General features: G+C 61.0%; 112 protein-coding genes and 1 pseudogene (1 of these 113 only partly in view). 66 read left to right on the forward strand and 47 right to left on the reverse strand.

What is annotated here, in order from left to right; genetic code table 11:
• Positions 1–225, forward strand: a pseudogene (locus CRO59_RS28840) (hypothetical protein); the annotation flags it as partial.
• Positions 226–437: 212 nt separating this feature from the next.
• Here CRO59_RS28840 and CRO59_RS25325 read toward each other — a convergent pair.
• Positions 438–1,658: a CaiB/BaiF CoA-transferase family protein gene (locus CRO59_RS25325; protein ID WP_027610190.1), complete on the reverse strand. Its 1,221-nt coding sequence runs from the start codon at positions 1,656–1,658 to the stop codon at positions 438–440.
• A gap of 13 nt (positions 1,659–1,671) precedes the next feature.
• Entirely contained in the window at positions 1,672–2,853 is a 1,182-nt protein-coding gene (locus CRO59_RS25330) for an acyl-CoA dehydrogenase (RefSeq protein ID WP_003220420.1), read from the reverse strand.
• 157 nt (positions 2,854–3,010) lie between these two features.
• On the opposite strand from CRO59_RS25330, the gene CRO59_RS25335 reads away from it, so the two are divergent.
• The 11 genes from CRO59_RS25335 to CRO59_RS25385 all read left to right on the forward strand — a co-directional run bounded on the left by CRO59_RS25335 (position 3,011) and on the right by CRO59_RS25385 (position 13,130).
• Complete coding sequence (locus tag CRO59_RS25335) at positions 3,011–3,910, forward strand: LysR family transcriptional regulator (RefSeq protein WP_097090188.1); 900 nt, start codon at positions 3,011–3,013, stop codon at positions 3,908–3,910.
• 434 nt (positions 3,911–4,344) lie between these two features.
• Positions 4,345–5,466: a Re/Si-specific NAD(P)(+) transhydrogenase subunit alpha gene (locus CRO59_RS25340; protein ID WP_007962844.1), complete on the forward strand. Its 1,122-nt coding sequence runs from the start codon at positions 4,345–4,347 to the stop codon at positions 5,464–5,466.
• Between the two features lie 15 nt (positions 5,467–5,481).
• On the forward strand, positions 5,482–5,802 hold the full coding sequence (locus CRO59_RS25345; protein WP_003220416.1) for an NAD(P) transhydrogenase subunit alpha: 321 nt from the start codon (positions 5,482–5,484) through the stop codon (positions 5,800–5,802).
• A complete protein-coding gene (locus CRO59_RS25350; protein WP_007962843.1) occupies positions 5,802–7,235 on the forward strand; it encodes an NAD(P)(+) transhydrogenase (Re/Si-specific) subunit beta in 1,434 nt (477 codons plus the stop codon). Before CRO59_RS25345 ends, CRO59_RS25350 begins: the two co-directional genes overlap by 1 nt.
• A 213-nt stretch (positions 7,236–7,448) precedes the next feature.
• On the forward strand, positions 7,449–8,942 hold the full coding sequence (locus tag CRO59_RS25355; protein ID WP_027610193.1) for an acetyl-CoA hydrolase/transferase family protein: 1,494 nt from the start codon (positions 7,449–7,451) through the stop codon (positions 8,940–8,942).
• A gap of 320 nt (positions 8,943–9,262) precedes the next feature.
• Positions 9,263–9,478: a DUF1127 domain-containing protein gene (locus tag CRO59_RS25360; protein ID WP_007962833.1), complete on the forward strand. Its 216-nt coding sequence runs from the start codon at positions 9,263–9,265 to the stop codon at positions 9,476–9,478.
• Between the two features lie 255 nt (positions 9,479–9,733).
• Positions 9,734–9,943 carry a DUF1127 domain-containing protein gene (locus CRO59_RS25365; RefSeq protein WP_027610194.1) on the forward strand — a complete coding sequence of 70 codons (210 nt, stop codon included), beginning with the start codon at positions 9,734–9,736 and terminating at the stop codon, positions 9,941–9,943.
• 134 nt (positions 9,944–10,077) lie between these two features.
• Positions 10,078–10,395 carry a DUF2388 domain-containing protein gene (locus CRO59_RS25370; RefSeq protein WP_007962831.1) on the forward strand — a complete coding sequence of 106 codons (318 nt, stop codon included), beginning with the start codon at positions 10,078–10,080 and terminating at the stop codon, positions 10,393–10,395.
• Between the two features lie 108 nt (positions 10,396–10,503).
• The gene (locus tag CRO59_RS25375; protein WP_027610195.1) at positions 10,504–10,809 is read left to right on the forward strand and encodes a DUF2388 domain-containing protein; all 306 of its coding nucleotides are present in this window, start codon (positions 10,504–10,506) and stop codon (positions 10,807–10,809) included.
• Positions 10,810–10,851: 42 nt separating this feature from the next.
• Positions 10,852–11,172 carry a DUF2388 domain-containing protein gene (locus CRO59_RS25380; protein WP_007911662.1) on the forward strand — a complete coding sequence of 107 codons (321 nt, stop codon included), beginning with the start codon at positions 10,852–10,854 and terminating at the stop codon, positions 11,170–11,172.
• The gene (locus CRO59_RS25385; RefSeq protein ID WP_027610196.1) at positions 11,169–13,130 is read left to right on the forward strand and encodes a DUF4105 domain-containing protein; all 1,962 of its coding nucleotides are present in this window, start codon (positions 11,169–11,171) and stop codon (positions 13,128–13,130) included. Before CRO59_RS25380 ends, CRO59_RS25385 begins: the two co-directional genes overlap by 4 nt.
• A gap of 85 nt (positions 13,131–13,215) precedes the next feature.
• Here CRO59_RS25385 and CRO59_RS25390 read toward each other — a convergent pair whose 3' ends face one another.
• The 3 genes from CRO59_RS25390 to trpB form a co-directional block, all read right to left on the reverse strand.
• Entirely contained in the window at positions 13,216–13,656 is a 441-nt protein-coding gene (locus CRO59_RS25390) for an anti-virulence regulator CigR family protein (RefSeq protein ID WP_027610197.1), read from the reverse strand.
• A 121-nt stretch (positions 13,657–13,777) separates the two neighbouring features.
• On the reverse strand, positions 13,778–14,590 hold the full coding sequence (trpA, locus tag CRO59_RS25395; protein WP_096797304.1) for a tryptophan synthase subunit alpha: 813 nt from the start codon (positions 14,588–14,590) through the stop codon (positions 13,778–13,780).
• Positions 14,590–15,822, reverse strand: coding sequence for a tryptophan synthase subunit beta (trpB, locus tag CRO59_RS25400; RefSeq protein WP_041074734.1), 1,233 nt, complete (start codon positions 15,820–15,822; stop codon positions 14,590–14,592). Before trpB ends, trpA begins: the two co-directional genes overlap by 1 nt.
• A 114-nt stretch (positions 15,823–15,936) precedes the next feature.
• Here trpB and CRO59_RS25405 point away from each other — a divergent pair, with 114 nt between their 5' ends.
• Positions 15,937–16,854: a LysR family transcriptional regulator gene (locus CRO59_RS25405; protein ID WP_096797305.1), complete on the forward strand. Its 918-nt coding sequence runs from the start codon at positions 15,937–15,939 to the stop codon at positions 16,852–16,854.
• On the opposite strand, the gene CRO59_RS25410 is transcribed toward CRO59_RS25405, so the two are convergent.
• Positions 16,827–17,153: a YqjD family protein gene (locus tag CRO59_RS25410; protein WP_003220391.1), complete on the reverse strand. Its 327-nt coding sequence runs from the start codon at positions 17,151–17,153 to the stop codon at positions 16,827–16,829. The two genes, CRO59_RS25405 and CRO59_RS25410, sit on opposite strands and share 28 nt — an antisense overlap.
• 157 nt (positions 17,154–17,310) lie before the next feature.
• Here CRO59_RS25410 and CRO59_RS25415 point away from each other — a divergent pair, with 157 nt between their 5' ends.
• Together CRO59_RS25415 and CRO59_RS25420 are read left to right on the forward strand one after the other, a co-directional pair.
• A complete protein-coding gene (locus CRO59_RS25415) occupies positions 17,311–17,526 on the forward strand; it encodes a dodecin (protein WP_027610201.1) in 216 nt (71 codons plus the stop codon).
• A gap of 124 nt (positions 17,527–17,650) precedes the next feature.
• Positions 17,651–17,872 carry a DUF1161 domain-containing protein gene (locus CRO59_RS25420; protein WP_027610202.1) on the forward strand — a complete coding sequence of 74 codons (222 nt, stop codon included), beginning with the start codon at positions 17,651–17,653 and terminating at the stop codon, positions 17,870–17,872.
• Between the two features lie 171 nt (positions 17,873–18,043).
• Here CRO59_RS25420 and CRO59_RS25425 read toward each other — a convergent pair whose 3' ends face one another.
• Positions 18,044–19,045, reverse strand: a complete 1,002-nt coding sequence (locus CRO59_RS25425; protein WP_027610203.1) for an LLM class flavin-dependent oxidoreductase — start codon at positions 19,043–19,045, stop codon at positions 18,044–18,046.
• Positions 19,046–19,286: 241 nt separating this feature from the next.
• Between CRO59_RS25425 and CRO59_RS25430 the strand changes: the two genes are divergently transcribed.
• Both CRO59_RS25430 and CRO59_RS25435 read left to right on the forward strand, forming a co-directional pair.
• The gene (locus CRO59_RS25430; protein ID WP_007962818.1) at positions 19,287–19,718 is read left to right on the forward strand and encodes an OsmC family protein; all 432 of its coding nucleotides are present in this window, start codon (positions 19,287–19,289) and stop codon (positions 19,716–19,718) included.
• A gap of 214 nt (positions 19,719–19,932) precedes the next feature.
• Complete coding sequence (locus CRO59_RS25435) at positions 19,933–20,172, forward strand: DUF1161 domain-containing protein (RefSeq protein WP_027610205.1); 240 nt, start codon at positions 19,933–19,935, stop codon at positions 20,170–20,172.
• 8 nt (positions 20,173–20,180) lie between these two features.
• On the opposite strand, the gene CRO59_RS25440 is transcribed toward CRO59_RS25435, so the two are convergent.
• Complete coding sequence (locus CRO59_RS25440; RefSeq protein ID WP_027610206.1) at positions 20,181–20,600, reverse strand: hypothetical protein; 420 nt, start codon at positions 20,598–20,600, stop codon at positions 20,181–20,183.
• Positions 20,601–20,640: 40 nt separating this feature from the next.
• Complete coding sequence (locus CRO59_RS25445; protein ID WP_027610207.1) at positions 20,641–21,063, reverse strand: hypothetical protein; 423 nt, start codon at positions 21,061–21,063, stop codon at positions 20,641–20,643.
• Between the two features lie 58 nt (positions 21,064–21,121).
• Between CRO59_RS25445 and CRO59_RS25450 the strand changes: the two genes are divergently transcribed.
• Positions 21,122–22,198: an aminopeptidase gene (locus CRO59_RS25450; protein ID WP_097090189.1), complete on the forward strand. Its 1,077-nt coding sequence runs from the start codon at positions 21,122–21,124 to the stop codon at positions 22,196–22,198.
• Positions 22,199–22,307: 109 nt separating this feature from the next.
• Here the strand turns inward: CRO59_RS25450 and CRO59_RS25455 are convergent, their stop codons facing one another.
• A complete protein-coding gene (locus CRO59_RS25455; protein WP_041074751.1) occupies positions 22,308–22,958 on the reverse strand; it encodes an HAD family hydrolase in 651 nt (216 codons plus the stop codon).
• A 28-nt stretch (positions 22,959–22,986) separates the two neighbouring features.
• Positions 22,987–23,532 (reverse strand): gamma carbonic anhydrase family protein, encoded by a 546-nt coding sequence (locus tag CRO59_RS25460; RefSeq protein WP_097090190.1) that lies wholly within the window; start codon positions 23,530–23,532, stop codon positions 22,987–22,989.
• A 62-nt stretch (positions 23,533–23,594) separates the two neighbouring features.
• Between CRO59_RS25460 and prlC the strand changes: the two genes are divergently transcribed.
• Positions 23,595–25,673, forward strand: coding sequence for an oligopeptidase A (gene prlC / locus CRO59_RS25465; RefSeq protein ID WP_177409061.1), 2,079 nt, complete (start codon positions 23,595–23,597; stop codon positions 25,671–25,673).
• The gene (locus CRO59_RS25470) at positions 25,670–25,954 is read left to right on the forward strand and encodes a YheV family putative zinc ribbon protein (RefSeq protein WP_007962808.1); all 285 of its coding nucleotides are present in this window, start codon (positions 25,670–25,672) and stop codon (positions 25,952–25,954) included. Before prlC ends, CRO59_RS25470 begins: the two co-directional genes overlap by 4 nt.
• Before the next feature lie 45 nt (positions 25,955–25,999).
• Here CRO59_RS25470 and CRO59_RS25475 read toward each other — a convergent pair whose 3' ends face one another.
• Positions 26,000–26,644 (reverse strand): dual specificity protein phosphatase family protein, encoded by a 645-nt coding sequence (locus CRO59_RS25475; protein WP_096797308.1) that lies wholly within the window; start codon positions 26,642–26,644, stop codon positions 26,000–26,002.
• 311 nt (positions 26,645–26,955) lie between these two features.
• Between CRO59_RS25475 and CRO59_RS25480 the strand changes: the two genes are divergently transcribed.
• From CRO59_RS25480 to CRO59_RS25505, 6 genes are all read left to right on the forward strand, one after another.
• Entirely contained in the window at positions 26,956–27,702 is a 747-nt protein-coding gene (locus CRO59_RS25480; RefSeq protein WP_027610213.1) for a gluconate 2-dehydrogenase subunit 3 family protein, read from the forward strand.
• A gap of 2 nt (positions 27,703–27,704) precedes the next feature.
• The gene (locus CRO59_RS25485) at positions 27,705–29,489 is read left to right on the forward strand and encodes a GMC family oxidoreductase (RefSeq protein WP_096797309.1); all 1,785 of its coding nucleotides are present in this window, start codon (positions 27,705–27,707) and stop codon (positions 29,487–29,489) included.
• Between the two features lie 12 nt (positions 29,490–29,501).
• Positions 29,502–30,803 carry a cytochrome c gene (locus CRO59_RS25490; protein ID WP_097090191.1) on the forward strand — a complete coding sequence of 434 codons (1,302 nt, stop codon included), beginning with the start codon at positions 29,502–29,504 and terminating at the stop codon, positions 30,801–30,803.
• 74 nt (positions 30,804–30,877) lie between these two features.
• Positions 30,878–31,936, forward strand: a complete 1,059-nt coding sequence (locus CRO59_RS25495; protein ID WP_027610216.1) for a PA0069 family radical SAM protein — start codon at positions 30,878–30,880, stop codon at positions 31,934–31,936.
• 237 nt (positions 31,937–32,173) lie between these two features.
• On the forward strand, positions 32,174–32,905 hold the full coding sequence (locus tag CRO59_RS25500) for a carbonic anhydrase (RefSeq protein WP_027610217.1): 732 nt from the start codon (positions 32,174–32,176) through the stop codon (positions 32,903–32,905).
• A gap of 90 nt (positions 32,906–32,995) precedes the next feature.
• A complete protein-coding gene (locus tag CRO59_RS25505) occupies positions 32,996–34,522 on the forward strand; it encodes a SulP family inorganic anion transporter (protein WP_097090192.1) in 1,527 nt (508 codons plus the stop codon).
• 137 nt (positions 34,523–34,659) lie between these two features.
• Here the strand turns inward: CRO59_RS25505 and CRO59_RS25510 are convergent, their stop codons facing one another.
• Positions 34,660–35,292 carry a hypothetical protein gene (locus tag CRO59_RS25510; RefSeq protein WP_097090193.1) on the reverse strand — a complete coding sequence of 211 codons (633 nt, stop codon included), beginning with the start codon at positions 35,290–35,292 and terminating at the stop codon, positions 34,660–34,662.
• Between the two features lie 370 nt (positions 35,293–35,662).
• Between CRO59_RS25510 and coxB the strand changes: the two genes are divergently transcribed.
• From coxB to CRO59_RS25530, 4 genes are all read left to right on the forward strand, one after another.
• On the forward strand, positions 35,663–36,790 hold the full coding sequence (gene coxB, locus CRO59_RS25515) for a cytochrome c oxidase subunit II (protein WP_027610220.1): 1,128 nt from the start codon (positions 35,663–35,665) through the stop codon (positions 36,788–36,790).
• An 82-nt stretch (positions 36,791–36,872) separates the two neighbouring features.
• Positions 36,873–38,459 (forward strand): cytochrome c oxidase subunit I, encoded by a 1,587-nt coding sequence (gene ctaD / locus CRO59_RS25520; protein ID WP_041074772.1) that lies wholly within the window; start codon positions 36,873–36,875, stop codon positions 38,457–38,459.
• 129 nt (positions 38,460–38,588) lie between these two features.
• Positions 38,589–39,140 carry a cytochrome c oxidase assembly protein gene (locus CRO59_RS25525; protein WP_041073722.1) on the forward strand — a complete coding sequence of 184 codons (552 nt, stop codon included), beginning with the start codon at positions 38,589–38,591 and terminating at the stop codon, positions 39,138–39,140.
• 25 nt (positions 39,141–39,165) lie between these two features.
• Entirely contained in the window at positions 39,166–40,053 is an 888-nt protein-coding gene (locus tag CRO59_RS25530) for a cytochrome c oxidase subunit 3 (RefSeq protein WP_097090194.1), read from the forward strand.
• Between the two features lie 7 nt (positions 40,054–40,060).
• On the opposite strand, the gene CRO59_RS25535 is transcribed toward CRO59_RS25530, so the two are convergent.
• On the reverse strand, positions 40,061–40,264 hold the full coding sequence (locus CRO59_RS25535; protein WP_097090195.1) for a twin transmembrane helix small protein: 204 nt from the start codon (positions 40,262–40,264) through the stop codon (positions 40,061–40,063).
• Between the two features lie 70 nt (positions 40,265–40,334).
• Here CRO59_RS25535 and CRO59_RS25540 point away from each other — a divergent pair, with 70 nt between their 5' ends.
• From CRO59_RS25540 to CRO59_RS25560, 5 genes are read left to right on the forward strand one after another with little or no spacing between them, the layout of a single operon-like run.
• Positions 40,335–41,075 (forward strand): SURF1 family protein, encoded by a 741-nt coding sequence (locus tag CRO59_RS25540; RefSeq protein WP_096797314.1) that lies wholly within the window; start codon positions 40,335–40,337, stop codon positions 41,073–41,075.
• Positions 41,041–41,634, forward strand: a complete 594-nt coding sequence (locus CRO59_RS25545; protein ID WP_096797322.1) for a hypothetical protein — start codon at positions 41,041–41,043, stop codon at positions 41,632–41,634. Before CRO59_RS25540 ends, CRO59_RS25545 begins: the two co-directional genes overlap by 35 nt.
• Before the next feature lie 10 nt (positions 41,635–41,644).
• Positions 41,645–42,724, forward strand: a complete 1,080-nt coding sequence (locus CRO59_RS25550) for a heme A synthase (protein WP_097090196.1) — start codon at positions 41,645–41,647, stop codon at positions 42,722–42,724.
• Positions 42,712–43,611 carry a heme o synthase gene (gene cyoE / locus CRO59_RS25555; RefSeq protein ID WP_003220336.1) on the forward strand — a complete coding sequence of 300 codons (900 nt, stop codon included), beginning with the start codon at positions 42,712–42,714 and terminating at the stop codon, positions 43,609–43,611. Before CRO59_RS25550 ends, cyoE begins: the two co-directional genes overlap by 13 nt.
• Positions 43,608–44,243, forward strand: coding sequence for an SCO family protein (locus CRO59_RS25560; protein ID WP_007962772.1), 636 nt, complete (start codon positions 43,608–43,610; stop codon positions 44,241–44,243). The genes cyoE and CRO59_RS25560 overlap by 4 nt, the downstream gene beginning before the upstream one ends.
• Positions 44,244–44,416: 173 nt before the next feature.
• On the opposite strand, the gene CRO59_RS25565 is transcribed toward CRO59_RS25560, so the two are convergent.
• From CRO59_RS25565 to CRO59_RS25575, 3 genes are all read right to left on the reverse strand, one after another.
• Complete coding sequence (locus CRO59_RS25565; RefSeq protein WP_097090197.1) at positions 44,417–45,187, reverse strand: MetQ/NlpA family ABC transporter substrate-binding protein; 771 nt, start codon at positions 45,185–45,187, stop codon at positions 44,417–44,419.
• Positions 45,188–45,264: 77 nt separating this feature from the next.
• Complete coding sequence (locus CRO59_RS25570) at positions 45,265–45,939, reverse strand: methionine ABC transporter permease (protein WP_096797317.1); 675 nt, start codon at positions 45,937–45,939, stop codon at positions 45,265–45,267.
• A complete protein-coding gene (locus CRO59_RS25575; RefSeq protein ID WP_027610230.1) occupies positions 45,939–46,946 on the reverse strand; it encodes a methionine ABC transporter ATP-binding protein in 1,008 nt (335 codons plus the stop codon). Before CRO59_RS25575 ends, CRO59_RS25570 begins: the two co-directional genes overlap by 1 nt.
• Before the next feature lie 260 nt (positions 46,947–47,206).
• Here CRO59_RS25575 and katE point away from each other — a divergent pair, with 260 nt between their 5' ends.
• Positions 47,207–49,348, forward strand: coding sequence for a catalase HPII (katE, locus tag CRO59_RS25580; protein ID WP_097090198.1), 2,142 nt, complete (start codon positions 47,207–47,209; stop codon positions 49,346–49,348).
• 93 nt (positions 49,349–49,441) lie between these two features.
• Here the strand turns inward: katE and CRO59_RS25585 are convergent, their stop codons facing one another.
• The 4 genes from CRO59_RS25585 to CRO59_RS25600 are packed head-to-tail and all read right to left on the reverse strand — an operon-like array spanning position 49,442 to position 52,241.
• Positions 49,442–50,155, reverse strand: coding sequence for a PA5502 family lipoprotein (locus CRO59_RS25585; RefSeq protein ID WP_027610232.1), 714 nt, complete (start codon positions 50,153–50,155; stop codon positions 49,442–49,444).
• 37 nt (positions 50,156–50,192) lie between these two features.
• Positions 50,193–50,981 carry a zinc ABC transporter permease subunit ZnuB gene (znuB, locus tag CRO59_RS25590; protein ID WP_008081222.1) on the reverse strand — a complete coding sequence of 263 codons (789 nt, stop codon included), beginning with the start codon at positions 50,979–50,981 and terminating at the stop codon, positions 50,193–50,195.
• Complete coding sequence (gene znuC / locus CRO59_RS25595) at positions 50,974–51,759, reverse strand: zinc ABC transporter ATP-binding protein ZnuC (RefSeq protein WP_027610233.1); 786 nt, start codon at positions 51,757–51,759, stop codon at positions 50,974–50,976. The genes znuB and znuC overlap by 8 nt, the downstream gene beginning before the upstream one ends.
• Entirely contained in the window at positions 51,759–52,241 is a 483-nt protein-coding gene (locus CRO59_RS25600) for a Fur family transcriptional regulator (protein WP_097090199.1), read from the reverse strand. The genes znuC and CRO59_RS25600 overlap by 1 nt, the downstream gene beginning before the upstream one ends.
• A gap of 66 nt (positions 52,242–52,307) precedes the next feature.
• On the opposite strand from CRO59_RS25600, the gene CRO59_RS25605 reads away from it, so the two are divergent.
• Entirely contained in the window at positions 52,308–53,228 is a 921-nt protein-coding gene (locus CRO59_RS25605; RefSeq protein ID WP_027610235.1) for a zinc ABC transporter substrate-binding protein ZnuA, read from the forward strand.
• A 91-nt stretch (positions 53,229–53,319) separates the two neighbouring features.
• Here CRO59_RS25605 and CRO59_RS25610 read toward each other — a convergent pair whose 3' ends face one another.
• Together CRO59_RS25610 and CRO59_RS25615 are read right to left on the reverse strand one after the other, a co-directional pair.
• A complete protein-coding gene (locus CRO59_RS25610) occupies positions 53,320–54,273 on the reverse strand; it encodes a homoserine kinase (protein WP_097090200.1) in 954 nt (317 codons plus the stop codon).
• Positions 54,274–54,334: 61 nt separating this feature from the next.
• Positions 54,335–54,631: a DUF2782 domain-containing protein gene (locus tag CRO59_RS25615; RefSeq protein WP_047597035.1), complete on the reverse strand. Its 297-nt coding sequence runs from the start codon at positions 54,629–54,631 to the stop codon at positions 54,335–54,337.
• A gap of 74 nt (positions 54,632–54,705) precedes the next feature.
• Between CRO59_RS25615 and polA the strand changes: the two genes are divergently transcribed.
• A complete protein-coding gene (gene polA / locus CRO59_RS25620) occupies positions 54,706–57,510 on the forward strand; it encodes a DNA polymerase I (protein ID WP_097090201.1) in 2,805 nt (934 codons plus the stop codon).
• Positions 57,511–57,793: 283 nt separating this feature from the next.
• On the opposite strand, the gene yihA is transcribed toward polA, so the two are convergent.
• Positions 57,794–58,438 carry a ribosome biogenesis GTP-binding protein YihA/YsxC gene (yihA, locus tag CRO59_RS25625; protein WP_027610238.1) on the reverse strand — a complete coding sequence of 215 codons (645 nt, stop codon included), beginning with the start codon at positions 58,436–58,438 and terminating at the stop codon, positions 57,794–57,796.
• 191 nt (positions 58,439–58,629) lie between these two features.
• Here yihA and CRO59_RS25630 point away from each other — a divergent pair, with 191 nt between their 5' ends.
• From CRO59_RS25630 to CRO59_RS25660, 7 genes are all read left to right on the forward strand, one after another.
• Entirely contained in the window at positions 58,630–58,935 is a 306-nt protein-coding gene (locus CRO59_RS25630) for a cytochrome c5 family protein (protein ID WP_096797607.1), read from the forward strand.
• A 32-nt stretch (positions 58,936–58,967) separates the two neighbouring features.
• Positions 58,968–59,579: a cytochrome c gene (locus tag CRO59_RS25635; RefSeq protein ID WP_016986443.1), complete on the forward strand. Its 612-nt coding sequence runs from the start codon at positions 58,968–58,970 to the stop codon at positions 59,577–59,579.
• A 200-nt stretch (positions 59,580–59,779) separates the two neighbouring features.
• Entirely contained in the window at positions 59,780–60,421 is a 642-nt protein-coding gene (locus CRO59_RS25640) for a thiol:disulfide interchange protein DsbA/DsbL (RefSeq protein ID WP_027610241.1), read from the forward strand.
• Between the two features lie 14 nt (positions 60,422–60,435).
• Positions 60,436–61,314 (forward strand): endonuclease/exonuclease/phosphatase family protein, encoded by an 879-nt coding sequence (locus CRO59_RS25645; protein ID WP_027610242.1) that lies wholly within the window; start codon positions 60,436–60,438, stop codon positions 61,312–61,314.
• Positions 61,311–63,389 (forward strand): GGDEF domain-containing protein, encoded by a 2,079-nt coding sequence (locus CRO59_RS25650; RefSeq protein WP_097090202.1) that lies wholly within the window; start codon positions 61,311–61,313, stop codon positions 63,387–63,389. The genes CRO59_RS25645 and CRO59_RS25650 overlap by 4 nt, the downstream gene beginning before the upstream one ends.
• Positions 63,390–63,489: 100 nt before the next feature.
• Entirely contained in the window at positions 63,490–64,269 is a 780-nt protein-coding gene (locus CRO59_RS25655) for an N-acetylmuramoyl-L-alanine amidase (RefSeq protein ID WP_097090203.1), read from the forward strand.
• Positions 64,270–64,345: 76 nt separating this feature from the next.
• Positions 64,346–65,959: an EAL domain-containing protein gene (locus tag CRO59_RS25660; protein ID WP_371917843.1), complete on the forward strand. Its 1,614-nt coding sequence runs from the start codon at positions 64,346–64,348 to the stop codon at positions 65,957–65,959.
• Here CRO59_RS25660 and CRO59_RS25665 read toward each other — a convergent pair.
• Together CRO59_RS25665 and algB are read right to left on the reverse strand one after the other, a co-directional pair.
• Entirely contained in the window at positions 65,956–67,746 is a 1,791-nt protein-coding gene (locus tag CRO59_RS25665) for a KinB sensor domain-containing domain (protein WP_027610246.1), read from the reverse strand. The two genes, CRO59_RS25660 and CRO59_RS25665, sit on opposite strands and share 4 nt — an antisense overlap.
• Before the next feature lie 10 nt (positions 67,747–67,756).
• Positions 67,757–69,103 carry a sigma-54-dependent response regulator transcription factor AlgB gene (algB, locus tag CRO59_RS25670; RefSeq protein WP_027610247.1) on the reverse strand — a complete coding sequence of 449 codons (1,347 nt, stop codon included), beginning with the start codon at positions 69,101–69,103 and terminating at the stop codon, positions 67,757–67,759.
• 426 nt (positions 69,104–69,529) lie between these two features.
• Here algB and CRO59_RS25675 point away from each other — a divergent pair, with 426 nt between their 5' ends.
• The 5 genes from CRO59_RS25675 to CRO59_RS25700 all read left to right on the forward strand — a co-directional run bounded on the left by CRO59_RS25675 (position 69,530) and on the right by CRO59_RS25700 (position 74,012).
• The gene (locus CRO59_RS25675; protein ID WP_096797611.1) at positions 69,530–69,814 is read left to right on the forward strand and encodes a hypothetical protein; all 285 of its coding nucleotides are present in this window, start codon (positions 69,530–69,532) and stop codon (positions 69,812–69,814) included.
• Positions 69,815–69,886: 72 nt separating this feature from the next.
• Positions 69,887–70,051: a DUF1328 domain-containing protein gene (locus tag CRO59_RS25680; protein WP_003177151.1), complete on the forward strand. Its 165-nt coding sequence runs from the start codon at positions 69,887–69,889 to the stop codon at positions 70,049–70,051.
• A 2-nt stretch (positions 70,052–70,053) separates the two neighbouring features.
• Positions 70,054–70,518: an inhibitor of vertebrate lysozyme family protein gene (locus tag CRO59_RS25685; protein WP_096797612.1), complete on the forward strand. Its 465-nt coding sequence runs from the start codon at positions 70,054–70,056 to the stop codon at positions 70,516–70,518.
• A 702-nt stretch (positions 70,519–71,220) separates the two neighbouring features.
• Positions 71,221–72,552: a glutamate/aspartate:proton symporter GltP gene (gltP, locus tag CRO59_RS25695; protein ID WP_096797613.1), complete on the forward strand. Its 1,332-nt coding sequence runs from the start codon at positions 71,221–71,223 to the stop codon at positions 72,550–72,552.
• Between the two features lie 230 nt (positions 72,553–72,782).
• The gene (locus tag CRO59_RS25700; protein ID WP_025112290.1) at positions 72,783–74,012 is read left to right on the forward strand and encodes a nucleoside recognition domain-containing protein; all 1,230 of its coding nucleotides are present in this window, start codon (positions 72,783–72,785) and stop codon (positions 74,010–74,012) included.
• A gap of 121 nt (positions 74,013–74,133) precedes the next feature.
• Here the strand turns inward: CRO59_RS25700 and CRO59_RS25705 are convergent, their stop codons facing one another.
• The 9 genes from CRO59_RS25705 to CRO59_RS25755 form a co-directional block, all read right to left on the reverse strand.
• Complete coding sequence (locus tag CRO59_RS25705) at positions 74,134–74,760, reverse strand: ABC-type transport auxiliary lipoprotein family protein (RefSeq protein ID WP_097090205.1); 627 nt, start codon at positions 74,758–74,760, stop codon at positions 74,134–74,136.
• Entirely contained in the window at positions 74,757–75,695 is a 939-nt protein-coding gene (locus CRO59_RS25710) for an MlaD family protein (RefSeq protein ID WP_097090206.1), read from the reverse strand. Before CRO59_RS25710 ends, CRO59_RS25705 begins: the two co-directional genes overlap by 4 nt.
• Position 75,696: 1 nt before the next feature.
• Positions 75,697–76,500, reverse strand: a complete 804-nt coding sequence (locus CRO59_RS25715; RefSeq protein WP_095139754.1) for an ABC transporter ATP-binding protein — start codon at positions 76,498–76,500, stop codon at positions 75,697–75,699.
• A complete protein-coding gene (locus CRO59_RS25720; protein ID WP_097090207.1) occupies positions 76,497–77,645 on the reverse strand; it encodes an ABC transporter permease in 1,149 nt (382 codons plus the stop codon). The genes CRO59_RS25715 and CRO59_RS25720 overlap by 4 nt, the downstream gene beginning before the upstream one ends.
• Before the next feature lie 54 nt (positions 77,646–77,699).
• Entirely contained in the window at positions 77,700–78,728 is a 1,029-nt protein-coding gene (locus CRO59_RS25725; RefSeq protein ID WP_096797617.1) for a DUF5924 family protein, read from the reverse strand.
• 191 nt (positions 78,729–78,919) lie between these two features.
• Entirely contained in the window at positions 78,920–80,308 is a 1,389-nt protein-coding gene (locus CRO59_RS25735) for a pitrilysin family protein (RefSeq protein WP_097090208.1), read from the reverse strand.
• 136 nt (positions 80,309–80,444) lie between these two features.
• A complete protein-coding gene (locus CRO59_RS25740; RefSeq protein ID WP_097090209.1) occupies positions 80,445–82,130 on the reverse strand; it encodes a Na/Pi cotransporter family protein in 1,686 nt (561 codons plus the stop codon).
• A 495-nt stretch (positions 82,131–82,625) separates the two neighbouring features.
• Positions 82,626–83,393 (reverse strand): TerC family protein, encoded by a 768-nt coding sequence (locus CRO59_RS25750; protein WP_027610258.1) that lies wholly within the window; start codon positions 83,391–83,393, stop codon positions 82,626–82,628.
• 70 nt (positions 83,394–83,463) lie between these two features.
• Positions 83,464–84,771 carry a CitMHS family transporter gene (locus CRO59_RS25755; RefSeq protein WP_097090210.1) on the reverse strand — a complete coding sequence of 436 codons (1,308 nt, stop codon included), beginning with the start codon at positions 84,769–84,771 and terminating at the stop codon, positions 83,464–83,466.
• A gap of 323 nt (positions 84,772–85,094) precedes the next feature.
• Between CRO59_RS25755 and CRO59_RS25760 the strand changes: the two genes are divergently transcribed.
• Positions 85,095–85,496 (forward strand): GFA family protein, encoded by a 402-nt coding sequence (locus CRO59_RS25760; RefSeq protein WP_097090211.1) that lies wholly within the window; start codon positions 85,095–85,097, stop codon positions 85,494–85,496.
• Here the strand turns inward: CRO59_RS25760 and CRO59_RS25765 are convergent, their stop codons facing one another.
• The gene (locus tag CRO59_RS25765; protein WP_096797621.1) at positions 85,497–85,823 is read right to left on the reverse strand and encodes a DOPA 4,5-dioxygenase family protein; all 327 of its coding nucleotides are present in this window, start codon (positions 85,821–85,823) and stop codon (positions 85,497–85,499) included.
• A gap of 83 nt (positions 85,824–85,906) precedes the next feature.
• Here CRO59_RS25765 and CRO59_RS25770 point away from each other — a divergent pair, with 83 nt between their 5' ends.
• Positions 85,907–86,569 (forward strand): NAD(P)-dependent oxidoreductase, encoded by a 663-nt coding sequence (locus tag CRO59_RS25770; RefSeq protein ID WP_097090212.1) that lies wholly within the window; start codon positions 85,907–85,909, stop codon positions 86,567–86,569.
• 4 nt (positions 86,570–86,573) lie between these two features.
• Here CRO59_RS25770 and CRO59_RS25775 read toward each other — a convergent pair whose 3' ends face one another.
• On the reverse strand, positions 86,574–87,524 hold the full coding sequence (locus CRO59_RS25775) for a LysR family transcriptional regulator (RefSeq protein ID WP_097090213.1): 951 nt from the start codon (positions 87,522–87,524) through the stop codon (positions 86,574–86,576).
• Positions 87,525–87,638: 114 nt separating this feature from the next.
• Between CRO59_RS25775 and betC the strand changes: the two genes are divergently transcribed.
• From betC to CRO59_RS25790, 3 genes are all read left to right on the forward strand, one after another.
• Positions 87,639–89,153 carry a choline-sulfatase gene (betC, locus tag CRO59_RS25780; protein ID WP_097090214.1) on the forward strand — a complete coding sequence of 505 codons (1,515 nt, stop codon included), beginning with the start codon at positions 87,639–87,641 and terminating at the stop codon, positions 89,151–89,153.
• Positions 89,154–89,168: 15 nt separating this feature from the next.
• Positions 89,169–90,089, forward strand: a complete 921-nt coding sequence (gene choX, locus CRO59_RS25785) for a choline ABC transporter substrate-binding protein (RefSeq protein WP_097090215.1) — start codon at positions 89,169–89,171, stop codon at positions 90,087–90,089.
• 211 nt (positions 90,090–90,300) lie between these two features.
• Complete coding sequence (locus tag CRO59_RS25790; RefSeq protein ID WP_097090216.1) at positions 90,301–91,869, forward strand: SulP family inorganic anion transporter; 1,569 nt, start codon at positions 90,301–90,303, stop codon at positions 91,867–91,869.
• A 90-nt stretch (positions 91,870–91,959) separates the two neighbouring features.
• Here the strand turns inward: CRO59_RS25790 and aroE are convergent, their stop codons facing one another.
• Both aroE and hemF read right to left on the reverse strand, forming a co-directional pair.
• Positions 91,960–92,781, reverse strand: coding sequence for a shikimate dehydrogenase (aroE, locus tag CRO59_RS25795; RefSeq protein ID WP_097090217.1), 822 nt, complete (start codon positions 92,779–92,781; stop codon positions 91,960–91,962).
• A 9-nt stretch (positions 92,782–92,790) separates the two neighbouring features.
• Positions 92,791–93,705 (reverse strand): oxygen-dependent coproporphyrinogen oxidase, encoded by a 915-nt coding sequence (hemF, locus tag CRO59_RS25800; RefSeq protein ID WP_097090218.1) that lies wholly within the window; start codon positions 93,703–93,705, stop codon positions 92,791–92,793.
• 163 nt (positions 93,706–93,868) lie between these two features.
• Between hemF and CRO59_RS25805 the strand changes: the two genes are divergently transcribed.
• Positions 93,869–94,846, forward strand: a complete 978-nt coding sequence (locus tag CRO59_RS25805; protein WP_097090219.1) for a quinone oxidoreductase — start codon at positions 93,869–93,871, stop codon at positions 94,844–94,846.
• A gap of 65 nt (positions 94,847–94,911) precedes the next feature.
• On the opposite strand, the gene CRO59_RS25810 is transcribed toward CRO59_RS25805, so the two are convergent.
• From CRO59_RS25810 to CRO59_RS25825, 4 genes are all read right to left on the reverse strand, one after another.
• Positions 94,912–95,583: a hypothetical protein gene (locus CRO59_RS25810; RefSeq protein WP_027610269.1), complete on the reverse strand. Its 672-nt coding sequence runs from the start codon at positions 95,581–95,583 to the stop codon at positions 94,912–94,914.
• A 240-nt stretch (positions 95,584–95,823) separates the two neighbouring features.
• Positions 95,824–96,381: an L-threonylcarbamoyladenylate synthase gene (locus CRO59_RS25815; RefSeq protein ID WP_003220243.1), complete on the reverse strand. Its 558-nt coding sequence runs from the start codon at positions 96,379–96,381 to the stop codon at positions 95,824–95,826.
• Between the two features lie 54 nt (positions 96,382–96,435).
• Entirely contained in the window at positions 96,436–97,533 is a 1,098-nt protein-coding gene (gene dprA, locus CRO59_RS25820; protein WP_097090220.1) for a DNA-processing protein DprA, read from the reverse strand.
• An 82-nt stretch (positions 97,534–97,615) separates the two neighbouring features.
• Positions 97,616–98,641, reverse strand: a complete 1,026-nt coding sequence (locus CRO59_RS25825) for a LysM peptidoglycan-binding domain-containing protein (RefSeq protein WP_097090221.1) — start codon at positions 98,639–98,641, stop codon at positions 97,616–97,618.
• A gap of 159 nt (positions 98,642–98,800) precedes the next feature.
• Between CRO59_RS25825 and def the strand changes: the two genes are divergently transcribed.
• The 5 genes from def (at position 98,801) to CRO59_RS25850 (ending at position 103,492) form a co-directional block, all read left to right on the forward strand.
• Positions 98,801–99,307: a peptide deformylase gene (def, locus tag CRO59_RS25830; protein WP_027610272.1), complete on the forward strand. Its 507-nt coding sequence runs from the start codon at positions 98,801–98,803 to the stop codon at positions 99,305–99,307.
• Between the two features lie 57 nt (positions 99,308–99,364).
• Positions 99,365–100,324 carry a methionyl-tRNA formyltransferase gene (fmt, locus tag CRO59_RS25835; RefSeq protein WP_097090222.1) on the forward strand — a complete coding sequence of 320 codons (960 nt, stop codon included), beginning with the start codon at positions 99,365–99,367 and terminating at the stop codon, positions 100,322–100,324.
• Positions 100,321–101,631, forward strand: a complete 1,311-nt coding sequence (gene rsmB / locus CRO59_RS25840; RefSeq protein WP_097090223.1) for a 16S rRNA (cytosine(967)-C(5))-methyltransferase RsmB — start codon at positions 100,321–100,323, stop codon at positions 101,629–101,631. The genes fmt and rsmB overlap by 4 nt, the downstream gene beginning before the upstream one ends.
• 22 nt (positions 101,632–101,653) lie before the next feature.
• On the forward strand, positions 101,654–103,030 hold the full coding sequence (trkA, locus tag CRO59_RS25845) for a Trk system potassium transporter TrkA (protein ID WP_095139781.1): 1,377 nt from the start codon (positions 101,654–101,656) through the stop codon (positions 103,028–103,030).
• Between the two features lie 147 nt (positions 103,031–103,177).
• A complete protein-coding gene (locus CRO59_RS25850) occupies positions 103,178–103,492 on the forward strand; it encodes a tetratricopeptide repeat protein (protein ID WP_097090224.1) in 315 nt (104 codons plus the stop codon).
• Position 103,493: 1 nt separating this feature from the next.
• Here CRO59_RS25850 and CRO59_RS25855 read toward each other — a convergent pair whose 3' ends face one another.
• The 3 genes from CRO59_RS25855 to CRO59_RS25865 all read right to left on the reverse strand — a co-directional run bounded on the left by CRO59_RS25855 (position 103,494) and on the right by CRO59_RS25865 (position 105,326).
• Complete coding sequence (locus tag CRO59_RS25855; protein WP_095139782.1) at positions 103,494–103,733, reverse strand: PilZ domain-containing protein; 240 nt, start codon at positions 103,731–103,733, stop codon at positions 103,494–103,496.
• Between the two features lie 107 nt (positions 103,734–103,840).
• Entirely contained in the window at positions 103,841–104,728 is an 888-nt protein-coding gene (locus CRO59_RS25860; RefSeq protein WP_047596996.1) for a lysophospholipid acyltransferase, read from the reverse strand.
• A 40-nt stretch (positions 104,729–104,768) separates the two neighbouring features.
• Positions 104,769–105,326 (reverse strand): DNA-3-methyladenine glycosylase I, encoded by a 558-nt coding sequence (locus CRO59_RS25865; RefSeq protein WP_027610277.1) that lies wholly within the window; start codon positions 105,324–105,326, stop codon positions 104,769–104,771.
• Positions 105,327–105,407: 81 nt separating this feature from the next.
• On the opposite strand from CRO59_RS25865, the gene glyQ reads away from it, so the two are divergent.
• The 4 genes from glyQ to CRO59_RS25885 all read left to right on the forward strand — a co-directional run bounded on the left by glyQ (position 105,408) and on the right by CRO59_RS25885 (position 109,818).
• A complete protein-coding gene (gene glyQ, locus CRO59_RS25870) occupies positions 105,408–106,361 on the forward strand; it encodes a glycine--tRNA ligase subunit alpha (protein ID WP_003187265.1) in 954 nt (317 codons plus the stop codon).
• Positions 106,358–108,412, forward strand: coding sequence for a glycine--tRNA ligase subunit beta (glyS, locus tag CRO59_RS25875; RefSeq protein ID WP_096795468.1), 2,055 nt, complete (start codon positions 106,358–106,360; stop codon positions 108,410–108,412). The genes glyQ and glyS overlap by 4 nt, the downstream gene beginning before the upstream one ends.
• Before the next feature lie 4 nt (positions 108,413–108,416).
• Positions 108,417–108,956, forward strand: a complete 540-nt coding sequence (gene gmhB, locus CRO59_RS25880; RefSeq protein WP_177325594.1) for a D-glycero-beta-D-manno-heptose 1,7-bisphosphate 7-phosphatase — start codon at positions 108,417–108,419, stop codon at positions 108,954–108,956.
• Between the two features lie 82 nt (positions 108,957–109,038).
• Positions 109,039–109,818 carry a 1-acyl-sn-glycerol-3-phosphate acyltransferase gene (locus CRO59_RS25885; RefSeq protein WP_097090225.1) on the forward strand — a complete coding sequence of 260 codons (780 nt, stop codon included), beginning with the start codon at positions 109,039–109,041 and terminating at the stop codon, positions 109,816–109,818.
• A 167-nt stretch (positions 109,819–109,985) separates the two neighbouring features.
• Here the strand turns inward: CRO59_RS25885 and CRO59_RS25890 are convergent, their stop codons facing one another.
• The gene (locus tag CRO59_RS25890) at positions 109,986–111,518 is read right to left on the reverse strand and encodes a HAMP domain-containing sensor histidine kinase (RefSeq protein ID WP_027610280.1); all 1,533 of its coding nucleotides are present in this window, start codon (positions 111,516–111,518) and stop codon (positions 109,986–109,988) included.
• A 168-nt stretch (positions 111,519–111,686) separates the two neighbouring features.
• Between CRO59_RS25890 and CRO59_RS25895 the strand changes: the two genes are divergently transcribed.
• Positions 111,687–112,188, forward strand: partial view of a response regulator transcription factor gene (locus CRO59_RS25895; RefSeq protein WP_097090226.1) — the 5' portion only. It continues 236 nt past the right edge of the window; 502 of the gene's 738 nt are visible here — the first part of the coding sequence; it begins with the start codon at positions 111,687–111,689; its stop codon lies beyond the right edge, outside the window.

Here is a 112,188-nt window from a genome sequence, read left to right on the forward strand (position 1 = left end):
CAGCCTCATTTGCTGTCAAGTGATTATTTTCAGAAGTTTTCGAAGATTTCTTCAACAACTTCAACCACTTGCGCTTCCGATCTCTCGTTAGCGGGAGGCGAATTCTACAGCGTTACACGCTGCTGTCAACACCTCTTTTTCTCCGCTTTCGACCGAGAAGATCGAACCGTCAAAAGAGCCAAGCATCACCGCTCTTTCAACTCCTTCCAGGCTTCGATGAACTGAAGCAAGCCGCTGCCGAAAACTGCGTAACTCATTGAATCTCAAGGAGTTTTCCGTTTCGACTGCGCCGGAAGTGGGGCGAATTATAGACTTCCTGAATCTGCCGTCAACCGTTAATTTCAGTTTTCTTTCAACAACTTACAGATCGGTTAAAAAACGCACAAATCCATCTATATATAGGCAGGAAACAGCCTTCTTCTATATAGAAGCGATACTCAAAGCACTCCATCAGCCTTGAGTGCCTCTACCGCGCCAGCGCCCAGACCCAGCACTCGCTGCAAAACCTCCAACGTATGCTCGCCCAATAAAGGAGGCGCGCGAAGGTACTCGACCGGCGTCTGCGACAGCCGGATCGGACTCGCCACCTGCGGGACCATCCCCGCCAGTGCATGCGGCAGCTCTATCGCCAACCCCCGCGCCTTCACCTGCGGATCCTCAAACACCTGGGACAGATCATTGATCGGCCCACACGGCACGCCCGCCTGCTCCAACTGCGCCACCCATTCGGCGGTGGTCTTGAATACCGTCGCCTGGCGGATCAGGGGAATCAACACCGCGCGGTTAGCCACCCGCAGCTTGTTAGTCGCGAATCGCGGATCGTCCGCCCACTGCGGCTGGCCCGCCACCTCGGCAAACTTGCGGAACTGGCCGTCATTGCCAACGGTAAGAATGAAATCACCGTCGGCCGTCGGGAAGTCCTGATAAGGCACGATGTTCGGGTGTGCATTACCCAGTCGTTTCGGCGCATTGCCAGTAGTCAGGTAGTTCATTGCCTGGTTCGCCAGGCATGCGACCTGTACATCCAGCAAAGCCATATCGATGTGCTGCCCGCCACCGTCGTGATCACGATGAGCCAGCGCCGCCAAAATCGCCACGGTCGAATATAGCCCCGTAAGAATGTCCGTCAGCGCCACTCCCACCTTCACCGGCCCGGCGCCTTCATCACCTTCAGGACGACCGGTCAGGCTCATCAGCCCGCCCAGCCCCTGGATCATAAAGTCATAACCGGCACGCTTGGCATACGGCCCGGTTTGACCGAAGCCAGTGATCGAGCAATAGATCAGGTCCGGATTGATCGCCTTCAGCGACTCGTAGTCCAGCCCATAGGCAGCCAGCCCACCGACCTTGAAGTTCTCGATCAGAATGTCCGACTTGGCCGCGAGGTCCCGCACAAGCTGCTGCCCCTCGGGGCGAGTGAAGTCGATCGTCACCGATTGCTTGTTGCGGTTGGCCGACAGGTAATAAGCCGCCTCGCTGGTGTTCTCACCATAAGCGTCCTTAAGGAAGGGCGGCCCCCAGGCGCGCGTGTCGTCGCCATTGCCCGGGCGCTCGACCTTGATCACCTCGGCGCCAAGGTCGGCGAGAATCTGTCCGGCCCACGGCCCGGCCAGCACGCGTGATAAATCCAGTACTCGCAGATGCGACAGCGCGCCCATGGTCGTTCTCCTATTAATAGAACGCCTGCAGACCGGTTTGCGCGCGACCGAGGATCAGCGCGTGAACGTCATGGGTGCCTTCATAGGTATTCACCACTTCCAGGTTGACCAGATGACGGGCCACACCGAACTCGTCAGAGATACCGTTGCCACCCAGCATGTCACGGGCCATGCGAGCGATATCCAGCGACTTGCCACAGGAGTTGCGCTTCATGATCGAAGTGATTTCGACCGCCGCAGTGCCCTCATCCTTCATGCGCCCCAGACGCAGACAGCCTTGCAGCGCCAGAGTGATCTCGGTCTGCATGTCGGCCAGCTTCTTCTGGATCAGTTGGGTAGCGGCCAATGGACGCCCGAACTGCTGACGATCGAGGGTGTACTGGCGAGCGGTGTGCCAGCAGAACTCGGCAGCTCCCAAGGCTCCCCAAGAGATGCCGTAGCGTGCGGAGTTCAGGCAGGTGAACGGGCCTTTCAGACCGCGCACATCCGGGAAGATGTTCTCTTCCGGGACAAACACGTTGTCCATGACGATTTCGCCGGTGATCGAGGCGCGCAGGCCGACCTTGCCGTGAATCGCCGGTGCGCTCAGGCCCTTCCAGCCTTTTTCCAGTACGAAGCCACGGATGTCGCCGGCATCGTCTTTGGCCCAGACTACAAATACGTCGGCGATGGGGCTGTTGGTGATCCACATCTTGGCGCCGGTCAGGCTGTAGCCGCCGTCGACTTTGCGCGCACGGGTGATCATCGCACCCGGGTCGGAACCGTGGTTTGGCTCGGTCAGACCGAAGCAGCCGATCCATTCACCGGAGGCCAGTTTCGGCAGGTATTTCTGTTTCTGGGCTTCTGTGCCGAATTCGTTGATTGGCACCATTACCAGCGACGATTGCACACTCATCATCGAGCGGTAGCCGGAGTCGACACGCTCCACTTCGCGAGCAATCAGGCCGTAGCTGACATAGTTCAGGCCGCTGCCGCCGTACTGCTCAGGGATGGTCGCGCCGAGCAGGCCGACTTCGCCCATTTCGCGAAAGATCGCCGGGTCGGTTTTCTCATGGCGGAAAGCTTCAAGCACGCGGGGCGCCAGGCTCTGCTGAGCGAATTGGGCGGCGGTGTCACGGATCATGCGCTCTTCTTCGGTGAGCTGTTGATCCAGCAGCAGGGGATCGATCCAATTGAAGCTAGCTTTACCGCCCATGAGTGTGTCCTCGCAAATCGGTGAATTAACGTGGCATTGATCCTAGGCCCGGTTCGCCAGCGCAGCAAACGAGGATTTCGCATCCTGTTGTGCTAATTTCTCACTCCGAAACGTCGCTGAATGCCTTTTATGCGGCGCATTAGTGAGGTTGACGTACATGCGCAGAAAGATCCCCAGCACCACCGCCCTGATCAGCTTCGAAGCCGCCGCTCGCCACGAAAGCTTTACCAAGGCTGCCGAAGAACTTTCCCTCACCCAAGGCGCCATTTGCCGACAGATCGCCAGCCTTGAGGAGTTCCTCAGTGTGGAGCTTTTCCGGCGCTCGCGACGTGGAGTGAAGCTGACGGAAGCGGGACTTTCCTACAGCCGTCGGGTGGCCACGCAACTGGACGCCGTCGAGCGCGACACGCTCTCGGTGATGGGCCAGCAAGGCACCAACGTGATCGAACTGGCGGTGGTGCCGACCTTCGGCACGCAATGGCTGCTGCCACGGCTCAAGGACTTCCAGCTCAAGCACCCCGAGGTCACCGTCAACCTGACCAACCGCACTCGTCCGTTCCTGTTTGCCGACACCGATTTCGACGCAGCGATCTACTTTGGCGACGCCGATTGGTCGGGTACCGAATCCCACAGGCTGATGGGCGAAAATCCGATGCCGGTATGCAGCCCCGCTCTCCTCGGCAGCAAGAAACATCTGACACCCAACGAGATTGCCGAGCTGCCTCTGTTGCAGCAAACCACTCGCCCCTACGCCTGGCGCCAATGGTTCAATTCGCAGCACCTGAACATCCCACGCGACATGACAGGTCCGCGCTACGAGCTATTCTCCATGCTGGCCCAAGCGGCCATGCACGACATGGGCATCGCGCTGATTCCACCGTTTCTGATTCAGCGCGAACTGGCCGAGAAACGCCTGGTGGTCGCCAACCCGAATGCGCTTTCCAGCATCAAGGCGTATTACCTGATGATTCCGGAGCGAAAGGTCGAATCGGCATCACTCAAGGCTTTTCGCGATTGGCTGGTCAATCAGGCAAACAGCTACAGCCTAGAAGGATAAAGGCTTACAGCGATTACTAACCCGGTAGTCAGGAAAATCAAAGCCCTACAGATATAAGTATTTGTCGCAAAATCACAGACTGTATCCGAAAGTCGTACAGACGTCCCACAAGCGCCTGAAGACGTGGCTTTGAGCCTCCATCCACGACTCATTACGGCCTATTCACGCCGCCGATGAGAAATTTTTTCAAATTCAGCCAGAATCCTTGCAAGGCACGGCCTGCAAGGGATTCAACTGGCCATCTGCGACATTCGGTCACGGGATGACTTGTAGTTAATTTTCCGTCACCCGTCATAATCCCTTGAAGGGCATAAAGTTCGCCTGCAAAATGCCGCGCCCCGCCCTGATTTGGCGGGATCGTGCTGATCGGCCGCCCCAGTCGCACCATCCGCAGTGCCTGGGTTTACTCAATAAGATCACGCAGGAGATTTGACGTGCACATTGGTGTTCCTCTCGAAACCCAGACCGGTGAAACACGGGTTGCTGCAACCCCGGAAACCATTAAAAAGCTGATCAGCCAAGGTCATAAGGTCACTGTGCAAACCGGCGCCGGCGTTAAAGCCAGCGTTGTCGACAGTGCCTATGAAGCGGCGGGCGCAACCATTGGCAGTGCCAACGATGCGTTCGGCGCCGAGCTGATTCTCAAAGTGGTCGCCCCCAGCGACGCCGAACTGGCGCTGATCAAGCGCGGCACGGTGCTGGTGGGCATGCTCAACCCCTTCAATAACGACACCATCGCCAAAATGGCCGAGTGCGGGATCACCGCGTTCGCCCTCGAAGCAGCGCCACGTACCTCTCGGGCGCAGAGTCTCGATGTGTTGTCGTCGCAAGCAAACATCGCCGGCTACAAGGCGGTGTTGCTGGCCGCGCACTACTATCCGCGCTTCATGCCGATGCTGATGACCGCTGCGGGCACCGTGAAAGCGGCGCGCGTGCTGATTCTGGGTGCCGGCGTGGCCGGGTTGCAGGCGATTGCCACGGCGAAACGTCTGGGTGCGGTGATCGAAGCGTCTGACGTGCGTCCGGCGGTTAAGGAACAGATCGAATCCCTCGGCGCCAAGTTCGTCGATGTGCCTTACGAGACTGACGAAGAGCGTGAATGCGCGGTCGGTGTCGGCGGTTACGCTCGCCCGATGCCGGCGAGCTGGATGCAACGTCAGGCCCAGGCTGTGCACGAACGCGCCAAGCAGGCCGACATCGTCATCACCACCGCACTGATCCCGGGCCGCAAGGCGCCGACACTGTTGAGCGCAGACACCGTGGCGCAGATGAAGCCGGGCTCGGTGGTCATCGACCTCGCGGCAGCTCAGGGCGGCAACTGCCCGCTGACCGTCGCCGATCAGGTCGTGGTCGAGAACGGCGTGACCATCGTCGGCCCGACCAACCTGGCCGGTGAAGTCGCTGCAGACGCCTCGGCGCTGTACGCCCGCAACCTGCTGGACTTCCTCAAGCTGGTGTTCACCAAAGAAGGCCAGTTCGACGTCAACCTCGAAGACGACATCGTCGCCGCGTGCCTGATGTGCCGCGACGGCCAAGTCATCCGCAAAAACGCCTAAGCAGGGATTCAGACGATGGAAGAGCTTATCTCCCCCGGTATCTACAACCTGATCATCTTCGTGCTGGCGATTTATGTCGGTTACCACGTGGTCTGGAACGTTACACCTGCGCTGCACACGCCGTTGATGGCGGTGACCAATGCCATTTCGGCAATTGTAATCGTCGGCGCCATGCTCGCTGCTGCGCTGACCGTCACGCCGCTAGGCAAGACCATGGGCACCCTCGCCGTGGCACTGGCTGCGGTCAACGTGTTTGGTGGCTTCCTGGTCACCCGCCGCATGCTTGAGATGTTCAAGAAGAAAGCCCCGAAAGCAAAAGAAGAGGCGCCGAAGTAATGAGCATGAATCTCGTCACGACGCTCTACCTGATCGCGTCGATCTGCTTTATCCAGGCCCTTAAAGGCCTGTCGCACCCGACCACCTCGCGGCGCGGCAACCTGTTCGGCATGCTCGGCATGGCGCTGGCCATCCTCACCACCATCGGCCTCATCTATAAGCTCGGTGCGGAACTGGCGACTGCGGGTATCGGTTACGTGATCGTCGGCCTGCTGATCGGCGGCACCGCCGGTTCGATCATGGCCAAGCGCGTTGAAATGACCAAGATGCCGGAGCTGGTCGCGTTCATGCACAGCATGATCGGTCTGGCGGCGGTGTTCATCGCCATTGCCGCGGTGGTCGAGCCGCAGTCACTGGGTATCGTCAAACAACTGGGCGACTCGATCCCGGCGGGCAACCGTCTGGAGCTGTTCCTCGGCGCGGCGATTGGTGCAATCACCTTCTCCGGCTCGGTGATCGCCTTCGGCAAGCTGTCGGGCAAGTACAAGTTCCGCCTGTTCCAGGGCGCACCGGTACAGTTTGCCGGTCAGCACAAGCTCAACGCAGTACTGGGTCTGGCGACACTGGTGCTGGGCGTGACCTTCATGCTCACCGGCAACCTCGCAGCGTTCGCGCTGATGCTGGCCCTGGCGTTCGTGATGGGCGTGCTGATCATCATCCCGATCGGCGGCGCCGACATGCCGGTGGTGGTGTCGATGCTCAACAGTTACTCGGGTTGGGCTGCAGCGGGTATCGGCTTCTCGCTGAACAACTCGATGCTGATTATTGCCGGCTCGCTGGTGGGTTCGAGCGGTGCGATTCTCTCGTACATCATGTGCAAGGCGATGAACCGTTCCTTCTTTAATGTATTGCTCGGCGGTTTCGGCAATACGGCTGACGCAGGACCTGCCGGAGCGAAAGAAGCCCGTCCGGTTAAATCCGGTTCGGCCGACGACGCAACCTTCCTGCTGACCAACGCCGACACCGTGATCATCGTCCCGGGTTACGGCCTGGCGGTGGCCCGCGCGCAGCACGCCTTGAAAGAACTGACCGAGAAACTGACCCACCGTGGCGTGACCGTGAAGTACGCGATCCACCCGGTGGCCGGTCGCATGCCGGGGCACATGAACGTCCTGCTCGCCGAGGCCGAAGTGCCTTACGACCAGGTGTTCGAGATGGAAGACATCAACTCCGAGTTCGGCCAGGCCGACGTGGTGCTGGTACTCGGCGCCAACGACGTGGTCAACCCGGCCGCCAAGAACGATCCGAAATCGCCGATTGCCGGCATGCCGATTCTCGAAGCGTTCAAGGCCAAGACCATCATCGTCAACAAGCGCTCGATGGCCAGCGGTTATGCCGGTCTGGACAACGAACTGTTCTACCTGGACAAGACCATGATGGTGTTCGGCGACGCGAAGAAAGTCATCGAAGACATGGTCAAAGCGGTGGAGTAATCCTCCGCAGCTGCACCGGACGCCCCGACTTGTCGGGGCGTTTTTGTTTGCGCACAGCGTCGGACAATTTGCCGCGTTGTTGCAGATCCGGTAACGGTGTTTTACTTCAAACCCGCTAAATAGACGCCTCGTTTGCGACCTTGGTAGCGGGACAGGCGCCCGCGAAATTCACTAGACTGCGCATCCTGCTACTCGCTTCCCGAGAAATAATCCATGTACCGTGACCGTATTCGCCTGCCTTCGTTGTTGGATAAAGTGATGAGCGCCGCCGACGCCGCCGCGCTGATTGAAGACGGCATGACCGTCGGCATGAGCGGCTTCACCCGCGCGGGCGAAGCCAAAGCTGTCCCTCACGCACTGGCCGAGCGAGCCAAGGTCACGCCGCTGAAGATCAGCCTGATGACCGGCGCGAGCCTGGGCAACGACCTCGACAAGCAACTGACCGAGGCCGGCGTGTTGTCGCGGCGCATGCCGTTCCAGGTCGATAGCACCTTGCGCAAGGCAATCAACGCCGGCGAAGTGATGTTCATCGACCAGCACCTGTCGGAAACCGTCGAGCAACTGCGCAACCAGCAACTGAAGCTGCCGGACATCGCGGTGATCGAAGCCGTGGCCATCACCGAGCAAGGCCACATCGTGCCGACCACCTCGGTGGGCAACTCGGCGAGCTTCGCGATTTTCGCCAAGCAGGTGATTGTCGAGATCAACCTGGCGCACAACGCCAACCTCGAAGGCCTGCATGACATCTATATCCCGACCTATCGCCCGACGCGCACGCCGATCCCGCTGGTGAAAGTCGACGATCGCATCGGCAGCACCGCGATCCCGATCCCGCCGGAGAAGATTGTCGCCATCGTCATCACTCAGCAGGCGGATTCGCCGTCCACGGTGTCGACCCCGGATGTCGACACCAATGCCATCGCCGAGCACCTGATCACCTTCTTCAAGCAGGAAGTCAATGCCGGGCGCATGACCAACAAGCTCGGCCCGTTGCAGGCCGGGATCGGCAACATCGCCAACGCGGTGATGTGCGGCCTGATCGATTCGCCGTTCGAAGACCTGACCATGTACTCCGAAGTGCTGCAGGACTCGACCTTCGACCTGATCGACGCCGGCAAGCTGAGCTTTGCGTCGGGCAGCTCGATCACTTTGTCGGAGCGGCGCAACAGCGACGTGTTCGGCAACCTGGAGAAGTACAAGGACAAACTGGTGCTGCGCCCGCAGGAAATCTCCAACCACCCGGAAGTGGTGCGTCGTCTGGGTATCATCGGTATCAACACTGCGCTGGAGTTCGACATCTACGGCAACGTCAACTCCACCCATGTCTGCGGTACGCGGATGATGAACGGCATTGGTGGCTCGGGCGACTTCGCGCGCAACGCACACCTCGCGGTGTTCGTGACCAAGTCGATCGCCAAGGGCGGCGCCATTTCCAGCGTGGTGCCGATGGTCAGCCACGTTGACCACACCGAGCATGACGTCGACATCCTGGTGACCGAAATCGGCCTGGCCGACCTGCGCGGCCTGGCCCCGCGCGAGCGCGCCCGGGTGATCATCGACAACTGTGTACACCCGGACTATCGCCAGGCGCTGAACGACTACTTCACCGCAGCGTGCGCCATCGGCGGCCATACCCCACACATCCTGCGAGAAGCCCTGAGCTGGCACATCAACCTGGAAGAAACCGGACGCATGCTCGCGGTGTAATCACACAGTCAAACCGCTGATGCAAACACAGTTTGTGTCAGCGGATTTTTTAACCCGCCACATCTGGAAAAAACTGTACTGCTGTACCGGTTGTTTCCTACAGATTTTGCCTACCTCCTTCCTCGAATTGAGCAAAAACGCACCACATTAGTGCTGACAGGTACAGTTTGCTCAATTTCGACCCGTACACCCCCTATAAACAGTTAACTGGTCACTCACAATACAGTTGAACTGTATCTAGAGAGACTAGGCAAACGAGAGGATCATGGGCACCAGTTAAACCACTACCTGATCCCGCCACAAGCGGAAGGATGTCAACCATGGAACGTACACTCAGTTCCGAACTGTTCTTCGAAGACAAAGCTGCAAAAAACCAGGCTTCCCTGCCTCTGCGCGTTATCGCCAACCTGATGTTGTGGCAGCGCCGCATCTCCAGCCGCCACCAACTGGCTCGTCTGGATTCGCGCCTGCTGGCTGACGCCGGTATCAGCGAAGCACAACGCTACGAAGAGCTGAGCAAGCCGTTCTGGCGCTAAGTAGCGTCGCTGGCTCTGGTCGTCAGACCCACCGCCAGCAACCCGAATTGAACACACAAGACCCGTCGCGGGAAACCGCGACGGGTTTTGTCGTTTCAGGGTTCGAAAATGCCCGTACAGCAGAATAATCAAAGTACAGATACAGTTCTCAATAAACAAAATCTGAACCAGTACAATTTTTCATGAGTGTATCTGCTCGCCAAACTGCATCGGGCGCAGCATGTCCTTAACCCTCCTCGGTTTAAGGAAAACGCCATGAAAGGCTTACAGGATGTTTCGACAGCTTCGACTCTACCCCGCGCTCACTCGCACCCGTTGCGGCGCTTGTTTCGCCCCCTGTGGCAAGGACTGGAGCGCGCCAGGACGCGGCGCCTGCTGGCTCAACTGGACCAGCGCGACCTAGCGGATCTGGGCCTCAGCCATGCCGATCGGCTCAGAGAACTGGAGAAACCCTTCTGGCGCTAGCATTCTGCCCACTGTCAGAACCTCGCGCGCAGGCCTAATATCCACGCCAGAACGTGGCGAATCTTCTGTAACCCGCGTCTGACTCATCAGACACAAGCCACCTCTCAATACGGTTTACTATCAGGAGATCCACCATGTCCCGTCTTCGCCTGCTCAGCGCTGCCGCCTTGCTGGCCGTGGCTGCCAACGCCAGTGCCTCCAGCTTCATTGTGACCACCGACGCCGTGGTTGGCGCGCTGAAATCCTCCTCGGACGCCACCTCCGATGTCAGCTCTTCGCTGCGTGACAACAAAGTCGTGATCGCCGCCCGTGACGACGCTGCTAGCTTCGTCGCCAGTGAAGGCCAGATTCGCGGCGTGAAACTGGAAAGTGCTCTGGACCTGATCCGTCATCAGGCACCACAACTGAACGCGACCGACTTCCAACTGGCGCAAGCCATCCTCGCGATCTGATCCGCCGTTGCAGCACGGGGCACGCCAGTCGTGTCCCGATGTTTCGCCGCTGGCTCTGGCCCGGGCATTTGCGCTAGCCTTGAAGCTCGTTAACCGTTACCGAGTCTCATGCGTTTATTCAGACTGCTTTTCCCTTGCGTATTGGTCAGTGCCTTCTGGGCGACCTCGGTCGATGCCTTTGATGTCTCCACACAAAACACCGTGGTCAGCGTTTGGGCGACCGGAATGGTGTCTTCCGCACCGTTCGACCGTAAACTGATCATCGCCGCTCACGATGACGCGGCGGCGTTTGTTGCCAGTGACGGTCAATTGCGCGGCGCGCAGCTCGAATCCGCCCTGCATTACTTGCGCAAATCCCGACCAAAACTTCATGTCAGCGACCTTGAACTGGCACAGGCAATTCTCGTCCAATAGTTATCATGATCCCTCGTTAACATTGCCCTCCGGAGTCGTTCCATGCGTAGCCCGCTGATTGCTGCCGCCCTTGGCCTGTTTTTGTTGGCCGATGTGGCCCAGGCACACACCCTGGTAGCCACCAGTAACATCATCGTTCGTGCCTCCCAGCGCACCATCGATTTCACCTCCGATACCACGACGTCGATTCGCGATTCGAAAATCATCCGCGAAGCCCACGACGATGCGGCCAGCTTCGTTGCCACCAACGGCGATATCCGCGGTGCGCACCTGGAAGCCGCCCTCAACACCTTGCGCACGCGCGTGCCGGAAGCCCGCGACGCCAGTGATCAGGTGCTCGCCGAAGCCATCCTCGCCCTGTGAAGTCACTTGGCGCCTGGCTACTGGCCGGGGCGTTGTTGCTGCTTGGCAACAGCGCCCACGCCAGCCTGCAATTGCGGCTCAAGACCGACGGCCTGAGCCCCGCCCAGCAGCAGGCCAGCCAGGCGCTGCTCGATGAAGCCATGCACAAGTTGCCGCCCAGCTTCGTCGAACAACTGGACCGGCGCATCGATGTCGGCTGGACCGACGACATGCCCGGTAACGCCTACGGCCAGGCGACCCTGGTTGCCGAGCTCGACCTGAACCGCAAACTGCTCGCCGGTCTCACCGACGGCAGCGCGGCCACAGAGAAAACCAATCGCCCCCATGGCACTGTGCGTCAGGAACTGCTGGCAACGGTGCTGCACGAACTCACCCACATTTACGATCGCGCGCGTCTGTGGCCCGCCGCCGAACGCACGCTGATCCAGCGCTGCACTCGCCGCAGCAACAGCGCCGGCCTGGTCGGCATTCCCGACGAGTGCCGAGGCCAGACCGAGCGCCGCTTTACCCTCAGCGATGATCCACGTCTGCTAGATCTCGCCGGCTGGCAACAGTACGTCGGGCGCCGCGGCGAGCGTGAACAGCACAACCGTCAGGTGGCCCGCAGTCCGGACCTGTATGAGATCTCCAGTCCGAAAGAGTTTGTCGCGGTCAACATGGAGTATTTCCTCCTCGACCCGAGCTACGCGTGTCGCCGTCCGGCGCTCTATCGCTACTACAAGGCGCGCTTCGGCTGGGCACCACCGGCCAAGGACACCTGCAGCAATACCTTCGCCTTTCTCAACGCCGGCAACGACTTCGCCAAACAGCCCTTGGGCCAGGTCGACCCGGAGCGGGTGTACGCCGTCGATTATCTGCTGGCAGAAGCCAACCAGAACTGGGTCAGCCGCTGGGGCCACAGCATGTTGCGTCTGGTGATCTGTGCGCCGGGCCGACCACGTGGCCCGGATTGCCGGCTCGATCTGGACCAGCATCTGGTGCTGTCCTACCGCGCCTTTGTCGGTGATGTGCAGCTGTCGAGTTGGGACGGCCTGGTCGGCAAGTACCCGTCGCGGTTGTTCGTGCTGCCACTGGCCCAAGTGATCGACGAATACACCAAGACCGAACTGCGCAGCCTCGCTTCAGTGCCGCTGAATCTGTCGCGCACGGAGATTGAAGAGGTGGTCGAACACGCCGCCGAGATGCACTGGAGTTACGACGGCAACTACTTCTTCCTGTCCAACAACTGCGCCGTGGAAAGCCTCAAGCTGTTGCGCAGCGGCAGCAATAACAAGCAACTGATTGGCCTGGACAGCATCATGCCCAACGGTTTGCTGGAAGTGCTCAAAGGCCGTGGCCTGGCCGACACCAGCGTGCTCGACAATCCCAAGGAAGCGCTGCGCCTGGGTTATCGCTTCGACTCGTTCCGCGATCGCTATCAGGCGATGTTCGATGTGTTGAAAAAGCAGCTGCCGATCAAGCAAACCAGCGTCGAAGATTGGCTATCGCTGTCTGCCGAGGAACGTCGCCAGTGGTTCGAACGTGCAGACCTGCGCACCAGCGCTGCATTGCTCCTGCTGGAACAGGCGAGCTATCGCCGTCAGTTGCTGCTGGCCCAGGACGAGGTCAAGCAGCGTTACCTCGGCGCTCGGGAGCTGGAAAACGGCGGCATGGACAAGGCCAACGCCACCCTGCAGGAAATTCTCGCCAACAGCGGCTTCCTCAGTCGTCCGGCGGAACTGCTCGACAGCCGCGGCTACGGGCTGCCGCAACCGAGCGAGTTCAAGCGCCTGCAAGACGAAAGCGCCCAACGCCAGAAACAACTGCTGGCGCTGAGCGGCGATCTGGACAAGGAAGTGCGCAAGTTGCTGGAACCCAAGCGAGCGGCCGAAATTGCCGCCAGCGAAGCCAACGTGAAGCAGATCGGCGAGCATCTACGCAAACTGCACAAGGCGTCCGGCGGACTGGAATTGCCCTGAAAGCAAAAGATCGCAGCCTGCGGCAGCTCCTACAGAGATAAATGTAGGAGCTGCCGCAGGCTGCGATGTTTTTATTGCCTGTAAATCAGTACAAAACACCATCCAGAATTTCGTAAACGATCCCGGTACCCACTGCGATCAGCACGATATCGCCCCCGGCGCGGCGCCACTCATAACCCGGATAAACCGGCAGACGACTCAACGCCCGACCGTCCAGCCGCTCGCCGTAATACCCGTGCGGTAACGGCCGGCCGCGTTCCAGATGGATTCCCGGAGGTGGCGGTGCGCCGCGCACGAAGTAGCCGTGATTGTCGCGAATGGTCTGGCGTACCGGGCCGAAGTCGTGTGGCGGGCCGCCACGGTGGTCGTTCTGCGGGCCACGGTGATCGTCACCACGGTTATCGTAGTGGCCCTGCTGCGGGCCGCCGTGGTCATGATCATCGCGTGGATCGGCGCTGGCCAGCAGCGGCGTCGCGCTGAGCATCAGCACGCCCAGTCCGGCAATCAGACGTTTCGGCATTTTCATCAAGTCTTCCTCACTGCACCAACAGCAAAAAGGGATTCAGAACGTGGTTCTGAATCCCTCGGTCTTGCTCAATTAGGCCGTGATGTGAGGCGCTAATTCCTCTGTATCAGGAACTTTACCTTCAGCTGACGCGGGCCTGACGCACGCCCTCGGACAGCGCCTTGCACAGACCCAGCACGCCATCGACAGCCTGGGCCGGCGTGGTCGCATTGGCGATGTGATCGATCAGTGCCGAACCCACCACCACCCCGTCCGCCAAACGAGCGATGGACGCCGCCTGCTCTGGAGTACGAATACCGAAACCGATGCTGATCGGCAGGTCAGTGTGGCGACGCAAACGGGTGACCGCCTCTTCGACGTGTTCCAGAGTCGCCGCACCGGCACCGGTCACACCGGCCACCGACACGTAGTAAACGAAGCCCGAGCTGCCATTGAGCACTTTCGGCAGACGCGCATCATCAGTGGTCGGGGTGGTCAGGCGGATGAAGTCCAGACCTGCAGCCTGTGCCGGGTCGCACAGTTCATTATTGTGCTCTGGCGGCATGTCGACCACGATCAGACCGTCGACGCCCGCTTCCTTGGCATCAGCGATAAAACGCCCAACGCCATACATGTGAATCGGGTTGAAGTAGCCCATCAGCACCAGCGGCGTGTCGCTGTTGCCTTCGCGGAACTCGCGAACCATTTGCAGGGTTTTCGCCAGATTCTGCTTGGCGCCCAAGGCACGGATGTTCGCCAGTTGAATCGCCGGACCATCGGCCATCGGGTCGGTGAACGGCATGCCCAACTCGATCACGTCGGCGCCAGCGCCGGGCAAACCTTTGAGGATCGCCAGCGAGGTGTCGTAGTCCGGATCACCGGCGGTGACGAAGGTCACCAGCGCGGCGCGATTCTGTTGCTTGAGGTCGGCAAAACGGGTTTGCAGGCGGCTCATCAGTGTTTCTCCTGCTTCGACTGTTCCATGTGATGCATGACGGTCTGCATGTCTTTGTCGCCACGGCCGGAGAGGTTGACCACCATCAGGTGATCCTTCGGCAGTTTCGGTGCGCGTTTGAACACTTCAGCCAACGCATGGGCGCTTTCCAGCGCCGGGATGATGCCTTCGAGGCGGCAGCACTGGTGGAACGCAGCGAGGGCTTCGTCGTCGGTGACCGAGGTGTACTGGACGCGGCCGATGTCATGCAACCAGGCGTGCTCAGGGCCGATGCCGGGATAGTCGAGGCCGGCGGAAATCGAGTGGGCGTCGATGATCTGGCCATCGTCGTCCTGCAGCAGGAAGGTACGGTTGCCGTGCAGCACACCCGGTACGCCGCCATTGAGGCTCGCCGCGTGCTTGCCGGTTTCGATGCCGTAACCGGCCGCTTCGACGCCGATGATCTCGACGCTCTGGTCGTCAAGGAACGGGTGGAACAAGCCCATGGCGTTGGAACCGCCACCGATGCACGCCACCAGGCTGTCCGGCAGACGACCTTCCTGAGCTTGCAGCTGCTCGCGGGTCTCCTTGCCGATCACCGCCTGGAAGTCGCGCACCATGGCTGGGTACGGGTGCGGGCCGGCCACGGTGCCGATCAGGTAGAAGGTGCTGTCGACGTTTGTCACCCAGTCACGCAGCGCTTCGTTCATCGCGTCTTTCAGGGTGCCGGTGCCGGCCACCACCGGAATCACTTCGGCGCCCAGCAGCTTCATGCGGAACACGTTGGCCTGCTGACGTTCGATGTCCGTGGTGCCCATGTAGATCACGCAGTCCAGACCGAAACGTGCGGCCACGGTGGCAGTCGCAACGCCGTGCATGCCGGCACCGGTCTCGGCGATGATGCGTTTCTTGCCCATGCGCCGCGCCAGCAGGATCTGGCCGATGCAATTGTTGATCTTGTGCGCGCCGGTGTGGTTCAGCTCTTCGCGTTTGAGGTAGATCTTCGCGCCGCCGCAGAACTCGGTCAGACGCTCGGCGAAGTACAGCGGGCTCGGACGACCGACATAGTCACGCTGGAAGTAGGCCAGCTCTTCCTTGAACGCCGGATCTTCCTTGGCCGCTTCGTATTCGCGGGCCAGATCGAGGATCAACGGCATCAGGGTTTCCGCCACGTAGCGGCCGCCGAACGCGCCGAACAGGCCGTTATCGTCAGGGCCGCTGCGCAGGTTGGAGGTGTTCGAAGTCTGGGTCATGATGTGCTCCAGGTGAATTCGGGTGAGAAGACAATGGCGTCCACTCTACCCCTGACCTTCCAGGCTGAAAACCGATAAGATCGCCACAACCTGTCAGGAAAACTCACAGATACCATGAGCCACGACCTTCCCCCGTTGAACGCCTTGCGCGCGTTCGAAGCCACAGCCCGGCTGAACAGCGTCAGCCAGGCGGCCGAACAGCTGCACGTCACTCATGGTGCAGTCAGCCGTCAGCTCAAAGTGCTCGAAGAGCATCTGGGCGTGAGCCTGTTCGTCAAGGATGGTCGCGGCTTGAAACTCACAGATGCCGGTGTTCGTTTGCGAGATGCCAGCGGTGAGGCCTTTGATCGGTTGCGCAGTGTGTGTGCCGAGCTGACGCAAAACACCGCTGATGCGCCGTTCGTGCTCGGCTGCTCCGGCAGTCTGTTGGCGCGCTGGTTCATCCCACGCCTGGGGCGGCTCAACGCCGATCTGCCGGACTTGCGTCTGCACTTGTCAGCCGGTGAAGGTGATCTCGACCCGCGGCGCCCTGGACTCGATGCGTTGCTGTTGTTCGCCGAGCCGCCATGGCCGGCAGACATGCAGGTCTACGAACTGGCCGCAGAACGCATCGGCCCGGTGATGAGCCCGCTGTTCAGTGGCTACCAACGCCTGCAAGCGGCGCCGGCGTCAGCCTTGCTCAGCGAGCCGCTGCTGCACACCACATCGCGCCCGCAAGCCTGGCCGAGTTGGGCACAGCAAAATCACCTCGACGCCAAGGCGTTGAAGTTGGGGCAAGGTTTTGAGCATTTGTATTATCTGCTGGAAGCCGCAGTGGCCGGACTCGGCGTGGCAATCGCGCCAGAGCCGCTGGTGGCCGAAGACTTGAAGGCCGGTCGCCTGGTTGCGCCGTGGGGCTTTTGCGAAACCCCGGCGCAACTGGCGTTGTGGCTACCCAAGCGCGCCGCAGATGGACGCGCCCGGCAACTGGCGCAGTGGCTCAAGAACGAGCTGCGCCAGACGGATCACTCGCCGCGCTTGAACAGCAAATAAGCGGCGAGCAGACCGATTGCACCGACCGCCACACCGGCGGTGGTCCAAGGGTGTTCCTGAGCGTAATCGCGGGTGGCGATGCCGGTCTCGCGGGTTTTCACTTTGACTTCTTCATAGGCATCGCTGAGCAGGCTGCGTGAATGTTTCAGCGCGCTTTCGGCGTTGCTTTTGAGCGCCTTCAGGGTCTTGCGCGACTCGTCGGATGCGTCGTCCTTCAGGCTTTCCAACGATTTGAGCAGACTCTCGATCTCGGCTTCCATGCTTTGCAACGAGGCTTTACGTAAAGAGGTGTTGGCCATGGTGGCTCTCCTGCATTGGTGATGAGTGGCGTGTGTTGGTTGGGACTTCAGCGGTTTGAGAAAGTGCAGAAAATCTGAACTTCGCTTGCATTGAGCCGCCGAAATCAACAGTGCAGATTCACTGCTAGTCTCAAATCCACACATCCAGGAGATCGCCATGAGTGACCATCACACGTACAAGAAAGTCGAGCTGGTCGGCTCGTCCACCAGCAGCATCGAAGACGCCATCAACAATGCGCTGGCTGAAGCGAACAAGAGCATCAAACATCTGGAATGGTTTGAAGTGGTCGAGACCCGTGGCCACATCAAGGACGGCAAGGCTGCGCATTTCCAGGTAACCCTCAAAGTCGGCTTCCGCATTGCCAGCAGCTGAGTTTGGGCTACGCTTCTGAACTTGCGCGCTGGCCGAGTGCCATAGGAATGGCAAAGCGCTACAAGGTGAGTGCATCGGGAGACCTGATGCCCGCCTCTTTTAATCCGACCAGGGAGTGCGACCGATGAAGAAGTTCATATTGGCAGTAGGTTTGTTGAGCCTTGCGGGTGGCGCGTTTGCTGCTGGCAAGCCTTGTGAAGAGCTGAAAGGCGAGATTGCAGCGAAGCTGGATGCCAAGGGCGTTGCAGGGTATTCGCTGGAGGTTGTCGACAAGGGAGCCAATGGCGGAAAAGTTGTGGGCACCTGTGAAGGCGGCACCAAGGAAATCGTCTACAAACGCGGGTGATCGCGATTGAAATGCAAAAGCCGACGCGAAGGCGTCGGCTTTTTTGTGGGCCACTGGTTCCCAATGTGGGAGCGGGCTTGCTCGCGAAAGCGTTATGTCAGCCGACCTCCAGGGTGTCTGACACTCCGTCTTCGCGAGCAAGCCCGCTCCCACAGAAGCCGTATTCCAGAGTCAGCCCTTCATGACTTGCGCCAGCAACTCATAGGAATGCAGGCGATCGGCGTGCTCATAGAGGTCGCAGGTGAAAATCAGCTCATCGGCCTGGGTCTGCTCGACCAGCACCTCCAGCTTCGCACGGATCTTCTGCGGGCTGCCGACCATCGCCAGACCGAGGAAATCTCCCACCGCCTCGCGCTCATGGGGCAGCCAAAGGCCGTCCATGGTTTTCACCGGCGGACGTTGCACCAGACTCTGCCCACGCATCAGCGCGAGAATTCGCTGGTACACCGAGGTCGCCAGGTAGTCGGCCTGCTCATCGGTATCGGCCGCCACCAACGGCACCCCGAGCATCACGTACGGTTTATCGAGCACTGCCGACGGCTTAAAGTGGTTGCGGTAGACGCGAATCGCCTCGTGCATGAAGCGCGGGGCGAAGTGCGAGGCGAAGGCGTAGGGCAACCCGCGCTCACCGGCCAGTTGCGCACTGAACAGGCTGGAACCGAGCAACCAGATCGGCACATTGGTGCCGGTGCCGGGCATGGCGATCACCCGCTGATCCGGGGTGCGCGGGCCGAGGAAGCGCGCCAGCTCGGCGACATCTTCCGGGAAATCATCGGCACTGCCGGAGCGTTCGCGGCGCAGGGCGCGGGCGGTCATCTGGTCGGAGCCGGGCGCACGGCCCAGACCCAGATCGATGCGTCCCGGATAGAGGCTTTCGAGAGTACCAAACTGCTCGGCGATCACCAGCGGCGCATGATTGGGCAGCATCACCCCGCCGGAGCCGACGCGAATCGTCGAGGTGCCACCGGCCAGATACCCCAGCAGCACCGACGTGGCGGAGCTGGCGATGCCGTCCATGTTGTGGTGTTCGGCGACCCAGAAACGGGTGTAGCCAAGCTTCTCGACATGCTGTGCCAGATCCAGCGAGTTGCGCAGCGATTGCGCCGGGCTGCCGTTCTCGCGCACCGGCACCAGGTCGAGGGTGGAAAACTTTACGTCGGACAGTTGCTTCATAAACCTGCGTCTCCGAATGAGGAGGCAGGTTTTTCTTGCGAACGAAAACCTGCCCAATCCATAAGCGTGTTTTATGCAATGAGGGCATATACCCGAGTTTCAATAGCCGCGATGAAATTTCCTACTAAAAAAGTCAACGATTCAGCCGGGCTGAACTTTGTCCCGACGTCTATCCTCAGAAGCCTTGCAAGTAAAAACCACGACGGCGCGGCGTTCCGCGCCAGATCTTGAGGAGGCAGACATGGCTATCGTGAAGAAAGCATCCGCACATTGGGCAGGCGATCTGAAAACCGGCATCGGCTCGATCTCCACTGAAACCGGTGTCCTCAGAGAAGCCCCCTACGGCTTCAAGGCACGCTTCGAGGGCGGCAAGGGCACCAACCCGGAAGAACTGATCGGCGCGGCGCATGCCGGCTGTTTTTCCATGGCGTTCTCGATGATTCTCGGTGATGCGGGCCTGAAGGCCGAGAGCATCGACACCCAGGCTGAAGTGACCTTGGATCAGGTCGAGGGTGGCTTTGCCATCACCGCGATCAAGTTGATCCTCAAGGCGAAAATCCCGGGCGCTACTCAGGCGCAGTTCGAGGAACTGAGCAACAAGGCCAAGGAAGGGTGCCCGGTGTCCAAGGTACTGAATGCGAAGATTACCCTTGAGGCTTCGCTGGTTAGCTGAATCAGCGCTGACTGACCCACTCGCGAGCAGGCTCGCTCCCACATTGGAATGCACTTCAAATGTGGGAGCGAGCCTGCTCGCGAATGTAATCCACAAATCAGCGCAGTTATTGAAGATGTGAGCGAAGTCAGAACCTGCCCCGCAAAAATATGGTCGAATAAGTGACAGCAGCTTCAGCGCACGCCCGTGCGCGCTGCATCAGGGAGCTTCATCTATGAAACGTATTGGCTTGGCGATTCTTTGCAGTGCACTGGCCACAACGGTTCTCGCCGCACCGAAAGACTGCGAAGAATTGAAGAAAGAGATCGAAGTAAAGATCCAGGCGAATGCAGTGCCGTCTTACACACTGGAAATTGTCAGCAAGGAAGAGGCCGACAAGCACGACGTGGCGATGGTTGTCGGCACCTGCGAAAACGGCACAAAAGCGATCGTCTACCAGAAAAACGACATCTGACAGTCCGCTCAAGGCACGCAGTTGATCTGGCGTTCTTCGGCAACTATCTGCCCTTGGCGATTGATCAACCGAGCACTCGGCGTGAACGCCAGCGACCGGGCTTCAAGTCGGTAACGTTGCCCGGCTTCGAAATGATCGTAGCGCACGGTCATGTAACACAGGCGTTCCTGCGGGTCGGTGTCCAAGCCCTGGCTGCCACCGAAGATCTCGAAATCGAAGCGCACCGTCAGCTCATGACTGCCCGGCGCGACCTGGAAAAAGCGCCCGTCCCGCAGGCGCACGTTGTCCAGCCGTTCAGCCATCAGCACCTTACCGCCGGGTGTCGGCATCGAAAAGTCGACCCAGGCCTTGCCGGGATCGGCTGCCGGCATCGGGCTCTGGCAGCCAGCAAGCAGACTTGCAGCGAGCAACAACGTCAACCTGTGCATGATCAATGTCCCGTGATTTGGACATCCAGCATAATCCCGATCAGGTTTTCTGGCAGCCTGCGGGTGTGCCCTGCCCTACGACTTTGCGCTGTTCATCATAAAGCCTGGCCCACGGCCGAAAACCGATGCTGCCGGCTTGCAACTGATAGCGCTGACCGGCGTTGAAGTCCTTGAATTTCACCTTCAACTGACAATCGCGCCACAGCGGTTCGGCGTCGGGGCCGATGTTGGTGGCTTCGACCGGAAACTGATAACGCACCTTCAACTCATGGCTGCCGGGCTGCACTTCGAAATAACGTTTGTCGACAGTTGCCTTGTCATCGACTTTCAGCGCTTGCAACGCCGTGTCCTGTTGCCGGGCATCGAGATCAATCCAGGCTTGCGAGGGGTCAGGATCGGGCATTCCGAATCCGGCACAACCGGCCAGCGTCAGCAGGCCTCCTGTCAGCAACAACATGCGCATAGCGAAGCTCCAAATGGCGGGATAGTCTTGCGGGCAGACTTTCCAAAGGATTTTTATTTTGAGCAGGCCGCTTCCAAGCCATGGGTTACTTGATCGCGTTTTTCGGATTTTGTTTCCGGGGGTGATGTTTTTGTTGCTCAACGGTTGTTCCAGCGTCAGCTATTACAGCCAGTTGGCCAGCGGTCAGTTGCAGTTGTTGCGCGCGCGTGAGCCGGTGGCCAAGGTGATTGCCGACCCAAGCCGCGATGCAACCCTGCGCACGCACCTGACCCAGTCGCAAAAGGCCCGGGACTTCGCCAGCGAACAGCTGCACCTGCCGGACAACCTGAGCTATCGGCTGTATGCCGATATTGGCCGGCCGTATGTGGTGTGGAACGTGTTCGCCACCCCGGAGTTTTCTCTGACCCCGCAGAACCATTGCTTCCCGATCGCCGGTTGCGTGGCCTATCGCGGCTACTACAGCCAGAGCGCCGCGCGCGGCGAAGCGGCGATTCAGCGCCTGCAAGGCATGGACGTGGCGATTGGCGGCGTCGAGGCCTATTCGACCCTCGGCTGGTTCAATGACCCGATCCTCAATTCGATGATGGGCTGGGGCGATGAGCGCCTGGCCACGCTGATCTTTCATGAACTGGCGCATCAGCGCTTCTATGTGAAAGACGACACCGAGTTCAATGAGTCCTTTGCCACGTTTGTCGAGCAGGAAGGCACCCGCCAGTGGCGGGCGTTTCGTGGCCTGCCGCCGGACACCGATGCCAGGCTCAAGCAGCGCGATCAGTTCATCGAACTGGTGCTCGAAACGCGCTCGCGCCTGGAAAAACTCTACGCTCAGCCGCTGCCGGCCGAGCAGATGCGCGAGCGTAAAGCAGCGCAATTCGAGCGATTTCGGCGCGATTACCGGGTGACGCGCGACAGCCAGTGGGCCGGGGACAAGCGCTATGACGCGTGGGTGAATATGCCGCTGAACAATGCGCGGTTGTTGCCGTTTGGCCTGTATGACCAGTGGGTGCCGGCGTTTGCGGCACTGTTCAGGCAGGTTGGGGGGGATTGGGTGCGGTTTTATGTTGAGGTTGAGAAGCTGGGCGGGCTACCTGTCGCGGAGCGTAAGGCGGCACTAAGAGCGCTGGCAGAATCCTGATTTCGCATTGGCTGAACTGGCCTCTTCGCGAGCAGGCTCGCTCCCACATTGAAGCGGGGTGCAACAAAAATCCCCCGTGGGAGCGAGCCTGCTCGCGAAAGCAATTTCATCAGCGCCGCAAAAATGCCTGATGCAACTCAGCCAAAGTCTCAAAGTGATAAGCCGGCGCTTCGGCACTCAACTCTTCAAAACTGCCAAACCCATAGCCCACTGCCGCCGCGTCCACGCCGTTGCTGCGCGCGCCGATCAGATCATGCTTGCGGTCGCCGATCATCAGCGTATTGGCCGGATCCAGCCCTTCTTCGGCGATCAGGTGCGCAATCAGCTCGACCTTGTTGGTCCGCGTGCCATCCAGCTCACTGCCGTAGATCACCTTGAAGTGTTTGGCGAAGTCGAAGTGCCGGGCGATTTCCCGGGCGAACTCCCAAGGTTTGGAGGTCGCGATATACAGCTGTCGCCCCTGGCCGCTCAGGGTTTCCAGCAACGGCGTGACGCCGTCGAACACACGGTTCTCGTACAGGCCGGTGACCTTGAAGCGCTCACGATAGAAATTCACCGCCTCCCAGGCCTTGGCCTCGTCGAAGCCATAAAACTGCATGAACGCCTGCAACAGCGGCGGGCCGATGAAGTGTTCGAGTTTGCTCAGGTCCGGCTCGTCGATGCCGAGTTTGCTCAAAGCGAACTGGATGGAACGGGTGATGCCCTCACGCGGGTCAGTCAGGGTGCCATCGAGGTCGAACAGTACGGTCTGGTAATGCATGAGAAATCCTGAGCAGGTGTAAGTCGTTTCAGAGCTGGTCGTAGCCTTCGGCCAGATGCAGGTCCTTGAGCTTCACGTAGTTCGCCGCGCTGTAGGTGAAGAAGGCTTGTTCCTTGTCGGTCAGCGGGCGGATCTGCTTCACCGGGCTGCCCACGTAGAGGAAGCCACTTTGCAGGCGCTTGCCCGGCGGCACCAGGCTGCCGGCGCCGATGATCACATCGTCCTCGACCACCGCGCCGTCCATGACGATGCTGCCCATGCCGATCAGCACACGACTGCCAACGCTGCAGCCATGCAGCATGACCTTGTGGGCGATGGTCACGTCATCGCCGATCAGCAGCGGAAAGCCGTCCGGGTTGAATGGCCCGGCGTGGGTGATGTGCAGCACGCAGCCGTCCTGCACGCTGGTGCGCGCGCCGATACGGATGCGGTGCATGTCGCCACGGATCACGGTCAGCGGCCACACGGAGCTGTCTTCGCCGATTTCGACGTCGCCGATCACCACCGCGGAGGCGTCGACAAACGCGCCTTGACCGAGCTGCGGGGTGTGATTCTGGTACTTGCGAACGGGCACGATAAGTTCTCTCTCTGTCGCCGATAGCTGCGGTGAGTGTCGATTGTAATTAAGATGGGCGCATGTTTCTTCCAGCCAAGGTGCCAACCGTGAGCGTGAACAACCCTCTTCTGCAGTCCTACGACCTGCCGCCGTTCTCCACGATCCGTGCCGAACACGTGCTGCCAGCCATCGAAACCATCCTGGCCGACAACCGCGCCGCCATCGCCGAAATCCTCAAGACCCAGGTTCAAAACCCGACCTGGGCCGGCCTGGTACTGGCGATGGACGAACTCAACGATCGCCTCGGCGCTGCCTGGAGCCCGGTCAGCCACCTCAATGCCGTGTGCAACAGCGCCGAACTGCGCGAAGCCTACGAGTCGTGCCTGCCGGCCCTGAGCGCCTACTCCACCGAGATGGGCCAGAACCGCGAGCTGTTCCAGGCCTATGAAGCGCTGGCCAACAGCCCGGAAGCCGCCGGTTTCGACGTTGCGCAAAAAACCATTCTGGAACACGCCCTGCGCGATTTCCGTCTGTCGGGTATCGACCTGCCGGAAGCCGAACAGAAGCGTTACGCCGAAGTGCAGAGCAAACTGTCCGAGCTGGGCAGCCGCTTCTCCAACCAACTGCTCGACGCCACACAAGCCTGGACCAAGCACGTCACTGAGGAGGCTGCCCTCGCCGGCCTGACTGATTCGGCCAAGGCGCAAATGGCTGCCGCCGCGCAGGCCAAAGGTCTCGATGGCTGGCTGATCACCCTGGAATTCCCGAGCTACTACGCGGTGATGACCTACGCCCAGGATCGCGCGCTGCGTGAAGAAGTCTATGCCGCCTACTGCACCCGTGCGTCGGACCAAGGCCCGAACGCCGGGCAGAACGACAACGGCCCGGTGATGGAAGAGATCCTCGACCTGCGTCAGGAGCTGGCAAAACTCTTGGGTTTCACCAGTTTCTCCGAGCTGAGCCTGGCCACGAAAATGGCCGAGTCCAGCGATCAGGTGCTGAGCTTCCTGCGCGACCTGGCCAAGCGCAGCAAGCCGTTCGCCGCGCAGGATCTGCAGCAGCTGCGCGCCTACGCCGCCGAACAGGGCTGCGCCGATCTGCAAAGCTGGGACAGCGGTTTCTATGGGGAAAAACTCCGCGAGCAACGCTACAGCGTCGCTCAGGAAACCCTGCGTGCGTACTTCCCGATCGATAAAGTTCTCAGCGGTCTGTTCGCTATCGTCCAGCGTCTGTACGGCATCGAAATCGCCGAGCTGAAAGGCTTCGACACCTGGCACCCGGACGTGCGCCTGTTCGAAATCAAGGAAAACGGCCAGCACGTCGGGCGCTTCTTCTTCGACCTCTACGCCCGCGCCAACAAGCGTGGCGGTGCGTGGATGGACGGCGCCCGCGACCGTCGTCGCACAATCGATGGCGTGCTGCAAAGCCCGGTCGCCAACCTGGTGTGCAACTTCACCCCGGCCGACAGCGGCAAGCCTGCGCTGCTGACCCACGATGAAGTGACCACCCTGTTCCACGAATTCGGTCACGGCCTGCATCACCTGCTGACCCGCATTGATCACGCCGGTGTTTCCGGGATCAACGGCGTGGCGTGGGATGCGGTCGAGCTGCCGAGCCAGTTCATGGAAAACTGGTGCTGGGAGCCGGAAGGCCTGGCGCTGATTTCCGGTCATTACGAAACCGGCGAGCCGCTACCGCAAGACCTGCTGGAGAAAATGCTCGCGGCGAAGAACTTCCAGTCCGGCCTGATGATGGTGCGGCAGCTGGAATTCTCGCTGTTCGACTTCGAACTGCACGCCACTCACGGTGACGGCCGCAGCGTGGCGCAAGTGCTGGAAGGCGTGCGCGACGAGGTGTCGGTGATGCGTCCACCGGCGTACAACCGCTTCCCCAACAGCTTCGCGCACATCTTCGCCGGCGGTTACGCCGCGGGTTACTACAGCTACAAGTGGGCGGAAGTGCTGTCAGCCGATGCCTTCTCCAGGTTCGAAGAAGACGGCGTGCTCAACGCCGAGACCGGGCGCGCCTTCCGCGAAGCGATTCTGGCGCGCGGTGGCTCACAGGCACCGATGGTGCTGTTCGTCGACTTCCGTGGCCGTGAGCCATCGATTGACGCACTCTTGCGTCATAGCGGCCTGAGTGAGGACGCAGCAGCATGAGTGAGGCACCTGTGATTACCAAGAAGCGCTTTATCGCCGGGGCTGTCTGCCCGGCGTGCAGCGAGCCGGACAAACTGATGATGTGGAACGAGGACAGCGTGCCGCACCGTGAGTGTGTGGCCTGCGGTTACTCGGATACATTGAACGAGCAAGGGCTGTCGGTTCCCAAGGAACTGGGCACGCGGGTCAATACCAGCGCGCTCAAGCCGGCGCCGGACAAGACTGTCCAGGCCGTGCAGTTCTTTCCGAATCCGAAGCTGAAGAAAAAGTCCGAAGACTGAGCCGGCAAATAACCCTCCACGGTGCAATGCCGTGGAGGGTGCGGCTTACTTTAGGTTGACTGACTGGAACCAGCTCTTCATCGAGCAAGTGGCAAAGGCACTGGTGCTGCAGTCGCCGTTGGCCAGCGCGGTGCGCAGCTTGTCGACATCGGCCTGCATCACGTAGCGGACGCCATCCTTGAAATGGCCGCTTTCACCAAAACCGCCCTGCGTCATTTCATTCAGCGCGTCTTCCTTGCTCCAGCCCTGCACCACGATCCGGTACATCGCCGCCATCAGGCCGGTGCGGTCGGAGCCATGTTTGCAATGCATCAGCACCGGGCCATTGGCTTCGGCAGCCTGAATCGCGCGCAGCGTCTTGAGTACATCGGCGTCATCGACATGGTTGGTGCGATAAGGCAGTTGCACTTGATTGATGCCCGGCTCCGACAGCCAGCTGCTGTCAGCTTCCGGCAGGAAGTTGATCACCGTCGCCACTTTCAGGTTCTTCAGCAACGGCACTGCGCCGCCATCCGGCAAGGCGCTGCGGTAGAGGGTTGGCGACATCTGGAACAGGTTGTACTGCACTTCAACCGGTTGCGCCCATTCAGGGGGACGCGATGTTGCAGCGGCGTCAGCCTGGGCCGGCATCAAGTGCAACAAGGCAACAAGCGACAAACACAAAGCAAGGAAAAGGCGCACTCGAGACATGCTGGGCTGACCGTATCGGAATTCATCAATGAAAGGCCTCGCAGCTTCCACGTCTGACGGTCAAAGCCCTGTGAGGCACTTGTCAAAGAATTGTGAATCCGTGCGATTTCATTGAGCACTCAGGTAAAAAAACCGCAGCTTTTTCCGCTGAATCGGTTCAACCCGATGCATAGCCTGCTACCATTTGTCACACGATGTTGCAGGCGTCCCCCTTTTCCCGGTCAACCACCGGGCCACGCCGCGACGAAAAAATGCTCACGCCGTTCGCAGAAACGGCGGACAACCATCAATGCCTGATGAGGTGCACCCCCATGTCTGACGCAGATCGAGACAACCCGCGGCGTGAGTTCTTGCGCAAATCCCTGACCCTGATTCCCGTGGTCACCCTCGCCGGTAGCGGTCTGGGCAGCAGCGTGTTGCAAGCGGCGCCTGAAGCGGCCCCGTCGACGCCCGCAGCAACACCGGCCAAAGCTGACGCCAGCGCTTATCAGCCGAGCTATTTCACCGCCGAGGAATGGGCCTTCATCAACGCCGCCGTGGCGCACCTGATCCCCAACGACGAGCAAGGCCCGGGTGCCCTGGAAGCCGGCGTGCCGGAATACATCGACCGCCAGATGAACACCCCGTACGCGGCCGGTGCCCTTTGGTACATGCAAGGCCCGTTCAACGCCGACGCTGCGCCGGAGATGGGCTGGCAGAGCAAACTGGTGCCAAAAGAGATCTATCGCTTGGGCATCGCTGCCACGGATCAGTGGGCAAAATCCCTCAACGGTAAAACATTTGCTGAGCAAGACAGCGCTACCCGAGAAGATTTGCTCAAGCAGCTCGAAGCCGGCAAACCGCAGTTCGATGCGGTTCCAGCGAAGATTTTCTTCAGCCTGCTGCTGCAAAACACCAAGGAAGGGTTCTTCTGCGACCCGATCCACGGCGGCAATAAAGGCATGGTCGGCTGGACCATGATCGGCTTCCCCGGCGCCCGCGCCGATTTCATGGATTGGGTGGAACGCAACGAGCAATACCCCTTCCCGGCAGTTTCGATTCGCGGCGAGAGGGCTTGAGCATGGCAACCGTAATGAAAAAGGTCGACGCAGTGATCGTCGGTTTTGGCTGGACTGGCGCGATCATGGCCAAGGAGCTGACCGAAGCCGGGCTCAACGTGCTGGCGCTGGAGCGCGGGCCGATGCAGGACACTTACCCCGACGGCAACTATCCACAGGTGATCGACGAACTCACCTACAGCGTGCGGAAAAAACTCTTTCAGGACATCTCGAAAGAAACCGTCACCATCCGCCACAGCGTCAACGACATCGCCCTGCCGAATCGCCAGTTGGGTGCGTTCCTGCCGGGCAATGGCGTCGGCGGCGCCGGTCTGCACTGGTCGGGCGTGCACTTTCGCGTCGATCCGATCGAGCTACGCATGCGCAGCCACTACGAAGAGCGTTACGGCAAAAGTTTTATCCCCAAGGACATGACCATCCAGGACTTCGGCGTCAGCTATGAAGAGCTGGAGCCGTTCTTCGATTTCGCCGAAAAGGTCTTCGGCACCTCCGGCCAGGCCTGGACCGTGAAGGGCCAACTGGTCGGTCAGGGCAAGGGCGGTAACCCTTACGCACCGGATCGCTCCAATCCGTTCCCGCTGCAAGCGCAGAAGAACACCGTTTCCGCACAACTGTTCGGCAAAGCGGCGACAGAAGTTGGTTACAAACCCTACAACCTGCCGTCGGCAAATACTTCAGGCCCGTACACCAATCCCTACGGCGCGCAGATGGGCCCGTGCAACTTCTGCGGGTTCTGCAGCGGTTACGTTTGCTACATGTACTCCAAGGCCTCGCCGAACGTAAACATTCTGCCGGCGCTCAAGCCCCTGCCGAATTTCGAGCTGCGGCCCAACTCGCATGTGCTGCGGGTCAACCTCGACAGCACCAAGTCCAAGGCCACCGGCGTGACGTACATCGACGGCCAGGGCCGCGAGATCGAGCAACCGGCGGATCTGGTGATCCTCGGCGCCTTCCAGCTGCACAACGTGCGCCTGATGCTGCTCTCGGGCATCGGCAAGCCGTACGACCCGATCAGCGGCGAAGGCGTGGTCGGGCGTAACTTCGCCTACCAGAACATGGCGACCATCAAGGCGTTCTTCGACAAGGACACCCACACCAACAACTTCATCGGTGCCGGCGGCAACGGTGTGGCGCTGGATGATTTCAACGCCGACAACTTCGACCACGGCCCGCATGGCTTCGTCGGCGGCTCGCCAATGTGGGTCAACCAGGCGGGCAGCCGCCCGATTGCCGGCACCTCAAACCCACCCGGCACTCCGGCCTGGGGCAGCCAGTGGAAACGCGCGACCGCCGATTACTACACCCACCAGGTGTCGATGGATGCCCACGGCGCGCATCAGTCCTACCGTGGCAACTACCTCGATCTGGATCCGGTGTACCGCGATGCCTACGGCTTGCCGCTGCTGCGTATGACCTTCGACTGGCAGGAAAACGACATCAAAATGAACCGCTTCATGGTCGAGAAAATGGGCAAGGTCGCTCAAGCCATGGGCCCGAAAGCCATCGCGGTGATCGGCAAGCAGGTCGGTGATCATTTCAACACCGCGGCCTACCAGACCACCCACCTCAACGGTGGCGCAATCATGGGCACCGATCCGAAGAAGAGTGCCCTGAACCGTTATCTGCAGAGCTGGGACGTGCACAACGTGTTCGTGCCAGGTGCGTCGGCATTCCCGCAAGGCTTGGGTTACAACCCGACCGGGCTGGTGGCGGCGTTGACCTACTGGTCGGCCAAGGCGATCCGCGAGCAGTACCTGAAAAACCCCGGCCCGCTGGTTCAGGCATAAGGAGCGATGACCATGAAAAATCTCGTTATCGCCACCCTGGCCCTGCTCGGCAGCACGGCTGTACACGCCGCCGACGTTGATCAGGCGTTGATCAAACAAGGCGAATACCTCGCCCGCGCCGGTGACTGCGTGGCTTGCCACACCGCCAAGGGCGGCAAACCGTTCGCCGGCGGCCTGCCGATGGAAACACCGATCGGCACGATCTACTCGACCAACATCACTCCAGACAAAAACGGCATCGGTGACTACAGCTTCGAGGACTTCGACAAAGCGGTGCGCCACGGCGTCGCCAAAAACGGTAGTACGTTGTACCCGGCGATGCCGTATCCGTCCTACGCCCGGGTCAGCGAAACCGACATGCAGGCGCTGTACGCCTACTTCATGCACGGCGTCGAACCGGTGGTCCAGGAGAACAAGGCCAGCGACATTCCATGGCCGCTGAGCATGCGCTGGCCGTTGATGGGCTGGCGCTGGCTGTTTGCGCCGAAGGTCGAGGACTACAAGGCCACCTCGGATGATCCGGTGATCGATCGTGGCGCCTATCTGGTCGAAGGCCTCGGCCATTGCGGCGCCTGCCATACGCCACGGGCGCTGACCATGCAGGAAAAATCCCTGAGCGCGGCGGATGGCAAGAACTTCCTCGCCGGCAGTGCGCCGCTGGAAGGCTGGATCGCCAAAAGTCTGCGCGGTGATCACAAGGATGGCCTGGGCAGCTGGAGCGAAGCGCAGCTGGTGCAGTTCCTCAAGACCGGCCGCAGCGACCGCAGTGCAGTGTTCGGCGGCATGAGCGATGTGGTCACCCACAGCATGCAATACATGACCGATGCCGACCTGACGGCGATTGCTCGTTACCTCAAGTCGCTGCCGGCAGTTGATCCAAACGATCAGCCGCATCAGTACGATGAGAAAGCGGCCAAAGCCCTGTGGAACGGCGACGACAGTCAGCGCGGCGCAGCGGTGTACATCGACAACTGCGCGGCCTGCCACCGTACCGACGGCCATGGCTACACCCGGGTGTTCCCGGCGCTGGCGGGCAATCCGGTGCTGCAATCGGAAGACCCGACCTCGCTGATCCACATCGTGCTCAAGGGCGGTACCTTGCCGGCGACGCACACGGCACCCTCGACCTTCACCATGCCGGGTTTCGCCTGGCGGTTGTCGGATCAGGAAGTGGCGGATGTGGTGAGTTTCATCCGTGGCAGCTGGGGCAACAAAGGGGCGCCGGTGAAAGCCGCTGACGTCGCCGAGTTGCGTAAGGAGGATATGAAGCACACCTCCGGCGATGACCTCGGTCAGGTCACACAACACAACTGACCAGTCGCCCGACGGCACTAGCCAGATGAGCAACGCCCCGATACTGTATATACACACAGTATCGGGGCGTTTTCATGTCTACTCCATTGCCACCACGGGGCCGCGGCACCGCGACCAACCCGCACAACCGCTTTGCGCCGAACCGTTCGGTGGCCGAGGACGACGGCTGGTATCAGGAAGTGCCCGAAACGCAGAACACCGAGGTGATGATCGAGACCGCGAAAACCATCATCACCCGCAACACCTCGCCAGACCTGCCCTTCGATCGCTCAATCAACCCCTATCGCGGCTGCGAGCACGGTTGCATCTATTGCTACGCGCGACCCAGCCACGCCTATTGGGACATGTCGCCGGGGCTGGATTTCGAAACTCGGCTGATCGCCAAGACCAACGCCGCCCAGGTGCTTGAGGAACAGTTGAGCAAACGCGGTTACCAATGCGCGCCGATCAATCTTGGCTCCAACACCGATCCGTATCAGCCCATCGAGCGCGAGCACAGGATCACCCGGCAGACCCTTGAAGTGCTGCTGCGCTACCGGCACCCGGTGACCATTGTCACCAAAGGTTCGCTGATTCTGCGCGACCTCGACCTGCTCACCGAGCTGGCGCAGCAACGGCTGGTGGCGGTGATGATCAGCCTGACCACGCTGGACGATGAACTCAAACGCATCCTCGAACCCCGTGCCGCTGCACCGAAAGCACGGCTGCGGGCGATCCGGGTGATGCGCGAAGCAGGCATTCCGGTGGGGGTGCTGTGTTCGCCGATGATCCCGATGATCAACGACAGCGAAATCGAAAGCCTGCTGACCGAGGCACATGCCGCCGGTGCACAAAGTGCCGCCTATATGATGCTGCGCCTGCCGCTGGAAGTGGCGCCGTTGTTCGAGGAGTGGTTACAGGCGCACTATCCGCAGCGTGCGGCCCATGTCCTGAGCCTGATCCGCCAGAGCCGAGGCGGTGAGCTCTACGACAGCCGGTTCGGTGCGCGGATGCGCGGCGAGGGGCCGTTCGCCGACCTGCTCGCGCAACGTTTCGCCAAAGCCATTAAACGTCTCGGTTTAAACCACCGTGAGGGCTATAACCTGGACTGCACGGCCTTCTGTCCGCCGGGTCGCCAGATGTCGTTGATTTAGCGACAATTGCCTATGGTTGCCGGGTTGGAGTCCTTCCGTCGAAATGCCTCAGTCACGTTTTTTGTGACCTGGAACACACGTTCTAGAGCGCTCGATTCAGTTTGAGTTAAGTTTCGGCGGCTACCTTGTTCATCGAGTGACTGACGGGTCTGGATGACCCGGATGTTTTAAACAGCCACTGGCTTCATACCGGAATACACGGGAACGACTCCCCGAATCCGCCAAAGAGGATGAATCATGAGTGACAAGGATAAACAGCCGTTGGCTGCGTCGGCGCAAGCCGTCCCTGGGGCGGAATCCGCCGATGCAGCGTTGCGTACGATCGTTGACGGCTTTTTGCATTTTCATCATGAGGTCTTCCCGCAGCAGGAAGAACTCTTCAAGAAACTCGCCACGGCGCAATCGCCACGGGCAATGTTCATCACCTGCGCCGACTCGCGCATCGTGCCCGAGCTGATCACCCAGAGTTCGCCAGGCGATCTGTTCGTGACCCGTAACGTCGGCAACGTTGTACCGCCTTACGGCCAGATGAACGGTGGCGTTTCCACTGCCATCGAATACGCGGTACTGGCGCTGGGCGTGCAACACATCATCATCTGCGGCCACTCCGATTGCGGTGCCATGCGCGCAGTGCTCAATCCGGACAGCCTGGAAAAAATGCCGACGGTCAAAGCCTGGTTGCGCCACGCCGAAGTGGCAAAAACCATGGTGCACGAAAACTGTAACTGCACCGAAGAAAAAGAAAGTATGCCGATCCTCACCGAGGAGAACGTCATCGCCCAACTGCAGCACTTGCGTACCCATCCTTCGGTAGCCTCACGCATGGCGAACGGTCAGCTGTTCATCCATGGCTGGGTCTACAACATCGAAACCAGCGAAATCAAGGCTTACGACGCGGATCAGGGACGCTTCCTGCCGCTCGACGGCAGCCATCCGATTCCGGTGGCGACGCCCAAAGCGCGCTTCTAAATCCTCCTAAAAATCTGTGTGGTTTGATGCCGGCCGCTGTTTCAGCGGTTCGGCGAAGCCATGCCTGAAGAAAACTTCGGGAGAGTCATCATGCGTGCTGCTCAATTGAAAGCGGTGTTGCCACGGGAGCTGCTGGCTTCGGTGGTTGTGTTTCTGGTCGCGCTGCCTTTGTGCATGGGCATTGCGATCGCTTCCGGGTTGCCGCCGGCCAAAGGTCTGATCACCGGGATCATCGGCGGTCTGGTGGTGGGTTGGCTGGCAGGCTCGCCGTTGCAGGTCAGCGGGCCGGCGGCCGGTCTGGCGGTGTTGGTGTTCGAGCTGGTGCGCCAGCACGGGATCGAGATGCTCGGGCCGATTCTGTTGCTTGCGGGTTTCCTGCAACTGGTGGCCGGGCGCCTGAAGCTCGGGTGCTGGTTTCGGGTCACGGCGCCAGCGGTGGTCTACGGCATGCTCGCGGGGATCGGCGTGCTGATCGTTCTGTCGCAGGTGCATGTGATGCTCGATGCCAAGCCACAACCGTCCGGGCTGGATAACCTCACGGCCTTCCCCGGCGCAGTGGCGCAAGCCTTGCCGTCGTTCGGCTGGCAGGCCGGCTTGCTCGGCCTGGCGACCATTGCGGTGATGTGGCTGTGGGAGAAATTTCGCCCGCATTCGCTGCGCTTCATTCCTGGTGCGCTGCTCGGTGTTGGCCTGGCGACCGGCGCCAGCCTGTTGCTGGCGTTGCAGGTCAAACGGGTTGAGGTACCGGAGAACCTCGCCGAAGCCATTGACTGGCTGAAACCGGCGGACTTGCTCAGCCTCGCTGATCCAACCCTGCTGATTGCGGCTTTTGCCGTGGCGTTCATCGCCAGCGCCGAAACGCTGCTGTCCGCCGCAGCGGTGGATCGCATGCACAACGGCGTGCGCTCGGACTTCGACCGTGAGCTGTCGGCGCAAGGTGTCGGCAACATGCTCTGCGGTCTGCTCGGTGCGCTGCCGATGACCGGGGTGATCGTGCGCAGCTCGGCCAACGTCCAGGCCGGTGCAACCACCCGTTACTCGACGATCTTCCATGGTCTGTGGCTACTGGCGTTCGTGCTGTTGCTGTCGAGCGTGCTGCAAAGCATTCCGGTGGCGAGTCTGGCAGGCGTGTTGGTGTACACCGGGTTCAAACTGGTGGACTTGAAAGCCTTTCGCGGACTGGGCCGTTACGGGCGGATGCCGATGTTCACCTATGCCGCCACGGCGCTGGCGATCATCTTCACCGACCTGCTGACCGGTGTGTTGATCGGTTTCGGTTTGACGATGTTGAAACTGGCGTTCAAGGCTTCGCGATTGAAGATCAGCCTGATCGATCTGCCGCAGGACGGTGAGATGGAATTGCGTCTGGTCGGCGCGGCGACCTTCCTCAAGGTACCGGCGCTGACTCAGGTGCTGGGGAGCATTCCGGCGGGCACGACGGTGCATGTGCCGCTCAATAACCTGAGCTACATCGACCATTCGTGTCTGGAGTTGCTGGAAGAGTGGGGCCGGGCGAATGCGGCGAAGGGGTCGAAGCTGTTGATCGAGTCGCGCGGGTTGAAGCGACGGTTGGAGGGGCGGGTTCGGACCAATACCGGGATCGGCGCGGCCGGCTAAAAAACCCGTTGTGCATACAAACCCTGTGGGAGCGAGCCTGCTCGCGAAAGCGATGTATCAGCCAACAGAAGATGTTGAATGATCGACCGCATTCGCGAGCAGGCTCGCTCCCACATTGGATCTATGGCGTATGAGGATTACGCGGCAGGCTGGTCCAGCTCCAGGCCCACACCCAAGCGACGGCCCATGCATGGCCAGCGCTTCCACGCAGCACCGGTATCCGGGCTGCTCAGTTTGTCGCGGTAGGCCTCTACCGATTCCAGGGCAAAACTCTCTTCGTCGAGCATCTCGTCGATAGTGTGATGCACCACTTCGTCCAGTTGATTGGCAAATTCCTCACCGAGCAATTGGTGAGCAATCAGATTGGCGACCGTCATGTCCAAGGGGATCAGTGGCTGGCCGAGGTGCTTGATGTACAGGTCGTTGACCTCTTCGACAAAGCGGTGCGCCAGATAGGCTTCATCCAGCAGGCTGTCCAGACCGACCGGCGGCTGGAGGAAGTACTGCTCGGCGATTTTCAGCACCGGTTTGATCTGCGACTCGATTCCCGCTTCCCTGGCAACTTCATTGGCTGCGTCCAGCATGTCTGGTACTTCATCGATATAGGCGGTGACGAAACTGGTCAACGCTTCTTCGCGGTTGGCGTCTGGCAACTGGATGGCGGAATGCAGATGAGGCAGTTTGGCTTCCAGCTGACGCTTGAGCCGTCCGGTTTCGTTTTCGGTTTGTCGGGCTTTTTGAATCTGCTCGCGCAATGCGGCGGTGTTCATGAAAACTCCAGGAAACAAGGCAATGAAATAGGGAAGACATAACTTAGCTGGCTTACGAAAAATGCTAAGACGCATTTGTCATAATTATTTCATCCTTGATACACCTGCGTTATATCAGTTTGCCGCCACTCGTCTGCATCCTTCTCCATTCGCACCCTTGAGCGCAAGCCCCGGCTGTTTCAGATCATTAACGCGTCGACATTGCAATTCCCGATGGCTGTCTATACTCGCCATTGAATGGAGTTAGCTGATGACGCCCGACTGCCCACGCAGCAAGGCCCGGCGATTCAAGTTCGTAGTCTGATGCAGCCGCTCCCTTGCCGAAGGCGTTGCGCCTACGGGATAACAAGAACGATAAGGGGAACCCGCAATGATGCGACATCCACACGTCTGGATGGGCCTCCTGTTGTGGTCGATTTTCAGCCCGGCTCAAGCGGCCTGGACTGTGAATATGGCGCCTGGAGCGACTGAAATCAGTCACGCAGTATTCGACCTGCACATGACCATTTTCTGGATCTGTGTGGTGATCGGGATCATCGTCTTCGGCGCCATGTTCTGGTCGATGATCGTGCATCGCCGCTCGACCGGGCAGGTCGCCGCAAAATTCCACGAAAGTACCACCGTCGAGATTCTCTGGACGGTCGTGCCGCTGCTGATCCTGGTAGCGATGGCCGTTCCGGCGACCGCCACCCTGATCCGCATGTACGACACCAGTGAGCCGGATATCGATATCCAGATCACCGGCTATCAGTGGAAGTGGCACTACAAATACCTGGGTCAGGATGTCGAGTTCTTCAGCAACCTGGCCACCCCCGCCGAACAGATCCACAACAAGGAAGCCAAGGGCGAGCACTACCTGCTCGAAGTCGACAAGCCGCTGGTGCTGCCGGTCGGCGCCAAGGTGCGCTTCCTCGTGACCTCCGCCGACGTTATCCACTCCTGGTGGGTGCCGGCCTTCGCGGTCAAGCGCGATGCGATCCCCGGGTTCGTCAACGAAGCCTGGACGCGCATCGACAAGCCCGGCCTCTACCGTGGCCAGTGCGCCGAGTTGTGCGGCAAGGATCACGGCTTCATGCCGATCGTGGTCGACGTCAAAGAGAAGGCCGACTACGACAAGTGGCTTGCCGACCGCAAAGCCGAAGCCGCGCAGCTCAAAGAGCTGACCAGCAAGGAATGGACGCTGGACGAGCTTAAAGAGCGCGGCGACAAGATCTATCACACCACCTGCGTGGCCTGTCACCAGGCCGAAGGCCAGGGCCTGCCGCCGATGTTCCCGGCGCTCAAGGGCTCACCGATTGCCACCGGGCCGAAAGCCGACCATCTGCACCGCGTGTACTTCGGCAAACCTGGCACCGCCATGGCAGCGTTCGGCAAGCAGTTGTCGGAAGTCGATATCGCAGCGGTGGTGACCTACGAACGTAACGCCTGGGGCAACAACAAGGGCGACATGGTCACGCCAAAAGAAGTGCTTGAGCTCAAACAGGCGGAAAGCAAATGAGCCGGTCTATCGCGTACTTCGTGAATCGGTCGGGGCAATGCGCCCCGGCCCGCCCCGTCCACTCACGTAAAGGAGACCGGCCATGAGCGCTGTAATCGATGACCACGGTCATGCCGACCACGCCCACGGCCCCGCCAAAGGCCTGATGCGTTGGGTGCTGACCACCAACCACAAGGACATCGGCACGCTGTACCTGTGGTTCGCGTTCTGCATGTTCCTGCTCGGCGGCACGTTCGCCATGGTGATCCGCGCCGAGCTGTTCCAGCCCGGGCTGCAGATCGTCGAGCCGGCGTTCTTCAACCAGATGACCACCATGCACGGCCTGGTGATGGTCTTCGGCGCGGTGATGCCGGCGTTCGTCGGCCTCGCCAACTGGATGATCCCGTTGATGATCGGCGCGCCAGACATGGCCCTGCCACGGATGAACAACTTCAGCTTCTGGCTGCTGCCGGCGGCGTTCCTGCTGCTGGTCTCGACCCTGTTTACCGCCGGTGGCGGGCCGAACTTCGGCTGGACGTTCTATGCGCCGCTGTCCACCACCTACGCGCCGGAAAGCGTCACCTACTTCATCTTCGCCATCCACCTGATGGGGATCAGTTCGATCATGGGTGCGATCAACGTGATCGCCACCATCCTCAACCTGCGCGCCCCCGGCATGACCCTGATGAAAATGCCGCTGTTCGTCTGGACCTGGCTGATCACCGCGTTCCTGCTGATCGCGGTGATGCCGGTGCTGGCCGGGTGCGTGACGATGATGCTGATGGACATCCACTTCGGCACCAGTTTCTTCAGTGCCGCCGGTGGCGGTGACCCGGTGCTGTTCCAGCACGTGTTCTGGTTCTTCGGCCACCCCGAGGTGTACATCATGATCCTGCCGGCCTTCGGCGCCGTCAGCCAGATCATCCCGACCTTCTCGCGCAAGCCGCTGTTCGGCTACACCTCGATGGTCTACGCCACGGCGAGCATCGCGTTCCTGTCGTTCATCGTCTGGGCGCACCACATGTTCGTGGTCGGCATCCCGCTGGTGGGCGAGCTGTTCTTCATGTACGCGACCATGCTCATCGCCGTGCCCACCGGGGTGAAGGTGTTCAACTGGGCCAGCACCATGTGGCAGGGGTCGCTGACCTTCGAGACGCCGATGCTGTTTGCCGTGGCGTTCGTGATCCTGTTCTCGATCGGCGGTTTTTCCGGGCTGATGCTGGCCATTGCCCCGGCGGACTTCCAGTACCAGGACACCTACTTCGTGGTCGCGCACTTCCACTACGTGCTGGTGCCGGGGGCGATCTTCGGGATCTTCGCTTCGGCCTATTACTGGCTGCCGAAGTGGACCGGGCACATGTACGACGAAACCCTCGGCAAGCTGCACTTCTGGCTATCGTTCGTCGGCATGAACCTGACCTTCTTCCCGATGCACTTTGTGGGGCTGGCGGGAATGCCGCGGCGGATTCCGGACTACAACCTGCAGTTCGCCGACTTCAACATGGTTTCCTCGATCGGCGCGTTCATGTTCGGCGCTACGCAGATCTTCTTCCTGTTCATCGTGATCAAGACCATTCGCGGTGGCGCGCCAGCCCCGGCGAAACCGTGGGATGGCGCCGAAGGCCTGGAGTGGAGCGTGCCGTCACCGGCGCCGTATCACACCTTTACTACGCCGCCGGAAGTGAAATGAAACGCCTTGCCTTTGTGGGAGGGGGCTTGCTCCCGAATGCGTCAGATCATTCAACTCATGGGTTGAATGATGAATTGCATTCGCGAGCAAGCCCGCTCCCACAGGGGATCTCGGTGGAGGCTGACAAACATGGCTGATTCGATCTCGCTGAAAAAACTGGTCACCCGTCTGCTCGGCGTGGTGGTGGCAATGTTTGTCTTCGGCTTTGCCTTGGTGCCGATCTACGACGTGATGTGCAAGGCCTTCGGCATCAACGGCAAGACCGCCGGGCAGTACGAGGGCGAGCAGGTGGTGGACAGCTCGCGCCAGGTGCGCGTGCAGTTCCTGTCGACCAACAACATCGACATGCCGTGGGAGTTCTACCCCAAGCACGACGAGTTGACCGCCAACCCCGGCGCGGTCAACGAGATGATCTTCGTCGCACGCAATCCCACCGACAAACCGATGAGTGCGCAAGCCGTGCCGAGCATCGCGCCGAGCAATGCGGCGGCGTATTTCCACAAGACCGAATGCTTTTGCTTTACCCAGCAGGTGCTGCAGCCGGGTCAGCAGATCGAGATGCCGGTGCGTTTCATCGTTGACCGCGACATGCCCAAGGACGTGAAGCACCTGACGCTGTCCTACACGCTGTTCGATATCACCGCCCGACATCCTCCGGTGGCTGCAAACACTGGCGGTTAAGCGTGCCCGATAAGGAGAACAATAAATGGCAACTCATGAGCACTATTACGTCCCGGCCCAGAGCAAATGGCCGATCATCGCCACCTTCGGCATGGCGATCACCGTGTACGGCCTGGCGACCTGGTTCAACGATCTGAAGGCAGCGCGCCCGGAATCCCACGGCCCGTACATCTTTTTCGTCGGTGGGCTGTTGCTGGCGTACATGCTGTTCGGCTGGTTCGGGGCGGTGATCAAGGAAAGTCGTGCCGGGCTGTACAGCCCGCAGCTCGATCGCTCGTTCCGCTGGGGCATGAGCTGGTTCATCTTTTCCGAGGTGATGTTCTTCGTCGCCTTCTTCGGCGCACTGTTCTATGTGCGGCACATTTCCGGCCCGGCGCTGGGCGGCGAAGGCCCGAAAGGCATCGCGCACATGCTCTGGCCGAACTTCCAGTTCACCTGGCCGCTGCTGCACACCCCGGACCCGAAACTGTTCCCGCCGCCCAAGGAAGTCATCAGCCCGTGGGGCCTGCCGCTGATCAACACGATCCTGCTGGTCAGCTCCAGCGTGACCATCACCATCGCCCACCATGCCTTGAAAAAGGGCCATCGCGGCGCACTGAAAATCTGGCTGGCGATCACCGTTCTATTGGGCTGCGGCTTCCTCGCCTTGCAGGCCGAGGAATACATGCACGCCTACCACGAACTGGGCCTGACCCTGGGTTCGGGCATCTACGGCGCGACGTTCTTCATGCTCACCGGTTTCCACGGCGCCCACGTGACCATCGGCACGATCATTCTGTTCGTGATGCTGATGCGCATCATGAAGGGCCATTTCGATGCCGAGCATCAGTTCGGCTTCGAGGCGGCGAGCTGGTACTGGCACTTCGTTGATGTGGTGTGGATCGGCCTGTTCATCTTCGTTTACGTGCTCTGAGCACTGATCACCAAGGCGCGTGCGACACCAGTTGGCCGCTGTAGAAGCCCCAGGCGATCAAGCCGACGGTGGCAGCGGCCAGTGCCACCCGAACACTCAAGGCGATCACCAGGCGATTGGAGCTGCTGTCGTCCTTGACCAGGTAAAACAGGCCGCTGAACAGGCTGATCACCGTGGCAATCAGCAGCAGGACGATGGCTGCTTTGAGCATGGGAAGACTCCGGGGGACAGGCGATGCAGTTGAGTATAGCGATCGCGACGACTGACTTTGTGGCACGGCCATGAAGCGCTTCCGGCCGGGCGTGATACCGACCGTGGTGGTGGCGCTGTTGCTGCCGCTGCTGGTGTCGCTGGGTTTCTGGCAGCTCGGTCGGGGCGCGGAGAAAACCGCCCTGCTCGCCACTTACGCCGAGCGCCGCGCGGCTGATCCGATGGCCAGCAGCGAATTGCTGCACAGCGCCGACCCGGCCTTTCGCCGTGTGCATCTGTACGGCCAGTTCGATGGCGCCCACAGCCTGCTGCTCGACAACCGCCAGCGCAACGGCAAGGTCGGTATCGAGCTGCTGCAACCGTTTCAGGATCGGGCCACCGGCCAGTGGCTGCTGGTCAATCGCGGCTGGTTGCCATGGCCGGATCGCCGGGTAACACCAAAATTTTCCACCCCCGCCGACACGGTCAACCTGGACGCCTGGGTCTACGTCGCCCCCGGCGCAACCTTCCAGTTGCACGCCGACCCGGCCAGCAGCACCTGGCCGCAAACGATCACCGCCGTCGAGCCGGCGAAGCTGTGGAAAACCCTCGAACGCGACGGCTTCGCCTACGAACTTCGTGCCGAACCCGGCCCCGCCAGCTATGAGGCCGACTGGCCGGTTGTCGCCATGGGCCCGGAAAAACACCTTGGATACGCCGTGCAGTGGTTCGCCATGGCCACCGCCCTGCTCGGCCTCTACCTCTACCTTGGATTGCACAACGCAAAGGAGAAACACCATGGGAACGGCCATGAATCCACCCAGCATGTCTGAGGCGAAAACCCCGGCCACCCGCCGCCGCGGGCGGATTCAGCTGCTGCTGATTGTGCTCGGCGTGGTCGGCCCGATGATCCTCGCTACCGGCATGTACAAATTGCAGTTCTGGGTGCCGGAAGGTCGCAGCTACCACGGCGAACTGATCGGCAACGGCCAGACCCGCGCCGACCTCGGCGTGCAAGCCGATGAACAGCGCTGGCAGATGCTGGTGACCGCGCCGAAGGATTGCGCGGTGGACTGCCAGCAACTGGTGTACCTCGCCCGGCAGATCCAGATCGGCCTCGGTCGCGACGCCGGTCGCGCCAGCCACGCCCTCGCCGCTGCCCAACCGCTGAGCGCCGACTACGAAGCCAAGCTGAGCCGCGAATACCCGCAGCTGCAACGCTACCCGCTGGACAGCGCAGCGTTGAGCAAGGCCACCGGCGACAAGGCCACGCCGCAGCTGTGGATCATCGACCCCCACGGCAACTTGGTGCTGCGTTACGAGCCGAGTGTGAAGGGCAAGGATCTGCTCAACGACCTGCGCCACCTGCTGAAACTGTCGAACATCGGATAAGGGCATCGTCATGGCCAAACCTGGATTTCGCCTCGCGCTGTTTGCCACCCTGCTGGCACTGATCGTCGTGCTGCTCGGCGCCTACACCCGCCTGACCCACGCAGGCTTGGGCTGTCCGGACTGGCCGGGCTGTTACGGTTTTATCAGCGTGCCGAAAAGCGAAGCCCAACTGGCGCATGCCGAGCTGCATTACCCCGACTCGCCGGTGGTGGCGCACAAGGGCTGGAACGAGATGATCCACCGCTACTTCGCCGGCACTCTCGGCCTGCTGATTTCGATTCTGGCCGGGCGCGCCTGGGTCAATCGTCGTCATCCTGGGCAGCCGCTGAAGCTGCCACTGTTTCTGCTGGCGGTGGTGTTCGCCCAAGCGGCGTTCGGCATGTGGACGGTGACGCTCAAGCTCTGGCCGCAAGTGGTCACCGGACATCTGCTCGGCGGTTTTGCGACCTTGAGTCTGTTGTTTTTGCTGACGTTGCGATTGTCCGGGGTGCTGCCGGCACTGACCGTGCCCAAGCGCTTGCAGTATTGGGCAACGGCGGGGCTGTTGCTGGTGATCGGCCAGATCGCACTGGGTGGTTGGGTCAGTTCCAACTACGCGGCGGTGGCCTGCATCGACTTCCCGACCTGCCACGGTCAATGGCTGCCACCGGCGGACTTTGCCAACGGCTTTCACCTGACCCAGCACATCGGCCCCAATTATCTCGGCGGCCAACTCGACAGCGATGCACGCACAGCGATTCACCTGACCCACCGCATCGGCGCGCTGCTGGTGACGATCGTCCTGCTCGGTCTGGCCTGGCAACTCAGGGCTGTCGGCATGGCGCGTTTGGCCGGGCTAGTCGTCATTGCCCTCGGCGCACAGATCACCCTCGGCATCAGCAACGTGCTGTTCCATCTGCCGCTGCCGGTGGCCGTGGCCCACAACGCCGGTGGCGCCGCGCTACTGCTGACCATGGTGCTGGTCAATTACCACGCGCGCACCAGTCTGGTTCGGGTCAAACAGCCAATGTTGGCGCGCTGGCGTTTGAGCCCACGTAAACATTCGGCTGCGCCCATCACGATAAAAGGAGAAACGCCATGGCGCTTCTGATCGGCGAACGTCCCGCGCAAGCGCTGTGGCGTGACTATCTGGAGCTGACCAAGCCGAAAGTGGTGGTGCTGATGCTGATCACCTCGCTGGTCGGCATGTTCCTCGCGACCCGCGCCGGGGTGCCGTGGACGGTGCTGGTGTTTGGCAATCTGGGGATTGCGTTGTGTGCCGGCGGCGCGGCGGCGGTCAATCATGTGGTGGATCGGCGTATCGACGCGGTGATGGCGCGCACCCACAAACGGCCATTGGCCGAGGGCCGGGTTTCGCCGGCAGCGGCGCTGACCTTTGCGCTGGTGCTGGCGCTGCTCGGGCAGGCGATGCTGCTGACGTTCACCAATGCGCTGACCGCGTGGCTGACCCTCGCTTCGTTACTCGGCTACGCGGTGATCTACACCGGTTTCCTCAAACGCGCGACGCCACAGAACATCGTCATCGGCGGTCTTGCCGGCGCCGCCCCTCCGCTGCTCGGCTGGACCGCCGCCACCGGTCACGTCAGCGCCGAACCGTTGCTGCTGGTGCTGATCATCTTCGCCTGGACCCCGCCGCATTTCTGGGCGCTGGCGATCCATCGCAAGGAGGAGTACGCCAAGGCCGACATCCCGATGCTGCCGGTAACCCACGGCGAGCACTACACCAAAGTGCACATTCTGCTGTACACCTTCGCGCTGCTCGCGGTGAGCCTGCTGCCGTACGTGATCCACATGAGCGGCGTGCTCTACCTCATCTGCGCCCTGGCGCTGGGCGCAAGGTTTCTGCAATGGGCCGTGGTGCTGTACCGTGGCACTCGGCCGCACGCGGCGATCAACACCTTCAAGTACTCTATTTATTACTTGTTCCTGTTGTTCATCGCCCTGCTCGTAGACCACTACTTACTGTTGAACCTATGACTCGAACCCAGAAAACCGTCTTCATCCTCGTCGCCGTGATCGCGCTGATCCTGGGACTTACCGTCAACAAAGTGCTGAGTGGCAAGGGCCAGGGCGACCCCACCGCGCTGATCGACGCCGGCATCATCCTGCTGCCGCAGAGCCGCACCCTGCCGGGCGTGACCATGACCAATCAGGACGGCCAACCGGTCGCCATCGACGAGTTGAAAGGCAAGTGGAGCCTGCTGTTCTTCGGCTACACCTTCTGCCCGGACATCTGCCCGACCACCCTCGCCCAACTGCGCCAGATCAAGAGCGAATTGCCCAAAGACGCGGTGGATAAGTTGCAGATCGTGCTGGTCAGCGTCGACCCGAACCGCGATAATCCGCAGCAGTTGAAGCAGTACCTGGGCTACTTCGATCCACAGTTCGTGGGCCTGACGCCGAAGTCGATCGAAGAACTGCAGAAGGTCGCGAATGCGGTGAGTATTCCGTTCATTCCGGCCGATACCAGCAAACCGAATTACACGGTGGATCACAGTGGCAACCTGGCGGTGATCGGCCCGGACGGGACGCAGCGTGGGTTCATCCGGGCGCCGCTGAACAACGCCAAACTGGTTGCGCAGCTCCCGGTAATGCTTAACCGCAAGTAGCAACAACACTGAACCATTGTGGGAGCGGGCTTGCTCGCGAATGCAATGGGTCAGATAAAGAAATGTTGGCCGACACAACGCATTCGCGAGCAAGCCCGCTCCCACAGGGACGGTGTTCCGGGCACAAAAAAGGGGGCGCTCATGGCGCCCCCTTTTCGTTGCAGCAATCTAAATCAGAACGCCGGCAATACCGCGCCTTTGTACTTCTCGGTGATGAATTGCTTCACTTCCGGGCTGTGCAGCGCAGCCGCCAGTTTCTGCATCGCGGCGCTGTCCTTGTTGTCCGCACGGGACACCAGGATGTTGACGTACGGCGAGTCGTTGCCTTCGATCACCAGCGCGTCCTTGGACGGATCTAGTTTGGCTTCCAGCGCGTAGTTGGTGTTGATCAGCGCCAGATCGACCTGGGTCAGCACGCGCGGGATGGTCGCGGCTTCCAGTTCACGGATTTTCAGGTCTTTCGGGTTCTGCGCGATGTCTTTCGGGGTCGACAGAATGTTGGTCGGATCCTTCAGGGTGATCAGGCCAGCCTTGGCCAGCAGCAACAGCGCACGGCCGCCGTTGGTGGCGTCGTTCGGGATCACCACGTTGGCGCCGCTTGGCAGATCCTTCAGATCCTTGATCTTGTTCGAGTAGGCGCCCAGCGGCTCCAGATGCACGCCGGTCACCGCCACCAGGCTGGTGCCCTTGGCCTTGTTGAACTCATCAAGGTATGGCTGGTGCTGGAAGAAGTTGGCGTCCAGGCGCTTTTCAGCCACCTGCACGTTCGGCTGAATGTAGTCGGTGAAGACCTTGACCTTCAGATCCACGCCTTCTTTGGCCAGGGCCGGCTTCACGAATTCGAGGATTTCCGCGTGCGGCACCGGGGTAGCGGCAACGGTCAGGGTTTCAGCGTGGGCCGAAAAAGCGGCTACGGCAGCGAAAGCAGCGATCAGTTTTTTCATTCAGCTAACTCCTTATGAGGCGCCCGTCTGGCGCCTGCCAGCGAATGGCCGGCTCATCTCTTGATTACAAAAACCGGTTATTTGCGCGAGAAATGCACGACCAGTCGGTCGCCGACCATTTGCAGCACTTGTACCAGAATCAGCAGCAACACCACGGTGACGATCATCACATCCGTCTGGAACCGCTGGTAGCCGAAACGGATCGCCAGGTCACCCAGACCACCGGCGCCGACCACACCGGCCATCGCCGTGTAGGACACCAGAGTAATCGCGGTCACCGTAATCGCTGCGAAGATGCCCGGACGGGCCTCCGGCAGCAAGGCGTTCATGATGATCTGCCGGGTGGTCGCACCCATCGACTGGGTGGCTTCGATGATGCCGCGATCGACTTCACGCAGCGCGGTTTCCACCAGACGCGCGAAGAACGGCGTCGCACCCACCACCAACGGCGGAATCGCACCGGCCACGCCCAGCGAAGTGCCGGTGATCAGCACGGTGAACGGAATCATCACGATCAGCAGAATGATGAATGGCAACGAACGCAGGATGTTTACCGCCAACGACATGAAGGCGTAGAGGCCACGGTTTTCCAGCAACTGACGCGGGCTGCAGAGGAATAGCAGCACACCCAGCGGCAGGCCGAGCAATACGGTGAACAGCAGCGAACCACCGAGCATCAGCAGGGTGTCGCCCGTGGCCAGCCAGATTTCCAGCCAATCGATGTTCTCGAAGAAAGCCTTGAGCATTTCCATTAACGCAGCACCTCCATATGAACGTCAGCGGCGGTGAAGCGGGCGAACGCCGCTTCCATGTCGCCACCGGTGACGGCGAGGGTCAATTGCCCGTAAGGAATGTCTTTGATGCGGTCGATGCGACCGGCGAGGATGCTGTAGTCGACCCCGGTTTCCCGGGCCACGGTACCGAGCAACGGCGCGTAGGTCGCTTCGCCCTGGAAGGTCAGACGCACGATGCGACCCGGTACGTGAGCGAAGTCATCGCGCTGTTCGCTTTCGTCGATCTGCTCGCTTTCCTGAACGAAACGCTTGGTGGTCGGGTGCTGCGGATGCAGGAACACATCGGCCACCGAACCTTGCTCGACGATCACGCCGGCATCCATCACTGCCACCTGATCGCAGACGCGACGGATCACATCCATCTCGTGGGTGATCAGGACGATGGTCAGCTTCAGTTCACGATTGATCTCGGCCAGCAGTTGCAGAACCGACGCAGTGGTCTGCGGGTCGAGGGCGCTGGTGGCCTCGTCGCACAGCAGAATTTTCGGCTTGGTCGCCAGGGCGCGGGCGATGCCGACGCGCTGTTTCTGGCCGCCGGACAATTGTGCCGGGTACTTTTTGGCGTGATCGGACAGACCGACCCGGGCCAGCAACTCGGCGACGCGTTGATTGATTTCACTGCTCGACAGTTCGCCGGCCAGGGTCAGCGGCAGCGCAACGTTGTCGGCCACGGTCTTGGAGGCGAGCAGGTTGAAGTGCTGGAAGATCATCCCGACCTGCTGGCGGAAACGACGCAGGCCGTTGGCGTCCAGCGCGGTGACTTCTTCGCCGTCGACGATGATCTTGCCGCCGCTGGAATCTTCCAGGCGATTGATCAGACGCAGCAGGGTACTTTTGCCCGCACCGGAATGGCCGATCAGGCCGAAGACCTGACCGTTTTCAATCGAAAGACTGGTCGGGTGCAGGGCGGGGATGTCCTTACCGGCGACGCGGTAAGTTTTGTGGACGTTTTGAAACTCGATCACGTAGCGAACCTTGTGGGGCGCGTTAGAAAAGGATCAGCGGTTAGCCGGGCGCGCATTTTAGCCTGTCCGTATAGAGGTTCTTAGCATTTATTTCGCAATTAACCTTCGATTTGGCAATAACAAGATCAAAGGTCATAAAAAAGGAACGCCCGTTCCTGCTCATTGGTCACTAGTTAAGCGACTTGAAACCCTGGGTAACCGTGCCCGGAAACGCTCAAGAGTCCCCGTTGAAACGGGGTCAACCGAGGAGTTTACGTCTGATGAGCAGCAAGAAACCTACGACCGACAAAAGCCAGCTGGCCGGAACCGATACCAAGGATCGCGCCAACACCAACGCCAAACTCGACAGCCTGGAGAAATTTCGCTCCGACGCTACCGGCCAGGCCCTGCGCACCAACCAAGGGGTGAAGGTCGCCGATAACCAGAACACCCTCAAGGCCGGCCCGCGCGGGCCGTCGTTGCTGGAAGACTTCATCATGCGTGAGAAAATCACGCACTTTGACCACGAACGCATTCCGGAGCGCATTGTTCACGCGCGCGGCACTGGCGCGCATGGTTTCTTTCAGGCCTACGAGAACCATTCGACACTGACCAAGGCCGGCTTCCTACAGGATCCGGGGAAAAAGACTCCGGTGTTCGTACGTTTTTCCACCGTGCAGGGACCGCGCGGTTCCGGTGACACCGTGCGCGACGTGCGCGGTTTCGCGGTGAAGTTCTTCACCGACGAAGGCAACTTCGATCTGGTCGGCAACAACATGCCAGTGTTCTTCATTCAGGACGCGATCAAGTTCCCCGACTTCGTCCATGCGGTGAAACCCGAGCCGCACAACGAAATCCCCACTGGCGGCTCGGCCCACGACACGTTCTGGGACTTCGTCTCGCTGGTGCCGGAATCGGCGCACATGGTGATCTGGGCGATGTCCGACCGGGCAATCCCGAAAAGCCTGCGCAGCATGCAGGGCTTTGGCGTGCACACCTTCCGCCTGGTCAACGCCGAGGGCAAATCGCGCTTCGTCAAATTCCACTGGCGCCCGACTGCCGGCACCTGTTCGCTGGTGTGGGACGAAGCGCAGAAGCTCGCCGGTAAAGACACCGACTACCACCGTCGCGATCTCTGGGAAGCCATCGAGATGGGCGACTACCCGGAATGGGAGCTGGGTGTGCAGATCATCGAGGAGGAAAACGAACATGACTTCGATTTCGACATCCTCGACCCGACCAAGCTGATCCCCGAAGAAATCGTGCCGATCACCCCGCTGGGCAAGATGACCCTGAACCGCAACCCGGACAACTTCTTTGCCGAGACCGAGCAGGTCGCATTCTGCCCGGGCCACATCGTGCCCGGCATCGATTTCTCCAATGACCCGCTGCTGCAAGGCCGGCTGTTTTCCTACACCGATACGCAGATCAGCCGACTCGGTGGGCCGAACTTTCATGAGCTGCCGATCAACCGCCCGGTGGCGCCATTCCATAACGGCCAGCGCGACGCGCAGCACCGCACGGTGATCGACAAGGGGCGCGCGTCCTACGAGCCGAACTCGATTGATGGCGGCTGGCCGAAAGAGACTCCGCCAGCCGCGCAGGACGGCGGCTTCGAGAGCTACCCGGAACGCATCGATGCGAACAAGATCCGCCAGCGCAGCGAGTCGTTCAGCGATCACTTCTCGCAGGCGCGGCTGTTCTTCAACAGCATGAGTGAGCACGAGAAGGAGCACATCATTGCCGCCTACAGCTTCGAGCTGGGCAAGGTCGAACGCGAGTTCATCCGTGCACGGCAGGTGAATGAGATTCTCGCCAACATTGACCTGGAATTGGCCAAACGTGTCGCGGCCAACCTCGGGTTGCCGGCGCCGAGCAAAGGCACGGTCGAGGTGCGCGAGACTTCGTTCGATCATTCACCAGCGCTGAGTCAGGCGAATCTGCTGCCAGAGGACATCAAAACTCGCAAAGTGGCGATTCTTGCCGCTAACGGCGTCGATGGTGCAGCGATTGATGCGATGAAAAAGGCCTTGGAAGCAGAAGGTGCGCACGCCAAGCTGCTCGGCCCGACTTCGGCACCGGTGAAGACTGCCGACGGCAAAGCCCTGCCGGTGGACGCATCCATGGAAGGTATGCCTTCAGTGATCTTCGATGCGGTGTTCGTGCCGGGTGGTGCGGCGTCGATCAAGGCGTTGAGTGGCGACGGCGTGGCGCTGCATTACCTGCTGGAAGCCTACAAGCACCTGAAGGCGATTGCGCTGCACGGCGAGGCCAAGGAGTTGCAGGATCTACTGAAGCTGGAAGCGGATGCAGGACTGCTGCAGGGTAAGGATGTGCCGGGGTTGACCAAGCCGTTCTTCGCGGCGATCGGGCAGCATCGGGTCTGGGCGCGGGAGCCTAAGGCCAAGGCCATTCCAGCTTAAGTTCTTGGCTGGCTGAGAGGACGCTTTCGCGAGCAGGCTCGCTCCCACAGGGTTCACGCTGTACCTGTGGGAGCGAGCCTGCTCGCGAAGCTTTTAAGGTTTACGCGGGCTCAGGACCATCTGCGCCGGCACCGTGCGCAGAATCTGCTTCTCGATCTGCAGCTCGAAATCCGGATTGAGTTTCTTCACCCGCTTGCTCAGCAACGTCGCCAGCCAAGGGTAGTCCTGGGTACGCGGCGCCTGGATGCTCACGGCACACTCGTAATTCACCACATCGGCGGCGATCGCGTCGAGTTGCCGGCGAAGTTTGCGGCTATCGTTGATGTTCAGCGCCACCGTGGTGCTTTCGGCAGTCGGATCGATGACCTTGGCTTTCGGTTTGGCTTCGGCCGCCAGCAGCGCCGCTTCGGCTTTCTCCAGCTCGGCTTTGCGCGCTTCGGTGATGGCACCATTGACGCCACCGGTCAGCGCCGGGGCTTTCGGCATCAGGGCACGGGCACGGCTCAGCGCAGTGGCTGCGGCGTTCACATCACCCTTTTGCAATACGATCTGGCTGCGGCGCAGGTAGGCCTCAGCCAACTGGCGCTGGTATTGCTCCAGGGACTGATCGTTGGGGGTTTGTGCCTGCAAGGCGGCCAGTTGGTCTTCGGCGGTGGCCAGTTCGCTGCTGGCCAGGCTTTGCTCCAGCTGTGCGATGGCCGTGGCCCGCGCGTCGGGGGCTTCGGCCACCGGCGGCGTGCTTTGGCAGGCGCCCAGCAGCACGGAAAATGCGACAAGGAGCAGATAACGGGAGGCGAACGGCTTCATTCCTGCGACTCTCTAATTGCGCAAAAAGCGAGCAAGTCTACACCCCTCGACGGGGCAGAACAAAACTCAGCAGAAACAGTGCGGCCGCCGTCACAACGATCGACGGCCCCGCCGGGGTGTCCTTGAACCAGGACAACGCCAGCCCGCCACACACGGCGAGCATGCCCAGCAGGCTCGCGCCCACGGCCATCTGCTCCGGCGAGCGGGCGTGACGTTGTGCCGCAGCCGCCGGAATGATCAGCAGCGAAGTAATCAGCAACACACCGACGATTTTCATCGCCACCGCGATCACCACCGCAATCAACAGCATCAGCGCCATGCGCAGGCCCGCCACCGGCAGGCCTTCGACCTTGGCCAATTCCTCATGCACGGTGATCGCCAGCAGCGGCCGCCACAGCGTCACCAGCAACACCAGCACCGCCGCGCTGCCGCCGAGGATCCACGCCAGATCGGTCGGGCTGATCGCCAGCAGGTCGCCGAACAGATAGGCCATCAGGTCGATCCGCACTTCATGCATGAAGCTTAGTACCACCAGCCCGAGAGAGAGCGTGCTCGGTGCGAGAATTCCCAAAAGCGTGTCGGAGGCCAGCGGCTGACGCTGTTGCAAGGTCACCAGCAGCACCGCCAGCAGCAGGCAGCCGACGGTCACCGCGACCGTCGGGCTGACATCCAGCAGAAAGCCCAGGGCCACGCCGAGCAGCGCGGCGTGGGAAAGGGTGTCGCCGAAGTAGGCCATGCGCCGCCAGACCACGAACGAACCCAACGGCCCGGCGACCAGCGCCAGCGCCAGACCTGCAAGCAGGGCATACAACAGAAAATCAGCCATGCTTGCAGTGGTCTCCGTGAACGTGGGTGTGGCCCGCACCGGGCGCCTTGACCACCGAACCGTGCAGGTCGTGGGCGTGGTCGTGATGGTGGTGATAGATCGCCAGGCTCGGCGCATTCTTGCCGAACAGCTCGACAAACGCCGGATCGCCGCTGACCTGCTCGGGATGCCCGGAGCAGCAGACGTGGCGATTCAGGCACACCACCTGATCGGTGGTGCTCATCACCAGATGCAGATCGTGGGACACCATCAGCACGCCGCAGCCGTGACGGTCACGCAGGCGGGTGATCAGGCTGTACAGCTCGGCCTGCCCGGCGACATCGACGCCCTGCACCGGCTCATCCAGCACCAGCAGCTCAGGCTCGCGCAAAAGCGCCCGAGCCAGCAGCACGCGCTGCATTTCACCACCGGAAACACTTTGCACCGGGCTGTCGATGACATGTTCGGCGCCGACTTCCTTGAGCGCCGCCAATGCACGCGGACGGTCTACGCCGGGCACCAGGCGCAGGAAGCGCAGTACCGACAGCGGCAAGGTCGGATCGACGTGCAGCTTTTGCGGCATGTAGCCGACGCGCAGTTTTGGCTTGCGCCAGACGCTGCCGCTGTCAGGCTTCAGCAGGCCAAGCACGGCGCGCACCAGGGTGGTCTTGCCGGCGCCGTTGGGGCCGATCAGGGTGACGATCTGCCCCGGTTCGACGCTCAGCTCGATGTTGTCCAACACGGTCTGCCCGGCAAAAGTGACGGCGACCTGCTCAAGACGGATCAACGGGTTGCTCATCAAGCCCCCTGGCAACCGGAGCACAGGCCGACCACTTCGACGGTCTGCGCTTCGACGATGAACCCGACATCCCTGGCGCTGTGGATGATCGCGTCGCTGATGGCTTTCTGTTCCAGCTCGATCGCGGCGTGGCACTCGCGGCAGATCAGGAACTGGCCCTGATGCGCATGCTCGGGATGCACACAACCGACGAAAGCGTTGAGCGAGGAGATGCGGTGCACCAAGCCGTTTTCCAGAAGGAAATCCAGCGCACGGTACACGGTCGGCGGCGCGGCGCGGCGGCCGTCCTGCTCGCTGAGCACCGCCAGAATGTCGTAGGCGCCCAGTGGCTTGTGGCTCTGCCACACCAGTTCCAGCACCCGCCGGCGCAACGCAGTCAGGCGCAGGCCTTTCTGGGCGCACAAGGTATCGGCCTCGGTCAGTGCGCTGTGCACGCAATGAGAGTGGTCGTGGGGACGGCTGGCAATCGGTGTAATAGGCATGGGCGGCGACGCGTTTTGATAGAGACGTTATTATGTTACCCGTTCTCGCCTCCTTGAGTGGTCATCGTGTCCCGACTTTTTTCTGTTTTTGTGGCGTTTATCGCCAGTTTTCTGCTGATCGGTTCGGCTCAGGCCGAGGTCAGGGTTCTCACCAGCATCAAACCGCTGCAGTTGATTGCCGCCGCGGTGCAGGACGGCGTGGCCATCCCGGAAGTGCTGCTGCCGCCGGGCGCGTCGCCGCACAACTACGCGTTGCGCCCGTCCGACGTGCGCAAGGTGCAATCGGTGGACCTGCTGTACTGGATCGGCCCGGACATGGAAGGTTTCCTGCCGCGCGTGCTCAACGGTCGTACGCTGCCAAGCGTTGCCGTGCAGGATCTGCCCGGCATGAAACTGCGCCGCTTTGCCGAAGACAGCCATTCCCACGCCGAAGACGCCGACGAGCATGATCACGATCACCGCCCGGGCACGCTCGATGCGCATTTGTGGCTATCGCCGGTCAACGCGCGGGTTATTGCCGCCAAAATGGCGACTGATTTGAGCGCTGCCGACCCAGCCAACGCCGAACGCTATCAGAGCAATGCAAAAGCCTTCGACGAACGCCTCGATGCGCTGGATGCACGACTGAAAAACCGTCTGGCCGGCATTGAAGGCAAACCCTACTTCGTGTTCCACGAAGCCTTCGATTACTTCGAAGACGCTTACGGCCTGAAACACACTGGCGTGTTCAGCGTTGCCGCCGAAGTGCAGCCGGGTGCGCAGCATGTGGCGGCAATGCGCAAACGCCTGCAGGAAGTCGGCAAGACCTGTGTGTTCAGCGAACCGCCGCTGCGTCCACGTCTGGCGGAAACCCTGGTGGCGGGCCTGCCGGTGAAACTGGCGGAGCTGGATGCGTTGGGCGGCTATACACCGGCGACAGCTCAGGGGTATGAGCAGGTGCTGGAGAAGCTGGGCAACGATTTGGCCGGGTGCCTGGAATCTCTGTAATCCCCGGCATAGGTGTTGCCCCCATTCGCGAGCAGGCTCGCTCCCACAGGATCGCCGAGACCCTGTGGGAGCGAGCCTGCTCGCGAAGCTTTTAAAGGGCGAAAGGCAGCGGTGTATGCACCTGCTGCCGCTGCGCCAAGCGCTGCTCGAACTCCCGCGGATCGTGAATCAGCACGTCCTGCCCGGCAAACTGCTCGGCGGCGATCAACCGCGACAGCCAGAACCGCACACACGCCACACGCAGCAGGGTCGGCCATAGCTCCGCTTCAGCGGCAGTGAACGGACGCAGCGCCGCATAGGCGCCGAGGAATGCGCGGGCACGCGGCCCGTCAATCAAGCCATCCTCATCCGAACACCAGTCGTTCAAAGCAATCGCCACGTCATAGAGCATCGGTCCCGAGCAGGCGTTGTAGAAGTCAATCAACCCGGTCAGGTGCGTGCCTTCGAACATCGCGTTATCACGGAACAGGTCGGCATGAATGTTGGCTCGTGGCAGCGCGAGAATTCTTTCTTTCTGCACAGTGATTTCATCCAGCGCCTTGCGCAGCAGCACACGCGGCTCGTCCGCCAGATGCGAAAGAAACTCCGTGCCCTCCTCCAGCATCCAGTCCAGGCCGCGATCGGTCTTGCGCTTGATCATGCGCTCGCCCTGGGTCGCCAGGTGCAGATGCGCCTGCAACTCACCGACCTGCGCGCAATGCTGGGCGTTGGCGACTTTGATGTGCTTGCCGGACAACCGCGGCTGGAGCAATGCCGGTTTACCCTTCAGTTCACGCAGGGCCACGCCGTCAGTGGTACGCAGCGCGTAGGGCACCGGCAGATCGGCCTCGTGCAGCACGTCGAGCAGGTCGATGAAGAACGGCATTTCCTGCACCGGGCCGCGTTCGACCAGGGTCAGGACGAATTCGCCCTGCTCCAGGCTGATGAAGAAATTGGTGTTTTCGCTGCCGGCGGCGATCCCCTGGAAATCAAGCAGACGGCCGAGCCCATAAGGGGCGAGAAAGGTTTCCAGCTCGGGCCGAGCCAGGGGGGTGAACACAGACATGGTTAAAAACTGCTCAGTTCGGGCGCCGCGATCAAGCGGCGCCGATTAAAAGTCGGGAATCTTACTTCCAGGTAAAGATTTCCCACGACGGAATCAGCATATCCGGCTGGTCGGAACGGATGTAGTTCGCGTCCGAACCATCGGCGCGCACCAGGAAATACGGTTTGCCGCCCTTCGGCGTGACCTTGATCGCATACACAAAGCCACTGCGGCTGTATTCCTGAATGACCTTGTCGCCTTCGGTGTGCGTGTTAATGGTAACTTCCGGCTCCTTTGACGGCGCATCATCCGCCGCCATCGCGGCCAATGGTGAGGCCGCAATCAAACCGACCAGCAGCAAGCGATTTAACGTACGCATGATAACCTTGTCCCTTTGTCGTCAACGGTCCCGCTATTCTAGCGCCGGGCCCGCCGAAAAGGTTGATTCTGCTCATGAGCCAAGCCCCCCTCGTCCTGGTGGACGGTTCGTCTTACCTGTACCGCGCTTTCCATGCACTGCCACCGCTGACCACCTCCAAAGGCCTGCCGACCGGCGCGGTCAAAGGTGTGCTGAACATGCTCAAGAGTCTGCGCAAGCAGTACCCGGACAGCCCGTTCGCCGTGGTCTTCGACGCCAAGGGCGGGACATTTCGCGATGAGATGTACGCCGAATACAAGGCCAACCGCCCAAGCATGCCCGACGACATGCGCGTGCAGATCGAGCCGCTGCACCAGAGCGTGATCGCCCTCGGCTTCCCGCTGCTGTGCGTGGAAGGCGTCGAGGCGGACGACGTGATCGGCACCCTCGCCCGCAGCAGCGCGGCGGCGGATCGCCCGGTGATCATCTCCACCGGCGACAAGGACATGGCGCAACTGGTCGACGGCCACATTACCTTGGTCAACACCATGTCCGGTAGCTCGATGGACGTGGAGGGCGTGAAGGAGAAATTCGGCGTCGCACCCGAGCAGATCATCGATTATCTGGCGCTGATGGGCGATTCTTCCGACAACATTCCGGGGGTTCCCGGCATCGGTCCAAAGACCGCTTCCGGCCTGCTGGTCGGCGTCAACGGCGGCCTGACCGAGCTGTACGCGAATCTCGACATCGTCCCGACCCTGCCAATTCGTGGGGCCAAGACCCTGCCGGCCAAGCTTGAAGAGCACAAGGAGATGGCTTTCCTCTCCTATCAACTGGCGACCATCAAGGTCGACGTGCCGCTGGACATCGGCCTCGATGACCTGCAGATGGGCGCGGAAGACCCGGCCAAGCTCTACGAGCTGTACACCCTGCTGGAATTCAAGAGCTGGCTGAATGATCTGGATCGTGACGCCAAGCGCCAGGAACTGAGCGCGGCCGCCGAACCTGCGCCGGCTGGCGATCTGTTCAGCGCCCCCGCAGAAGAAGCCCCTGCCGCTCCAACCGAAGCAGCGTATGAAACCATCCTTGATCAGGCGCGTTTCGATGTCTGGCTGGAGAAACTGAACAACGCCAAGCTGTTCGCTTTCGACACCGAAACCACCGGCATCGACGCGCAACAGGCGCAACTGGTCGGCCTTTCGTTCGCGGTGCAAGCCAACGAAGCCGCGTACATTCCGCTGACCCACTCCTACATCGGCGTGCCCGAGCAGCTGGATCGCGACACCGTGCTGCGCGCGCTGAAGCCGATTCTGGAAGACCCGAACAAACTCAAGGTCGGCCAGCACGCCAAGTTCGACATGAACATTCTGGCCAACTGCGCCATCGGCGGTGATCAGAACGAAGGCATCACCGTGCGCGGCATCGCTTTCGACACCATGCTTGAGTCCTACGTGCTCAATTCCACCGCCACCCGCCACGACATGGACAGCCTCGCGCAGAAGTACCTGGATCACACCACCGTGAGCTTCCAGGACATCGCCGGCAAAGGCGCCAAGCAGCTGACCTTCGACCAGATCGCCCTTGAGCAGGCTGGCCCGTACGCCGCCGAAGACGCAGACATTACCCTGCGCCTGCACCAGACCCTGTTTGAAAAACTCAGCGCGATCCCGAGCCTGGCCAGCGTGCTGACCGACATCGAAATCCCGCTGGTGCCGGTGCTGGCGCGCATCGAGCGTCAGGGCGCGTTCGTCGATGCCGAACTGCTCGGCATCCAGAGCATTGAGCTGGGCAACAAGATGGTCGCGCTGGAGCGAGAAGCCTTCGAAATTGCCGGTGAAGAATTCAACCTCGGCTCGCCAAAGCAGCTGGGCGTGATCCTCTACGAAAAGCTCGGACTGCCGGTGCTGAAGAAAACCGCCAAGGGCCAGCCATCCACCGCCGAAGAAGTGCTGGCGAAACTGGCCGAGGACGATCACCGCTTGCCAAAAGTGCTGATGGAACACCGTTCCATGAGCAAGCTGAAAAGCACCTACACCGATCGCCTGCCGGAGCAGATCAACCCGCGCACCGGGCGTATCCACACCTCGTACCACCAGGCCGTAGCATCGACCGGGCGCTTGTCTTCCAGCGATCCGAACCTGCAGAACATTCCGGTTCGTACCGCTGAAGGCCGCCGCATCCGTCAGGCGTTCGTCGCGCCCAAAGGCTACAAACTGCTGGCGGCGGACTATTCGCAGATCGAACTGCGGATCATGGCCCACTTGTCCAAGGACGAAGGCTTGATGAACGCCTTCCGCAACAATCTGGACGTGCACACCGCGACCGCCGCTGAAGTATTCAAGGTCGAGCTGAGCGACGTGACGTCCGACCAGCGCCGTGGCGCCAAGGCGATCAACTTCGGCCTGATCTACGGCATGGGCGCGCAGAAACTCGGCAAGGACATCGGCGTCGACACCAAGACCGCCAAGGCCTACATCGACACCTACTTCGCCCGTTATCCGGGTGTGCGCGAATACATGGAGCGCACCCGCAAGCAGGCCGCCGACCAAGGCTACGTAGAGACCTTCTTCGGTCGTCGCCTATATCTGCCGGAAATCAACTCGAACAAGCCGCAGGAACGCGCTGCCGCCGAACGCACGGCGATCAACGCGCCGATGCAAGGCACCGCCGCCGACATCATCAAGAAAGCCATGGTGGCGGTGGATAACTGGCTGGCCTCGTCCGGGCTGGACGCTAAAGTCATCCTGCAGGTGCACGACGAACTGGTACTGGAGGTTCGCGAGGATCTGGTCGATCAGGTGAGTCAGGAAATCCGCCTGCACATGAGCGAAGCGGCGAAACTGGACGTGCCGTTGCTGGTGGAAGTTGGCGTCGGCAACAACTGGGATGAGGCGCACTGAGGCGTCTAGGCCGGGCGTTTGCCGCGACACCCTGTCGCGGCAAACGCCCGAAACGCGCTTATTTCGAATCGCGCTTGCGGTTATTCCAAAGCTTTTGAAAAAAAATCTGAACTAATCTGACAACTCACTACTCAGAGATACTGAATGGCTGGTGAAGCCCTTCGATGCTCCTATGTTGTGTTAAGTGTTGGCAGATATCTGAACCCCGCCCTAGCGGTTCGGAACTTGAACCCCGGAACTTCTCCCTCCCCATATGAAGTCCGGGGCTTTTTTTGCCTGCGATTTACTCAGCAGGCAATTCGGCACCTTTATCGGCCAGTTCCATCCAGCCTGCCAACACAGTGTAGGCCTCTTCCAGGCCCATGCGTTTTGGCGCCGAGAACAGCTGGATTGTCACCAGATCGCCCCAGCCCTTGCGGATTTCCGCCTGCACCTTCAGCAGCGTGTTCTTGGCAGCGCCGTAGGTCAGTTTGTCGGCCTTGGTCAGCAGAATATGCATCGGCATGCCGGCCGCAACGGCCCAGTCGAGCATCAGCAGGTCGAAGTCGGTCATTGGATGACGGATGTCCATCATCAGAATCAAACCCTTCAAACTCTCCCGGCCACCGAGGTACGCCTCGAGGTGACGCTGCCAGTGTTGCTTGAGCGGGATCGGTACTTTTGCATAACCGTAGCCCGGCAGGTCGACCAGACGCCGTTCATCGTCTAGCTTGAAGAAGTTCAACAGCTGTGTGCGACCCGGGGTTTTCGAGGTGCGCGCCAGACTGGCGTGAGTCAGGGTGTTCAGTGCGCTGGATTTACCGGCGTTGGAACGACCGGCGAACGCCACTTCGAAGCCTTCGTCGTCAGGGCATTGATCGACTTTGGCGGCACTGAGCATGAACGTGGACTGTTGGCACAGGCCGAGGATGGGATTCTTGAGTTGCATGGGATTTCCGATGTGGGCGGCGCCGGGATTGGGCGCGGAACGCGGTGTCGCTTCCGTTTCAGTGACGCCAGTATATAATGCCGCAGATTTTGTGTGTGCTTTGTCCCAGCGAAGGATGAAGTTCATGAGAGCCAAAGACCTTGATTGCGCATCAGAACGCAGAACGCTCTCAACCCTGAAAAGGTCGTTTTATGACGAAATGGCTGCTGGCTGCCGGAGTCCTGATACCGCTTTGCGGCGCACAGGCTACACAGGAACCGGAAGCCGTGTACAACCGTGTTTGTGGTGCCTGTCATTCCGGCCAACTACCCATGGCGCCCGCAAGAGGCGATCAGGCAGCTTGGACGCCGAGGTTGGCGAAAGGTATGGGGACGCTGGTGCAACACGTGACCCAGGGTTTCAAGGCGATGCCGCCGCGTGGTTTGTGCATGGACTGCAGTGCCGAGGATTACCAGGCCATCATCCTTTGGATGAGCGAGAGTAAACCCGGTCCATAACTCTTAACCCTTAGCCGTAGTTGGATTAGCTGATGAACAAATTGATCGTGAGTCTGCTGTTGACCGTGGGAATTTCAGGCTTCGCCCATGCTGCCGGTGATGCCGCCGCCGGCCAGGCGAAAGCTGCCGTCTGCGGAGCCTGCCATGGCCCTGACGGGAACAGCATGGCGCCAAACTTCCCGAAACTGGCCGGTCAGGGTGAACGCTACCTGACCAAGCAACTGCACGACATCAAGTCGGGCAAGCGCACCGTTCTGGAAATGACCGGCCTGCTGACCAACCTGAGCGACCAGGATCTGGCTGACATCGCAGCCTACTTCGCCAGCCAGAAAGGCAGCGTCGGCGCAGCCGATCCGAAGATCGTCGCTCGCGGTGAAGCTTTGTTCCGCGGCGGTAATCTGGCCAAGGGGCTGCCAGCCTGCACCGGTTGCCACTCGCCGAATGGCGCCGGCAACGCCGCCGCTGGCTTCCCGCATCTGGGTGGTCAACACGCTCAATACATCGCCAAGCAACTGACCGATTTCCGTAAGGAAGAAGGCGGCCGCAACAACGACGGCGACACCATGACGATGCAGACCATCGCCAAGCGCTTGAGCGACGAAGACATTGCCGCAGTCTCCAGCTACATCCAGGGCCTGCACTAACCGCCCTGAATCGAGCGTTAACGCTGATGGACATCTCCTGCAACGTTAACGCTCGATTAATCCGTCGCAGCAAGTATAAAAAGGGTGGCTTTGGCCGCCCTTTTTTGTGGCCGCTGCCGTTACACTACAGAACTCATGCCCGCCAGGATCTGTCTGAAAACAGGTCGCGCGAGGCGACCAAAATTGTCCAGGAGTAAAGCATGCGTAATCTGATCATCAGCGCCGCCCTCGTCGCTGCCAGCCTGTTCGGCGTGACCGCCCAGGCCGCTGAAGCCCCTGCCGCACCCTATGTCGAACTGGCCAACCCGGTGCCAGTGGCAGAGCCTGGCAAGATCGAAGTCGTGGAGCTGTTCTGGTACGGCTGCCCGCATTGCTACGCGTTCGAGCCGGTGATCAATCCCTGGGTTGAAAAACTGCCGTCCGACGTCAACTTCGTACGCATTCCTGCCATGTTCGGCGGCCCGTGGGACGCTCACGGCCAAATGTTCCTGACCCTGGAAGCAATGGGCGTCGAGCACAAGGTTCACGCTGCGGTTTTCGAAGCAATTCAGAAACAACACAAGAAGCTGACCGACAAGAACGACATGGCTGACTTCCTCGCCACACAAGGCGTGGACAAGGACAAGTTCCTCGCCACCTTTGACTCGTTCGCGATCAAAGGTCAGATCGTCAAAGCGCGTGAGCTGGCCAAGAAGTATGAAATCACTGGCGTGCCAACCATGATCGTCAACGGCAAGTACCGCTTCGACATCGGCTCTGCCGGTGGTGCCGAGCAAGCCCTGAAACTGGCTGATCAACTGGTCGCCAAAGAGCGAGCGGCCAACAAGGCAGCCGCCAACTAAGCGCGGTAACCGCCATGCGCCGCTGGGGCACCGAACGCAGCGTTGGCCTGCATGATCCGCAGGTCAACGAGCATCACCTGGAGTCCACGGGCCTGCCCGCAGACCATCGTCTGCGCTTGCTCAGTTTCAATATCCAGGTCGGCATCAGCACCGAGCGCTATCGGCATTACCTGACCCGTAGCTGGCAGCATCTGCTGCCGCACACCGGGCGCTCAGGCAATCTGCAGAAGATCGGTGACCTGCTTGGCGACTTCGATCTGGTCGCCCTGCAGGAAGCCGATGGCGGCAGTCTGCGCTCAGGCTACGTCAATCAAGTCGAACACCTGGCCCACCTCGGCGCCTTCCCCTACTGGTATCAACAACTCAATCGCAACCTCGGCCGACTGGCCCAGCACAGCAACGGCGTGCTCAGTCGCCTGAAACCGTGGGCGATCGAAGATCATCCGCTGCCCGGCCCGAAAGGTCGCGGCGCGATCCTGCTGCGCTTCGGTGAAGGTCCGGAGGCGCTGGTGGTGGTGATGATGCATCTGGCGCTCGGCGCACGGGTGCGCAGCCTGCAACTGGCCTATATTCGTGACCTGATCAGTGGCTACAAGCACCAGATATTGATGGGCGACATGAACACCCATGCCAGTGATCTGCTACAACAGTCACCGTTACGCGATCTCGGCCTGCTGGCCCCGCAGATGCAAGCCACCTTTCCCAGCTGGCGGCCACAGCGATGCCTTGATCATATTTTGCTCAGCCCGACCCTGACCCTGGAAAAGGTCGAAGTGCTGGCCCAACCCATTTCCGATCACCTGCCGGTCGCGGTAGAGATTCGTCTGCCGGGTTCGCTCACGGCCGATGCATTGCCCGCGTTGAGTCCTGCCCCTCGCGGAACCCCTGAATGAGCGACGACGCCCAGCGCTGGAAAGAGAAGTACCTCAAAAGCATCGAACAACAGGACAAGCTCGAACGTCGCTGGGCCGCCCGGCTCGACTTGCTGCGCCGCGGTCTGGTGCGCAGCACGCTGGCCGCTGAAGGCACCGACAAGGTCGTTGATCAGTGCATGAAAGAGATGCGCGACGTGGTGCGCACCGACGACATGGACGCCGGCCTCGCCGCCCTGCTGCCGCGCCTGGAAAAAGCCGTGCTCGATTCCGAGCAACGTCGCGAAACCCGAATCGATCAGGTCAGCACCGCGCTTACCGCGCTGGTCACCCAGCTACAAGCGCTGCCGCTGCCCCGGGAAGTCGCCCAGCCGCTGAAGAAATTCGCCAAGCAACTCGACAGCCGGGTCGGTCAGGCGCGGGAAATGCCGCTGCTGCTGAGCGAACTCAGTGGTTTGCAGGGCAAGGCGTTGAGCCAGCTGGAAACGCCGCCCGAGCCCGACCGCCCGGGCTTTTTGCAGCGCCTGTTTGGCAGCCGTGACAGTGAAGGGGTGCCAGAGTCTTCGGATCAGCCTCAGGCGCCGACGCCGACGCCGACGCCGGCCAATGCTGAACCTGCATCTGAGCCGGTACCCGCGCCAACCGCAGCGGTCGAGCCGATTCCGGCAGCACCCGTCACCGTAGCGGCCATCGCGCAACCACCAGAGGCCGAGCTTAAGCAAACGCCAGCAGTGCAGCCCGAGTCCGAATCACCTGTGTTCGCGTTCGTGCCTCCGGTCATTGCTGCCGAGCCGATCAGCGAACCCGTTGCTGCACCTGCACTACCAGCGGCCGAACCTGAAGCCGAACGGCCGACTACCCCGATCACGGCGCCAGCACCTGCTGCCGCGTTCAACCCCGACGAGTTGATCCACCCGGGCGACATCCCGGCACCGTTGCTCCTCGATAGTCTGCCCCTGCCCGAACCGATTGCCCAGGCTTTGGCCGCCATCGATCCTGAGCAACCCGAGCAGGACATTCTGTACGCCCTGCCCGACTCGCCGGAGCCGTCTTACAGCTCGGTGGCCAAACACATCGAAGACACGCTGATCGGCCTGCTCGACGACCTGACCTTGCCCGAGCGCCATCGCCCGCAGGCTGAGGCGATGCGCGACCGGTTGAAAAATGGCCTGAACTGGTACGAACTGCTGCCGATTCTCGACGATCTGGCGACCTTGATGCTGGCGATCACCGACAGCGGCCAGCACGAATTCGAAGCCTATCTGCAGCAACTCAACGAGCGCCTCGAAGCGTTCCAGAGCAACCTGCAGGCCGCCAGCGAAGGCCACGCCGACAACAGCTCGGCGGCGCGGGCGATGGACACGCAGATCCGCGAGCAGGTCGATGGTTTGCAGACCAGCATGCAGGAAGCGGCCGATCTGGATGACCTCAAGCAAGTGCTGGAGAACCATCTGGAAGGCCTGCTCGGCACCATGGATCAACACCAGAAACAACGCGATGCCCGCGAGCAGGAAGTGGCGGCACGCCTCAAGGGTCTGGCCGAGCGTGTGGCGCACATGGAGCAGGAAGCCCTGGGCTTTCGCGAACACCTGGAAGAACAGCGGCAGAAAGCCCTGATCGATCCGCTGACCGGCCTGCCCAACCGCGCCGCCTGGAGCGAACGCCTGGAACACGAGATCAAACAGTGGCAGCAACACGGCAACACCTTGAGCCTGGCGATGCTCGACCTCGATCATTTCAAGCGCATCAACGACAACTACGGCCATCTGGCCGGCGACAAGGTGCTGAAGATCATCGCCACAGTGCTGCGCAAACGCCTGCGCGCTGCGGATTTCATTGCCCGCTTTGGTGGCGAGGAGTTCGTGCTGCTGTTGCCGGCCACCACGCCAGCGGTGGGCGCCAAGCTGCTGGAAAGCCTGCGCGCGGCAATCGAAGCCTGCCCGTTTCACTTCAAGGGCGAACGGGTGACGATCACCATTTCCATGGGCCTGGCGTCGTTCAAAACGGGAGAACACAGCGATCTGGTGCTCAAAAGAGCCGATCAGGCGTTGTACCGCGCAAAAAACGGCGGGCGCAACCGGGTCGAGCTGGGCTGAGCAATTGTTCCATTTTGTTTAATTCAGTCCGCCGGCCGTCGAGATCCGAGGCAGTACGTTACACTGTTGCATTACTGTCTTGCGTGTACTGCCTTCTGCCATGAAATTTTTTGCCCTCCTCGCGTCGCTGCTCGTTCTGGCCGGTTGTGCCAGCGGCCCGCGTTACGACACCAGCCATCCTTCGGCCAATCACGACAGCCGCGTGCAGTTCGTGATCGTGCATTACACCTCGGCGTCGCTCGCGCGTTCGCTGCAACTGCTGACCCACGGCGAAGTCAGCAGCCACTACCTGATCGGCGATGACAAGGGCGCCACCATTTACAAACTGATGGATGAAAACCAGCGTGCCTGGCACGCCGGGGAAAGCCAGTGGCAGGGCCGCACCTGGCTCAATTCCAGCTCGATCGGTATCGAGATCGTCAATCCGGGCTTCAAGGACACGCCGACCGGGCGCCTGTGGTTCCCTTATAGCGAAGCGCAGATTCAGTCCCTGATCGTCCTGCTCAAGGACATCAGCCAGCGCCAGGGCATCAGCCCGCGCCATATCATCGGTCACAGCGACATCGCGCCCCTGCGCAAACTCGACCCCGGCCCACTGTTCCCATGGAAACGTCTGGCCGCCGAAGGCCTGGGCGTATGGCCTAATGAACAAGCGGTGGCGCGGCAGCAGGTGCTGTTCAACGCCGAATTGCCGAGCATCAGTTGGTTCCAGGAACAACTGGCGCGCGTCGGTTACGACACCCCGCAAACCGGCGAGCTGGATGTAGCGACGCGCCATGTGCTCGCAGCGTTCCAGATGCATTTCCGCCCTTCCCGTTTCGACGGTATGCCGGACGCGCAAACAGCCGCGTTGTTGCTGGTACTCAATCAGACAAAATAATGACGCCCGCCCGACGGTCAGGGCGAAATCGCAATCAGCAGCTATAACTCATTGGTAATTCTTCGGATATTCCATGATGGTTGCTACCCGAGCGACGCTGCGTAGCTGGTTTTATCGCCCGTGGTTTTTGGCGATGATCGCGGCTGTCCTCAGTGCAAGCCTGCTGATCGCCGGCGGAATGTTCGTCGCCATGCGCCAGATCGAGCAGAACGAAAGCCAGGAGATGAACGCCCAGGGCGAGCGTTTTCTGGCCCGCCTTGAGCAGCTGTTCGGGCAATTGCGCGAAAGTCTCGACGACCTTCAGGCGCAGCCGTTGCGCAGTTGCGATGAGGAAATGATCGCCACCCTGCAACAGGTCACTTTCAACTATCGCTTCGTCTATGAAGCAGCCTACATGGACGGCTCGCGGATCTGCTCCAACCGCCCCCGGCAGGAGGGGCTGTCGGTCGTCCGCGCGCCGGACATCAAGGGCCCGACTTACAGCTACTGGCTCAACACCACCACCGAACCCGATGAAAACCGCGCGGCGCTGATGCTCGGGCGCGGCAACTTCCGTGTGGCGACATCGCGCGGGCATTTGACCGACATGGTCGACCTGCCAACGGACAGCAGCCTGCTGGTGGTACTCGATCATGGCAGGCGAGCGATTCCGGTGCTCGGCACCGCCCAGACCTGGCCACCGACCGAAGTATGGCCACCGAAGAGCCGCGAGGCCCTGCAAGTCACCCAGTCACGGCTGATCTACCGCATGCCAACCAACAATCCGGAATATCAGTTGGTGCTGATCACCCCGCGCACTGGCATGCACATCCCCACCGTCTGGTGGTGGATGGTGCCGGCCTGCCTGCTGCTGGGGGCGTTTGCCGGCTTCTTCGTGTTTCTGCTGGTGCGCCAGCGCCAGTCACTGGACGCCGAACTCCAGGGCGCGATACGACGGGGCGAGCTACAAGTGCTGTATCAACCGATATTCGACCTCGACAGCCGCAATTGCGTGGGCGCCGAAGCCCTGCTGCGCTGGCGCCGCCCGGACGGCACCCTGACCAGCCCCGACCTGTTCATTCCATTGGCAGAAAACACCGGGCAGATACGGCAGATGACCGATTTCGTCCTGCAGCGGCTGCTGGAACAATTGGGACCAGTGCTGCGCGCCAATCCGCAGCTGTACATCTCGGTCAACCTTGCGGCGTGCGACGTGATGGTGCCGCGCATCGGTCAAGTCATGGCCAGGCTGTTGACCCTGCACCGGGTTGCGGCGCGGCAGATCGCCTTCGAAGTCACTGAGCGCGGGCTGATCGATGTGGTGGTGGCGCGGGAGAACCTGCAAGCCTTGCGCGATGTCGGCCATCAAGTGTTGATCGACGATTTCGGTACCGGTTATTGCAGCCTCGCCTACCTGCAAACGTTGCCGGTGGACTGCCTGAAAATCGACAAGGCCTTCATCGACGCACTCGGTCATGACGCGGCCAGCAGTGGCGTTGCTCCGCACATCATTCACATGGCGCAGGCACTGGATCTGAAGGTGATTGCCGAGGGCATCGAGCACGAAGCGCAAGCCGTGTTTCTCAGCAGCGAGGGGGTCAAGTTCGGTCAGGGCTGGCTGTTCGCCCAGGCCTTGAGTGCGGTGCAGTTCATTGAACTGATCACCCGTGGACGGCGCCTTGCCGGACGCCGGCTGGATGACGAAGCCTAGACCGCCAGCGCCATGTAGAACTGCGTGCCCTGCCCCGGCCGCGAATAGACGCCCATGCGCCCGCCATGCAACTGCACAATTTCCTTGCACAAAGCTAAACCGAGCCCGGCGCCGCCCTTCTTGCGCCCGACCTGCACGAACGGTTCGAAAATCCGCCCTTGCTGCCCGTAGGCAATGCCTTCTCCGTTGTCTTCGACGCTGATAATCACCCGCTCGCCATGTCGGCGCGCTTGCAGGCGGATCTGCCCGTCGCGGGCAGTGTGGCGCAGAGCATTATCGATCAGGTTATCCAGTACCCGGTCCAGTTGCGCCTGATCGGCCTGCAGGCGCGGCAACGGCCCCTGCACTTCGACGTTCAAGGCAATGCCTTTGGCCGCCGCCGCATCCGCAAAGCGCGATTGCGCCTGCGCCAGCAAGTCTTCGATGGAGCACGGCGCCAGGGTGAGCTTCTGTAAACCGTTCTGATAACGCGAAAAGTTGAGCAAGTCATTGATCAACTGCATCAGGCGCTGCATCTCTTCATTGACCGTGTCGAGCAAGTCCGCCTCGCGTGACTCCGGGGGAAACTTCGCCCGCTCGCGAAACAGCCCGAACGCCATGTGCATGCCGGTGACCGGCGTGCGCAGCTCATGGGAGGCACGCAGCACAAACTCGCTGCGTACGCGCTCGAAGGCGCGCTGCTCGGTGACGTCATGCAGCACCATCACCGCGCCAAGAATATGCCCCTGGGTGTGGCTGACCGGCGTCAGGCTGTAAGTCAGCAGACGTGATTCGCCATCGACCTCGATGCTCAAATCTTCCGGAGCACGCTCAAGGGTGCCGCCGCGCAACACCAGTTGCAGTTGTGCGTCGAGTTCCGGGCGCTCCAGCGCTGTGCCCAAACCCTGACCGAGTCGATCACTGTCCCAGCCCAACTGGCGCTGGGCCACTGGATTGAGGTGCTCCAGATGCCCTTCGCGATCAATCATCAGCAAGCCGTCGTCGATGCTGTCGAGCACCGCTTGCAAGCGTTGCTGACCGGCCAGCAGCTCGTCGACGTTGGTCGCCTGATGCTCGCGCAGCGCCTCGGCCATCAGCCCGAAGCGCTTGGTCAGCTGGTTCATTTCCATCGCCGAGGAAATCGGCAGCGTCACCTCGAAATTGCCCTGGCCGATATTGTCCGCCGCTTGCGCCAGCGCCTCGATCGGTGCGCCGAAACGCCGGGCAATCGCATGCGCGGTGACAAAGCCGATGATCAGCACCGCCAGTCCCACCAACCCGAGCAGGCCGGAGACCAGCAGCGCCCTTTCCCGGGCGTCATGCTGCACCGCGTTGATGTTGTCCAGCGCGTGCTTGTGCTCGGCAATCAAACCGTTGCGCAAGATGTTGAAGCGTTCTCTGAGGTCGCTGTTGCCGCTGAGCACATTGCCCGGATTACGCGACAGCTCGAACGCCTGGAGAAAACTCAGATAGTCGGCCTTGGCCTGGGTAAACCCGTACTGGCGGCCATCGCCGTCGGCCTCCTGCGAAATGCCTTCATCAAGCAATTGCAGGTAATGCTGCTTTGACGCTTCGAACGCGGCGGGATCGGGTTTTTCGGCCAGCATCAGCACCAACTGGTCGCCGAGGGTCTGACGCAACTTGAGCCCCAGGTCGAGGGTCACGAAGTTGCTGCGGATCGTTGCTTCCTGAGTACCGGCCATCTGCATCACGCTGACCAGCCCGAGCAACAGCCCGAGCAAGGCGACCGTGATCAGCGCAGAAATGCTCAGGAACAAGCGAGTGCGCAACTTCATCGCCAGCTTCATCGTCGGGCGCTCACAGGTTGTACTGCTTGCGCTTGCGATACAGGGTCGACGCGTCGATGCCCAGGGTTTTCGCCGCCTGATCCAGCGTGCCTGCCGTCGCCAGCACCGCGCCGATGTGGGCTTTTTCCAGTTCATCGAGGCTCAGCGCGGCGCCGACTCGAGGTGCGTTGTTCGCCGGCTGCTCGGCCATGCCGAGGTGGCTGATTTCCACGCGTTCCTGCGGGCAGATGATGCTCGCCCGCTCCACTACGTTGCGCAGCTCGCGGATATTGCCCGGCCAGCGATAACCCAGCAGCGCCTCTCGCGCTTCGTCACTGAAGCCTCGGGCCGGGCGTGCGTACTCTTTTACGAAGCGCGCGAGGAAGCGGTCCGCCAGGGTCAGGATGTCCTCGGCACGTTCGCGCAATGGCGGCAGATGCAGGGTGATCACGTTGAGGCGATACAGCAGGTCTTCACGGAAGCGCCCGTCGCGCACCATGTCTTCGAGATTAAGGTTGGTCGCGGCGAGAATCCGCACATCGGCACGACGGGTCACTGGATCCCCTACCCGCTCGTATTCCTTGTCCTGAATAAAACGCAGCAACTTGGGTTGCAAAGTCAGCGGAAAATCGCCGATCTCGTCGAGAAACAGCGTGCCACCGTCCGCCTGATTGACTCGACCAAGCGTACTTTCGCTGGCGCCGGTAAACGCACCGCGACTGTGACCGAACAGCTCGCTTTCCATCAACTCTGCGGTCAACGACGGGCAGTTGATGGTCACGCAGGATTTCTTCTCGCGCTTGCTCCACCCATGAATGGCCCGGGCCAGTTCCCCTTTACCCGTGCCGGATTCGCCGAGGATGAGGATGTTGGCGTCGGTACCGGCAACCTGCCGCGCAGTTTCCAGCACGACTTTCATCGCCGGGCTGTGAGAGTCGAGGCCGTCCTTGGGTTTGCGGATCTCGCCTTCGAGGGCTTCCAGACGCGCCGAGAGCTGGCGCACTTCCAGCTGCTTGGCGGTAGCCAGACGCAACTGGTCAGGGCTGCACGGTTTGACCAGATAGTCGGCGGCGCCCGCCTGGATCGCGTCCACCGCGGTATCGACCGCCGAATGCGCGGTGACAATCACCACCCGCATCCATGGCGCCTGAACGCGCATCTGCGCCAGTACATCGAGACCGTTGTCTTCACCCAGACGCAAATCAAGGAAGCACAGGTCGAATACCTGGCGTTGCAACAGTGCATCAGCCTGAGCCGCGCTGTTGGCGGTGGCCACCGTATAACCTTCGTCTTCGAGGCAGTAACGAAAGGTTCGCAGGATGGCGGACTCGTCGTCCACCAGCAGAATGCGGCCTTGATGCTCAGTGGCAGATTCCATTTTTCCTACGCTCCATAGTGATTGATCTTGGGTTAGTCCCGGAAAAATCGGGCAAGTTGCATGGTTGATTCTGAACGATGCGAGCCATGGGAGGGTAGCTCTCTCCTGCCTTGACGGCCAATCCGTTGATTTTGTTGAGTTTTTAAACAATCACCGATTTACAGAGGGTTCCCTGCGTACTTTTCTGACATCCGCGACGTGCTCTCAATTCCATAAGAATGAAATCTCCTACGAAATAATCATGCATTTCGCACGACCGTAGATGACCCATCGTGCAGGATGCGTCCGTCGCTGAATTTCACTCACTCACAAACCATTGATTTTATTGAATATTTTTCAAATAAAAAACTGGCATGCAGCCTGCAATACCTCATTCAGCCCGGGCAGATTCCACTGCCCCAACCGAATAAGAGTGAGGAACCCAGGATGACTCGCCAACGTGCCGCCCAAGTGCGTATCTCGCCACTGCATATCCAGCAAGGCCTGTTTGGCGTACTTGCGCTGTTGATCACCCTGATCGCCTGCCAGCAATACCTGAGCTGGGAAAACAGCCAGAAGCCTGAGCCACTGATCTCGATTCAACACAGCACGCAGACGCACTTCAGCGCTGTCAGCAGCAGTCAGGCAGAAAGCGCCTCGATGCGCATGATGGATGTCGATCAGCCACAGCCGCTGGATCAACAGCCACGTGAAGAGCGCTGGGTTTTCTGACGAACCGAAGAATTCAGGCGCATCGCGCCGGAACACGCAATATCCCTAAATAGAGAAGTAAGGAGAATCACCATGTTGAGCTGGGCAATTACATTCTTGATCATTGCCATCATCGCCGCCGTACTGGGCTTCGGTGGTATCGCGGGCACCGCCACGGGTATCGCCAAGATTCTCTTTGTCGTGTTCCTGGTGATGTTCATCGCTTCCTTCTTCTTTGGCCGTCGCGGCCGAGGTTAACGATGATTGCTTTGAAGACACTGGCAGCCGCCCTGCTTATGGGCGGTAGTGCCATGGCGATGGCGGCCAATGATGGCCAGGCGCGGGTCAACGAGCTGCTCAGCTCCGACCCGCAATACCGGGAAACCTGGCAAGGCGTTGTGAAGCACGAAGAACGCCTGCCGGAATGGGTGATGAACCTGTCCGGCACGCCAGACCAGCAGATGAATGCCGTGACTGAAGACGGCGACAAGTACTTGGTCGGCCCGCTCTGTGAATCCGCAGACAAGTGCCTCAACCACCGCTTGATCGTGGCCTTCAGCTTCGACAAGAAAGATGCATATGCCATGCTCGTGGATGTGCCCGAAGGACTGCCGGCCGACAAGTCGCCAACGCGACATGCCACCTACCGCTTCCTCGGCAAACCGGATGAAGGTATGCAGAACCTGCTGATGGAAACGCTGAAGAAAGATCCGAAGTGGTATTGATTCGAACATGAGGGCAGCGCCCCGCTGCCCTTTATTGCGCCTACCCGAGGAAGGCTGGCGCATGACCAAGGGGCCGGGACGTTCTGACTGTTGCAGGGTCGGAGTGACCTACGGGTACAGGGAGTGCCTGCGCGAGGGCCGGGTCAGGGTAAAAGCTGCGACGCAGGTTCGCCGACCCTCAGTGGTTCGACGGACTTGCGCTGAGCTTTATCCGATGCAAAAACATTGATCCAGAGCGTCCTGCTCATCTTTTTATGCCTCACACTGCGCGCGAAAACATTACGCGGTGTTTCCTGGCGACCGTATATCGAGAAAGAGTCCCTTTAAACAGTGGTACATCTAGTCTGCAAACGTAGGCTTTTTCTTAAGATTTCCGTCGAAATTTCTCGTTTAAAAAATAACCAATCTACGCTGCAATGGCCGGTTCACGGCACTTATGCCGGCTGAAATGTCGCAATCGAACCGGTTGGGACGCCAGTTTCAATTAAAAAAGCTCATGCCGATTCGGCATAGGGTAGGCGTTTACGGCATTAGACGGCGCAACCTTGCATCGGAATAGTTGCGCCTTTTTTCGCCTGCCGAAGAGCCGTAAATACGCGCTTCGGGGCACCTTATACGGAGGCAGATGCACAGACTTTTCCGCTGACAGAGCGTTCCAGTTCCTGCATGTGCCTGAGTCAAACGCAAGTAAGGGTAAAGATAATGAAGAAGGCAAAACTCAGCCTCGCCTGGCAGATCCTCATCGGTCTGGTTTTAGGGATTGCAATTGGTGCGTTGCTCAACCACTTCAGTGCCGAAAAAGCCTGGTGGATCAGCAACGTCCTGCAACCGGCAGGCGATATCTTTATCCGTCTGATCAAGATGATCGTGATCCCGATCGTCATCTCCTCCCTGATCGTCGGCATCGCCGGCGTGGGCGACGCCAAGAAACTCGGGCGTATCGGTCTGAAGACCATCATCTACTTCGAGATCGTCACCACCATCGCGATCATCGTCGGCCTGCTGCTGGCCAACCTGTTCCACCCGGGCGCCGGCATCGACATGAGCACCCTGGGCACGGTGGATATTTCCAAGTACCAGGCGACCGCCGCCGAAGTGCAGCATGAGCACGCGTTCATCGAGACTATCCTCAACCTGATCCCGTCGAACATCTTCGCGGCCATGGCCCGTGGCGAAATGCTGCCGATCATCTTCTTCTCCGTGCTGTTCGGTCTCGGTCTGTCGAGCCTGCAGTCGGACCTGCGCGAGCCGCTGGTGAAGATGTTCCAGGGCGTCTCGGAAAGCATGTTCAAAGTCACCCACATGATCATGAACTACGCGCCGATCGGCGTGTTCGCCCTGATCGCGGTGACCGTGGCCAACTTCGGCTTCGCCTCGCTGCTGCCGCTGGCCAAACTGGTGATCCTGGTTTACGTCGCCATCGCTTTCTTCGCCTTCGTGGTGCTGGGCCTGATCGCCAAGCTGTTCGGCTTCTCGGTGATCAAGCTGATGCGCATCTTCAAGGATGAGCTGGTCCTGGCTTACTCCACCGCCTCCTCGGAAACCGTACTGCCACGGGTGATCGAGAAGATGGAAGCCTACGGCGCACCGAAAGCCATCTGCAGCTTCGTGGTACCGACCGGCTATTCGTTCAACCTCGACGGTTCGACCCTGTACCAGTCGATCGCAGCAATCTTCATTGCCCAGCTGTACGGGATTGACCTGTCGATCAGCCAACAACTGCTGCTGGTGCTGACCCTGATGGTCACCTCCAAAGGCATCGCCGGCGTACCGGGCGTGTCCTTCGTGGTGCTGCTGGCGACGCTGGGCAGTGTGGGTATCCCGCTGGAAGGCCTGGCGTTCATCGCCGGTGTCGACCGCATCATGGACATGGCGCGTACCGCACTGAACGTGATCGGCAACGCCTTGGCAGTGCTGGTTATCGCGCGCTGGGAAGGCATGTACGACGACGCCAAAGGCGAGCGCTACTGGAACTCCCTGCCGCACTGGCGCAGCAAGGAAAAACTGCCGGCTGGCGAGATCTCCAAGAACTGATAGCTGAAACCTGTGGAGATCGGCTTTTTTGTGGGAGCGAGCCTGCTCGCGAAGGCGGTATGTCATTAAGCATTGATGGACTGACAGGACGCTTTCGCGAGCAGGCTCGCTCCCACAGGGGATTTGAGCCAAGCCACAAATGAGGCACACACGAACCCCGGAGCAATCCGGGGTTTGTCGTTTCTGGCGACCCCGCTATCATTCGCCGCATCTTCCGGGGGATTTGACTGATGCTTAATGGCCTGTGGCTTGGCTTCTTCGTCGTGGCGGCAATATCTGCGCTGGTGCAGTGGCTGGTCGGTGGCAACGCCGGGATTTTCGCGGCGATGGTGGAAAGCATTTTCGCCATGGCCAAACTCTCGGTCGAGGTGATGGTGCTGCTGTTCGGCACGCTGACCCTGTGGCTGGGCTTTCTGCGCATCGCCGAGAAGGCCGGGATCGTCGAGTGGCTGGCAAAGGTCCTCGGCCCGCTGTTCCTGCGGCTGATGCCGGAAGTCCCGGCCGGTCACCCGGCGCTCGGTCTGATTACCCTGAACTTCGCCGCCAACGGCCTGGGCCTGGACAACGCCGCCACGCCGATCGGCCTCAAGGCCATGAAGGCGCTGCAGGAGCTCAACCCCAGCGCGACCATCGCCAGCAACGCGCAGATCCTGTTCCTGGTGCTCAACGCCTCGTCGCTGACCCTGTTGCCGGTGACAATCTTCATGTACCGCGCCCAGCAAGGCGCACCAGACCCGACTCTGGTGTTTCTGCCGATTCTGCTGGCGACCAGTTGCTCGACCATCGTCGGCTTCCTCTCGGTGGCGTTCATGCAGCGCCTGCGCATCTGGGACCCGGTGGTGCTGGCCTATCTGATTCCCGGCGCACTGATCCTCGGCGGCTTCATGGCGCTGCTGGCGACGATGTCGGCCACGGCACTGGCCGGGCTGTCGTCGATCCTTGGCAATCTCACGCTGTTCGGCCTGATCATGCTGTTCCTGGTGATCGGCGCGTTACGCAAGGTCAAGGTCTACGAAGCGTTCGTCGAGGGCGCGAAGGAGGGCTTCGACGTCGCCAAGAACCTGCTGCCGTACCTGGTGGCGATGCTCTGCGCGATTGGCGTGCTGCGTGCCTCGGGCGCGCTGGACTTTGGTCTGGATGGCATTCGGCATCTGGTGCAGTGGGCCGGGTGGGATACGCGTTTTGTCGATGCGTTGCCGACGGCGATGGTCAAACCGTTTTCCGGCAGCGCCGCACGGGCGATGCTGATCGAGACCATGAAGACCTCCGGCGTCGACAGCTTCCCGTCACTGGTGGCGGCGACGATTCAGGGCAGCACCGAGACCACGTTCTATGTGCTGGCAGTGTATTTCGGCGCGGTGGGGATTCAGCGCGCAAGGCACGCCGTTGGATGCGCGCTACTGGCTGAATTGGCCGGCGTACTCGGCGCCATCGGCGTCTGCTACTGGTTCTTCGGTTAACCACGAATCCCCATTGTGGGAGCGGGCTTGCTCGCGAAAGCGGCGGGTCAGTCGACCTGTATATTGACTGACACACCGCCTTCGCGAGCAAGCCCGCTCCCACAGAGGTTATGTGTAAGGTTCAAGGTCTGGGTTGTTGGGCGAATTGCTGGCCTTGCTGAACAGCCCAGGCGACAACCTTGGCCGTCAGCCGATCACTGGCCTGTCCAAACCCGGCCACCACCGCTGGCACCTGCACATCGTTCAACGGCTGACGCTCTTCGAAGCGGCGGCTGGCGAGAATCTTCTGATCATAGCCGCGCACCAGCAGCGCATCGACGCGCACCACGACGCTGGCCTGATTGCCCTGATACTCGGTCTGAAACGCCTGCAAACTGCCGCCCAGTTCCAGATCCGCAGCGAAGTTGCTGTCATCGGTACTGAGCAGTGTCACCCGACCATCGCGGGCAAAGCCATCGAGCAGCCGATTACGCACCAGCACCGGCGCCGGATCGCTCCAGCGCGACGCCTTGTAGCTGCTGATCACGTCGCCCTGTGGAATCACCGCGATGTTCGGCCGGTTCAGCGCTTCGCTGGCCTGCAACTTGTTCAGGCGCAGCGACCAGTGCTGGGTCGCCGCCAAACTGGCTGAGGCGGGCGCTTGCGCGGCGGGCAGGCGATAGACGTCCGAAGGTTCAGCCTTGGGCAGGATCGAGCAGGCACTGGTCAAAGCGAGGCTGGCGAGGAGAGCGAAATGAATCAGCTTCATGGGGTGAATTCCTTGTTCTTGTCACTGCCCAGCAGGTAGCCGCTGGGGTTGGCCTCAAGGCGTTGCGAAATGCCGCGCAGCGAAGTCAGGGTTTCGCGCAGTTCGCGGATCGCCGGTGCCAGGCCATTGAGGCCCTGCATTCCGTTGTCGAGCGAGTTCTGGTTCTTGCTCAGCAGGCCGTTGATGGTGGCGCTGCTCTGTTCCAGCGACTTCATCGCCTGCTCGGCACTGCCCAGCGCCTGCTTGCCCTGATCGTTGAGCAGGCCGTTGGCGTTGCGCATCAGCGCCGAAGTTTGCTCAAGCATGCTGCCGGCCTGCTTGCCGACGCTCGCCAGTTGCTGCATGGCCTGGCGCAGGTCGCCGCGCTGATCGTTGATCGAACCGGTGGTCTGCTCCAGATGCGCCAGGGTGTTGCTGACGCGCTCGACGTTCTCCTGAGAAAACATCTGGTTGGCGTTGCTCAGCAGTGCGGTGATACCGGTCATCAGGTCGTTGCTGTCGTTGAGCAGCCGGGAAATAGGCGAGGGTGCCGCGACAATGGTCGGCAGCTCGCCGTCATGCCCACGCAGCTTCGGACTCTCCGGGGTGCCGCCGCTGAGCTGGATGATCGAGGTGCCAGTGATCCCGGCCAGTGCCAGTTTGGCCTGGGTGTCTTCCTTTACCGGGGTGTCCCCACCCAGACGAATCCGCGCCAGCACTCGGCGTGGGTCTTTCGGGTCGAGACGCAGGTTGACCACGTCACCGACCTTGATCCCGCTGTACTGCACGGGGCTGCCCTTGGACAGGCCGCTGACCGCCTCGTTGAAGACCACTTCATAATCCTTGAACTCGCTGTCGACGCTGGACTTGGCCAGCCACAGGCCGAAGAGCAGGGCGCCTGCCACGACAATCACTGAGAACAGGCCGATCAACACATGATGGGCTCGGGTTTCCATGTCAGACCTCGTTGAGCAATTTGGCGGCGTCCAGCGCCGAGCGGCCACGCGGGCCGTGGAAGTATTCGTGAATCCACGCGTCGTCGGTTTCCGAAACCACATCGATAGGGCCGGCCACCAGCACTTTCTTCTGCGCCAGCACCGCCACACGGTCGGTGATGGTGTAGAGCGTGTCGAGGTCGTGGGTCACCAGAAACACGCTCAGGCCCAGCGCATCGCGCAGGGTCAGGATCAGTTGATCGAACTGCGCCGCGCCAATCGGATCGAGGCCGGCGGTGGGTTCGTCGAGAAACAGGATGTCCGGGTCCAGCGCCAGAGCCCGGGCCAGCGCAGCGCGCTTGATCATCCCGCCGGACAGCGACGCCGGGTATTTGTCCGCCGCCGACAGCGGCAGCCCGGCCAGTGCCAGCTTCACCGCCGCCAGATGCTCGGCGTCGTGGCGGCTCAGGCCGGCGTGTTCGATCAGCGGCAGGGCGACGTTTTCGGTCACCGTCAGCGAGGAGAACAGCGCGCCTTTCTGGAACAGAACACCAAAGCGCCGCTCGACCAGCGAACGCTCATGCTCGGACAGGCTCGGCAGGTTTTGCCCGAACACCTTCACGTTGCCTTCGCTGGGCCGACGCAGACCGACAATGCTGCGCAACAGCACCGATTTACCGCTGCCGGAGCCGCCGACCACGGCGAGGATTTCACCTTTGTACAAATCCAGATCGAGATTCTCGTGCACGCTCTGGCTACCAAAGCGATTGCACAGGCCACGGACTTCGATCACCGCCTCCGAGGGCGCGCGGGGTAGACGACTCACCAGCCCATCTCCATGAAGAACAGCGCAGCCACCGCATCGAGCACGATCACCACGAAAATCGACTGCACCACGGCTGACGTGGTGTGCGCACCGACCGATTCGGCGCTGCCGCTGACCTTGAAGCCTTCCAGGCAACCGATCGTGGCGATCAGGAAGGCAAAGATCGGCGCTTTCACCAGGCCGACCAGAAAGTGCTGAATACCGATGTCGCTCTGCAGCAGCGAGAGAAACATCGCCGGCGAAATCCCCAGCGACACCGCGCACACCACGCCACCGCCGATGATCCCGCAGAGCATCGCCAGAAACGTCAGCATCGGCAGCGCCACCAGCATCGCCAACACGCGCGGCACCACCAGCAGCTCCATCGGGTCGAGGCCGAGGGTGCGGATCGCGTCGATCTCCTCGTTGGCCTTCATCGAACCGATCTGCGCGGTGAACGCGCTGGCGGTGCGCCCGGCCATCAGGATCGCCGTGAGCAACACGCCGAACTCACGCAGGAAAGAGAAGCCCACCAGGTCCACGGTAAAGATCGTCGCGCCGAAACTGGCCAGCACCGTGGCGCCGAGAAATGCCACCACCGCGCCGACCAGAAAAGTCAGCAGCGCCACGATCGGCGCGGCGTCGAGGCCGGTCTGTTCGATGTGGGCGACGACGGGGGTGATGCGCCAGCGCTTGGGGCGCAACAGGTTGCGGGCGATGGTTTCGAGGATCAGGCCGATGAAACCCAGCACTTGCAGGGTGTCCTGCCAGACCGTTTCCACGGCGCGCCCGATGCGGGTCAGCAGTTGCACGCTGACACTGACTTCCGGCTCTTTGACCGGCACACAGAAATCAGTCAGCGAGCGATACACAGTCTGCAGCAGCGCGCGGTCAGCCTGGGAAATCGTGCAGTCGGGGTGTTCGGCGGATTTGCCCAGACGCTCGGAACCGAGCAGCTCCACCAGCAACGAAGCGCCCGCAGTGTCGAGCGCACCGAGGCTGTTGAGGTCGACCACGGTATTGGCGTCGTACTGGCCGGTCAGTTTTTCGGTCAGGTGCTTGAGGTCGGCGTAATGGGCAAGCGTCCAGTCCCCGGAAACCCGCAGGCGGGCAGGGCTGATTGACGTGTCCAGTTGGGCATTACCGCTCATTGCGCTGCTGATCATAAGCTCCGTGCTTGTCCGGCTATTAAGCGAACTAACGTAATAGCACGAACCGGATTACTTTTCTTTGATCGCTGTGCTGTCTGTCACTTCGAAACGCAACACGCCGATCACCTGACCATCTTCAGTCAGCACCCGCACCTGCCACTTGCCCGCCGGGTTGCCGGGGAAGTTCTGCTTGTGCGTCCACGCCCGGTAACCCTCCTTACGCCCGCCGTGGATATCGAGAGCGATGCGGTCGACCTCTTTGCCGTCGAACTGCCACACGTGGTAGATCCGCTCATCCAGCCCGCGCGGCGCGTTGATTGCGGTGTAGGCGTAGAGACCGCCGTTGCGGATCTGCTCGGCGCTGACCTGTTCGAGGCTGTCGCCCGGGGTGCGATCCTGCAACTGGGTGCTGATCGCCACGTCGGTCATCCACAGCGTCGCCGGCGGCACCCACGAGCGCAGCGTCCAGCCGACCGCGCCAATGCCGAAGGTGATGCACAGAATGGCCAACGCGTTGCGCACGGTGCGGATCGGGAAGATCGACGCCAGACTCGGGAACGACAACACCACCGCCGTGCCCAGCGCCCATTTGAAACTCTGCGCGGTGGTCAGGTGCATGATCACCGGCAGCGCGGTGAGCAGGGCGGCGAACAGGGTCAGGGTGTGCAACGCGAGAAAAGCCCAGCGCCGTGGCGCCAGCCATTTGTAATAGAGCGGATCGACAATCGAGATCAGCGCGGCGATGCACAGCAGGCCGGTGAAGATCAGTTGACCGCTGTTCCAGGTGGTGGTGATGAAGAAGAACGGCAGGACGAAAAACAGGCTTTCCTGATGGATCATCTGCGTCGCGTAACGCAGCAGCGGCTGGGGGATCTCCCGCTTGAAGATGCGCGTGAACAGGCCGGTCAGGGTGTTTTCCAGCATCAGCCAGATCCAGCTCAGCAGCATGATGATGGTGATCCAGCTCGCCAGTCCCTGTTGGCGATCGACCAGAATGAAACTGCCGACCCCGGAGATGAAACCGCCAAGCGCAATCACCCCGGGATAGCGCTTCATCAGCTCGAGAATGCGCTGGATCAGGAGGGGGATTTTCTGCATGGTGGCGGTTCACGACTGGATAGGGAAAAACCTCGACAGAGTACCGTCCGCCGGGCAACGTGGCGAGGCTCCCGGTCAGTAAAATCAGCACGGATCCCTGTGGGAGCGGGCTTGCTCGCGAAGGGGCCGTGTCAGTCGACATCATTGCTGAATGACACACCGCATTCGCGAGCAAGCCCGCTCCCACAGGTTCAGTGTTTGGCTGGCTTACGGCGGTGCAAGCGCCAACCCACCAGGATGAGCAGCACGACGCCCAATCCACCCGCCACCAGCCACAACACTTGATCATCACTAAGCAACGGTTTCTCGATCCGCAGATATCCCGGTTGCAGCAGCAACTCGCGCATGGCCTTGTTTGCCGTTTCCAGGGTCACGCCTTGCAGCTCGCGGGCCGGGTTGGCAAAGCGCCCGTCCTCGTAATCGCCCAGCGCGCTCCAGTAGTAATCCGCCATGGCACTGTTGCCCTGTACCGCCCAGGCCTGATGGGCGATGGCGGCTTGTTTGATCCGGGCGAAGGTGTCCGGGTCGAGGCCGTTTTTCAGCAGGTCGGCCTTGAGGTCTTCCAGCACCTGTTGGGCTTCGGCGAGGTCATCGCGATCCACGTCAGCGTTGAGGCTCATGAAGCCGACCCCGCCAAACACTTCGCGCTCGGCCCATGGCCCGTAGGACAGGCCGTGATTCAGGCGAATCTGCCGGTACAGCGCCCAGTCGAGGTAGTCCTTGAGGATGTCGAAGGTCTCGTCGTACTGATCGTCGAGCATCGGCTCCGGCACCAGCCAGTGCAACTTGGCGCTGTCGCCGATGAAGCCACGGGTGAGGGTGCGTTCATGGGCGGCGCTGGTGCGGATGTCCGGCAGCTCACGGTGCTCCGCCGGGTCCACCGCTTCGAGCGCGCCCCAGGTGCGTTCCAGATAGGCCGGCAGCAGTTTGTCGAGCTCACCGACGACGATCAGGGTCATGTTGTTCGGCGCGTACCAGGTCTTGCGCACCTTCTCCAGTTGCTTCTGGGTCAGGTGACCGACCTCGGCCCGTTGCGGGCATTTCAGGCCAAGCTCAACCGCCAGTTGATTGCTCGCGGTGTGGCCCAGATCCTGACGGTCGAGAAAGCGTTGCAGGCGGGTGTAGTGGCCGCCGTCCTCGCGCTCGACTACGCGCTTGGCAGCGTTGATCGCGTTGTCGTCGATGCGGGTCTGGGTCAAAAGGTCGAGCAACAGGTCGAGGACCTTGCGCTGATTCTTTGCCGGGGCTTCGATGACGAACGTGGTGTCGGCGTTGCTGGTGAACGCGTTCCACTCACCGCCCAGCGCCTGCATGCGCTCCTCGAGGCCGCCTTCGCCGGTGGCATCGACGCCGCTGAACAGCAGGTGCTCAAGCAGATGCGGCAGCTCTTTTTCATCGCAGTCGAAATCGTCGAGACCGACGCCCACCACCAGACGAATCGCCACATGCCCGCGCTCGGTGCCGGGCTTGAGCAACAGCTGCAAACCGTTGGGCAGCGCATAGCCTTCGACCTGAAAGCGATCAACGGCGAAGGCGGGCAGGGAACCGAGCAACAGACAGGCGAACAACAGGCAACGCATAACAGGCTTCCATACGGCTGATTTGGAGATCCGTGTCGCTATTCAGGCCGCTTTCGCGAGCAGGCTCGCTCCCACCTTGAAATTCATTCCCTGTGGGAGCGAGCCTGCTCGCGAATATCTTGCGGCTGAATCAATGTTACTGACTGACCCCAGCCCCAGACGTTCCAGGCGAATGCGTAATGTCGGCAATATCATCCGCTTCCAGCGCCCCGGTATCCGCCGTTTCCAGCACCACGTAAGCACTGCTGCAAAACAGCGAATTCAAGCGCTTCATATCCGCAATCAGCTCCAGATGCAGCGAACTGGTTTCCAGACTCTGCACGATCTTACGTTGCAAACGGCTGACATGGGCATGGGCCAGACGCCGTTCCTGTGCGCGAAAGCGACGTTTCTCGCGCAACAGCTGACGGGCGCTTTCCTTGTCGCCGCTGAGGAACACTGACAGGCCCAGGCGCAGGTTGGCGATCAGTTGCTGATGCAGCCCGGCCAGGTCCTCCAGGCCTTCTTCGGAAAACGACCGACGCTGCGAAGTCTTCTGCTGTTGCACTTTGCGCAGCATGCGTTCGATCAGGTCGCTGGCCAGTTTCAGGTTGATCGCCAGCTCGATGGTCTCAGCCCAGCGCCGACTGTCCTGTTCGCCGAGATCCTCGCGGGGCATTTGCGCCAGATACAACTTGATCGCGCTGTACAGCGCTTCGACGTCATCGGTCAGTCGGCGCATTTCCTGGGTGATGGCGGTCTGCTTGCCACGCAGTACATCGAGCATCGCGTCGAGCATGTTGTCGATCAGGTCGCCCATGCGCAGGGTCTCGCGGGCGGCGTTGGCCAGCGCCAGGCTCGGGGTGACCAGCGCCGTCGCATCGAGATGCCGCGGCTTGGCGGTGCCGTTGACCTCCGGGCGCTCCGGCAGCAGCCAGGCGCACAGGCGTGCCATAGGCGCGACGCTGGGCAGCAGGATCAGGCAGCGCGCGGTGTTGTAGAGCAAGTGGAAGCCGATGACCATTTCCTGCGGGCTGAAATCCAGGCCGTCCATCCAGTGCACCAGCGGGTCAAGCACCGGGATGATCAGCAGCAGGCCGATCAGTTTGTACAGCAGGCTGCCCAGCGCCACTTGCCGCCCGGCCGCGTTCTGCATGCTGGTGCTCATGAACGCCAGCACGCCGCTGCCGATGTTGGCGCCGATCACCAGACCGATCGCCACCGGCAGGCTGATCACGCTGGCACCGGCCAGCGTCGCGGTCAGGAGCACGGCGGCGAGGCTGGAATAGGAAATCATCGCGAACAACGCACCAACCAGGGCGTCGAGGAGGATGTCGCCGGTCAGCGAAGCAAAGATCACCTTCACACCTTGGGCGTGGGTAATCGGTGCGGCGGCCTCCACGATCAGTTGCAGCGCGAGAATGATCAGCCCCAGACCAATGCTGACCCGGCCCATCTGCCCGAGCCGCGTCTGTTTGCGCGACAGAAAGAAAATCACCCCGAGGAAAATCAGCAGCGGCGACAGCCACGACAGGTCGAACGTCAGCACCCGCGCCATCAGCGCCGTACCGACGTCGGCGCCAAGCATGGTCGCCAGCGCCGGGGTCAGCGCCATCAGGCCCTGACCGACGAAGGAGGTGACGAGCATGGCCGTGGCGTTGCTGCTCTGCACCATCGCAGTCACGACGATGCCGGCGACGAACGCGAGCCAGCGTTTGGACATGTTCTGGCCGATCACATGGCGCAGATTGGTGCCGTACACCCGCAGGATGCCGGTTCGGACGATGTGCGTGCCCCAGATCAGCAGGGCCACGGCAGAAAGCAGATTGAGCAGGGTGAGCATGCAGACCCCCTGTAGTAGCAGCGCCCCAGAGGGGCAAGTTGACGGTACCGCGCGGTTTCTACGTTTTGATACTTAAGCTGTAGTTGGCTAACGGACTGGGCGCCAGCATTGCACAGCTAAAGTGCGGATTGAAACAAAAGTGTCATGAAAATGGCCTTATCCACCTGACTTGAAAACCCCGATTTCCCTGTGGGAGCGGGCTTGCTCGCGAAAGCGGTGGGCCAGTCAACATTTCTATTGACTGATACGACGCCTTCGCGAGCAAGCCCGCTCCCACAGGTTTTTATGACAGAGCTTGAGGGGATTAAACGCAGCGAACTGGCGGTGAACCGGGTGCTGCACAACCTCGTCCCCCCGCCTGAATGCAGAAACAACTGTGGGAGCGGGCTTGCTCGCGAAAGCGCTGGGTCAGCCAACATCATCGTCGACTGACACGCCGCCTTCGCGAGCAAGCCCGCTCCCACAAGGGGTGTTGCGTGATTCAGGACTACCGGGTTATTGCCCCGGAACATCCTTGCGCAGTTTCACCGGATCCTGCTGCTGTTTCTTCCGGGCCATCGCGCCGCGCAGTTTGATGTTGATCGCTTCCACCGCCAGCGAGAACGCCATGGCGAAGTAGACGTAACCTTTCGGCACATGCACGTCGAACGACTCGGCGATCAGTACGGTACCGACCACCAGCAGGAACGACAGCGCCAGCATCTTCAGCGACGGGTGCTTGTCGATGAACTCGCTGATCTTGCCCGAGGCCGCCATCATCACCAGCACGGCGACGACGATTGCCGCGACCATCACCGGCACATGGGAGACCATGCCGACGGCGGTGATTACCGAGTCCAGCGAGAACACGATGTCGATGATCGCGATCTGAATGATGGTGTAAAGGAAGTTGCCGCCCTTGCCCGAAGGCTCGTCGCCGCTTTCGTCTTCGCCTTCCAGCGCGTGGTACATCTCCTGCGAGCTCTTCCACAGCAGGAACAGGCCACCGAAGAACAGGATCAGGTCGCGACCGGAAATGCCCTGGCCGAACACCACGAACAGGTCGGCGGTGAGGCGCATGACCCAGGTGATCGACAGCAGCAACAGGATCCGCGTGATCATCGCCAGGCCCAGGCCGAAGATCCGCGTGCGTTGCTGCATGTGCTTGGGCATGCGGCTGACCAGGATCGAAATCATGATGATGTTATCGATGCCCAGAACGATTTCCAGGGCGGTCAGGGTAAAGAAGGCAACCCAGATTTCGGGGTTGGTCAGCCAATCCATGTGTATTCCTTTGAGCGAGTGTTAAACCATGACGCCAGCAAGCAGCTGGCGTCATGGTGAGTGAATGCCGTTACAACGTGCTGAACAGCGGGAACGTCCCCAGCAGCAAGGCGGCCACCAGTATGCACAGGCAGACCAGCACTGCCCACTTCAGGGTGAAACGCTGGTGGTCACCGAACTCGATACCGGCCAGCGCCACCAGCAGGTACGTCGACGGCACCAGCGGGCTGAGCAAGTGGACGGGCTGACCGACGATCGAGGCACGGGCCATTTCCACTGCGGTGATGCCGTAATGGCTGGCCGCTTCGGAGAGCACCGGCAACACGCCGTAGTAGAACGCGTCGTTCGACATGAAGAATGTGAACGGCATGCTCACCAGCGCCGTGATCACCGCCAGGTACGGGCCGAGGAAGTCCGGAATCACTGCCAGCAGACTTTTCGACATGGCGTCGACCATGCCGGTTCCGGACAGGATACCGGTGAAGATACCCGCAGCGAAAATCAGACTGACCACCGACAGCACGCTGCCGGCGTGGGCCGCAATGCGGTCCTTCTGCATTTGCAGGCACGGGTAGTTGACGATCATCGCGATGCTGAACGCCACCATGAACAACACCGGCAGCGGCAGCAGGCCGGCGATCAGGGTGCACATCAGCGCCAGGGTCAGCAGGCCGTTGAACCAGATCAGCTTCGGACGGCGGGCATCGGGGAACTGCGAGACGCTGATTTCACTGTGATCAATCTCGTCGCCGATCAGGTGCAGCTCGCCCAGACGCGCACGCTCACGTTTGCCGTAGAAGTAGGCAATGATCAGGATCGCCACCACACCGGCGGCCATCGCCGGGATCATTGGTACGAAGATGTCCGACGGGTCGACATGCAGCGCACTGGCGGCACGGGCGGTTGGGCCACCCCACGGGGTCATGTTCATCACGCCACCGGCGAGGATGATCAGACCGGCCATGATCCGCGGGCTCATGCCGATGCGGCTGTACAGCGGCAGCATGGCGGCCACGCAGATCATGTAAGTGGTCGCGCCGTCTCCATCAAGGGAAACGACGAGCGCCAGCACGGCGGTACCGACCGAAACTTTCAGCGGGTCGCCCTTGACCAGTTTGAGGATCTTGCGCACGGCCGGGTCGAACAGGCCGGAGTCGATCATCAGGGCGAAGTACAGAATGGCGAACATCAGCATCACGCCGGTCGGCGCAAGCTTGGTAATGCCTTCGAGCATCATCGGGCCGATCTTCGGCGCGAAACCACCGAACAGGGCGAACAGGATCGGGATGATGATCAGGGCGATCAGCGCAGACAGGCGCTTGGTCATGATCAGGAACATGAACGTGATGACCATGGCGAAGCCAAGGAAAGTCAGCATGGGATTACTCCAGGCGTAGCGCGGCTAATTGAGTGAGCGGATCGGAAGGGATCAGCGCAGAACGGGAAGCACGAGACGTACGGGCGGAGTTTCAGCGAGAAGGCGGGCTACAGAGGACATCAGAATCACCATTGTTGTTGTTAATTGGGCCTGACATGCGAGCGATCACACGCGTTGGCCAACCGGTCTGTTGCCGGTAGTGGCGGCGATCCTAATCGGGCAACCTTTCAGCTACCTTTCGCTGACGAAAGCTTCAGGCGAATGGCCAACCGGCTGTCGGATGCGGCTAGAGTCAATCATTTCGGGGACGGGAGGGCACGGACATGGAAGAAGTGCACAGTGGTGGCTGCCACTGCGGACAGATTCGCTATCAGTTCAGCGGGCCGTTGCACGACATTGCCCACTGCCACTGCTCGATCTGCCGCAAAGTCAGCGGTGGGATTGTCACCACGTGGATTACCGTGGCGGCGGCCAGCTTCCAGTGGCTGAGCGGCACGCCATCGCGCTATGACTCGTCGAGCAGTTGCGCGCGGTATTTCTGTTCGCACTGTGGCGCGCAACTGGCGCTGGCGACATTGCTCAGCCCTGAGAGCATTGATGTGACCATCGCCACGCTGGATCACCCGGAGCGGGCGCCGGCCGAGCGGCATATCTGGACCGACAGCCAATTGCCCTGGCTGCATCTGGACGAGCATCTGCCGGGCGAGCCTGAAGAAACGCTTTGATCAGAAAATAGACAGATCCAGCGGACGTATCGCGCCCATCCAGATCGCATGCTCGGTGTGATCGAGCAAGTCATCGCCAGTGTCGGGGTGCAAAAACACCACCAGCCCCTTGCGATTGAGCGCCAGCCACGGCAACACCTCACCGATCAGCTCCGGGCCGAAAGCCAACTGGCAGCTCCAGTCTGGATGCGGGCCGACCGGGCGCTCATGGACGCGCCCCATCTTCAGAGGAAACAACTGCGCCGCCTGTTCACACAAAGCGCGCGCCTGATCAATTGAGTCAGCGTCGAAATAGACGTGGGCGTGATAGCCATTGATTGCGTGCATCTGAAAGCCTCTGAATCGGTTCGAACCCTCGGCGCAGGCTGCGTGTCACACGCCATACGAGGGACAACAAAAAGGAATCAGCCATGAAAAATGCCGAAACCCCGACGGTGAAAGTGGTGCTCTATGGTGCCATGGCCAGCCTGGGCGGTGCGTTGATGGCTGAATTGCTGCGACGGCAGCACGAAGTCATCGCGATTCTCGACGATTTGAACGTACTCGCACCACGTCCGGGCCTGCGCACCAAAAGCGGCGATCTGTTCGATGCCGAGCGGGTCAAGCAGAGCGTAGCGGGCAGCTCGGCAGTGATCTGCTTGTTGGACGCACCGGGTCTGCCGTTCAACAGCGACCATGTGGAAAGGTCCGTGGTGCTCGGCCCGGTGGAACAGGTTTTAGCGGTCGATGCGCTAGTCGACGGCTTGCAAGCGGCCAACGTGTCACGGTTGTTCCTGGTGGGGAATTTTGCCGTGCTCGACGAGCCAGATCTGGACGACGGGCTGCAACGCCACGCCGCCGAAGAAATCCGTGAAGCCCTGCAAAGCAGCCCATTGCAGTGGACGCTGGTGAATGCGCCGCACGGGGTGGCGGGGCTGACCATTGAGCATTTCAGTCAGGTGGGCGGCAATCTGGAGCCGGGGCTGGCGGAGCCGCTGGAACGGCTGAACCGGGTCGCGGTGGGGATTGCCGATGAGCTGCGGTTGAATCTGCATGTGGGGCAGCATGTGAATTTTGTCGCCGCAACTGGCTGAGGCTTCAAACCGCAATCGACGGCAATGCCACTCCGGCGAGGGACTCGGCACTGCTCGCCTGCTCGGCCATCAACCAGTCGACAAACTGTTGAATCAACGCCCCCCGGCGTTTGCGTTGCGGCAACACCACGTAATAACCCAGGCGCGACAACGTGGTCTCGGCGACAGGCCGACAGAGCAAGCCCTGGGTCAGCAAGTTATCCACAAGGTGCCGCCAGCCGATGGCCACACCCTGGCCGCCAATCGCCGCTTGAATCAGCAGCGTGTAATTGTCGAAACGCAATTGCCCCGGCGCCGGCGGCGTGTTGATGCCCAGTTCGCGAAACAGACCGCTCCAGTCAAACCAGTTGCTGCTGTTTTCCCCGCGCAAGTGCAGCAATGGAAACTCCAGCAACGTCTGAGCAGGCAAGGGCAGGGTGCGGCCCTTGAGCAGTTGCGGGCTGCACACTGGAAACACTTCTTCGCTGAACAGCCAATGGCTCTCGCCCTGTTTAAATCGGCCGTCACCAAACAGCACCGCCACGTCGATGTCGGTGCGTAGCATGTTGTGGTTGCGCTCGCTGGTGACCAGGCTGACATCGACGTTCGGGTTGGCTTCATGAAAGCGGTGCAGGCGCGGCATCAGCCAGTAGGCGGCGAAAGCGAAATCGGTGGCGACTTGCAATACTTCATGTTGCTGTTGCGTACTGATCGCGCTCAACCCTGCGTCGATATGCTGCAAACCGAGCTTAATCTGCTCGAAAAGAATCGCCCCGCCCTCGGTCAGTTCAATGCCGCGGTATATCCGGTCAAACAGCCGTGCGCCCAGTTGTTCTTCCAGACGCTTGATCTGCTGGCTGATCGCCGGTTGCGTGGTGCCCAGCTCCACCGCGGCGGCGGTAAAGCTGCGATGGCGCGCCGCCGCTTCGAAGGCGCGTAACAGGTCGAGGGACAGATTGCCGAGGGCATCATACATAAGCTGTGCTTATCCTAGTCATTGTCCGGCGCGGGCTTTACCGGACAGGGCATGGACTCCATGCTCGATCGCAGCAATGTCGCATAAATATTCACTATGGAATGCCGCGATCACATGAAGCGCAAGAACATTCTTTTCATCATGGCCGATCAAATGGCCGCGCCAATGTTGCCAATCTACGGCCCGTCGCCGATCAAACTGCCGAATCTTTCGCGCCTCGCCGCCCAAGGCGTGGTGTTCGATGCCGCTTACTGCAACAGTCCGCTGTGCGCGCCATCGCGCTTCACCCTGGTCAGCGGTCAGTTGCCGAGCAAGATCGGCGCCTACGACAACGCCGCCGATTTCCCCGCCGACATTCCGACCTACGCCCACCACCTGCGCCGCCTCGGCTACCGCACCGCGCTGTCGGGCAAGATGCATTTCTGCGGCCCGGATCAATTGCACGGTTATGAAGAACGCCTGACCAGCGACATCTACCCGGCCGACTACGGCTGGGCGGTGAACTGGGACGAGCCGGATGTGCGCCCCAGCTGGTATCACAACATGTCCTCGGTGCTGCAGGCCGGGCCGTGCGTGCGCACCAACCAGCTCGACTTCGACGAAGAGGTGGTGTTCAAGGCCCAGCAATACCTGTTCGATCACATTCGCGAGGACGGCGACCAGCCGTTCTGCCTGACCGTGTCGATGACGCACCCACACGACCCGTACACGATTCCCAAGGCGTTCTGGGATCTGTACGACGACAGCGACATCCCGTTGCCGACAACGCCGGATCAACATTCCCTCGATCCACATTCGCAACGCCTGCTCAAGGTCTACGACCTGTGGGACAAGCCGCTGCCTGTGGACAAGATCCGCGATGCACGTCGGGCGTACTTCGGCGCTTGCAGCTATATCGACGCCAACGTCGGCAAACTCCTGCAAACCCTCGAAGATACCGGGCTGATCGATGACACCATCATCGTCTTCTCCGGCGACCACGGCGACATGCTTGGCGAGAAGGGCCTCTGGTACAAAATGCACTGGTTCGAAATGGCCGCACGGGTGCCGCTGCTGATCAGTGCGCCGGGGCAGTTCGCGGCCGGCCGGGTCAGCGCTGCGGTGTCCACCGCTGATCTGTTGCCGACCTTCGTCGAACTGGCCGGCGGCAACCTGGAGCCGAACTTGCCGCTGGACGGCCGCTCGCTGGTGACGCACCTGCAAGGGCAGGGCGGGCATGACGAAGTATTCGGCGAGTACATGGCCGAAGGCACGGTCAGCCCGCTGATGATGATTCGTCGCGGCGCCTACAAATTTATCTACAGTGAAAGCGACCCTTGCCTGCTCTTCGATGTACATAACGATCCGCGTGAGCTCGAAGAACTCAGCCAGTCGCCACAACATCGCCAGCTGTTCGACGATTTTCTCGCCGAGGCGCGGGCGAAATGGGACATCCCGGCGATTCACCGCGAGGTGCTCGCCAGCCAGCGCCGCCGCCGATTTGTTGCCGAAGCCCTGACCATCGGCAAGCTGAAGAGCTGGGATCACCAGCCGCTGGTGGACGCCAGTCAGCAGTACATGCGCAACCACATCGACCTCGACGATCTGGAGCGCAAGGCCCGTTATCCACAACCCTGCCAAAACCAATAATGTAAGGGGAAGTCCATGCGCAAGTTATCCACAGCACTGACGATTGGCCTGCTGGCCTTGGGCAGCGCTTCGGCATTTGCCGAGCAAAGCTGCGAAACGGTGAAAATGGCTGATCCTGGCTGGAGCGACATTGCCGCGACCAACGCCATCACCGGGTTTCTGCTGGACGGCATGGGCTACAAGGCCAAGGTCGACACCCTCGCGGTGCCGATCACCTTCGGCGGTTTGAAGGACGGTCAGGTGGATGTGTTCCTTGGTAACTGGATGCCGGCGCAGCAAGGCTTCTACGACAAATTCGTCGCCACCGGTGACGTCACCCAACTGGCGAAGAACCTCGACGGCACCGAGTTCACCCTGGCGGTGCCCGACTACGTGTGGGATGCCGGTGTGCATAACTTTGCCGACCTGAACAAATACGCAGACAAATTCGACAAGAAGATCTACGGCATCGGCTCCGGTGCACCGGCGAACATCTCGCTGCAGGAAATCATCAAGAAGAACGACTTCGACCTCGGCCAGTGGAAGCTGATCGAATCCAGCGAACAGGCGATGCTCGCCGAAGTGTCGCGGGCAGTGAAGAAGCAGAAATTCGTCACCTTCCTCGGCTGGACCCCGCACCCGATGAACGTGCAGCTGAAGATGCATTACCTCAAGGGCGGCGAGAAGTATTTCGGCGACACCGGCAGCGTCTACACCCTGACGCGCAAAGGCTACGCCGAGGCCTGCCCGAATGTGGGCAAGTTGCTGACCAACCTGGCGTTCACCCAGGACATGGAGAACAGCATCATGGCTGAGGTGGTGAACAAGAAAGTCAGCAATGCCGATGCGGTGAAGGCGTGGATCAAGGCCAATCCGGCGGTGCTGGACAAGTGGCTGGAGGGGGTGAAGACCGTGGATGGCAAGGATGCGTTGCCTGCGGTGAAGGCCAAGCTCTGACGCTTTCTACTTGACGACAACTTACTCGTGGCGAGGGGATTTATCCCCGATCGGCTGCGCAGCAGTCGCAAAGTCTATGCACTCGGTATACCTGACTCACCGAGACCGTCGGTTTTGGGGCCGCTTCGCAGCCCATCGGGGATAAATCCCCTCACCACAGTAATTGGCGCGTCCTGATAACCTTGCATAAACCCACACACCGCGAGGACCCATGGCCCTGCCAAGTCGCCATTCACTCTTTCCCTTCCTGACCTGGCTGCCCCGGCAAACCCGCGCCAGCGTCGGCCGGGATCTGGTCGTTGGCCTGAGCGGTGCCATTCTCGCGCTGCCGCAGTCGATCGCTTACGCGCTGATCGCCGGCCTGCCGCCGGAATACGGCCTCTATGCAGCGATCATCCCGGTGCTGATCGCCTGCCTGTGGGGGTCGTCGTGGCACTTGATCTGCGGCCCGACTGCAGCGATTTCGATTGTGCTGTATGCCAGCATCAGTCCCTTGGCCGTGCCGGCGTCACAGGACTACATCACGCTGATCCTGCTGCTCACCTTCCTCGCGGGGATTTTCCAGTGGCTGCTCGGCCTGCTGCGCTTCGGTGCACTGGTGAATTTCGTCTCGCACTCGGTGGTGCTCGGCTTCACCCTCGGCGCGGCGGTGGTGATTGCCATCGGCCAGTTGCCCAATCTGCTGGGGCTTGACCTGCCGGCGAAAGCCACGGCGCTGGCCAGTCTGATGGACCTGCTGCAACACCTGCGGGCTGTGGATAAACCATCACTGGTGTTGGGTGTGGCCACGGTGCTGGTCGGTTTTGTCCTCAGACAACTGCTGCCGCGCTGGCCGACTCTGTTGATAACGCTGGTGCTGGGCAGCGCAGTGGTGTGGTTATGGCCGGCGATGTTCGGCCACGTGCATCTGGTCAGCGCCTTTGTCGGACGCCTGCCACCGTTCAGTGCGCTGCCGCTGGATCTGGATCTGGTCCTGCGTTTGCTGCCGAGCGCCGTGGCGGTGGGCATGCTCGGTCTGGTCACCAGCCTGTCGATTGCCCGTTCGATTGCTGCACGTTCGCAGCAGTTGCTTGATGCCAACCAGGAAGTCCGCGCGCAGGGCTTGTCGAATATTGTCGGGGCGTTCTTTTCCGGATCGCTCTCCGCCGGTTCGTTCACCCGCTCAGGCCTGAGTTACGAGGCGGGTGCCTGTTCGCCGCTGGCCGGGGTTTTTTCGGCGATCTGGGTCGCGCTGTTCGCGATTTTTGGCGCCGGGCTGATTTCACACATCCCCATTCCGGCGATGGCCGGGAGCATTCTGCTGATCGCCTGGGGCCTGGTGGATCATCGCGGGATTCGTTCGTTGCTGCGGGTCAGCCGCGCCGAGTTCGTGGTCATGGTGCTGACCTGCCTCGCCACGCTGCTACTGGAACTGCAGACCGCGATCTATGCCGGGGTGCTGGCGTCGCTGTTCTTCTACCTCAAGCGCACCTCGCAACCGCGAGTGCAGCATTCCCGCGAGGGTGAGGAGGACGTACTGCGAGTCGGCGGCTCGATCTTCTTCGGCGCCAGCCATTACCTGCAAGTGCGCCTGCAACGGCTGCACGGTACGCGGGTGGTGATCGAGGCGCAGCAGATCAACTTCATCGATTATTCGGGGGTGGAGATGCTGCATCAGGAGGCGCGGCGCTTGCTGCGTCAGGATCGCAGCCTGACCCTGCGCCGGGCGCGGCCGCAGGTGGTGGAGGAGTTGCGGAAGCTGGAAGGGGCGGAGAAATGCCCGATCCGGTTTGAGGATTGATCCAGGATCGGCGGTGCGGCCATTCGCGAGCAAGCCCGCTCCCACATTTGATCGCATTCCAATGTGGGAGCGGGCTTGCTCGCGAAGCTTTTAAAGGGCCAACTGGCGGCGTAGTTCCGCCAGTACCGGCGCCGTATCCGGACGCACCCCGCGCCACAGGAAAAACGCCTCGGCCGCCTGTTCAGCCAGCATCCCCAGACCATCCATCGATACCGCCGCGCCATGCTCGCTGGCCCAACGGCAGAATGCGGTCGGCTCTTTGCCGTACATCATGTCGTAGCACAGGGTCTGGCCCGGCTCGATCAGGCTCGCGGCAATCGGCGGCACGTCGCCGGTGAGGCTGGCGGAAGTGGCGTTGATGATCACGTCCACCGGCTCCTGCAACCAGTCGAAACCACTGGCCGACACCGGCCCCAGATCACAGAACAGCTCGGCCAGCAGCTCGGCCTTGTCCACCGTGCGGTTGGCGATAATCACCGACGCCGGCTTCTCCGCCAGCAACGGCTCCAGCGCACCACGCACCGCGCCACCAGCGCCGAGCAGCAGAATGCGTTTGCCGGTCAGGCTGAAACCGGCATTCACCGTCAGGTCGCGCGCCAGACCGGCGCCGTCGGTGTTGTCGCCGAGCAGCGAACCGTCGACCAGTTTGCTCAAGGTGTTCACCGCACCAGCGCGCTGCGCGCGAGCGGTCAGGCTGTTGGCCAAGCGAAAGGCCTCTTCCTTGAACGGCACAGTGACGTTGGCGCCGCGACCGTCCTGGAAGAACGCCATGGCGCAGGCGCTGAAGTCGTCGAGCGGCGCCAGCAGGGTGCTGTAGTCGAGGCGCTGACCGGTCTGCTCGGCGAACAGTTTGTGAATCATCGGCGACTTGCTGTGGCCGATCGGGTTACCGAAAACGACGTAACGATCCATCAGCAGTCCTCAGGCCTCGGCCAGCCAGTCGCGGTCTTGCAGGAAGTAGTCGGTCAGGCGCGCTTCTTCGCTGCCGGGCTCGGCCTTGAAGTCATAGGCCCAGCGCACTTGCGGCGGCAACGACATGAGGATCGACTCGGTACGCCCGCCCGATTGCAGGCCGAACAGGGTGCCTCGGTCGTAGACCAGGTTGAACTCGACGTAGCGGCCACGGCGGAATTCCTGGAATTCACGCTGCTGTGCGGTGAACGCATCGTGCTTGCGGCGCTGCACGATCGGCAGGTAAGCGTCGATGTAGGCATCACCGATGGCGCGCATGAAGGCGAAACTGGTGTCGAAATCCCACTCGTTCAGGTCGTCGAAAAACAGACCACCGATGCCACGCGGTTCATGGCGATGCTTGATGTGGAAATAGGTGTCGCACCAGGCCTTGTAACGCGGATAGACGTCCGGCCCGAACGGCGCGCAGGCCTGTTCGGCGACGCGGTGCCAGTGGATGCAGTCTTCTTCATTGCCGTAATAGGGGGTCAGGTCGAAGCCGCCGCCAAACCACCAGACCGGCTCTTCACCTTCCTTCTCGGCGATGAAAAAGCGCACGTTGGCGTGGGACGTCGGCACATGCGGGTTGTGCGGGTGAATCACCAGCGACACGCCGAGGGCTTCGAAACCGCGACCGGCCAGTTCCGGGCGATGGGCGCTGGCCGACGGCGGCAGGCCGCTGCCGAACACGTGGGAAAAGTTGACGCCGCCCTTTTCGATCACCATACCGTTTTCGATCACGCGGGTACGACCGCCACCACCGGCAGGCCGGGTCCAGGCGTCTTCGACGAAGCGCGTGCCGCCGTCCTCGGTTTCCAGCGCGGCACAGATGCGGTCTTGCAAATCGAGCAGATAGGCCTTTACGGCGTCGGTGCGGGTCGTCATGGCTTCACCTTGAATCGGGCATAACTACGCGGGCGCCCCGCAGGCAGGGGGCGGCGCAAATGGGCGCGTAGCATAACACCGCAAACCTGCGCGCCGCAGTTGACGAAGATCAAGCAGGGGAGTTGGATAGGGGGCTTACAAACGACCCAAGGAGAGCAGGCAGATGGCAAAGCGTATCCAGTTCCGCGCCCACGGCGGTCCCGAAGTGCTCGAGTTTGTTAACTACGAACCCGCCGCGCCCGGCCCGAATCAGGTGCGGGTGGCGAACAAGGCGATCGGCCTGAACTTCATCGACACCTATTACCGCAGCGGTCTGTATGCCCCGCCAGCCTTGCCGTCCGGCCTCGGCGCTGAAGGCGCCGGCATCGTCGATGCGGTGGGCAGCGACGTCACCCGGTTCAAGGTCGGTGATCGCGTGGCATATGGCAGCGGCCCGTTGGGCGCCTACAGCCAGTTGCACACCCTGCCCGAAGCCAATCTGGTGAAGCTGCCGGACGAAATCAGCTTCGAGACCGCAGCCGGGGTCATGCTCAAGGGCCTGACCGTGCAGTACCTGCTGCGCCAGACCTATGAGCTCAAGGGCGGCGAAACCATTCTGTTCCACGCCGCTGCCGGGGGTGTCGGTTCATTGGCCTGCCAATGGGCCAAGGCACTGGGCGTGAAGTTGATCGGCACGGTCAGCTCGAAGGAAAAAGCCGAACTGGCCAAAGCCAACGGTGCCTGGGCAACCATCGATTACAGCCACGAAAACGTGGCACAGCGCGTGCTGGAGCTGACCGATGGCAAGAAAGTCCCGGTGGTGTACGACGGCGTCGGCAAAGACACCTGGCTGACCTCGCTCGACAGTGTGTCGCCGCGTGGGCTGGTGGTGAGTTTCGGCAACGCCTCCGGTGCGGTGGACGGGGTGAATCTGGGGATTCTTTCGGCCAAGGGCTCGCTGTACGTGACCCGCCCGACCCTGGCGACCTACGCCAACAACGCCGAGAACCTGCAGCGCATGGCCGACGAGCTGTTCGAGATGATCATCAGCGGCAAGCTCAAGGTGAGCATCAGCCAGCGCTATCCACTGGCTGATGCGGCGAAGGCGCAGACCGAATTGTCGGCCCGGCGTACCACCGGCTCGACCATCCTGCTGCCCTGACAAACCTTCGACGTCTTGCCAGTCAGGGTTGCGAACCCACGGCTGGCAAGTCAGTTCGAACGCGTTCAACACCTCGGCAGATGACACTCCAACGGTTTCTGCACCACGTGGCCAACCGCCGGATCAGGCGGTTGGACCGCCGCGAGAATTTGCCGCCACTCGGCTGACAGCACCCAGTAATCGCCGCGTGCGCGCTGGTCGATATGCAGGGCATTGGAAGCGATCGGCATCAGGCCGAAGCGCTGGTAGAAGCGCAGCTGTTGCGATCTGCACAACGCGGTTACCCCGTTATAACCGCGTTTAATGGCCCACTCGGTAGCGGCCGCCAGCAGACCGTTGACCGCAATGGGCAACTGATTGGGTGTGTACGACATCAATCGACTGAATTCGACATGGCGCGACAGCGCTACTGTGGGAGAAACGTGTTGCTGCGCCAGCGATACCCACTCGAACGGTGCCGGAGTCGCTCTCAATACCGCCAACAGTTGATCGTGCCGATACAGCAGGAAATGGGTACTGCGCGACTTTATCGCCAGTCTGGTTTCGAGCATCCGCGCCCGTGAAGTCAGCATGTAATGCTGCAACCGAAGCCGAAATTGCCGATCGATAAACCGGTCGAACTCCTGAGTATCCGCCCCTGCCTCAAGCATCACGATGCGACAACCCTCATGGTGACTCTTCAACGTCACCTGAAGCGCCTGCAGGTAATCCGTGAGTTGCAAATTGGTAGTGTCCATTCTTTCTCCGCAGACCTTAACTTATCGAAGTGTTTCGAGTGCAGGGAAAGGATGGTTGCTTTTACCGATTCCGCCACACCAGAAAGTCTGATAATCAAGTGGGAAAAGCCAATGAATCCGGGGACTTGGCGACTTTTCCGACAGGGAAACCGGCGTCATTGCAGGATAAATCGCAGGCGCGCGTAGTCCTCCTCACCATCAAGGCGAGGAAGACTCACGGTAAAGGTTTTCGACGCAGGGTCAGTCGGGACGAATGACCTTGCCGGTTGCCAGATCGCGAATCACGCTGGGGTTCTTGCGCCCACCCAGTTGACCGCCAAGAATCAGGTCGATCTGCCCACGGAAATACTGCTCGACGCGCAACCGCGTGCGCGCCGCCGGCCGCCCCTGCGGGTTGGCCGAGGTGGAAATCAGCGGCCCGACCATCGAGCACAGATCCCGCACCTGCGGGTGATCGCTGACCCGCAGCGCCACCGTGTCATGCACGCCCGTCACCCATTCCGGCAACAGGTTCTGATGCGGCACCAGCCAAGTGTTCGGCCCCGGCCAGGTGCTGGCCATGCGGTCGAGCCACTCTTGCGGGAAGTCTTCGAACAGGAAGTCGAACTGGCGGATGTTGTCGGCGACCAGGATCAGGCCCTTGTCCACCGAACGGTTCTTGATCGCCAACAGACGATCCACTGCCTCTTCGTTCCACGGGTCGCAACCCAGCCCCCAGACGGCTTCGGTTGGATAGGCAATCACCGCCCCGGCGCGAATCTCTCGTGCGGCTTGTTGCACACGCCAACTGTTGACCATGAAAAACTCTCCGAAAACAGGTTTTGCGCAGTTTACCGATCTTCCCTGTAAAACCTAGCGTGTCCTCGCCAGCCAGCGACCGTTTTCACACACTGCGCGGCCGTCCATTTCCAGCTCGGTGAGCGCCGCGAGGACTTTGGGCAACGCCCAGCCGCTGCTTTCGACCAAGGCTTCGCTGGTGTGCGGCGCGGCGTGCAGCAGATCAAGCAAGGGATGCGCGGAATCCGGCGGGTCTGTGGATAACGGCAAATACTGCCAGCCGCGCAGGGCTTCGAGAATGTGTTCGATGGTTTCCACCAGCACCGCGCCGTCGCGGATCAACTGATGGCAGCCGCGCGCACCGGGGTGATGGATCGAACCGGGAATCGCATACACCTCGCGGCCCTGTTCCGCCGCCAGGCGGGCGGTGATCAGTGAACCGCTGGCGACACTCGCCTCAACCACCAGCACGCCGAGAGACAAACCGCTGATGATCCGGTTGCGCCTGGGGAAGTTGCTCGCCGTTGGCCCGGCGTCCAGTGGAAACTCAGAAACCACTGCGCTGCCCGAGGCAATCATCGCGTCGGCCAGTCGACGATTGCGCTGTGGATAAAACTTTTCCAGGCCGGTGCCGAGTACGCCGACGGTTTGCCCGCCGACATCCAGAGCCGCTTGATGGGCAGCCGCATCGATACCCAGCGCCAGCCCACTGGTGATGACGAAACCGGCCCCGGCGAGGCTGCGGGAAAACGCGGCGGCGGTATCCATTCCCGGGCGCGACGCGCTGCGACTGCCGACCATCGCCAGTTGCGGTTTTTCCAGAATCAGCGGATCACCGGCGACGAACAACAGCGGTGGCGGGTCAGGGATCTGCGACAGCAGCGCCGGATAATCCGCCTGGTCCAACATCAATAGATGCTGGCCGGGCCGCTCTAGCCAGCGCAATGCATGGCTGGCGCCGTCGCGCACTTGCGGGCTGCGCCGGGCCTCGGCCGAGGCCGCCGGCAACCCCAGCGCACGCCAGGCACTGGCCGGCGCGCTCAGGGCTTTTGACGCCGAGCCGAAGGCTTCAAGCAGTTTGGCAAAACGTTTCGGGCCGATTTCCGGCAAGCGGTGCAGGCGCAAACGCGCTTCCAGTTCCGCAGGGGAAACCGGCGTACAGGCAGACAGCATCGTGGATCATCCTTGATCGTTATAAGTTCCGAACCATTCGGAACAAGCTGTGGATAACTCTGTTGGTAACTTGTTAAGCCTGCTAAGGATTTCGCACCTTGTCGAGCACCGCCAGCGAGCGCGATGCGTTGAGTACGAGGCCGTAACTGAGCTTGTCGTAGGTGCGGAACACCATCAGCAGACCGGCCCGTTCATCGGGAATTTTCAGCGGCTGGCCGGTGACCCGGTCGCGCACGGTTTCCCCGGTTTTCATCACCACCAGCACATTGCCTTCGGCCAGACCGTCGCGCTTGCCTTTGTTCAGGGTGACCACGTCCATCACGCCGATCTGCGTGACGCCGCGCGGCACGTCGATGATCAGGCCGTTGATGTCGGTGCTCGGGGCGCTGGGCATAAAGGTGGAATTGATCGAGCGCTCTTCGCCACTGAACAGACGATCGCCCAGACGTACTTCCTGGGTGGTGCGTTGCAGGGCGAGGGTGGCGACGTCGCCTTCGGTGGCGACGATTTCACCGCCACCGATGTCGTCGGCATTGATCCCGAGAAACTCCTTGGTCTGCGGGTCGGTGTAGACCTTGCCCTGGCGGAAGATGCCGTACACCGGTTGATTCGGATCGAAGTGGCCCCGGGCGAAGATCCGGTCGCCAGTGCCACTCAACACGCGCTCGGCATCGCCGGCGACGATATACGGCGCCTTGTCGAAGTCCTCGACCTTGTCGACGATGCGGTTGCTCAGCAGGAAACTGTTGATTGATTTCAGCGGAATGCTCGGAATCGCCTCGGCCACCGGGCTGGTGCGGATGCGCGGCGACAGCTTGATGGTGCCCCGTGACTCGCCGCGATTGAGGGTCAGCTGCGGCTGGCCGTTGACGTAACGGAGCGTCAGCGTGTCGCCGGGGTAGATCAGGTTGGGGTTTTCGATTTGCGGATTGGCCCGCCACAGCTGTGGCCATTGCCAGGGCTCGCGCAGGTATTTGCCGGAAATGTCCCAGAGGGTGTCTCCCGAAACCACTGTGTATTGCTGTGGAAAACCATCCCTGAGTTGCACTTGCCCTTGCGCAGCCGCGGCCGAAGCCAGAAGCAGCAGGGCGAGTAGTGTTTTCCTCATGCAGCGAATCCCTTTATCATGTGCGTTCGCGTGAACCGTCAGAGCCCCCGTGGCTCGCTACTGCAAATTGCATTAGCTACGCTTCACAACGGTAGCCTGCATCTTCGGACCTGCCAGGCCATCGACCCGACTTTACTCAATACGTGCAGCAATCAGCCTATGGCCATTTTAAACATCCTCGAATTTCCGGACCCGCGTCTGCGTACTATCGCCAAGCCTGTGGCAGTAGTGGACGACGAAGTGCGTCAGTTGGTCGATGACATGTTTGAAACAATGTATGAAGCGCCGGGCATCGGCCTCGCCGCGACCCAGGTCAACGTGCACAAACGTATCGTCGTGATGGACCTTTCCGAAGACCGCACCGAACCCCGGGTGTTCATCAACCCCGAGTTCGAATCGCTGACCGACGAGATGGATCAGTACCAGGAAGGCTGCCTGTCGGTGCCGGGTTTCTACGAAAACGTCGACCGCCCGCAGAAGGTCAAAATCAAGGCGCTGGACCGCGACGGCCAGCCTTACGAACTGATCGCCGAAGGCCTGCTCGCGGTGTGCATCCAGCACGAATGCGACCACCTCAACGGCAAGTTGTTCGTCGATTACCTGTCCACGCTCAAACGCGACCGGATCAAGAAGAAACTGGAAAAGCTGCATCGCCAGAACGCTTGATGCCCCTCTTCAAAGGCTTGCTGCGGCAAGCCTTTTTCTTTTTGTGAGATTCCCTTCATGACTGAGCCATTGCGCATCGTTTTTGCCGGCACCCCGGAATTCGCCGCCGAGCACCTCAAGGCCCTGCTGAACAGCCCTTACGAGATCGTTGCGGTCTACACCCAACCGGATCGTCCGGCCGGTCGCGGGCAAAAACTGATGCCGAGCCCGGTCAAACAGTTGGCCCTGGAAAATAATATCCAGGTGTTGCAGCCGCCGACCCTGCGCAACGCTGATGCTCAAGCCGAGCTGGCCGCGCTGAAACCGGACTTGCTGGTGGTGGTCGCCTACGGCCTGATCCTGCCGCAAACGGTGCTGGATATTCCGCGCCTGGGCTGCATCAACAGCCACGCCTCGCTGCTGCCGCGCTGGCGCGGTGCGGCGCCGATCCAGCGCGCCGTGGAACACGGTGATGCCGAAAGTGGCGTGACCGTTATGCGCATGGAAGCCGGCCTCGACACCGGGCCGATGCTGCTCAAAGTCGTGACCCCGATCAGCGCCGATGACACGGGTGGCACGCTGCACGACCGCCTCGCCGAAATGGGCCCGCCCGCCGTGGTCCAGGCAATTGCCGGCCTGGCCGCCGGAACCCTCGAAGGCGAAGTGCAGAACGACGAGCTCGCCACCTACGCCCACAAACTGAACAAGGATGAAGCGCGCCTCGACTGGCGCCGTCCGGCGGTCGAGCTGGAGCGTCTGGTGCGTGCCTTCAACCCATGGCCGATTACCCACAGCACCCTCAACGGTGAAGCGCTGAAGGTATTGGTCGCGACGCTGGTTGACGGCAAAGGCGCACCGGGTGAAATACTCAGCGCCAGCAAGGACGGCCTGATCGTGGCCTGCGGTGAGCAGGCGCTGTGCCTGACCCGCCTGCAGCTGCCCGGCGGCAAGGCGCTGAACTTCAGCGACCTGTTCAACAGCCGCCGCGAGAAATTCGCCGTCGGCACCGTGCTCGGCGCCGTGGTGGCCGCGCAATGAACCCGCGTCTGGCCGCCGCCAAGGCACTCGCCGCCGTGCTCAGCGGCAAGGCTTCGCTCAACAGCTCCCTGCCGACGCAACTGGACAAGGTCGAAGACCGTGATCGCGGTTTCACCCAGGATCTGGCGTTCGGCACCGCGCGCTGGCAGCCACGGCTGTCGGCGCTGGCGGAAAAACTTTTGCAGAAACCGTTCAAGGCTGCCGACGCCGATGTCGAGGCGCTGCTGCTGGTCGGTCTCTATCAACTGCTCTACACCCGCGTGCCGCCGCACGCGGCCATCGGCGAAACCGTCGGTTGCGCGGACAAGCTGAAAAAGCCCTGGGCCAAGGGTCTGCTCAACGCCGTGCTGCGCAATGCCCAGCGCGAAAGCGAGACGATTTTCGCCGAGCTGGAACGCGACCCAGTGGTACGCACCGCCCACCCGCGCTGGCTGCAAAAATCCCTGAAAGCCTTCTGGCCGGAGCAATGGGAAGCGATCTGCGCGGCAAATAACGCGCACCCGCCGATGATCCTGCGGGTCAACCGCCGCTATCACAGCCGCGACGCCTACCTCGGCTTGCTCAGCGAGGCCGGCATCGCTGCCACGCCGTGTGTTTACAGCCGCGACGGCATCGTCCTTGAAGCCGCCACCGACGTGCGCAGCCTGCCGGGTTTTGCCGAAGGCTGGATCAGCGTGCAGGACGAAGCGGCGCAACTGGCCGCCGATCTGCTCGATCTGGCCCCGGGCCAACGGGTGCTCGACGCCTGCTGCGCCCCCGGCGGCAAGACCTGCCACATCCTCGAAGCCGAACCGGCGCTGGCCGGCGTGGTGGCGGTGGATCTGGAAGCCAAGCGGCTGGTGCGGGTGAAGGAGAACCTTGAGCGGCTGGGGCTGAGCGCCGAACTGATCGCTGCCGACGGCCGCGATACCGCCGCGTGGTGGGACGGCAAACCGTTCCAGCGCATCCTGCTCGACGCGCCATGTTCGGCAACCGGCGTGATCCGCCGTCACCCGGACATCAAGCTGACCCGTCAGCCGGACGACATCGTTGCCCTCGCGCAACTGCAGGGCGAGCTGCTCGACGCCCTGTGGAAAACCCTCGAAGTCGGCGGCATCCTGCTCTACGCCACCTGCTCGACCTTGCCCACCGAGAACACCGAAGTCATTGCCGCGTTCCTTGAGCGCACGCCTGGTGCCCGCGAACTGGATCTGGCAACTACGGCGGGGATCAAACAGCCCCATGGTCGCCAATTGCTGGCCCAGCAGGGAGGGCATGACGGGTTCTACTACGCCAAGCTGATCAAGATCGCTGCCGCGCGCGGCTAAACGGATTCAACGGAGTGACTGGATGAAAATCATCATCCTCGGTGCGGGACAGGTCGGCGGTTCGCTGGCTGAACACCTGGCGAGCGAAGCCAACGACATCACCGTGGTCGACACCGATGGCGAACGCCTGCGCGACCTCGGCGACCGTCTCGACATCCGCACCATTCAGGGCCGCGGCTCGCTGCCGTCGGTGCTGCGTCAGGCCGGCGCCGACGATGCCGATATGCTGGTGGCGGTGACCAACAGCGACGAGACCAACATGGTCGCCTGCCAGGTCGCGCACACCCTGTTCCACACCCCGACCAAAATCGCCCGGGTGCGCGAAGCGTCTTATCTGAACCGCGAAGAACAGCTGTTCCAGAACGAAGCGATTCCGGTCGACGTGCTGATCAGCCCCGAGCAGGTGGTGACCAACTACATCAAGCGCCTGATCCAGCATCCGGGCGCGCTGCAAGTGATCGACTTCGCCGAAGGCCAGGCGCAGCTTGTCGCAGTGCGCGCCTATTACGGCGGGCCGCTGGTGGGTCAGCAATTGCGCCAGTTGCGCGAGCACATGCCGAATGTCGAGACGCGTGTCGCGGCGATTTTCCGCCGCGACCGGCCGATCCTGCCGCAGGGCGATACGGTGATCGAGGCCGATGACGAAGTCTTCTTCATCGCCGCCCGTGAGAATATTCGCGCGGTGATGAGCGAAATGCGCCGTCTCGACGAAACCTACAAGCGCATCGTGATTGCCGGTGGCGGGCAGATCGGCGAGCGCCTGGCCGAGGCCATCGAGAGCCGCTACCAGGTGAAAATCATCGAGATGAGCCCGGCGCGCTGCCGCTATCTCTCCGACACCCTCGACAGCACCGTGGTGCTGCAGGGCAGCGCGTCGGACCGTGATCTGCTGCTGGAAGAGAACATTGCCGACGCCGACATCTTCCTCGCCCTGACCAACGATGACGAAGCCAACATCATGTCGTCGCTGCTGGCCAAACGCCTGGGCGCGAAGAAGGTGATGACGATCATCAACAACCCGGCTTACGTCGACCTGATCCAGGGCGGCGACATCGACATCGCTATCAGCCCGCAACTGGCGACCATCGGCACCTTGCTGGCCCACGTACGCCGTGGCGATATCGTCAGCGTGCACTCATTGCGCCGGGGCGCGGCGGAGGCCATCGAGGCGATTGCCCACGGCGATGCGAAGTCGAGCAAGGTCATCGGCCGGCCGATCGAGAAAATCGGCCTGCCGCCGGGCAGCACGATTGGCGCGATCATCCGCAACGAAGAAGTGATCATCGCCCACGACGATACGGTGATCGAAACCGGCGACCATGTGATTCTGTTCCTTGTGGATAAAAAGCATATTCGCGATGTGGAGAAGCTGTTTCATGTGGGTTTGAGCTTCTTCTGAGTTTTGCGCTGACGGCACTGGCCCCTTCGCGAGCAGGCGCGCTCCCACATTTGGAATGCGTTTCCCCTGTGGGAGCGAGCCTGCTCGCGAAAGCGGTGTAACTGACACCGATCAACACCTGACACTCCACAGAAAAGGACTCCGCCCATGCTCGAATCCCTGGAAAAAATGCTCGCCAAGGGTGTGGATAACTCATTGCTGCGCTTTGGCCTGGGCAAGGGTTATCTGGATTTGGGAGAGAACGCCGAGGCAGCCGAGCATTTCCAGCGCTGTGTCGGTTTCGACCCGAAGTACTCGGCGGCGTGGAAGCTATTGGGCAAAGCGCAACTCGCACTCGGCGATCACGCCGCCGCCCGGCAGGCGTGGGAACAAGGTCTGGAAGCCGCGCGCGCCCATGGCGACAAGCAGGCCGAGAAGGAAATGACGGTGTTTCTGAAGAAGCTCGACCGCCAGGCGCAATAAGTTAGAGATAACGCAGGCCGATGCCCTCGGCATCCACCGTCACCACTTCCATTCGCACCCGCGGCGCGCCGGTGGGTAAACCCTGCACCTGACCATAAACCACAGCGCCTTTGGGCAGTGAAGCCAAGCGCGGATGCTGCACATACACGCCGGTAGCCGACAGGTTGCGCGTCTGCCCGAGGCATTCGCCGAAGCTGTCGTGGGTGATCTTGATGCGGAAGGATTTGCGCTGTTCGGACATCTTGTTGCGCCCTTTGATGAACGGTTGTGGATAACTGAAGGAGCACGATCAAAAGATCGCAGCCTGCGGCAGCTCTTACAGTTTATCCACAGAGTGTGCCAACTTGTTCAGTACCAGCGCGCTTCGCCCGGCGGACGTTTCTTGAAGCGCTTCATGCTCCACATGTACTGGCTCGGATACGCCGCGACATAACGCTCGACCACTTTGCTCATAGCCGCGCAGGACTCCTCGGTATCGGTGCTGTACATGGCTTCTGGCGCCGCTTCGAGGATCACTTTGTAGCCCGAACCGTCCGGCAGGCGCAGAGCGTGGAGGAACACCCCGACCGCTTTGCCGCCGGCGAGCATGTTCGGCACGAATTTGCTGGTCAGCGCCTGGGTGGCGAAGAACGGCACGAAGATCCCCGCGGATTCGGCCGGTTCCGGGTCAGCCGGAATGCCCACTGCACCACCTTTGCGCACTTCCTTGATGACGCTGAGGATGCCTTCCTTGGTGGAGGCAGCGACTTTATTGCCCAGTTGCACGCGTTGCTTGCGCAGCAATTCATCCACAGCCTTGAGCTTTGGCGGGCGGTAGAAAATGATCGGTTTGCACTGGCTGCAATAGAAGTGGTTCAGCACTTCCCAGTTGCCCAGGTGGCTGGTGATGCCGACCACGCCTTTGCCCGAGGCCAGCGCATCCTTGAGGATGTCGAGGCCTTCGACTTCGCGCACCAGATCGATGGAACGCTGGGCCGGCCAGATCCAGGCGCAGGCACTTTCGGTCAGGGACTTGCCGATGTCTTTGAGGCTCTGGCCGACCAGGCGCTCGCGCTCGGCTGGGTCCATCTGTGGAAAACATTTGGAAAGGTTGATCCGCACCACGTCGCGGGAGCGGTTGGGGGTTTTCCACATGATCCAGCCGATCGCCGAACCCACGGCCTGCACGGCCCGCCATGGCAGCAGGGCAAACAGCCGCAGAGCGCCTACCAGCAAGGCGCCTTTAAACTTTTCCACAGGTCACTCCTGATTTTGTGCTGTGCGCGAGGCGGCCATTCTAACCGCCGTTGACCAGCTGCGCGTAGCGGTCGCAGTCCTGAGTGTGATCCATGACCATGCCCGAAGCCTGCATCAGTGCGTAGCAAATGGTTGGGCCAACGAAGGTGAAGCCGGCCTTTTTCAGGGCTTTGCTCATCGCCAGCGCTTCGGGGGTGATCGCCGGGACTTCGCTGCGATCCTTGAAATGATTGATGATCGGTCGATCGCCGACGAACGACCAGAGGAAGGCCACCGGATCCTCCAGCGCCAGCCAGGCCTGGGCATTGCGTCGGGCGGCATTGAGTTTGAGGCGGTTGCGGATGATCCCCGGATCGAGCATCAGTTCATCGATCTCGGCGTCGCTCATCTGCGCCACACGCTGCACGTCGAAGCCGTACAACACCTCGCGGTAGCGCTCGCGTTTACGCAGCACGGTGATCCACGACAGCCCGGCCTGGAACCCTTCGAGCAAAAGCAACTCGAACAAACCCTGCGCATCGCGTAGCGGCGTGCCCCACTCCTGATCGTGATAAGCCATGTACAGCGGATCTTCGGTACACCAAAAGCAGCGTGGCATAAGGCTCCAGGGGGTGGAGGTGCGACTGAATCGGGTATACTCCCGCTCTTTAAATCGCAGCCCAAGAAACAGGTGAATTTCGTGAGCCAGCCTACGCCAGCCGTGCGTACCTTCCAAGACTTGATCCTCGCGCTCCAGCAATACTGGGCCGAGCAAGGTTGTGTGGTACTTCAGCCCTACGATATGGAAGTAGGCGCCGGCACTTTCCACACCGCGACCTTCCTGCGCGCCATCGGCCCGGAAACCTGGAACGCCGCGTACGTGCAGCCAAGCCGCCGTCCGACTGACGGCCGCTACGGGGAAAACCCGAACCGTCTGCAGCACTACTATCAGTTCCAGGTCGTGCTGAAACCGAACCCGGACAACTTCCAGGAACTGTACCTGGGCTCGCTCAAGCATGTCGGCCTGGACCCGCTGGTCCACGACATCCGCTTCGTCGAAGACAACTGGGAATCGCCAACCCTGGGCGCCTGGGGTCTGGGCTGGGAAGTCTGGCTCAACGGCATGGAAGTGACCCAGTTCACTTATTTCCAGCAGGCCGGCGGCATCGAGTGCTACCCGGTCACCGGTGAAATCACCTACGGTCTCGAGCGTCTGGCCATGTACCTGCAAGGCGTGGACTCGGTCTACGACCTGGTCTGGGCTGACGGCCCGTTCGGCAAGGTGACCTACGGCGACGTGTTCCACCAGAACGAAGTGGAGCAGTCCACCTACAACTTCGAACACGCCAACGTCGACAAACTGTTCGAACTGTTCGACTTCTATGAAAGCGAAGCCAAGCGCCTGATCGAACTCGACCAGCCGCTGCCGTTGCCGAGCTACGAAATGGTGCTGAAGGCCTCGCACACCTTCAACCTGCTGGACGCGCGCCGGGCGATCTCGGTGACCGCGCGTCAGCAATACATCCTGCGCGTACGCACCCTGGCGCGTTCCGTTGCGCAAGCCTACCTGCTGGCCCGCGCCAAGCTGGGCTTCCCGATGGCGACCCCGGACCTGCGTGACGAAGTACTGGCCAAGCTGGAGGCTGCACAATGAGTGCTCAAGATTTTCTGGTTGAACTGGGCACCGAAGAACTGCCGCCAAAAGCCCTGAACACCCTGGCTGAAGCGTTCCTCGCCGGTATCGACAAGGGCCTGCAAGCTGCCGGCCTGAGCTACGAAAGCAAAACGGTCTATGCCGCGCCGCGCCGTCTGGCGGTGCTGATCACGGCGCTGGCGACCCAGCAACCGGATCGCAGCATCAACCTGGATGGCCCGCCACGTCAGGCCGCCTTCGACGCTGAAGGCAACCCGACTCAGGCAGCCCTGGGCTTCGCCAAGAAGTGCGGCGTCGAACTGAGCGAAATCGACCAGAGCGGCCCGAAACTGCGTTACAGCCAGAACATCGCCGGCAAGCCAACCGCAAGCCTGCTGCCGACCATCGTCGAAGATTCGCTGAACGACCTGCCGATCCCGAAACGCATGCGTTGGGGTGCGCGCAAGGAAGAGTTCGTGCGTCCGACCCAGTGGCTGGTGATGCTGCTCGGTGACCAGGTCATCGACTGCACCATCCTCGCGCAGAAGGCTGGCCGCGACTCCCGTGGTCACCGTTTCCATCACCCGGAAAGCGTGCGCATCGGTTCGCCGTCGAGCTACCTGGCCGACCTGCGTGCCGCCTACGTGCTGGCCGATGCCAACGAGCGTCGCGAGATCATCAGCAAGCGCACCGAAGAACTGGCGACCCGTCAGGAAGGCACCGCGATCGTGCCGCCGGCGCTGCTCGATGAAGTGACCGCGCTGGTCGAGTGGCCGGTGCCGCTGGTGTGCTCGTTCGAGGAACGCTTCCTCGACGTGCCGCAGGAAGCGCTGATCACCACCATGCAGGACAACCAGAAGTACTTCTGCCTGCTGGATGCCGACGGCAAGTTGCTGCCACGGTTCATCACCGTCGCCAACATCGAAAGCAAAGATCCACAGCAGATCATCGCCGGTAACGAGAAAGTGGTTCGACCACGCCTGACCGACGCCGAGTTCTTCTTCAAGCAAGACAAGAAGCAGAAACTCGAAGCCTTCAATGATCGCCTGAAGAACGTGGTGTTCCAGGAAAAACTCGGCAGCGTCTACGACAAGGCCGAGCGCGTTTCGAAACTCGCGGCCTACATCGCCGCGCGGATCGGCGGCAACGCTTCCTGGGCGGCCCGTGCCGGCCTGCTGTCGAAGTGCGACCTGGCCACCGAAATGGTCGGCGAGTTCCCGGAGATGCAAGGTGTCGCCGGTTACTACTACGCGCTCAATGACGGCGAGCCGGAAGACGTCGCGCTGGCGCTGAACGAGCAGTACATGCCACGCGGTGCCGGTGCTGAACTGCCGGCGACCCTGACCGGTGCCGCTGTCGCGATCGCCGACAAGCTCGACACCCTGGTCGGCATCTTCGGTATCGGCATGCTGCCGACCGGCAGCAAAGACCCGTATGCCCTGCGCCGTGCGGCCCTCGGCGTGCTGCGTATCCTGATCGAGAAAAAACTCGACCTCGATCTGAACGACGCCGTGGCCTTCGCCGTGACGGCGTTCGGTGCCAAGGTCAAGGCTGCCGGCCTGAACGACGCGGTGCTGGAATTCATCTTCGACCGTCTGCGTGCGCGTTACGAAGACGAAGGCGTCGATGTTGCCACTTACCTGTCGGTACGTGCCCTGAAGCCGGGTTCGGCGCTGGACTTCGACCAGCGTGTGCAAGCGGTTCAGGCCTTCCGCAAGCTGCCGGAAGCGGCAGCGCTGGCGGCGGTCAACAAGCGTGTATCGAACCTGTTGAGCAAGGTTGAAGGCTCGGTGCCGACCGTGGTCGAAGCCAAATACTTCGACAACGCCAACGAGTTCTCGCTGTACTCGGCGATCCAGCAAGCGGATCAGGCGGTGCAGCCAATGGCCGCAGCGCGTCAGTACAACGAATCGCTGGCGCGTCTGGCGGCATTGCGCGAGCCGGTGGATGCGTTCTTCGACGCGGTGATGGTCAATGCCGAAGACGCCAAGGTCCGGGCCAACCGCTACGCGCTGCTCGCGCGTCTGCGTGGCCTGTTCCTCGGGGTTGCCGACATTTCGCTGCTGGGTTGAGGAATTGCTGTTGAAACTGCTGATTCTCGATCGGGATGGAGTGATCAATTACGACTCCGACGCTTACATCAAGTCGGTGGAGGAGTGGATTCCACTGCCCGGCTCGATCGAGGCGATTGCGCAGTTGAGCAAGGCCGGCTGGACGGTGGCGGTCGCTACCAACCAGTCGGGCATTGCTCGCGGCTATTACGACCTTGCCACCCTCGACGCCATGCACGCGCGCCTGCGCACGCTCGTGGCAGAGCAGGGCGGTGAAGTCGGGCTGATCGTGTACTGCCCGCATGGTCCGGACGAGGGTTGCGATTGCCGCAAGCCGAAGCCGGGGATGTTGCAAACCATCGCGGCGCATTACAACGTGGCGCTGACGAATGTCTGGTTCGTCGGCGACAGCCTTGGTGACCTGGAGGCCGCCAAAGCCGTCGATTCACAGCCCGTTTTGGTAAAGACCGGGAAAGGCGAAAAAACTCTGGGCAAGACCCTTCCGGTCGGCACCCTGATTTTTGACGATCTGGCGGCGATTGCCGCAGAACTTATCCACAACTAGAGTGCTTCTGAAGTTCCTGACCAGGGATTGATCGGGAGTGCGCTTGAACAGTCGGGCATCGCCCGTAACGGTAAACGTCGCCATGTCGATACTGCAGGCCATCAGAATTTTTCTCTTTTACCTGCTGCTGGGCACTACTGCCTTGCTGTGGTGCAGCCTGAGCTTTTTTATCGCGCCCTTTCTGCCGTTCAAGGCGCGTTATCGTTTCATCAACGTGTACTGGTGCCGTTGCGCCTTGTGGTTGACCAAGGTGTTTCTCGGCATTCGTTACGAGATCAAAGGTGCGGAAAATGTGCCGGATCGGCCCTGCGTGATTCAGTCGAACCACCAGAGCACCTGGGAGACGTTCTTTCTCTCTGCTTATTTCTCGCCCTTGAGCCAGGTGCTCAAGCGTGAATTGCTCTACGTACCGTTCTTCGGTTGGGCCATGGCCATGCTGCGGCCGATCGCGATTGATCGCGACAACCCGAAAGCGGCGCTCAAACAAGTCGCGGCCAAGGGCGATGAACTGCTCAAGGACAACGTCTGGGTATTGATCTTCCCTGAGGGCACCCGCGTTCCTTACGGCACCGTCGGCAAGTTCTCGCGCAGTGGCAGCGCGTTAGCGGTAAATGCGGCGCTTCCGGTGCTGCCGATTGCACACAATGCCGGCAAATTCTGGCCGAAAATCGGCTGGGGCAAGACGCCGGGCGTGATCACCGTGGTCATCGGTGAGCCGATGTATGCCGAAGGCACTGGCCCGCGCGCCATCGCCGAGCTGAACGACCGGGTACAGGCCTGGAACGAACAGACCCAGCGCGGAATGGGTTCGCTGCCACCAGCACCGCAGGCGCCTGCCGCGAATGATCAGGTGGCTGTCTGAGATTTTGTGGATAACCTGTGTACGGTTTTGTTGAAAAAGCCTGAATATTGAAAGTAACCGATTGATTTACTTATATATTTCTCAAGCTCATAAAACACCGTAAAAGGTGCATAAGTTTTTTCGGAAGTAAAAAAACCGGCTGATATAGCCGGTTTTTTTGTGCCTGTTCACTCGCAGATCAGCGGTAACTGCAGCCGGAACGTGGTGCCTTGATCGACGATACTGTGGCACTCGATGTTACCGCCATGATGGTCGACTACTGCCTTGACCATCGACAGCCCCAACCCGACGCCATCAATCCCCTGCGCCGACGAAAAGCGCCGGTACTGGGTGAACAGATCCGGCAGCTCCTCGGGGGCAATGCCTTTGCCCTGATCGGTCAATTCACAGCATAGCCACTCACCCTGGCAACTGACGTTCAACTTGATCGTGGTACCGACCGGGCTGTACTTGATGGCGTTCTCCAGCAGGTTGAACAAGGCGCGGGTCAGCAGGCCCTGGTCAGCGTTGATCAAACGCTCCTGGGATTGTTCGTCCATCGTGTGCAGCAGTTTGATGCTTTTCTGCTGAGCAATGGGCAGCGCCTGATCCAGTACGTCCAGCACCAGCATCGCGAACAGACTGGGCTGGAACTGATAAGCCTCGGACTCGGCTCGCGCCAGCAGAACGAAACCGTCAGTCAGATCGAGCGCCCGGCGTACCTGGCGCTCGATCTGCTCGAACAGCGGTGAATCCGCGCCGGCTTGATGGCGATGTACATCGAGCAGGGCCAAAATCGCCGAATGCGGGGCGCGCAGATCGTGGGAAAGGAACCGCAGCAAGACCCCACGCTGTTCTTCTGCGGCGCGTTCGGCGCTCAGATCGGTGAGGCTCAGCAGCCAGCCGATGGGAGTATCGCCATCCACCGGCAGCAAAGCCGCCCGTTCCAGACGCAAACTGCGTTCCTTGTGATCGCGAAACTCCAGCAGCGTCAGGTCCGACAGCGCCGGACGTGGTTCTGTGGACAATTCCGGATAACCGAGGCGGGCCAGTTGCTCGAGAACATAGTCACCGACCAGCGGGTCATCGAACAATACCCGGGCCTTGCGGTTTCCCAGCAGAATCTGCCCCTTGGGATCGCTGATCAGCGTCGCCACCGGCAGGTATTCCAGACCGTCGGCAATGAAACGCCGGGTATCGCGGGTGCGGCTCATGGCTTGCTCCAGTGCCATGATCTGGCCCTGCAGCTGATCAGCGCTGGTGAATTGCGCACGGCGCCGCTCGGGAAATACTTTCGGCTCGCGGTCCAGTCGGGCCAGCTCCCAGCCAAAATACGTCAGCACCACACTCAGGCGCCGCCAGTTCCAGATCAGGTAGCCGAACAACATGCCCAGCGCCGCTGGAGTCGGTGACCACCAGTGTCGAACTTCCGCCAGCCCGGCGCTAGCCAGCAGCACACAAGCCACACCGCACGATGTCACCCAGATCGCCCAGCGCGGGCGCCACAGCAGCAATCCGAGTACGCAGGCTACCAGCCCTACCGAAAGCAACGCGCTCCACATCGGTACCACGTCGTGCAGATTGATCTGCGCGCGATACGACAACAAGGCAGTCAGCGGCAACAGCACTAGACTTATCCACAACCACTCACGCACCAGCCGTCGAAACAGACGCTGGACCTGACTTGGCTCGCGGCTTTCACGCCGACGCGGGCTATTCATGACAAACAGGGCAGGGGACAGTGAATGGTTTCATGGGCCACAGGTCTGAGGATGTAGATCCGAAGAATCATAGCGGACGTCGACCGATGGTGGACTGCTTACTTTTACCGCACAGGCCGAGCCTTCAGGGTTGCCGGCCACTGCTCATGCAACAAGGAACCCACGCGTATGCGCGTTGCGATACTGGACGATGAACCCGCCGAACTGCGTCGGGTCGAGCAAACCCTGCAGCAGATGGCTGCGGAGGGAGACCAGCCTTGGTCGTTGCACAGCTTTGAACGGGGCGAGGACCTGTTGCGCCAATTGCGGCGGGACACCTTCGACCTGCTGATCCTCGACTGGCAACTACCCGACCTGTCCGGCCTGGCGCTGCTGCGCTGGACCCGCGAACACATGGAGTCGCCGCCCGCCGCAATCATGCTGACCAGCCGCGACGGCGAAAGCGATATCGTCCAGGCGCTGAACGCCGGTGCCGACGATTACGTCAGCAAACCGTTCCGCCCCAACGAGCTGAAAGCCCGAGTCGCCGCCGTACTGCGCCGGCACAGCCAGCAACGTAGCAGCGCTGCTGAAGTCCTGAGTTTCAATGACCTGACCTTCGACGACGCCGAACTGAGCGTCACCCGCGAGGGCAAGGCAGTGGTCATGACGGAGCGTGAATACCGCCTGG

Origin of the sequence: Pseudomonas sp. LAMO17WK12:I5 (assembly GCF_900215165.1) — a bacterium.
Taxonomy (GTDB): domain Bacteria; phylum Pseudomonadota; class Gammaproteobacteria; order Pseudomonadales; family Pseudomonadaceae; genus Aquipseudomonas; species Aquipseudomonas putida_A.

Excerpts from the sequence above, each read along its gene's own strand:
- CRO59_RS25325 (WP_027610190.1), bottom strand. The coding sequence starts at position 1,658 with ATGGGCGCGCTGTCGCATCTGCGAGTACTGGATTTATCACGCGTGCTG.
- CRO59_RS25330 (WP_003220420.1), bottom strand. The coding sequence starts at position 2,853 with ATGGGCGGTAAAGCTAGCTTCAATTGGATCGATCCCCTGCTGCTGGAT.
- CRO59_RS25335 (WP_097090188.1), top strand. The coding sequence starts at position 3,011 with ATGCGCAGAAAGATCCCCAGCACCACCGCCCTGATCAGCTTCGAAGCC.
- CRO59_RS25345 (WP_003220416.1), top strand. The coding sequence starts at position 5,482 with ATGGAAGAGCTTATCTCCCCCGGTATCTACAACCTGATCATCTTCGTG.
- CRO59_RS25350 (WP_007962843.1), top strand. The coding sequence starts at position 5,802 with ATGAGCATGAATCTCGTCACGACGCTCTACCTGATCGCGTCGATCTGC.
- CRO59_RS25355 (WP_027610193.1), top strand. The coding sequence starts at position 7,449 with ATGTACCGTGACCGTATTCGCCTGCCTTCGTTGTTGGATAAAGTGATG.
- CRO59_RS25360 (WP_007962833.1), top strand. The coding sequence starts at position 9,263 with ATGGAACGTACACTCAGTTCCGAACTGTTCTTCGAAGACAAAGCTGCA.
- CRO59_RS25365 (WP_027610194.1), top strand. The coding sequence starts at position 9,734 with ATGAAAGGCTTACAGGATGTTTCGACAGCTTCGACTCTACCCCGCGCT.
- CRO59_RS25370 (WP_007962831.1), top strand. The coding sequence starts at position 10,078 with ATGTCCCGTCTTCGCCTGCTCAGCGCTGCCGCCTTGCTGGCCGTGGCT.
- CRO59_RS25375 (WP_027610195.1), top strand. The coding sequence starts at position 10,504 with ATGCGTTTATTCAGACTGCTTTTCCCTTGCGTATTGGTCAGTGCCTTC.
- CRO59_RS25380 (WP_007911662.1), top strand. The coding sequence starts at position 10,852 with ATGCGTAGCCCGCTGATTGCTGCCGCCCTTGGCCTGTTTTTGTTGGCC.
- CRO59_RS25390 (WP_027610197.1), bottom strand. The coding sequence starts at position 13,656 with ATGAAAATGCCGAAACGTCTGATTGCCGGACTGGGCGTGCTGATGCTC.
- trpA (WP_096797304.1), bottom strand. The coding sequence starts at position 14,590 with ATGAGCCGCCTGCAAACCCGTTTTGCCGACCTCAAGCAACAGAATCGC.
- trpB (WP_041074734.1), bottom strand. The coding sequence starts at position 15,822 with ATGACCCAGACTTCGAACACCTCCAACCTGCGCAGCGGCCCTGACGAT.
- CRO59_RS25405 (WP_096797305.1), top strand. The coding sequence starts at position 15,937 with ATGAGCCACGACCTTCCCCCGTTGAACGCCTTGCGCGCGTTCGAAGCC.
- CRO59_RS25410 (WP_003220391.1), bottom strand. The coding sequence starts at position 17,153 with ATGGCCAACACCTCTTTACGTAAAGCCTCGTTGCAAAGCATGGAAGCC.
- CRO59_RS25415 (WP_027610201.1), top strand. The coding sequence starts at position 17,311 with ATGAGTGACCATCACACGTACAAGAAAGTCGAGCTGGTCGGCTCGTCC.
- CRO59_RS25420 (WP_027610202.1), top strand. The coding sequence starts at position 17,651 with ATGAAGAAGTTCATATTGGCAGTAGGTTTGTTGAGCCTTGCGGGTGGC.
- CRO59_RS25425 (WP_027610203.1), bottom strand. The coding sequence starts at position 19,045 with ATGAAGCAACTGTCCGACGTAAAGTTTTCCACCCTCGACCTGGTGCCG.
- CRO59_RS25430 (WP_007962818.1), top strand. The coding sequence starts at position 19,287 with ATGGCTATCGTGAAGAAAGCATCCGCACATTGGGCAGGCGATCTGAAA.
- CRO59_RS25435 (WP_027610205.1), top strand. The coding sequence starts at position 19,933 with ATGAAACGTATTGGCTTGGCGATTCTTTGCAGTGCACTGGCCACAACG.
- CRO59_RS25440 (WP_027610206.1), bottom strand. The coding sequence starts at position 20,600 with ATGCACAGGTTGACGTTGTTGCTCGCTGCAAGTCTGCTTGCTGGCTGC.
- CRO59_RS25445 (WP_027610207.1), bottom strand. The coding sequence starts at position 21,063 with ATGCGCATGTTGTTGCTGACAGGAGGCCTGCTGACGCTGGCCGGTTGT.
- CRO59_RS25455 (WP_041074751.1), bottom strand. The coding sequence starts at position 22,958 with ATGCATTACCAGACCGTACTGTTCGACCTCGATGGCACCCTGACTGAC.
- prlC (WP_177409061.1), top strand. The coding sequence starts at position 23,595 with ATGTTTCTTCCAGCCAAGGTGCCAACCGTGAGCGTGAACAACCCTCTT.
- CRO59_RS25470 (WP_007962808.1), top strand. The coding sequence starts at position 25,670 with ATGAGTGAGGCACCTGTGATTACCAAGAAGCGCTTTATCGCCGGGGCT.
- CRO59_RS25475 (WP_096797308.1), bottom strand. The coding sequence starts at position 26,644 with ATGTCTCGAGTGCGCCTTTTCCTTGCTTTGTGTTTGTCGCTTGTTGCC.
- CRO59_RS25480 (WP_027610213.1), top strand. The coding sequence starts at position 26,956 with ATGTCTGACGCAGATCGAGACAACCCGCGGCGTGAGTTCTTGCGCAAA.
- CRO59_RS25485 (WP_096797309.1), top strand. The coding sequence starts at position 27,705 with ATGGCAACCGTAATGAAAAAGGTCGACGCAGTGATCGTCGGTTTTGGC.
- CRO59_RS25490 (WP_097090191.1), top strand. The coding sequence starts at position 29,502 with ATGAAAAATCTCGTTATCGCCACCCTGGCCCTGCTCGGCAGCACGGCT.
- CRO59_RS25495 (WP_027610216.1), top strand. The coding sequence starts at position 30,878 with ATGTCTACTCCATTGCCACCACGGGGCCGCGGCACCGCGACCAACCCG.
- CRO59_RS25500 (WP_027610217.1), top strand. The coding sequence starts at position 32,174 with ATGAGTGACAAGGATAAACAGCCGTTGGCTGCGTCGGCGCAAGCCGTC.
- CRO59_RS25505 (WP_097090192.1), top strand. The coding sequence starts at position 32,996 with ATGCGTGCTGCTCAATTGAAAGCGGTGTTGCCACGGGAGCTGCTGGCT.
- CRO59_RS25510 (WP_097090193.1), bottom strand. The coding sequence starts at position 35,292 with ATGAACACCGCCGCATTGCGCGAGCAGATTCAAAAAGCCCGACAAACC.
- coxB (WP_027610220.1), top strand. The coding sequence starts at position 35,663 with ATGATGCGACATCCACACGTCTGGATGGGCCTCCTGTTGTGGTCGATT.
- ctaD (WP_041074772.1), top strand. The coding sequence starts at position 36,873 with ATGAGCGCTGTAATCGATGACCACGGTCATGCCGACCACGCCCACGGC.
- CRO59_RS25525 (WP_041073722.1), top strand. The coding sequence starts at position 38,589 with ATGGCTGATTCGATCTCGCTGAAAAAACTGGTCACCCGTCTGCTCGGC.
- CRO59_RS25530 (WP_097090194.1), top strand. The coding sequence starts at position 39,166 with ATGGCAACTCATGAGCACTATTACGTCCCGGCCCAGAGCAAATGGCCG.
- CRO59_RS25535 (WP_097090195.1), bottom strand. The coding sequence starts at position 40,264 with ATGCTCAAAGCAGCCATCGTCCTGCTGCTGATTGCCACGGTGATCAGC.
- CRO59_RS25540 (WP_096797314.1), top strand. The coding sequence starts at position 40,335 with ATGAAGCGCTTCCGGCCGGGCGTGATACCGACCGTGGTGGTGGCGCTG.
- CRO59_RS25545 (WP_096797322.1), top strand. The coding sequence starts at position 41,041 with ATGGGAACGGCCATGAATCCACCCAGCATGTCTGAGGCGAAAACCCCG.
- CRO59_RS25550 (WP_097090196.1), top strand. The coding sequence starts at position 41,645 with ATGGCCAAACCTGGATTTCGCCTCGCGCTGTTTGCCACCCTGCTGGCA.
- cyoE (WP_003220336.1), top strand. The coding sequence starts at position 42,712 with ATGGCGCTTCTGATCGGCGAACGTCCCGCGCAAGCGCTGTGGCGTGAC.
- CRO59_RS25560 (WP_007962772.1), top strand. The coding sequence starts at position 43,608 with ATGACTCGAACCCAGAAAACCGTCTTCATCCTCGTCGCCGTGATCGCG.
- CRO59_RS25565 (WP_097090197.1), bottom strand. The coding sequence starts at position 45,187 with ATGAAAAAACTGATCGCTGCTTTCGCTGCCGTAGCCGCTTTTTCGGCC.
- CRO59_RS25570 (WP_096797317.1), bottom strand. The coding sequence starts at position 45,939 with ATGGAAATGCTCAAGGCTTTCTTCGAGAACATCGATTGGCTGGAAATC.
- katE (WP_097090198.1), top strand. The coding sequence starts at position 47,207 with ATGAGCAGCAAGAAACCTACGACCGACAAAAGCCAGCTGGCCGGAACC.
- CRO59_RS25585 (WP_027610232.1), bottom strand. The coding sequence starts at position 50,155 with ATGAAGCCGTTCGCCTCCCGTTATCTGCTCCTTGTCGCATTTTCCGTG.
- znuB (WP_008081222.1), bottom strand. The coding sequence starts at position 50,981 with ATGGCTGATTTTCTGTTGTATGCCCTGCTTGCAGGTCTGGCGCTGGCG.
- znuC (WP_027610233.1), bottom strand. The coding sequence starts at position 51,759 with ATGAGCAACCCGTTGATCCGTCTTGAGCAGGTCGCCGTCACTTTTGCC.
- CRO59_RS25600 (WP_097090199.1), bottom strand. The coding sequence starts at position 52,241 with ATGCCTATTACACCGATTGCCAGCCGTCCCCACGACCACTCTCATTGC.
- CRO59_RS25610 (WP_097090200.1), bottom strand. The coding sequence starts at position 54,273 with ATGTCTGTGTTCACCCCCCTGGCTCGGCCCGAGCTGGAAACCTTTCTC.
- CRO59_RS25615 (WP_047597035.1), bottom strand. The coding sequence starts at position 54,631 with ATGCGTACGTTAAATCGCTTGCTGCTGGTCGGTTTGATTGCGGCCTCA.
- polA (WP_097090201.1), top strand. The coding sequence starts at position 54,706 with ATGAGCCAAGCCCCCCTCGTCCTGGTGGACGGTTCGTCTTACCTGTAC.
- yihA (WP_027610238.1), bottom strand. The coding sequence starts at position 58,438 with ATGCAACTCAAGAATCCCATCCTCGGCCTGTGCCAACAGTCCACGTTC.
- CRO59_RS25630 (WP_096797607.1), top strand. The coding sequence starts at position 58,630 with ATGACGAAATGGCTGCTGGCTGCCGGAGTCCTGATACCGCTTTGCGGC.
- CRO59_RS25635 (WP_016986443.1), top strand. The coding sequence starts at position 58,968 with ATGAACAAATTGATCGTGAGTCTGCTGTTGACCGTGGGAATTTCAGGC.
- CRO59_RS25640 (WP_027610241.1), top strand. The coding sequence starts at position 59,780 with ATGCGTAATCTGATCATCAGCGCCGCCCTCGTCGCTGCCAGCCTGTTC.
- CRO59_RS25645 (WP_027610242.1), top strand. The coding sequence starts at position 60,436 with ATGCGCCGCTGGGGCACCGAACGCAGCGTTGGCCTGCATGATCCGCAG.
- CRO59_RS25650 (WP_097090202.1), top strand. The coding sequence starts at position 61,311 with ATGAGCGACGACGCCCAGCGCTGGAAAGAGAAGTACCTCAAAAGCATC.
- CRO59_RS25655 (WP_097090203.1), top strand. The coding sequence starts at position 63,490 with ATGAAATTTTTTGCCCTCCTCGCGTCGCTGCTCGTTCTGGCCGGTTGT.
- CRO59_RS25660 (WP_371917843.1), top strand. The coding sequence starts at position 64,346 with ATGGTTGCTACCCGAGCGACGCTGCGTAGCTGGTTTTATCGCCCGTGG.
- CRO59_RS25665 (WP_027610246.1), bottom strand. The coding sequence starts at position 67,746 with ATGAAGCTGGCGATGAAGTTGCGCACTCGCTTGTTCCTGAGCATTTCT.
- algB (WP_027610247.1), bottom strand. The coding sequence starts at position 69,103 with ATGGAATCTGCCACTGAGCATCAAGGCCGCATTCTGCTGGTGGACGAC.
- CRO59_RS25675 (WP_096797611.1), top strand. The coding sequence starts at position 69,530 with ATGACTCGCCAACGTGCCGCCCAAGTGCGTATCTCGCCACTGCATATC.
- CRO59_RS25680 (WP_003177151.1), top strand. The coding sequence starts at position 69,887 with ATGTTGAGCTGGGCAATTACATTCTTGATCATTGCCATCATCGCCGCC.
- CRO59_RS25685 (WP_096797612.1), top strand. The coding sequence starts at position 70,054 with ATGATTGCTTTGAAGACACTGGCAGCCGCCCTGCTTATGGGCGGTAGT.
- gltP (WP_096797613.1), top strand. The coding sequence starts at position 71,221 with ATGAAGAAGGCAAAACTCAGCCTCGCCTGGCAGATCCTCATCGGTCTG.
- CRO59_RS25700 (WP_025112290.1), top strand. The coding sequence starts at position 72,783 with ATGCTTAATGGCCTGTGGCTTGGCTTCTTCGTCGTGGCGGCAATATCT.
- CRO59_RS25705 (WP_097090205.1), bottom strand. The coding sequence starts at position 74,760 with ATGAAGCTGATTCATTTCGCTCTCCTCGCCAGCCTCGCTTTGACCAGT.
- CRO59_RS25710 (WP_097090206.1), bottom strand. The coding sequence starts at position 75,695 with ATGGAAACCCGAGCCCATCATGTGTTGATCGGCCTGTTCTCAGTGATT.
- CRO59_RS25720 (WP_097090207.1), bottom strand. The coding sequence starts at position 77,645 with ATGATCAGCAGCGCAATGAGCGGTAATGCCCAACTGGACACGTCAATC.
- CRO59_RS25725 (WP_096797617.1), bottom strand. The coding sequence starts at position 78,728 with ATGCAGAAAATCCCCCTCCTGATCCAGCGCATTCTCGAGCTGATGAAG.
- CRO59_RS25735 (WP_097090208.1), bottom strand. The coding sequence starts at position 80,308 with ATGCGTTGCCTGTTGTTCGCCTGTCTGTTGCTCGGTTCCCTGCCCGCC.
- CRO59_RS25740 (WP_097090209.1), bottom strand. The coding sequence starts at position 82,130 with ATGCTCACCCTGCTCAATCTGCTTTCTGCCGTGGCCCTGCTGATCTGG.
- CRO59_RS25750 (WP_027610258.1), bottom strand. The coding sequence starts at position 83,393 with ATGGATTGGCTGACCAACCCCGAAATCTGGGTTGCCTTCTTTACCCTG.
- CRO59_RS25755 (WP_097090210.1), bottom strand. The coding sequence starts at position 84,771 with ATGCTGACTTTCCTTGGCTTCGCCATGGTCATCACGTTCATGTTCCTG.
- CRO59_RS25760 (WP_097090211.1), top strand. The coding sequence starts at position 85,095 with ATGGAAGAAGTGCACAGTGGTGGCTGCCACTGCGGACAGATTCGCTAT.
- CRO59_RS25765 (WP_096797621.1), bottom strand. The coding sequence starts at position 85,823 with ATGCACGCAATCAATGGCTATCACGCCCACGTCTATTTCGACGCTGAC.
- CRO59_RS25770 (WP_097090212.1), top strand. The coding sequence starts at position 85,907 with ATGAAAAATGCCGAAACCCCGACGGTGAAAGTGGTGCTCTATGGTGCC.
- CRO59_RS25775 (WP_097090213.1), bottom strand. The coding sequence starts at position 87,524 with ATGTATGATGCCCTCGGCAATCTGTCCCTCGACCTGTTACGCGCCTTC.
- betC (WP_097090214.1), top strand. The coding sequence starts at position 87,639 with ATGAAGCGCAAGAACATTCTTTTCATCATGGCCGATCAAATGGCCGCG.
- choX (WP_097090215.1), top strand. The coding sequence starts at position 89,169 with ATGCGCAAGTTATCCACAGCACTGACGATTGGCCTGCTGGCCTTGGGC.
- CRO59_RS25790 (WP_097090216.1), top strand. The coding sequence starts at position 90,301 with ATGGCCCTGCCAAGTCGCCATTCACTCTTTCCCTTCCTGACCTGGCTG.
- aroE (WP_097090217.1), bottom strand. The coding sequence starts at position 92,781 with ATGGATCGTTACGTCGTTTTCGGTAACCCGATCGGCCACAGCAAGTCG.
- hemF (WP_097090218.1), bottom strand. The coding sequence starts at position 93,705 with ATGACGACCCGCACCGACGCCGTAAAGGCCTATCTGCTCGATTTGCAA.
- CRO59_RS25805 (WP_097090219.1), top strand. The coding sequence starts at position 93,869 with ATGGCAAAGCGTATCCAGTTCCGCGCCCACGGCGGTCCCGAAGTGCTC.
- CRO59_RS25810 (WP_027610269.1), bottom strand. The coding sequence starts at position 95,583 with ATGGACACTACCAATTTGCAACTCACGGATTACCTGCAGGCGCTTCAG.
- CRO59_RS25815 (WP_003220243.1), bottom strand. The coding sequence starts at position 96,381 with ATGGTCAACAGTTGGCGTGTGCAACAAGCCGCACGAGAGATTCGCGCC.
- dprA (WP_097090220.1), bottom strand. The coding sequence starts at position 97,533 with ATGCTGTCTGCCTGTACGCCGGTTTCCCCTGCGGAACTGGAAGCGCGT.
- CRO59_RS25825 (WP_097090221.1), bottom strand. The coding sequence starts at position 98,641 with ATGAGGAAAACACTACTCGCCCTGCTGCTTCTGGCTTCGGCCGCGGCT.
- def (WP_027610272.1), top strand. The coding sequence starts at position 98,801 with ATGGCCATTTTAAACATCCTCGAATTTCCGGACCCGCGTCTGCGTACT.
- fmt (WP_097090222.1), top strand. The coding sequence starts at position 99,365 with ATGACTGAGCCATTGCGCATCGTTTTTGCCGGCACCCCGGAATTCGCC.
- rsmB (WP_097090223.1), top strand. The coding sequence starts at position 100,321 with ATGAACCCGCGTCTGGCCGCCGCCAAGGCACTCGCCGCCGTGCTCAGC.
- trkA (WP_095139781.1), top strand. The coding sequence starts at position 101,654 with ATGAAAATCATCATCCTCGGTGCGGGACAGGTCGGCGGTTCGCTGGCT.
- CRO59_RS25850 (WP_097090224.1), top strand. The coding sequence starts at position 103,178 with ATGCTCGAATCCCTGGAAAAAATGCTCGCCAAGGGTGTGGATAACTCA.
- CRO59_RS25855 (WP_095139782.1), bottom strand. The coding sequence starts at position 103,733 with ATGTCCGAACAGCGCAAATCCTTCCGCATCAAGATCACCCACGACAGC.
- CRO59_RS25865 (WP_027610277.1), bottom strand. The coding sequence starts at position 105,326 with ATGCCACGCTGCTTTTGGTGTACCGAAGATCCGCTGTACATGGCTTAT.
- glyS (WP_096795468.1), top strand. The coding sequence starts at position 106,358 with ATGAGTGCTCAAGATTTTCTGGTTGAACTGGGCACCGAAGAACTGCCG.
- CRO59_RS25885 (WP_097090225.1), top strand. The coding sequence starts at position 109,039 with ATGTCGATACTGCAGGCCATCAGAATTTTTCTCTTTTACCTGCTGCTG.
- CRO59_RS25890 (WP_027610280.1), bottom strand. The coding sequence starts at position 111,518 with ATGAATAGCCCGCGTCGGCGTGAAAGCCGCGAGCCAAGTCAGGTCCAG.